We start from the raw sequence: 115,343 nt of genomic DNA, 5'->3' as shown, positions 1-115,343 counted from the left end.
AGAATAATATGGCTGATTTACAGAAACAATTTGACACCTTTCATGATGACATCAAACTCTCAAACGAAAAAGAGCTATTGAGAGAAAAGCGAGAGATCCTAAAGCAGAACCTTGAAGCAGCACTGAAAAACAACGATGACGCTCCAAGTGTTGATAAATACCTGCTTCAAGGCTCTTACGCTACCTATACAGGCATTAACCCGGCAAATGGTGACTACGACATTGATGTTGGTGTTTTATTTGACTGCACTAAGGATGACATTGGTGCAATGAAGCTTAAGAAGCTGGTGAAAGAAGCTCTTGAGCATACCAGCAGGTCTCCGGTAATCAAGAACCCCTGTATCACTACTCAGTACATGAAAAATGGGACGCCTGATTACCATGTTGATATGCCTGTCTATGTAAAGCGTGATGATTCAAATGGATATGATCTTGCCTGGGGTAAGAGCGCTTCCTCAGAGGTCTGGGTTCAATCTGATCCCGAGGGTTTGAACGAAGAGATTAACGGGAAATACTCAAATGATAGTGAGCGCTACCAATTTCGGCGTATCGTAAAGTATCTTAAAGCCTGGAAGAGCAAGAAATTTAGCAGTTATACCGTACCGAGTATCGGGCTATGTTTGGCGGCAATGGATCATTTTTCGCCTGAAATAGATACTTATGAAGATACCCCCAATGATCTGATAGCTTTACGTAAAACGATCTCGAACATCATTGGGTCATTTAACTGGGTTAGTATTGATGACAATGGCAAATCGCAATATCGACTGAAAGTTCTCTTACCAGTAACGCCAGGTAACGATGTATTTGAAAAGCTTACTGACCGTCAAATGACAGAGTTAAAAGAAAAACTTGAAGCTCTAAAAGAAGCTTTAGTTTTCGCAGAAAAAGAGGAAAGAATTGACAAGGGATGCAAAGAGATTAAAAAACATCTCCCCAATTTCCCTGTGCCGCCAGTATCGGAAACAGCAAAGGCTGCAACAATTAGTATTAATAACACAGGCTCTTCCTCTTAATGGATCTGGATGTTGCAGTTATAGAAGCGGCTTTTGAGTCGCTTCCCTATATCAATAGCTTTGAAGAGTTCAAGCCGAATCAAGCATTAGCCATACCGGGCAGCTCTCTACCTATCTATAAAGTTTCTGCCCAATACGAAGAAATGTATTGGGATTTAGCTATTAGTATCCCTGATGATTTTCCCTATGTTCTGCCTAATATATCCTTGCTAGTAGATCCACCATTTGCTCCTTTCGGACATCTGAATTGGAAGGGTAGTATTTGCTATAAAGACACTCAAGGATTAGCTGCAGACATAAGGGATCCTGTGAGTGTCCTGAAAGGATGTATAGTAGAAGCACTTGCTACATTAAAAGAGCACTCAGAAGACTCTTCAAGAATGGACCTGCACCAGGAATTTGAAGACTATTGGGAAAGCCTTCCTTCTGACTACTCAACGACTCTATGTTTCTTTGAATTGGGCAGTGAGTTTAAAACGCTTACTGCATTTGAAGATACTAAAAATTCCAGAAAGACAAATAACCCTAATATCTTAGCCGTTATCGATGAAAAGCTAAACGAGAAAACTTTATACGCACCGATAAACAGGATCAAGGGAGCAAAGCAGAGAAAAATACCGTATATACCTCTTATTGATAAAATAGAGCCACCACCCTTACTGTCTTTGTGGACTGCGGAAGATATCATTGATCTTATAAAAAATCATGCTAAACCTAATGTCCTTGAGAAGTACTTTCGTTGGATAGAAAGTGAAAAATGGGCGAACTTTTTTAGCATTGTTTTTTCACACCCCAAGCCTAATGGTGAACTTGCCCTATGGGGAGTGCGTTTTCACCGAAAAGAGAAAGCTCAACATCCAGCTAAGGCTTCAAGTGCAGGCTGGAGTGTTATGCCGCTACATCTACGAAATCAATCGCCTACGTATTTGAAAACACGAGGCGGTGCGAACACCGGCTTATCAGAAAAAAAAGTTCTTTTATTTGGGTGTGGATCAGTTGGATCGCATATTGCCATGAACTTGGCTAAGGCGGGTGTAGGTGAGATGTATCTTATTGATATTGATATATTGACGCCGGAAAATATCCATCGCCATGCACTAGGTGCAAATTTTATTGATTCTATTCAACAGGTCCCCAAGGTGGATGCGTTGAGATGGGAAATTGAGCTAAACATACCAGGAGTCAAGGTTTTAACTGCAAGAGCAAATATCCGCCAGTTCATTGAGGAAATTGATCTGAACAATTACGACGCTGTGATATCAGCAACAGGTGACTTTAGTTCAGAGTTAGCGCTGAATATCCATCACCATGAATCCGACATCAGTACTCCAGTAATTTATGCATGGCAGGACGGATTCGGTATTGGTGGGCATGTGATGCAAGTTGCCTGCCCGGGGGAAAGAGGTTGTTTGGAATGCCTTTACACCAGATCATCGGGGTTCAAGCCCCATCCACGAACTAGCTTCATAGCGCAGGGCCAAACAATAAGTAAGCATATTGGTGGATGTAGTGGTGTATTTACTCCGTATTCAAATTTAGACGCTTTACAAACATCAGTTTTAGCAACGCGTGCTGTGGTACGAGTTCTCGATGGGCATCGATCAAATACTATATACAGCTGGAGAGGTGCGTCTGAAGAGCTGGAAGAGAATGGCCACCAAGCATCGGTTTGGTATAAGAAAGCAGAAGATAAACAGTTACAAGATGAACATCGCTATATTGCCAACAACTGCAAAGCCTGTGGATCAGACCATTAGGTTCAGTAAGCCTGATGGGTGCCGGCTAATAATTGATGACCAGGTAGTTAAATCGCTTTTAGGATACCGACAGCTAAAATGCACATCGCTCGAGGGAGGTGGGCTGCTCCTCGGTAGACACCTGCTCGCTTCCACACATATTGCTGTTGATGATATTTCAAGGCCAATGCGAGGAGACCGGAGGACGCGCACAACATTTTATCGAGGCAAAGGACATGAAAAGTATGCTCATAGAAAGTGGCGTGAATCGAGTTCTACCTACGCTTATATTGGCAATTGGCACTCTCACCCAGAGCCCTACCCGACCCCCTCGAAAACAGACATAAGGGACTGGCTTAATGTACTAGAAAATGACACTTATGAGGGCAACAAGCTCTACTTCTTAATTCTAGGAACTAAAGAGCTAGCTTGCTGGGAAGGAGATGCAGGTAGCGGAAAATTAATTAAGCTGGAAAAATACAATCAAAAATGAAAGATATTATTAATTTTTTAAAATCATTCTCCTGGAAGATATTAACTTGGCTTACAAAGCCAGTTAATTTAGTAATGAAGGCAGGTATTTTTTTATGCATGACAGGTTTTGGCGGGGCTAATCTGGCTTCTGTTGAGGCAATGCATAGAACTGCGGATGGCGCGACAACCTTAGTGTCTATAGAAGCTAACAATAACAGCTCCTTCTTAGAATGGGCGTTAACAGGTGTAGGCATTATTGGTCTGTTGATGGTTATTGGGGAATCTATTTACATAATTAAAAAAAGAAGAAAAATACTCAATCTAACTATTGAGCATACGGCGTTAAGAGAAAAACTCGGCAGCCCTTTGGTAAATTCAGTCTCCCGATTGCCTGGTGGTAGTGATACTTTACCAATTGATTTGTATCCATATTATTCAAATAATGTTGTGAGTGATCCCGATGGGGCCACATCACTTACGAAGCATTCGCTTATAGACACGTTAAGGTCAAAAATACAGCAGGCAGGCAGTAGAGAAATTACAATTCACTACGGAGGCACCCCTCCAGTCCCTCTTGGTTTTCTGGCGGGTTATATTCTCGGAAATACTTATAAACTAGTTACATGGGATTATGATAGAGACGAGAGCTCTTGGTATCAGCTGGGAGGATATAGTGATAGCAATAAACCAATTGTTGACCTTAAGGATTATCAAGCTACATCTGAGGTAGTTTTAATCATGGAGATAAGCCATCCAGTTAGCATTGAGGACGTTCGAAAAGTTGCCCCAACATTTCCTTGTATTCGCGTAACAATGCCTGATATTAAATACGATAACATGAGGTCTCTGGAAAAAGTACAAGCTTTCCAATCAGAGTTTCGTGAATTATTAAAGCGCCTAAACAGTGATGGAGTAGAAAAGGTACACATCTTTTGTGCTGCTCAAGCCTCATTTAACTTCTCTATGGGACGGCAAATAAGTCGTAATCACCCTCAGTGTATCGTCTACGAGTACAACAGAACTGAACAAATAAAGTACCCATGGGGAGTCATGATCAACTGCTTTGAATCGAATGGGAAAATAGTGCATGTGAGTGGTGCTACTAGATAGATATGTACCTAAAGGACAAATATAGCTGATTTACCCCCCCAACAAAAAAGGGCATCCTTAACAGATGCCCTTTCTCGTAGAGATTGCTATCGTCATATAACTAACAAAATAGCACATCTAAATACAGCAGCATGTTCGGAAAAATTAATCTAATTCTCCCGCCTCACACTCTCTCCAGTCACCAAAGATGCCATCATCCGCCGCCACCCAGGTTTCATAGGTAAAGGTCAGCTCAGGGATCTCTTTGATGTTGAAAGAGAAGTGGAAACCTTCTGCTTTATCATCAGTGCGGATACAGGGAACAGCGGGCATCCAGGTCTTAAACTCAAGAGACTCCCCTTCACTAATTACCTGCCCCTCTGCCAACCCCTCAAACCAAGGTGTCAAACTATCCAGGTCACCATTGATATGCTGAACCTGAACATTCTCAATAGTGTAGTCGGCATCAGCTGCTGTCAGCGACCACTGCAAATACTCTTCTTCTGTAGCAGAAGTATCCCACTGCAAGCTAGACGGAGTGCCATAAGTCGGGATATTTTCATAGGGCATTGGCAGCCAGAGACTTTCATCCCAAGAGTTGATGTTACGCAAACGCACACCCTTGGCATCGCTTAGCGGCTCAACTTCAACAACAAAATCATATTCCGGAGCATCGTCAATCAAATCCGTGGCGTAGTAGCGGAATACATAGGTGCCCGCTTTGGAAAACACCGTGCCCGTTGTGTTTTCACAGTCATCACTGTCCGGGTAGCTAGTGTGCTCGCCACCCTCCGGAGCACTAATTAACTCGTCGTAGGTATAAACTTCATCGCCATCGGCATCAACCACCACCGGGCGATGCAGCAGAGACATACACGGCAAGATTTGATAGTAATCTTCCCCAGTCGATAAACTGCCCCAGTTACGGGTCCAAGTTACAGCGCGAATTTCCGGTGCGGTATTGGACTCTTTGGCAAGACCATCATCCTCAGAGTAAGTCTTGGCATACATACCGCGATCATCACTTACGATCAGGCGCGCCGTGTAGGAGCCGGGCACATCGGTAAGCACCTCTGCTCGACGAAGCTCTCCAGACTCCGATTCTTTAACCGGCTGAATCTCGGCATTACTGCCATCGGGCTTGTCTACCAACTCCCAGTGGAAAGTCATAGGGTCATCATTGGGGTCACTACTGGAAGCATCAAAGACCAATTTTTTACCAACTAGAACAGACTTGGACTGGGCCTCGACACTGCGAGTAGAAGGATAGCCATTTACGCCACCGATCTTGGCCTCCATGGTTGCCTCCAGGTCTATCTGGTTGGCTCCGTCAGAAACGGTCATGCTTACGCGATAGGTACCAACCACATCCAGCTCTTGGATTTTCTTACCCAGCGGCTTCCAGGAACCAATATCAACCAACTCAGCAACACTGCCTTCAGGCTTTTCGATCAGCTCTGCATCAATAATTTGCAGGGCGTCACCCTCGGGGTCATAGCCAACAAAAGTAAACTCCGCACGAAGACCCAGTTCTTGCTCACCAATACTATAGGATGGGAAGTAACCGGTAGCTTCAATCTCACCAATCGGAGCTTCATTCACTTCTGCTTCGGAGTCAGCTTCGACAACAATCGTAACTTCACGCTCTTCACTTTTTCTAGCGCCGTCAAAAACAAACAAAATCAAATTGTAAGTATCGGCTGCAATCGGAGTGAACTTGAGAGTAGAGGTTGTTTCGCCTTCCAATTCGGGAACTGGAACACCATCAGTTTCGACCGGGCTGGAATCCCACTTCCAGCGGTATTGCAGAGCATTACCTTCCGGGTCATAACTCTCGCTTGCATCCAGTACCACTTCCTCACCGAGAGTAATCGTCTGGTCTTCTGTTACCGCAACGGGGGGGGCGTCACCGGCTGAAACAGTTACCAATACTTCTGCAGGCTCACTGGCAACTCCGTTATAGGTAACAACCAACTCAAGCTTGTAGTCACCTTCGATATCCAGGTGTAAGGTAGCCTGAGTAGAGTCGCTATTAGTCAGGTAAGCAGCACTATCCAGAGGCTTTTCGACCAGGGTCCATAGGTATTCCAGGTCCCCTACCTCCCCTGTTGGAGGAGTACTTAAGCTACCATCGAGCCCCAGAGTACCAGTTCCCAGAATAATACTGTGTACAGGCTCAGTAATCGCCACAGGATTCGGGCTGGTCGCAGTCAAAGTCAGACGATCTGCTTCACTGGTCTCAGTACCATCATCCACAATCAGACTTACTACATAGTCGCCCGGCAGGTCAGCAGTAAATTCCGTGTAGGCATCTTCCGAGCTGGCCAGCTCTGCAAAACTGAGTTCAGGCCACTCGATCAATTCCCAGCGGTAGCTGAGGTTTGCATCCCTTGGGCTACTACTGTCAGTACCATTCAATTGAACAGTGACATCGCCATCAGCCAGGGAGAAGGTCGCGTCTACAGGAGACAACAAACTGATACTGGCGGTGGGTTTATTATTTGAGCTGCCACCCGATCCACCGCCACCACAGGCGGCCAGTACGAGAGACAGACATAGCATGCCGACAAGGGCTACTGCTCTTTTCATCTGTGGTACTCCAAACAATTAATATTGATAAGTCAGGCTGAGTCTCGCCGTGCGTCCCGGTGCGGGAACAAGGCCAAGGCTCAAGGCATCGATGTAATATTGATCGGTGATATTGTCGACAGTGAAATCTACCGAAAAACTATCGTTAAATTGGTAACTGGTATAAACATCCCAGAGCTGATAGCTCTGCCACAACACCGGCTCAGTAAATCCAGCGCTTGCGCTGTGATCGGAAACGGGATTTCGCTCACCCGTAAAAGTGCCGCGCAGCCCCAGCTCCAATTTTTCCTGGAGTAAACGCAAGCCAAGATGCGCGCTGGCATGCCAGTTGGGTGGGACCATATTATTGATATAACTATCTTCGATACCCCAATTAGCACAGTAATAGCGCACATAACTGCCGATATTACAGGCCTCAATATGGCTGTACTTGGTGCCACTCAGCTCAACTAGCCACCAGTGAGCATCGTATCCAAGATTCAACTCCACACCCTCAAGGTCGAGGCTCTCGATATTGCGCATACGGAAAAAGTCGAAGAGAGTATCCAGCTCTGTCTCCCAGGCATTGGTCTGAGTGCGAGTCAAATAGTCATCCACATGATTCTCAAAGTAGGCAACTTTCACTCGCAGCTGGTGGTTAGCCTCAAATAACTGGCCATTGAGATAATTAATCCCAACTTCATTATTTTTCGCATGCTCAGGCTTTAGGGAAATATCCAGTGCGGGACTCACAGAAAAACCGGTAGTATTTTCAAATAGGCTCGGCATACGCAAGGCTTGCGCATGACGGGCATAGAACTGCAAACCCTTACTCGGCTCCCAGGTCAGAACCACCATTGGTGTGGTACCGGAGTGACTATTGCTATAGTAAACATCCTCACAGCCCCCCTCACCATCGTCCACACAACCCTCGGAATCGGTACTCAGCGGAAGGGGATTATTGTCTTTTGAAGAGAAATGGGTGTAGCGAAGTCCCGACTCCAGAGTCCACTCCGGCCATGGCTGCCACTTCATACTAGTGAAGACGCTGTACTCATCGCGCCTACCACTGCGGGAGCCGGCATAAAAACCTTCAGTTTCAAGGGTATCAGTATCCAAGTCTTCCCACTGGGCTGTAATACCGTAATCCCAGCGCAGCTCACCCATGGGGTAGAAGTGCATACTGTTGGTAATATCCAAACCAAAACGCTGGTAATCATCAGTCCGTGCGGTATTGTCTTCCAGATCGATGGAGTTCACACTTGGAGTATTCAGGTCAGTGACCGAATCAGTATGCCAAAAATTAATACGTAAATCGGCCCAGTCATATTCCACCGGCTGCCAGCGGTAGCGCGCGGTGTAAGTTTGGTTGAGCACATCACTGTTTAGCCACTCCCGCGCCTGACCGAAAAGAGAAATAACCTGCGAGGGCATCATTTCGCCATAAGTACTGCTATAGCGGATATAGCCCAACTCCAGGCTTTGATCCTTGGGCAGGTGAAGACTGCTTTTTAGCAACCAGGAATCACTGGAAAAACTGGTGTTGGGAATGCGCTCTCCGGCACGGTAAGTGATCTCCCCCAGTTCACTCTCCAGTGAAACTGGGGTTTCGGTATACCAAGCCAATTCTTCAGGCTCACCAATGACAACCTCCGGTGTGGGGCCATCGGTGCCCGCATAGTAATTCCCCTGCTCGCGCTGAGCGTGAGCCACCACCAAATCGCCCCACTCAAAACGCTGGGCGCCGGCAAAGCTCGCTGCATAGCCCTCAAAATCCAACAAACTGGGCCTGTCCATACCGTAATCCGGGGCAAAACTGTCCGGCATTAGGTACTCATCGGTACAGTAGCTAGCAAAGCGGCAGTCGGAGCGGTATGCACTGCGCGGCAGGTGGTAACCAGCATAGGTGCCGGCCTCGGGGGCGGCGGTGTTATTGCCGACACCGCTGACACGAATGCGAAAGCCCGACAATTCGCCGGGTTTTACAACATCTTCAGCGCGCAAAGTACTTACACTGACAACACCGCCGGTAGCACCGGTGCCCTCGGCCCCCATTACCGGGCCCTTATCAATACGCAGTGACCCGATCAGATCCGGGTCGATATAGCTGCGACTGGAAACACCCGAGTAACCGCGATAAATCGTCGTTTCCTGACGGCTGCCATCAATTAAAACAGGCACCCTGCTCTGTCCCTGCATCCCGCGAATATTGACATCCAAGCCGCCCGAATTGCGGTTTTCACTAATCAAAACACCGGGGGTGCCCTGGAAAACATCACCGACACTGGTACCGCGAAAACGCTCAATATGCTCCTGGGTAAGGATATTTACTGAGCCCGCTTCACGAAATACCTGATCTTTTTCATCGCTATCGCGGGTCTCAATCTGGATGCTGTCCAGTACCATCAAACCCTGCTCGCCAGCAGGCTGAATCAACCAGGCACCGCTACCAACTGGAACCGCTTGCAGATTGGTACCGCGCAACAGACTCAACAGGGCCTCTTCTGCACGGTAGCTGCCAAACAATGCCGGAACGGAAATCGCTTCCACCTGACTCTCATCAAAAGAGAGCGTTACCCCAGCTTGGCGCGAGTACAGATTGAGCACGTCACCCAGGTTGCCAGCGGGCAAGCTGAATTCAATCAGTGCGGTATTACCCTGTTGAGCTTGGGCAAAACTCGACACGGGGACTACGGCCAACAACAGTGCCAACAGGGTGGGCAAAATGTGTTTGGGGGCGCGGGACTGCATTTAAGCGGCTTCCTATTCTCAGGTGTATAACTAGGAAGCCGAACGAAAATCAAAAACCCGTAATCTAAATGAGAATTATTTTGTTTTTTTCGCTTTAACGGGAAATCGGCCACTTTGGGCGTCGCGAAAAGGAAAAATAAGCACCAAAAGATAAATTTTGTCGGCACTATCCGAGGCAGAGGCTAAGAGCAACTGCCTCCAAAATTATCGGGCAAGCACGGAGCCAAAAAGGGAAGGATTGAGAGGTGGGCAACCTCCATCAGCTGGGAAGTTGGATAGCCGCCCACCAGCGAGTGACATAGCGCAGTTCAGCACCTGCGGAACGCGCCAGGGTCTTAAGAATCATATCGGTATCGTGCAGCTGGAAAACACCCGAGACCAAGTGATTGGCCAGTTTGGGATCGCAGCGCAAAAAGCCGCTGCGGTAACGGGACAGCTCCTCAAGCAGCTCGGCCAGCGGCATACGGCGGGCGGACAGTACGCCATCAATCCAGCCACTGTAATCAAACATCTTGCCATCCAAGGCCAGGGCCTCTCCGCCAGAAAGGCGGTAAGCCTGACCCGCTTTCGCGGCAAAAGACTGGCCACCCACCTTGGGAAATACCTGCACGGCGCCCTCCAAAATCTGCAAAATGGTGTGATCGCCACCATTGCGCAGGAAAAAGCGCGAGCCGGCAGAGACTATTTGGCTCTGAGACACAGATACTCGCATTGGGCGAGGGTCGGCAGCACTGGTGAGCTGCATCTCGCCCCGACTCAAAACCAGAGAGCGGTATTCAGCCCCCGATTTCCACTCGATAGCACTGTCAGCGTTTAGCCAGACCTGGCTACTGTCATTCAGGGTGTAGTGGGCCGACTCTGCGCCAGCGGAGAAATCCGCAGAAATACGCGCCACCAACCCCCTGTCATAGCCCACTAAACCGACGGCAAATAAGCCCAGGGCACCCCCACCCATCGTTTTAAGTGCCGCCCTGCGATTCAAGCGGCGAACCTCTGCATCAGTTTGCGCCAAAGTGGCATGCGCCAAACGAGGGGCTCGGCTCGCCGCTTTATTCAGAGGGGACTCCATCCGCTCGAACCGCTGCCAAGCCAGCTCGTGCAGTGGATTAGCCGAACGCCATTGCTGGCACGCATCCCGCTCAGAATCAAGCGCCTCTCCAGACCCCAATCGCACCCGCCAGCTAACCGCCTGGAGCAAAACCGCCTCGGGAATTTTTTCTTTGATTTGATCGGTGGAATCAGACATCAGCTGGCAAAGTCCGTGTGCGCAGGGAGTTATTCATTTTCATAAACAGCGGCATAGCATTTGAGCATGGCCTTGGCGATGTATTTTTCCACCGACGAAAGACTCAGCCCCTGCTGCTCTGCCACCTGGCGATAGGTCAGGCCATCCAGCCTCGCCATTAAAAATACGGTCTTTTCAATCGGGCGCAGACCGCCGAGTAGCTGGTCGATCTGCTCCAGAACCCCCAACAGCTCCCACTTATCCTCCGGGGAGGGCCACTCCGGCTCGGGCAAGCTCTCCAGCAATGCCAAATAATTTTTTTCCAACACTTGGCGGCGAGCCTGATCAATCAACAGGTTGCCCGCTACCTTGGTCAGCCAGGCTCTGGGGCTGCGGATGCCCGCCGGCAGGCTCGGGCGGTCCAGCAAACGCATAAAAGTGTCTTGGGCCAAATCCTGAGCGTTATCAACACCCGGGGTGCGGCGCGCTATCCAGCGAACAAGCCACTCGTGGTGCTCTTGGTAAAGCTCATTAAATCCTGGAGTTGAAGGGGTTTCAGGGGCCAAAACTCAGACCTTGCACTGTATTCTTTTGAGGGCGGGGACTGTAAATGATATCTATTCTCACTTAAAGTGGGCCGGCTAAAAATTTTATATCAATTTGGAATAACCAAGGGGAGTTTTAAAAAAATTTTGATTAAAAGGATGGGTTAATTTCAATTTGGTCCGTCACCCCATACAAAGCCACCGGATTAACCGGGCGGTTATTGTTTAATTTGTTTTGGAAAAAAACCGTGACCAATCCCGCTGAATGCCAAACCGTTGAACCGACAGAGCCCACCTTTTCCGCTTGGCTGAAGGAAGGCACCAACACAACGCACGAAAGCCTCGATAAACGCATTATGTCCCTGTCACCATTTTCCAACCGGGAGCGCTATGCACTGTTTGTTCGCACTCAATCGCGCCTGCACCAGGCGGTATCCGAGTGGTTTCAAAGCGACGAATTAAATAATTTTTTGCCGGGTTTGAAAGAGAGAGATCGCTCCGCAGCCGTACTCCAGGATTGTGCTGATTTTGAGATGCCCCAGAGCGATCTGGACGCTGATCAGCAGGCGGCAACAGAAGTTACGATTGCCGATTTCCACACCGCACTGGGCTGGCTCTACGTGGTCGAAGGCTCCAACCTGGGAGCAGCGTTCCTTCTCAAATATGCGCGCAAGCATCTGGATTTGTCGGAAACTTTCGGGGCGCGCCACTTAGCGGGACACGAAGATGGTCGCGGGTTACACTGGCGCCAATTTAAAACCGCGCTAGACGCGCTTGAACTGAGCGAAGAGCAAAAAGAAACCGCCCTCGAAGGGGCCAAACAAGCCTTTGCCTTTGCACGACAAAATGTCGAGCAGCTGCTAGCGCCCGCTACAGCCTAAATTTATTTTTACCAGAAGTCGGGAGTCGGTAATGAAGATCTGGACAATAATTTTTTTGTGTCTACTAGCTAGCACAACGGCCTCATTACCGGCGTTTTCTCAGGAAGATAATTCGCACTCGAGCGTCCTAAACCACTCAGAAATTGCGCCCGAAAAAAATACAGAAAACACTGTAGCACTGGCAAAAGATCAAACTAATTCACCTTCCCCCAGCGCCGCCAATATCGGCGAGACCGCTTTCAGCGCCCACGATTTATCACCGATGGGAATGTATCACGCCGCAGATATCGTAGTTAAAAGCGTGATGATCGGCCTGTTGCTGGCCTCTGTTTTGACCTGGGCAATTTGGCTGTTTAAAACCGTGCAGCTGGTAATAGCCCGCCGCAAAACCAAACAATTACTGGCAATTCTTATCCAAAGTAAGACATTTGCCAGCGCCGAATCAAAGCTGTCCGGCCAAGCCGGCGGCGCCCTGCTGCTGGTGGAAGCCAGCCGCCACGAACTGGCGCTCTCTGCCGACGGTCCGGTTTCTGATGACGGCCTAAAAGAGCGCGTATTAGCTCGCCTCGAGCGCGTGCAAGCCTCACTCGCCACCGATATGAACCGAGGTACCGGCATCCTGGCAACCATCGGTTCGGTTGCCCCCTTTGTCGGACTCTTCGGTACCGTGTGGGGAATCATGAACAGTTTTATCGGGATAGCAAAAACCCAAACCACCAACCTGGCGGTGGTCGCCCCGGGTATTGCAGAAGCCCTACTGGCTACAGCGATAGGTCTGGTTGCGGCAATTCCAGCCGTGGTGATTTACAACTACTTCTCCCGCGCTATTGGCAACTATCGAGCCCTGCTGGCCGATATCGTTACCGCATTAATGGTACTGATTAGTCGCGATCTAGACCGCCACCACCCCAATGCGCGCCCCCTCACCGAGCAGTTTGGCGAAACTAAAAAGCGCATAGCTCCCCTGACACAGGGTGTCAGCTAATGGCATTCAATCTACAAGGCGGCAGCGGCGAAGAGCTGCCGGAACAGCACGATATCAATGTCACACCGTTTATCGACGTGATGTTGGTATTGCTAATTATATTTATGGTTGCGGCTCCACTGGCTACGGTGAACGTGCCGGTCAATCTGCCCTCTGCTGCCGCTCCCCAGCAGCCCCCGGCAGATGACCCCAAGTACCTCACCCTACAAAAAGACCTCACCCTCACACTCGGTGAGGACCGAATTATTCAACGGGAGAATTTGGCTACAGAGCTTCAGGCTTATGAAATTGGTACCGAACAGCAAATCCTGCTGCGCGCCGATAGCAAAGTCGAGTATGGAGACCTAATGGATCTGATGAATCGGCTCGCAAACGCCGGGTATCATAAGATCGCCCTGGTGGGGCTGGATAAACCGGCGGCTGCAACCCCATGAGTCTCCTCGCTGGCCCGAAGGCAAGATCGACAAGGCGCCCGCGATTTCTATTATCGCTTATCGCCTTTTGCAGTGCTCTAGCCCTTCATGGGCTGGTCGCCGCCTATTTTTTGTGGCAACCCCAATCAGAGCTGGCGCTACCGCCTGCCGCAGCACCACAGGTATTTGAAGTCAGCATGGTAGCCGCGCCCGCCGCCTCCCCCACATCGCTACCTATCGGCCCACAACAGCAGGAATCCTCTCCCGCTACCCAGCAACGCAGTGAGCCGAAAAAAACTACCGCACAACCAGAGCCTGTTGTCCTACCGGAAGCCCCCTCTGAGTTCGCGGTCAAAAAGCCCGAAGAGGAACCTCCGGTAGAGGAGGAAGAAGAAACTCCAGAGCCCGCAGAAGAAAAGGAGATTGCACAGCAGCAGGACTCCACAGGAAATGCCACTGGTGAAACTGTTATTGAAGAGACCTCCGCCCCGCTTGCCGCAGAAGCACCGGAGGCTGAGCAGGCTGCCGCACCTGAGGTGGGGGCGCTTAACCAGCGAGAATCCCAGGCCAGACTAACCTGGCAGAGCCAACTGCAAGCTCACCTGGAACGGAGAAAACGCTACCCGCGCAGCGCACAAATACGGCGGCAGCAAGGCATTCCGTGGGTGCGCTTCACCATGGACCGCCAAGGCAAGGTGCTGGATGTCGAATTACATCGAGCCAGCGGCATCGCGGCCCTCGACCGAGAGGTCGTAGCCCTGGTACGCAGGGCAGAACCGCTGCCCAAACCACCGGAAGATGTCCCCGGCGATCCCCTGGTAATGGCAGTGCCAGTAGAGTTTTTTGTTCGCTAAGCTAAAAAATTCGCCTTGTGAAAGACAATGCACAATATTCAGCGATTGTTCCACAAGGCGATACAGCCAAGAAAGAGGAAATAGTCCACATAATCCGTTACCCTGCACTAGAGCCTCAACAACTCTACTTGCAAAGCCCAGGACCAGTTACTTGAAAACAAGCTAACTCAGTGGACACCTATTTTTATTTTGATGAAACAATGCTGCAACAAGCCAGAAATTAGAGGTACCGAATGAAAGAGCCCACTGAAGACAGTGCAGTGTCCTACACCCCGCCACTGGCAAAGGGCTGGATGCGCTGGCTGTGGGGTGCCGCCGCTTGCTTTTTTATCGCACTGGGCATTATTGGGGCCATTCTTCCCGGTCTCCCCTCCGCCATGTTCATCGTCCTCGGTGCCTGGGCCGCATCACGCAGCTCCCAGCGCCTGCACCAATGGATTGAGGAACACCACCTGTTTGGCCACCTATTGCGAACCTGGCGCAGCGGCTATGTGAGCCGCCGCACAAAGTTGCTGGCCAGCCTAACCATGGCCATATCCTTAGCTTTTGCCGCTTTCCATATCAGCAATATTTACCTGCTTTGCTTTACCATTGGCGGCATCAGCTGCGGCGCCTATTGGATCTGGTCGCGACCGGAGCCCAAGGCGTAGGGCCCACCCTATCTGCACCCATTTGGCAGCAGACACCCGTAGATTTTAGCGCTATAGTCCCCCGATAAGGATTTGTCTGGGGGACAGGATGTATAACGTAGTACTTTTTTTGCACTTGCTTGGTGCCACAGTTTGGACTGGTGGGCACTTGATACTGGCCTGCACAATATTGCCAAAAGTTTTACGGGATAAAGATATTGCCTTTATTTCCCGATTTGAAAACAGCTACGAGAAAATTGGTATTCCCGCCCTCATTATTCAAATACTATCTGGGCTCTACCTCTCATTTACCCTACTACCCGATCTATCCCAGTGGTTCAATTTTTCCAATCCCATTGCCCGCCTGTTAATCTTTAAGCTAACACTTCTGGCCTGCACTTTCTTACTGGCCATTGATGCGAGACTGCGAATCATCCCCAACCTTTCCGAGAGGAATCTGGTTTCACTGGCATACCATATTATTCCCGTTACAGTCCTATCGGTTTTGTTTGCTTTTGTCGGCATTTCATTTAGAACAGGGTGGCTGTTTTAGCCAATAGACTCAATGCGATTAGGGACTAAATAGCGATTCCTGGTAGAGGCCGGACATAATGGAGTACACAATTTGTCTCCGGGGACCGCCTCGACATTATACACCTATCCAGCGGTTTGATTTACAAAAGCCGCTTTACCCGGCTTTAGGGACCCCATAAACAGCTCTCTAAACTGTTTTTACCTCAAAATTCCATTTTATAAAGGATAAATATGTATACGGATGAAGACTTAAACTTTGCAGTAGATAAAAAGATCTTCACAGCTGAATCTGTCGCAAGTTTTAGAGCCGCAATAGCTTCTCACCAGCACTCACCCACAACAGATGAGGAAAACTTCAGACTGATTGGCGGCTTCAATGATATATTTATCGTGTTTGCCTGCTTTCTGGTTCTTTTCTCCTCCCTTTGGCTGCTAAATTCACTAACTAGCAGCAACAGCTTAGGCTTACTGGTATTCACCTTGCTATCCTGGGCTATAGCTGAATTTTTTGTGCGTAAAAGGCGTATGGCTTTACCGGCTATAGTGCTATTACTTGCATTTGTTGGTGGTGCATTTGCTCTTACCCTGTCGCTTTTCCCAAAATCTCAAAGCTTTGATTTTGCGTCTTTATCCACCGCCTCTGCTATCGCTAGTATCGCGGCCTATCTGCATTGGCTGCGCTTTAGGGTACCAATAACTATAGCCGTTGGTACTGCAGCACTGATTGCCCTGCTTGCATCTACAGCTATGCTGACTCTCCCCAGTAGCCAGAACTGGATTAGTGCAATTCTATTTTTCCTGGGGCTTCTCACCTTCGTTTTCGCCATGTACTGGGATGCCTCCGACACAAACAGAACAACACGCAGATCCGATACTGCTTTTTGGCTGCACCTTCTTTCCGCTCCGCTAATGATTCACCCCATTTTTTCAACTCTGGGAGTATTCGATGGGTATAAGAGCCTATTCAACACGGCTTTCGTCTTGGCTCTGTACTTGGTGATTACACTGTTTTCACTAGTGATTGATCGACGCGCCCTTATGGTTTCATCGCTAGTCTATGTACTTTATGCCCTTGCCAACCTGATTAATATCTATGGCAGCACAGGCTATAGCCTCGCCTTAACAGGCGTATTTATGGGGGCAGCACTTCTATTACTTTCAGCATATTGGCACCCGGCTAGAAGTCTCTTAGTAGCCAAACTCCCCACAACCTTAAGAAAGTTTGTCCCCGCAGGGAAAGTTACATAAGAGTTCAACCACACTAATTTCCCCCCTATAGACAAAAAAGAGCTTCCATCGATCAAGGATAAAGCCAATGGAACTAACAATTTATCAAGTAGATGCCTTTGCCTCTAAGGTATTCGAAGGTAACCCGGCAGCAGTATGCCCCCTGGAGAGCTGGCTTTCAGAGGGTACGCTGCAAAAAATCGCAGAGGAGAACAACCTCTCTGAAACTGCATTTTTTGTCCGCGAGGGAGACTCTTTTGCGTTGCGCTGGTTTACTCCAGAGGCCGAAGTAGATTTATGTGGGCACGCCACACTTGCAGCCGCCCACGTCCTCTTTACACACCTGAAATATCCACACCAAACCATCCAGTTTGCGAGTAAAAGCGGCCTTCTCTCGGTGCAGAAATCGGGAGCCGCCTATAGTATGGATTTCCCCGCTACCATTCCGGAGCCTACTGAAATACCAGAAGCCCTTGTGGAGGGGCTTGGTGTCTCCCCTCAAAAAGTCCTCTCCGCCTATGATTATATTGCAGTTCTAGAGAGCGAAACGACCCTAAGGTCAGTAACTCCAGATTTTGTAAAGCTCTCTCAGTTAGATAAGCGGGGGGTTGTGATTACTGCACCCGGGGATAGCGCCGAAGTAGACTTTGTTAGCCGATGTTTCTACCCAAAATTAAGAGTAAATGAAGATCCGGTAACGGGGTCTGCACACTGCCAACTCGCGCCATACTGGAGCGAGCAACTTAAAAAGGATGCACTTATAGCTCGCCAATTGTCCCGACGAACCGGGTTAATTCACTGCGAATTGAAAGGTGACAGGGTCACCCTAAAAGGAGGGGCTGTAGATTACCTCCAAGGGAAAATCAATCTAAAATAATTTGGAGTATAAATTTTAGAAAAATATTTAAGGGGGCGATCAAGGTTGCCAAGAAATTTTTCATGGCTATCTGACACCCCCTCACATTCTCATTATAAACAGACTTGTTTGTACTGCGACGGATAACATTTTACCGCAGATCTACCCTGTAGATATTAAACTAATGTTGAAACACTCCGAAGCACTTAGCTAAGCACCACTCGCTCAAAATTTTCTCAGCTATTTTATTCAGCAAAAGGAAGATAATCAGCGATGTAATCCAAGAAGCTATCCATTGGTATATATTTTTCAAAGCCACAATCGGCTTCTTTCTTTGTTGGTAAAACCCAATCACCCGCGATGCACTCCTGAACAGCGTATTGAGAAGCTAAAGAGACAATATAGCGCTGATCTGGATCACTGGGCTCCCCAATTGTCCAACCCAAAAATGTGCGGCTATTACCATCCACTAAACGCGGGTAGCCATCCGCTCCTGTGCCCCACCCCACAAGAGCAGTTAAAGGAGTATATCCAACAATTCGAGCCGGATTCACGCCCAAATCAACCCAGGAATAGGTGTCGGGGTGCCTTGTGTAACGCCTAAAAACAACGTCATAAGTTATTCTGCCCTCTCTTTCTATCGCGACTACAAGAAAGATATTTGACGCCTTACCGGGATTATTACCGGGAAACCAACTCGGCTTAGTCTTCATATAGCTCGCTCGGTCACATTGAAACCCTGATTTCATAAGTTAAAGATCACTGCCCGGTTATATTTTGAGCAAAATGAAACCTTACATTCTCTGACTACCTTGGCTTTCAGTCTCGCCGCAACCTCAACAGCACACACTTTTCGGCCCTACCTTGCATAGATGGGGCCAAAAAACAAGCGGCAAATGATTTACCCCCATCAAAAAGCCACCTGCAACTCTGCACTAAAAAAACCAGAGAGTTTCGGTAACATTTATGCAAATAAGTACACACTTACATCCAAGCTAGAGGGTTCAGATTCGCAAACTCCCTGTTAAGCCGATCAAAACTATTCTTTACAAAAAATTGCAGCACATTGCACAGAAATCTTTTAAGCCCCAAACCGAATAGATAGAAAACCCAATAACGATTAATGCCACGCCCAAAAGGTGCTTTGCGTCACACTTTTTTCGCGCAATTCGTGCTAAATTCAATACATTCAAGTCGAGGTCAGCTTGATTGATTGCCGGACTAAAACAAGATGGCAAGCTCGCTGTAGGTAGTAAAACTCCAATCATCTATTGATTTATGCCCAACCGGCTCAATACCCATCAGCAAACAATGAGAAGTATGCCCTCCGCAAAAGGAAGTAATTATTCACTTACAAGTTTTATCTTGAAGTAAATAGATAGAATACAGCGACAGCAAAAGCAATCGCCAAAATCAATCGTAGCTTAAGATCAAGAGAGGCCCCTCTTTTATCCTGGTGTGGTTTGCACAGACAAACCATATTAAAAACCTACGAAAGGGACAAAAAACGGCACAGAAGGGACAGGGAAAGTCGATCTTAAAATATGGGCACCACAGGGAAGGGGTAGATGCAAGGATATTTTAGGCGAAGAAAGCATTCACAGCCTAACCTTGCCTCAATTAAGCATTTACAGCGCAAAACTGCAAAATAAGTGCAAGGAATATTATTCTGATAAATTTGACTAACGCCCCGACAAGCAGAGCTTGAGATTAATAGTATTTAATCGCGCTTGAACACTGTATTTTTTTAGACTCAACAAAAACCCAACGCAGCGATAGCTCTTTAATTATGGCCATCAATGCAATCGACACAACAGCTGACTTTTCTACAACAGAGAGACTTATTTCTATGAGCACTGACAAAAGCAATGACTCCACTCCATTTTTAGCAGGCATGAGCGCTGTTGAGCAGCAATCATCTCTTTCGGGCTCAGGCTCCAAGTCAGTGCTGGGTGAAGGAATTAACTTTCGCGGCGAGCTGATCGGTACCGAGGATCTGCACGTAGAAGGCACTGTCGACGGCACCGTGATTATGGTTGGTCACAACCTTTCCGTAGGCACTGGCGGCGCTGTAACTGCCAATATTCACGCAAAAAATATTGTTGTGGAAGGCACTCTGGATGGTGACGCACTTGCTGATGAGCTGATCGAAATCCGCAACACTGCCCAAGTCAACGGCAACCTGATTGCACCGCGAATCAAGCTGGACGACGGCGGTAAATTCCGTGGCTCCATGGATATGGTAGATACCGACTCCGAAATGAAAGAGCGCCACAAGGAGTTCTCCGATCGTCTGGTACACCCTGATCTGCCCGCAGCAGAAGAGAAGCCCGCGAGCCGCGCCCGCAGCAGCGCGTCTTACACCAGCAGCTCCAGCGTAAATAACACCTCTCGCCTGTCCGATACCAGCGATTACCTCTTCGGCAGCAAAGAGACTGAAGAAGAAGCTGAGGAAAGCTGAGAAAACACTCTCAGATAACCCTCATATGAGCCCCGGTTGATGCTGGGGCTTTAGGGAGCCTCTGAATAATTCCGTGATACCTCTGGCTTGCAGAACGGTTTACAATCAAGGCGCGGCTTTAAAGGAAGGTCTAGTCCCTTCAAAAAGTCGCAACGCAGAGTGTGAACGCTCTGAGAGCCTGCCCTGAAGGCCACAGCTGCACCTAACATCTGCAAGCTTCAAGGTCCGCAGAGATATTACGGAATTGTTCAGGGGTTCCTTAGTTTTGGTATGGGAAATATGTTGCAGCATCATTCGTTTGGCATTGCCGCGTTGGTGGATGAAGTCATTCAGCCAGGTAGTAAAGTTTTAGATTTGGGATGCCTGTCGTTTGGCACTACACAGCCCCTATTGGAGCGTTCCTGCCAGACATTTATTGAAGATTTGCGCAGTCTACTATTGGATACTGCGGCCCTTGACAGAGAATCCAGAGCGGTCCAGCTTTCTGAATATCTCACCAAGAAGCCACCGCGCATCAAGCTTGATGTTGTACTCTGCTGGGACTTCTTCAACTTTATGGAGCCCGAGCTTATCACTAAGCTCATTGAGGAAATCCGCCCTCACCTGAAGCCGCGCACTATTTTTCATACGATGCTGTATACCGGCACTATGCCCAAAGCGCCCGCAGACTTTAAGCGGCTATCCGGCTTCACATTTAATACCGAGCCTCTCGACCTGGAGGAAGCACTGCCCACCTATCGTTACTCGTCACTAAATTTGATGAAAACAATGGGCAATTTCTCCCTGCGCTCCTCTCTCCTGCAAAGGGAGGGTATGCGCAAAGACCTTATCGAATTGATGTTTGAGTATGGCAATGTAAAATCACCAACTTCGATGATGGCCAGCGGTTCATCGGCAGCCGTATCGGCTTTTCAGAAAAATCGCTTAACTGAGATTCCTTTAACCGCTCTCAATACCGCCCTAACTCACGCCAAGCGCTCGCCCGTGAGCAAGGTTCTGGATATCGGTCAGAAAGCCGGCCGAAACATGGAGCACCTTCAGCGCGAGGTCGGCGAGCTATTTATCTCTGATTTTTATTCGTCGCTTGCCTGGCAACTCAGCCGCAAAGCGCCGTTTGCAGAGGCCGTTCAAGCCGCTTTGCGACAGGCAACCCTACCAAAGGATCTCGATTGTATCCTGTTGTGGGACCTGCTCAATTTCTTTTCCGCCGAGCAGATAAAATTTATCACTAAAGCCCTGTATCAACACCTGAGCGACGGTGGTGTGATGCACTTTCTGCTGTTTAAACAAAATAAGCTGCCCGTCAACTGTGGTGTGTTTGAAATCCAGAAGTCGGGCCAGGTCGGAACCTATATTCACCCACCGGGCAGCAAGCAAACCCAGCTTCGCACGATCACCGATGTTGTAAAGTCCCTGCCGGAAATGAAAGTACTTGGCCAGGGGACCGGGCGAATACCCAACGGACCTTTTTATCACGAAATAACAATGCAAAAAGTTGTAAAGGATAAATAATGACCCAGTTTTTTTACCACTGGTTAACCAAGTTGTCTGCGGAACAGGTAACCGACACCTTTCTTATGGTCATGCTTGCCCTTGGCGCCATTGCCATAATCCTCTACCCTTTAGGCAGGTTCCCCCGCTTCGTCAAGGAAACCCCCTCACTGCTAACTGCACTGGGGATTCTGGGTACTTTTATCGGTATCATTATCGGTATCTATGGTTTTGACCTGAACGATATTGACACCTCAATTTCAGAACTGATGCAGGGCCTGGAAACCGCCTTTATGACCAGTATCCTGGGACTGTTCCTATCCCTGGTGCTGCGCACTATCTTTCAAATATTCACCAAAGAGCAATCTTCGACGGCCACCGCAGATGATATCCTGCAAGCCATCAATGGCCAGCGCGAAGACTTGGCGAAATTCCAGCAGCAGATTAGTGACGAAGTCCTGCAATCACTCACCGCTGTCGTGGAGAAGTTTAATAGCGGCTTGAATGCCCAAATGGGGGAAAACCTACAGCAATTCACTCATCAGCTAGAAGCCGTATCCCCCACCCTGCAAGCCCTCATTGATCAGCACCAGCAGCACGCAGAACTGGCAACGGTTTACCGCGATCAAACTGCGACGCTGCTCAACGAGATTAATGGAGCCCAGGAAAACCTCCTGCTATTACACCAACGCATCACCGAACTGCCAGAAATCTTCAACGTGATCCCCACGCTGGTAGAGCAGCAGCGCAACCACGCAGAGCAAATATCCATTATGCTCAACGAACAGCAAGCTTCCATTGAGGTTCTACAGCAGTCGGTGCCGGATATTGCACCCAAGTTTGAGGCCCTCAGCCGGGGTATTGATCAGGCGCAGCAACAATTGAGCGCCCAGGTATCCAACCTGATCTCCCTAAGCAAGACCCAGGCGGAAGTCTTCGAGCAAAGAACCAGTAAAGTGGTGGCGCTGGCCGATGTAGTTACCAGCATGGACCCCAACCACTTCTCCAAAGCAATCCATGAAACGGCAAGCAGCCATCGCGAATCCATGGCCGAGCTTGCCCAGCTTATCGCCAAAACTCACCACCAGATGATCACCGAACTATCGCAGGTCATTACCCGCGACTTGAGTAACGCGGATGTCAGTATCAAGCGCCAGTACGAACTGCTGGATGAGCGCCTGCGCGATGAAGTGGAAAGTGTTATGGCTGCAATGGGCGATGCACTGGGTACATTGAGTGGCGAGTTCTCCCGCGACTTCCGCCAGCTAATTCAGCAAATGCAGCGTATCGACAGCCAAGCCCAGCGAGTTACTGGAGCTGCGCATGTTTGACAGCACACAGGCCAGTAGTGAGTCCAGCGATAGCCAGTGGATCAGCCTATCGGACATGATGGCTGGTCTGATGATGGTATTTCTCTGTATTGCTGTCTTTGTGATGCGCTCCCTTATCGACGAGCGCGCCAAGATTCGCGAGCTCGCTGAGTCTTATCGGGACACCCAGTTGGCCATCTACCAAACTTTGCAACAGGAGTTTGCCCAGGACTTAAACCGTTGGGGCGCCTCGCTGGACAAGCAAACTCTGGCCATCTCATTTAATAACAGTGATGCCCTGTTTAAGACCGGAGACTTTACCCTGAGCGACAATGCGCGTGAGATTATGTCTTCCTTTGTACCCCGCTACATCGAGGCCCTCACGCCCTATATGAATTCCATTGCCGCAATCCAGATTGAGGGGCACACCAGCTCCGAATGGGGCGATCAATCCGCACCGGAGGTGGGTTACTTCCACAACCTGAGACTCTCACAGCAGCGCTCCCGCGCGGTCATGCAATATGCCCACTCACTACTGCCGCCACAGCAAGCCGTCCTAGTTCGAGCCAAGGTCGCCGCCGTAGGCTACTCCTCTGCCCGTCCAGTACTGGACAAGCATGGTGTCGAGGACCCAGATCGCTCCCGCCGGGTTGCCTTCAGGGTCGTCAGGGATTCTGAAAGTCATATTCTGCAAATCCTTGAGGAGGCTCTGTGAACCTCACTAACTTTCAGCCCATCCAAAACCGGCAAACGCTTATTACAGCAGCAAGTGCCATACAGGTGCCCGTAGAACGCAGCGCAACTAACGATAGCACTTCATTTCCAGCCGGTAAGCGCCCATTGGCACAGCAGCTGGCTGAAATGCCTGACCAGAACAGCCTGGCCAGAGCGATCCGCACTGGAATACAACTCGATTTCAGCGACTTGGGCAGCGTCACTGTAGCCTGGCGCTATCGAGGTATTCCAGTTTTTCTATTTGGCCTGGAGCAAACGCCGGATTCTTTTGGCCTAGTCCATATTTACCCCAAGTGCCCAGTAGTAAACAACTATAAAGGTCCCGCTTGGATTAGCAGTGATTACAGTGCAGCCCGCAAAGCATTTCCCCAGGATCAACTAAAACCCTGCCCTCACTGTCTGCGCCATCTTTACAGTCACAATATCCCCGATGTGGTCCGCAAAGACCGTTTCGGCAATGTGATAGATATCGACTGGCTCACCTATACCCGTTACTTTGCCAGTAATATTTTTAACCGACACTCTCTTGTCTGGTTAAATGGTGAGCGCCCGCAGAAGGTAAGGTCGATATTCACTCCTGAAGCCCCAAAATACAATTGCTCTATTTGTCAGTGCGATATCAAGGCCGGTGGATGGGCACTGAAGCAAGAGCTTGCCGAACGCAGTAGTCTCCCAAAGGAAATCTGCCTACTCTGCGCAGAGAGACGGGCCCGCGCCATCATACTCGCCCCTCCCCAAGCCTCACTAAGGGCGGCAACTCTGCGCTATGAATCTCTGGCAAAACAACTAGGCAGTGAACCTCAAGCCTCCTGGATGATCGCAGAACAGGTAGTCCCCGCATCCTGGTTACCGCTTATACAAAGACTCAAATCCCTGATGGGCCCACCCAAAGTATTTCAGGTAATCGCCCCCAGAGTCTTAGCCGTCCTATGCTGGCCCAATCTGGGCCGCGCTATCATTGCCGATGGTACCAAGGAGGCAAAGATACCGGCGAGTTATTCCGTTTGGCGAAAGGCTCAGATTGAGCGGGAATTGGGACTCAGCAACTAGGGAGCCTCTGAATACTCCCCTGATGCCCCTGACCTTCAGAGCAGCTCTCGATCAAGGCTCGACTTCACAGGGCGGGCTAGATCTTTCAAGAAGTCGCAACGCAGAGTGTGATGCTCTGAAAGCCTGACAGGGCGAGCTCTGAAGGCCATAGCTGCCACCTGTAACAGCTTGCTTCTGCCACTTATCGGCTCATTTCCATCTTATAGCATTCCCAGGGCAAACGCCCTACAGCCCCCTCCTTACACAAGCGGTGCCTCTGGGAGGTATTAACCGCTCCTTTGTTTTGACCTGTTAACTATGATCTGTGTAGCGGAAGAGCCTACTAAGGTTGGTCATGCGGTACATTTGCAATGAACATGCAGAACTTTGCCAGGAATCTGATCCGTTTATAGTGCAATTACCCTGATAGCACTTCCCACCTATAAACCAGCCCAAATTAGACTCCACCCCTTATAAATTAAAAAACTCACCTATATTTATAGACGCATCAAGCCCACGCTAAAGGTACCCGACTTTTTGATCGCTATGCGACCACAAAGAAACTGCTCAAAAAATTCTTGAAGTTTTTTCACCTCAAAGCGCTAAAAGAATATCTACATTGGAGATAGCAACCATACTGATCACTTTTATACTTTTGCACACAAAATCTTTCAGTAATACGTTACCATTTTTCACAAACCTGTATCCAGCTAGAGCAGAATAATCATCATACAAGTATCAAGCGAATTAACCAACACTCCCATCACACAACCCCACTCGACACTATCATCCCTGAACCCAGGGATAAAAGTAAAGCTTCACAATGAATACAGAAAACATAAAAAGATGGATTTTTTGCACCCTGAGAAAGGCAACACCAAGGATGACAAAAAACCAATAATCGAAAAATTTTGAATTCAAGAAAAAATGTGAAGCTTGTAGAGTTTATTGCTTGAATCCAATTTTAATGCAGAGTACCTTAAATAAAACTATTCATCTTACGCAAACCAAACCATGATAACTTCTGTATTTATAGTTGCACCAAACTAAAAGGTACTACTCAAGGAAGAAAACATCGGGCATATCAAGGAAGAAAACACCGAGCTCACTCGACTCTAAGCTAGTCGTTTAATAGCAAGATGGAGACATAAAATGCCAGTAAATAATATAACACTACAAAACGCGAAAGACCGTGTTCGTGCTACATTACAAGCCGGTGGCCTAGTAATTTTACAAGAACCACATAACGATGTACCTCACGGGTTTTCCTTTGCCGCTGAAGCTATAGCAGACAATAGCGACCAACCTCACTCACTGTTCGTTGAGGCACCACATGAAATAAAGGCTGCGGGAACTCTGGCCGCCTATCCTCAAAGGATAAAGGACTATTTCGCAGGCGGTGTAACAGACACTGAAACGTCAACATTATTAATCAATATAGCCACGCGAAAAAGTTGGGATATCGCCTGCGTAGATTCATGGCGAGGCAATGGAGAATGGAAATCTTCCGAAAAACGTCAAAAGCAAATAGCCAGACGCCTTATCCACCACTTTAATATAGGCGGGCGCCCAGGAGGAATAATTCCCATAGGCTCTGCGCACGTCACAGGGTTAAGAATGGGAAGAAATATGATTGGAGGCCGACGTGTTGCCCGCACAATAAATACGCTTTCAAATCAAATCCCTGACGATCAGGCTATTAATTACCAGGGTTACTGGGGTTTAGGAAGATATATCGCCGGGCGCAACTTACCAATGTATAAATTCACTGCTAGCGGAGACTACTCGCACATCAGCGCACCAAATGCAACTCGAGATCTACACATACAGTTTGTTCCCCGTGATAGAATTTTTCGGGCTGCAAATCTTGCAATCTAGGGAACCATTCCTCCCTAGTGGTCCATGCGGAAAGTAATGAAACTAATGGTGGACTGTCCGTATAATGTATTTATTATACGGACACTAAACCCTTTCAGGTTTCTGGCTGTGAAGCGCCCATTCTGAACAAGTGGTGCCACTCAACACCCCTTCCATATGGGCAAGTTATACGAGCGAAGGAAATTCTTCCGCTCAACGAAGGTATGATTCCTATAGATGTAGCTATCATACAGCGAACGTCACCGATGACTGCTCATCGATGACGAAGCCATTTCGAGCAGGAAGATATTGAAGAACTACACGAGCCTGCTCGTAATGACCGGCCAACTGCTATCAAAAAGGATACTTTTAATCGAGCATTTTTTAGCAACAAAGCGTATACCCGAAAAAGCCTCACACTGGAATATTGAGTTAATAGCTAAATACGCAGAGGTGCGTCATGGCAGGTTCAGCAGATCTGGAAAGCAGTTGACCTAAGCCCCCACCATCTAAAACATTCAATATCAGCAGCGACCCTGTATTCCCTAAAAGGATGGCAAATAGAATAACCAGAAAGACTGATGCATCTTTGGGTCACGAGCTTTCTCTTTATTTTTGGTGGATCTGACGCACTGACAATTGTTGCACCTACGATACCGCTTTCTTTCAGCGGTACACCCTTTTCTTTGAAGCGCCTGTTAATCACCACAAAGCGCTGACTTCTTAGACCTCCATCTCCATACGCAATTGTTTAATTTTTTATTACAGCCGATCCAATTCAGCACTCTTATCAACGTCCAGCCTTACTTCTCCCCTTCTACTCATTTCCTTTATTCAATATCCCAGATTGTTGACGCTGACTCCTACAGCCTCTACGACCTTAGAAATAGAACACCTTTGTTCAGCAACTAGAGCTTCTGCGCCTCTCTTGTAAGCCGGTGTATACCTGGTATATACCTTTTGTTGTTATACTTCATCTCGCTTGGCAGTTTTACCTTATTAGCGAAGTGTCCGAAAGTATTAAACCACTTTACTCCCGATCTCTTTATCGAGAAGGTCACCTCGCCACCCACAGTACAACTCTTGGAACTCTTTAGGGCCAATGACTACAATTCAGCGTTAGAGTATATGATCTCACTGGGGACTCCCCGAGATCTAGCCCATGGTGCATGGTCAGACTTCAAAGTTCTGCTGGGGTCATGGGACTCAATTGTGTTTGAACATTCACCTGTAGTATATATCCACCACAGTGAAGGTGATGAAAATGCCCCCATAGATAGTATTCGCGACCTGGCAGAAAGATTACCCCAGTCTGAGATTCGTATTTCCTCCTATGCCAGCCATGTAGGACTAGCTGAAGACAAGGAGTTCGTTGAATTTACTCGTATCTTCAAAGAGATCGGAACCCTGTCAGGAACCGCAAGCCAATAAAGTGATGCAGCCACTTTTAGGCCATCAGTACCGCATTGATTGAAACAAGGACCCCTTCAACATCAAGAATTTGGAGATAATTGTCTAAAAACACTTTCCGCCTACTTTATTTGGTTACCTTTTTACTAGTTGCCACTGGGGCATATGCCGTGAAAACATATCAATATACTCTATACGGCATAGGGTTAATTTTGGGACTTGCACTCCACCTAGCCTTAGGTAAGGCTAGGCTAAAGAAATACCGCGCACCCCTTATTTCAATCTGATTTTTACCGAGCACATTAATCTGTGCTACAGAAACCTTAATTCCATGGCCGATTGCAGCCACTTCGTATCTGACAGGAATACAGGGCCCCATCTCTATTGCCAGCTTATCTACCACACTACTATTAAACATAATATTGATAATTTGCACATTAAAACTGCGGCAACTCTTTCTGAAGAGAAGAAAAATACAGAATGGATAAGGATATATTGAAAGGAGCTGGATTGCACTTGCAGGCTCATCTTTAACAAAACCATGTAAACCACCATACCCCAAGCTTAACTGAAAAACCTACACCCCCTACGATCGCCCAGTTAAATATCAAAGACATGCATAGCACACTAAAATTACACTTCAGATTGGTGAGAAGCTTAAAATGAAGAAGTTAATTTTTACAGCCGTCCTCCTATGGGGAACAGGTACCCTACCTGAAGACATACCCATCGCCGAAAACTCCCTTCATAGATTAACCCCAAACGGATATATTGTAACTGATAAAATTTATGGGGATTTAAACGGGGACAACAAAGAGGATGTCGTTTTACTAATAAAAGAATCTCATAAGGGAAAACTCCCCGACAATAAGCGCATCACTGAAGTGAGAAGCAATAGACGTGGTGTTATTGTGGCGTTCAGGAGCCAGCAGAAATATGAGACTGCAACAAAAAACCTCAACTGTTTTTCTTCTGAAAGCGAAGACGGGGGCACGTATTTTCCACCTGATCTTGATATTCGTATAGAGAAAGGAAATCTACACTTCCATTATCTGCACGGTCGCTATGGGTATTGGAGTTACAGCTTTCGCAATCGGGATAACGATTTTGAACTAATTGGCTATGAGCATAGTTTACACAGAGGCCCAACGGTGATCAGTGTAACCAGCATTAACTTTTTGACCCAAAAAAAGTTGTTGAAAGAGAACATCGGTGAGGGCCACGAAGAAAGATTTAAAGAAACCTGGAGCAGCTTCACACTTGACAAGAGAATAAGGCTCAGTGAAATTCACAGTTTCGACTCTCTAGACATTGAAGCCTTGATAAACAGCAACAACTAACGCATTCGTACTACTTCAAATGTTTAGCTCAAATACTTGAATATAACAACAATAGTGATTTGTCACCCCCAACCTGTAAACTGCCCCTGTTAACAATATAGGACTACTCGACAATTTATCACTATCAACCCCTCAAGCTGGAAGATATAAAAATATTATCGGATTATACTCACCATGAAGATTCTAAATTTAGCATTACTTATTGGTTACTTGTCATTTTTTATGGCTTCTACGGCAGCAGAAGAAGTCAAGCTCAATGACTCCCTCTCCCTCCATTACCAGCAAGCGGGCAGCGGTGATACAACGATTATCTTTATCCCCGGCTGGATGATGTCAACAGAGGTTTTTGAACATCAGCTCGCACATTTCAAGGATTCACACAAATACCGAGCCTTGGCCTATGATCCTCGGGGCCAGGGCAAGTCATCTAAACCGGTCGAGGGTCACACCTACCAACAACATGCGCGAGACTTGGCGCTACTGATCGAAAAGCTAGAGCTTGAGAATATAATTCTCGCAGGTTGGTCCTATGGCGTAACCGAGCAGCTGGCCTACCTGAATCAGTTTGGCTCTAACAACATCAAAGCCATGATTATGATCGATACTGGCCCGGACATTGCTGGGGCCAGTCGAGATGAGTGGGTTTGGTATCTAAACGATGATTCTGATGGATATTCACGCTGGTTTACGGAGGGCATTATTGAAGACCGCGACACTGTGATCTCAGAGTTCGTCAAGTGGATGCTTGAGAATCCCACTGCGGAAAATGTTACCTGGATCTCTAATATCGCCAATCAAACCTCTAGCAGCGTTGCCGCAATTACCAACGCTACTGGTTTTTATCTCGATTACAGTAAGGATCTCATAGCCCTTGAGGGAAAAATTCCCATGCTATATGTGGTACGTGATGAAGTGAAGGAAGTGGCTGACAAATGGATCAAAGCCAATACCCCCTCCGCCACTACCGCTTATATGGGGAAACATATGATGTTTTGGGAAAGGCCCGATGAGTTCAATGCAGTGATAGACCAATTTCTGAAAGATATGGAAACCAAGTAAGATCACAGTTATTTTTTCCGCTTAGCTCCGGTCTGACGGGGTTACTACTGTCAGACCGGGATTGTTGCGCAACAAGATGGCAACATCGACGCCTATCGATTCAAAGCCCCGCCCAGAACCCTACCCCACCAGACCCCACCTAAACCTCAAGAGATAAGCGGCCATCTTAAGCCCCCTCTACATCCCCTGCATTCCACTAAATCAGGTGCTTGACAGGCAACGGAGCAATAAAATAGATTGGAGTCATAAAATAATAAATTGGCAGTTATACCTAGCACTGATGTCCATATATGTCAGTTAAATCATCTTTCCGTTAAAAACACCCTATAACCAGGCAGACGCAGAAGCCACCACGCCATTCCCGGCCAATAAACTTAATTCTTATTTCAAGTTTTACCGAAAAAATAAAATCTACATGGAGGATAGAAAATGAGAAGCCTGTTGATAGCCCTGCTGATTTGTTTCCCGATAGCGGTCAATGCTTCAGAGTTTGTGCTTGCGAAAAAACTGAAAATCCATTCAAAATTTCTCGGTGAAGATAGAACTATTCTGGTAAAGCTGCCTGAGCAATATCACAAAAGCGACAAAAAGTATCCTGTACTCTATATACTCCACGCACAATGGGACATGCTTTCCAGCCTGTCTACGGTCGATTTATTAGAGGGACAAGTACCCAACTTTATTGTGATTGGCGTAGAGGGAATGGGAAAAGAACTGCGCCCAGATCAGGGTAAATCAACCGCTTTCTCAGAGTTTTTAGCCAATGAAGTGGTGCCCTATATCAACCACAACTATAACACCGCAAGTTTTAGTATTTTGTCCGGGCACTCCAATTCAGGCCGCTTCGTTTTGGACTATTGGTTAAATAACAAGGCCCCATTCTCACTGTACTACGCTTTCAGTCCATCATTGGAGGACGGCTATATTACCGGGCGCGTCTCCGATTTAGCACCGAAAAACCTACAGGCAATGCCCCCACTAACCGTTACCATTGCTAACGAGGGGGAACATATGCAAACTCCATTCAATCATTTGAAACAGACCCTCACGGATATCTCCGAAACCACCTTTACTTTCAAAAAGTTCCCGCAGCAATCCCACAGAACAACCAAACACCACTCCATGCAGTTTGCCCTGCAACATACCTTTGAGGGGTGGGAGCCCTCTTACGAACTAAAAATGAGCGGGTATGACAATCTGACAAAACACTATCGAGGCCTGTCTGAAAAGTTTGGTTTCCAAGCGCTGATCCCCACCAATACCCTACAGCGATTGATGGCCCACTATGCGATTTCCAACTCTGAAAATGCCGCCAGCGAACTGGAGCGGCATATTGCCTATACCGTCAAAGAAATCTCAACAGGGGTCGAGGCCACTATCGAGGTAGCGGATTATTTGCTCAATAATGGCCATGCGGAGGCCGGCAAAACCATACTAGAAGAGATGTGTCATCAGACGAAAGAGCATCCCCGCTGCCAGGGCTGACGGGGCTTCGCATAAATTTTCTTGGTCTGAAGTAGGTCGACTAAAGGTTGACGAGGAACTTACCCGCAAGGAGAGAAGGGTGCCCACTCCATCAAACTCCAGGAGTGGGCTCCGATAATAGCGAGATTCGCTAGCGACGTGCGGCGAAAATGCCCCCGGTCATAACTGCCAGGGAGGAGAGAAGCCCAACACCCACCAAGCTGTATAAGCTTATGGATTGCTTGGCCATTTCGGCAACCGCCTCAGTAAACGGGAACTGCCAGGCAACAATTAACAACGCCGCCGCCACGGCAATGTACTGGGAGTAACTGGCTCGACGCTTCGAGCGCTTAGGCTGCACAGGCAGAGCCGCCATTACACGGTCACAAAAGCCATCGTTATCCAAGTGGGGCTCATTGAACTGGAGCTGTTCACTCAGCCAGGCGTCAAATTCCTGGTCGCTGCCCTCTAATGCCATTTCACTCAAGGCATTACCCTTCGTGTTGTGCTGTTCAAAATTAACCATTTACCACCTCCTCACGCCAGGGCTGTAGCAAGCTGCGCAGCTTCGCCCTGGCACGATTGACATGGGATTTTACCGTACCAAGCGGCAATTTCATAATACCTGCCGCTTCCTCATGAGAAAACCCTCTATGCATACACAGATGGATGGCCTGGCGCTGGGCATCGCTCAGGCTATCCATCGCGGCAGTGAGGTCCCGAGCCATTCCCAGCTGGCGGGACTCCTCGATAGTTTCATCGGCCTGGGCCCGGTCTACCGCATCTTGATCCACATCGGGCATATTCTTGCGCTTGTGGCTCATGACGAGATTATAGGCGATACGGTACAGCCAAGTGCTGAAGCGGGCATCCCCCCTGAACGCCGGCAACGCCTTATAGGCCTTAATAAAGGCCTCCTGCGCCATATCGTCTGCCAGACCCAGGTCCCCATCACACAGCTGACGGAGCGAGTATCGCAGCTGTGACTGATAGCGACGAACCAGCTGGGCGTATGCCCGCTGGTCCCCGTCTTCGACGGCTCGTCTGATTAATTCCTCGTCATTGAGGTCCATACTCGCCTGTCCTATACCTGCTTGTTATCAAGCTTCCAGTTCACAAAGCGAGCCACACCGATAAACAGAGGGATCAAGCCGAGACTACCTACTCCAATATCCGCGATAGCTGTGAGGGAGAGGAATATTGCCGCACCCATGGCCATCAGATTGATACCGCGATCACTGGAGCTGCCGGCCTCTCGGTCTTCAAGCAGATCTATCAGTTCCGGGGGCACATCTCTGCCATCGGCGACCATTTGGTTGATATTGTTCATCACCAATTGCTTCTTGCGATAACTCGCGCGTGTCACCAGCCAGACGATAAGTACCGGCATGCCAAATACGCAGAGCAGCGCCACTACGGGAACAATGGTGGTGGCTCCAAGCACGCTGACAGTATCGCTATGATTTGAATCGTTGCTGTGCCAGTCGTAGCGCTCCCGGTGTCTGCCGCCCAAATCCAGGTCTCCAGAGAGGCTAATCTTGACGTTATTCGGTACCTTATCCAGGGTCTCATCGGTAACCTGGCCATCAATATCCAGGATGCCCTTGCTTTTCAGGCGCTCAATAATTTCCTTACTTAGAGGGCCGCCAAACTCCTGCCCCAAATCAACCCTTACCTCGCTTCGCTCACCGCCCTCTCCCTCGGATTTGATCGTAAGCACTCCATCTTCGCGCATAATGCGCACACGGGTTTCGGATTCGGCAGCTTCCACTCCGGGCGGCGCAGGGGGCTCGGGAATCAATGAGTCCTCCTCTTGAGCCCAACTAGCCGCACTTATGCTGGATGCCACTATGGCAAACCAACAGCAGATGGCTGCCTGGAAAGAAGATTTATTTCTCGCTCTCATTACATACTCTCTAATCATTTTCATTATCAGTGTTGTGAACCGTCGTTGGGGGGTAGTGATTTACATCACCATCATTCGAGCTTTAGAAAAGGGGTAAGCCATTCCACCTCGAGGTGGCTTCTCCTCAGCGATACGCACTGGAGGTAGCCGGTTAACCTCTCGACTCCTATCGGTACACTCACTAAGCCTCTCTAGCATTTGCCGATCAATTTTTTGGGTGAGCTCACGGTGAATCCCATCCTGGGAAATAGTTAGCTCAGAGGCTTTAACCTGCCCCACTTGCAGGACCGCCACTACCAGTGATAAGGCGGCGCAAAATTGTACCCTTTTAGTTGATCTCGCAGTAAACATTGTGATCTCCCTTTTTTCCCTTGTACGCCACTATGACGAGGCGGGGAGCGCACTTGGATGCAGCCGTATAATTTTTTTTACACGAACAATTAGAACCCTCTTCTAATAACACCTCTTAAACTGGAACAATTCAATAAACACTGACGACAGCGCGGAAGGAGAACTTCTATATGACAACCCCTGACGACATCCTTATTTTTTGGTTTGGCACTGCCGGGATTCGCGGCAACACCGTTACACCTGGGAAACAGGACCTGTGGTTTGCCGCCACTTCTGAGGTGGATGCCGATATCAAGACAAGATTTGGGGCGGTTACCGCATCGGCTCTACAGGGAGAATTGGACCACTGGCGGCACACTTTGGCTGGCGAGCTCGCTCTATTACTGGTCTGTGACCAGCTATCCAGAAATATTTATCGGGGTACCCGCCGGGCCTTCGCCGGAGATCCCCAGGCCCTGGCGATTACAGAGGCGCTGATTCAGCGCGGGGAAGCCCCCGGCCTTGGGCTCTACCAGCAGATATTCCTGGGTATGCCGCTGGAGCACAGCGAAGACCCGGAGATCCAGCAGCGCTCGGTAGACTACTTCAAACAGTTGCAGCAAACCTTCGCAGGCGACAAAATTGCCGCACCCTATCTCGACACTCACTATCGATACGCCCTCGCCCATCAGGAGGTTATCGAGCGATTTGGGCGCTTCCCTCACCGCAACGCGGCTTTGGGTCGCATTTCCACTCAAGCAGAAACAGAATGGCTGGCTCAAGGGGGCGGCTTTAAATAATGGATTTACTCAGTTGGTTATCTCTCGCGGGGATCTGTGCCCTCGGCGCTATGTCACCGGGACCGAGTCTTCTTATCGTATTGCGCAGCGCCTCCTCAGGCCTGCAACAAGGGCTGGCTAGCGCTATTGCCCACGGAGCGGGGGTGGCGATTTACGCAATCCTCACCGCATTCGGCCTGGCGGTGCTGATCACCAGCTCCCCTGTTCTGTTCAATATTCTACAGTGGGCCGGTGCGGCCATGCTGGTCTACCTGGGCTGGAAAGCCCTCAGTGCGCCCTCGCCTGACGCCAGTGCCGCTGTGGTGCCGCCCCCGCAACAGAGTCTGAAACGCTCTATCGCCCAGGGTTTTGGTGTCGCTTTTTTCAATCCCAAGATTGCGGTGTTCTTTACTGCCCTGTTCAGCCAATTTGTCTCGGAACAGCAGGCGTTGACCACCAAGCTGGGTATGGCTGCCCTGGTTTCAGGGGTGGACACCCTGTGGTATTGCATTGTGGCCCTAGCGGTACACGCCAGCCGCAAACGCCAGTTGGTCAGCAGGCATATTGGTCACCGCATCCAGCAGGTGTTTGGTGTCTTGTTGATCGGCCTGGCGGCCCGACTCGTGCTCAGCATCTAGTATCATCACCTCCCCGGCCTTGTCGCCTTGCGGCATTGTGTATCAGCCCATAAAAAAACAGGCCCGCAAGCGGGCCCGTCAAATGATGTGAAGACAGCCAGTCGCCCCGGGGGGAATGCGACTGGCTGTGTGCTTATTATGACAGCATTCACACTTGCTGGCGGGCCGATCATCGCGCCTGCCACTCTTTTGACCGCATTGCCCCTTTCTTTCTCTGATCGTTGACACTGAATATATATACAGTTACTGTACCCGCATACAAACTAAGTAGAAAGTCTAATAGACGATTGGGAGGCACACGATGGCCGTAGTAGCTGTTTGGAAATGCGATAGAGACGGAGCAATGTTCGACAACAAAAAAGACGCTGAAGAACACGATAAGATGCTGGAGCTCGCAGCTAATATCACTTCGCTGATTGAGCGCCACATCGATAGCATTGATGAGCAGGTGGGCGAAGAGATCGGTCTGCTTCTAGCCAAGCGCCGCGATGCTCTGGCAAAAGCCTGTAAAGGAAAGCCCGAAGCCCTGCTTGAAGAAGATGAGGGCATGGAGCAGGAAGGCGAAGACGATCGCGTAACCCCGCTCGCCGCCAACCAGTAAGCATCTGTAGATTTATCCCTGTACTCTTGCCCGGCTTGCCGGGCTTTTTTGCGTGGGGGCTCTCGATGAGCCCCTACTGCCCGCCTCAGCGAGCCTCAAAGCGTGATTAGCGTGTTAACAATGTTAATAAGCGCTAAAACAACAATAACTATCCAGCTGATCAGCGTGCCCCAAAAGCGTCCAAAGTGCATTCCGCCTTTGCCCTGGGTCAATCCATAGGCATGGAATACCCGCGAGATAAAAAAGAGCGCCCCAAAGAGATGCAGCCACAACGCGGGCAAGCCGCCCAGCTCAGCAGCCAATAACAGCAGCAATGCTATCGGGGTGTACTCGATCGCATTAGCGTGGACTCGCACCCGAATCTCATTGAAACGATCATCACCGGTTCCAATCCCCACCCGCTTGGTGCGACGGAACTGAACCACTCTGGCAGCCAGGTAAATAATCAGAAGTGCGCAAAGGCCGGTGTAGAGTGCTGTGATATTCGCCATGTTTTTATCCTTGTTCTTATCGATCTAGCCGGGGAATATATCCCCGAAAGTCAGTATTTCGCCACACAAATCCTACACAACCCAATGGACCTTTCGGATCAATAGACGGAAAAAGAAAAGCGGGCCTGAAGCCCGCTCTGTGCACTTTAGTGCTTGTAGCCAAATTCATGGCCCTTTGCGGGCTTGAGATGCCTATCTCTCAGACGTGTTGAGCGATTCACCAGGGACTGGTTCTCACCCTCAATCAGGACCTGCTCCGCATAGCTGGTAACCTCCAGCGGGTCACCGCTCCAGATCACGATATCCGCAACGGCGCCGGGCGCCAAAGTCCCCCCCTCAAGATTAAAGATCTCAGCAACATTGCTGCTGATCGCCTTTAGGGCTTCCTCATAGGCCAGACCGTTAGCCACAGCGTTACCCGCCGATTGGCGAGACAGGTAGACATTGTGAGTCGCCGCATAATCGGGCCCACTGATTGCCACTTTTACACCGGCCTTGGTCAGTAGTGCCGCGTTATCCAGGCGCGCCCCCAGGCTTGAAAATGAAGCCGGGATATTGTTGATCGCATCGATAACAACGGGCACTTGAGCCTGTGCCAGCTTATCTGCCACCATCCAACCTTCGGCTGCACCGATAATAACGAGCTTCACCTTGAAGGCTTTAGCCAGATCCAGTACCGCGAGGATATCGCTGGCCCGGTTGGCTGTTACCATCAGGGGCTCTTTACCACTGATCACCGGCTGCAAAGCTTCCAGGTCCGCCAGGCGGTAATCCAGCTCCCGCCACTCGCCCCGGCGAATGGCAGCGCGATGATTGCGGTACTCTTGGGCTTCGCGCAGTGCATTCTCCACCTTGGCATAAGCATTGGCGCGACTGCCACCGGCCAACTCGCCACCGGACTCTCCCAGGTAAGCTTTTTGCGCAACGTTCTTTGCTTCGACACTGTCAAATTCACCGTTCAATTTGATGGCAAAACTGCGCCCTGCAAATACCTGCTGCGCATCCACAGCGCCGCTATCCCAGGTGCTGATCGCCGGTGACACAACGGCGCTGGTCACGCCACCAGCTCGGTTGAACGGGATCAGGGTGGACTTTGGGTTGTAAGCGGGCAGCGGATTAAAGGCGCTGCCTATGCTGGCGCCGGTCACCTGATGATCATTGGTGGCACTGGCTGCACTGATCTCTACCAGTCCCAGCTCGGAAATAGGTGCTATCACCCCGGGCGTGACCACTTTGTTGCGCGCATCGATAACCCGATCAGCCGCGACATCCAGGGAGGGGGCCACCTGTGCAACTTTGCCATCCACAACCAGTACATCAGCAGCCTCCAAACTGCCCTGCCCGGCCAAGGTGTGCACCTTGCCACCCTTGATAAGAATCGTCTCAGCCTGGCCCGCCGCTGACATCAAGCCCAGGGCCAGCGCACAATAAACAGCTATTTTTTTCACAGTCGCTCTCCCTCTGCATCGAGAATTCCCAGTTCGAAATCGGTGTGTGGCTGACGCTTGTTATCCGCGCGATCGAACATCAATTCCCCATCAATAAATACCTGATCTACGTGGGTGTAGACACTGAAGGGGCTGCCGGACCAGACGACGATATCCGCCATCTTGCCGCTCTCAAGGCTGCCGGTTTGGTCGGCGATACCCAGGGCCTTAGCCGGGTTTAAAGTCATCCAGACCACCGCATCCTTGGGCTGGATATCGAAGCCTGCGCGCTGGCCCGCAGTCATCGCCTTGGCTGTTTCCTCGTGCAGGTGCTGAACCCCCACGCCGGAATCCGAGTGGATCATCGCACAGGCTTTGGCCTGGTCCACAATCGCGATATTGGCTTCGGTCATATCGTAGGCTTCGTGTTTAAAGCCCCACCAATCGGCCCACATCGCCGCACAAACATTGTTTTCCGCCAACAGATCGGCAACCTTGTAGGCTTCAACCGCATGGTGGAATGTAGAGATTTTGAAGTCGAACTCCTTGGCGATATCCATCATTACCGCCATTTCCTCACCGCGATAACAGTGGTTGTGAACCAGGATATCGCCATTGAGTACGCCTGCCAGGGTTTCCATTTGCAGATCGCGCTTGGGCTCATCCCCGCCGTTTTCGACGTAATCCTCCCACTCCTGCTTGTAAGCACTGGCCTGAATCCAGGCATTCCGATAGCCGGCAACGTTACCCATACGAGTGGAGGGAGAGCTTCCCTTGCCACCGTAAACCCGCTTGGGGTTCTCGCCACAGGCCATTTTCAAGCCATAGGGGGCGCCGGGGAACTTCATATCCTGAACACTGCGGCCGGGCACATTCTTCAGCGTGACACTGCGACCGCCAAATAAATTGGCCGAACCCGGTAAAATTTGCAGGGTTGTCACACCACCGGCGAGAGCCAGGGGAAATTGAGGGTCCTGGGTCCAAACCGAGTGCTCAGACCAAACCTGTGCAGTGTTTGGCGAGGTCATCTCATTGCCGTCCTGGCTGGACTCGATTCCTGGAGCCGGATAATCGCCCAGGTGAGAGTGCACATCAATAATACCGGGAGTAACCCACTTGCCTTTGCCATCGATAACCAGGGCATCTGCCGGGGCCTGCAAGCCCGCACCAATCGCCTTGATTTTGCCATTTTCAAACAGGAGGTCCGTATCGTCTCGCTGCTCCCCAGTACCAGTGAGCAGGGTTGCGCCCTGAATCAGTACCGGACGGGATTGAGTTACCAAGTAAGTAGAGGGGAAGGCATCCACGCGAGCGAAATCGAGCGACCTCGACTCACTGTCAACAGGCTTCTCACCGCAAGCGGACAACAGTAGCGAGGCACCCAACAGTGCCGCGATACCGCGCCCGAGAAATCGGGTTTGCAGCTGCATAGTCATTTCATCCAATCGTTTTGCATATGGCGGTGAATGCTACCAGTTTGTACAGATAGCGCCACCACCCAAATTGTCACAAACGACCGGTAAAAGACATGCAACTCCCAATCTAAGGGCTTATAGAGCGATTCGTATTGCGATATCTTGAGCCGCGCACCGTAGTGGGCCCCTCTACGAGCCAGAGGCGTCGCGGAATCCCCGGGGCCGCAAAAAAGAGAATGGCCAGTCAAGAAAGAATGTCTACACGGTCAAAATACATAGCCCTGCCTATATACTTTTTTACCTCTTCATGGTGGAATTTCTGGCGGAAAAACAGGCAGCCGCAACTCAGGAGGAAAAATAGGTGATCAAGGAAAATAATATGCCCATTTTTCCGCCCTCAGCATCGATAGCCGGCACCGAAGGGCAGGACTCGGCCCAGGTCTATGAAGCCCTGCGCAAAAGTGAGGAGCGCTATCGGGAGCTGGTAGAGCACGCCAACTCGATTATTATGCGCTGTGATCGACACGGTCGTATCACCTCCTTCAACGAATACGCACAACAGCTATTTGGCTATACCGAAGTCGAGATTATTGGCCGGCACTTAATTGGCACCATTGTCTCTGCCAACGAGACAAGTGGCCGGGATCTGCGGCAGTTGATGGACCATGTTTGCCGCTTCCCCGAGGAGCATCGCTACAATATCAACGAGAATGTTACCAAGTGCGGCAAGCGGATATGGATCGCCTGGACCAATAAAATTATTGCGGATGAGAGGGGCAATCCGACGGGGATTCTCAGTATTGGCTCCGATATCACTAAACAGCGATTACTGGAAGAGGAGCTTCGGCAAGCTCAAAAAATGCAAGCTATCGGTGAGCTGGCCGGCGGGATAGCCCATGACTTCAACAATATGATTCACGGGATCAATGGCTATGCGGAGGTTATTCGGCAAATATCCACCGATGCCAGAATTAACGAGTACAGCAACCAGATACTGACGACTGCCCGGCATGCATCAGAACTTACCAAACAGCTACTGACTTTTGCCCGCAAGGGAAATTACCAACTTAAGAACTGCAATACCCACGAAATCATTCGCGATGTGTGCGCGATGCTAACTCGCACTATTGATCGCAAAATCAATATTGAACAACAGCTAGAGGCAAACCGCCCACATATTGTCGGCGATCCCGCGCAACTCAAGAGCGCCCTGTTAAATATCGGGATCAATGCGAAAGACGCCATGCCCTCTGGAGGCTCGCTGAGTTTTGCCAGCGTCAATATCACGATTGAGAAATCGACTTCTATCTCCGACTTCGAACTCCAGCCGGGGCAGTACCTTTTAATTACCATTACCGATAACGGCAGCGGTATGTCTGACGAAGTGCGACGCCGTATTTTTGAGCCATTTTTCACCACCAAGGAAAGTGGCCGCGGCGCGGGCCTGGGACTTGCCGCAGTGCATGGCGCCATTCACCTACACAAAGGTGCAATACAGTGCCAGAGCCGCGAGGGAAGAGGCAGCTGTTTCAAACTGTACCTGCCAACCTCCAAGACTCCAATTAAAAAGCAGAGCTATCAGGCCAAGAAACTCGCCCGTGAACGCAAGTTGCGCATTATGGTTGTCGATGATGAAGCGATTGTCCGCACCTACTCTAAAGCGCTATTTGAAATGAACGGCTACAGCGTCGTTACCTTTGCAACCGCAGAGCAAGCCATCACTCACTATCGACAATATAGTGATGAGGTGGATCTGGTGCTTCTGGATATGATTATGCCGGGTATGGATGGCCAGGAATTGTTCGCGTTTTTAAAGCGAATTAATCCGCAAGTGAAAGCGATTCTTTCCACGGGTTACAGTGTGGATAGCAAGGTTCAGGAAGTTATTTCAGACGGCGTACTGGACTGTATTCAGAAACCATTTACGTTCGAACATCTCAGTAAAAAAATTGAAGAGATGATTACCAACGGCAAAATAACGCTGCCAAAGTAACAGAGAAACCCCGAGCAAAGAGCGCCTGCCCTTTACTCGGGGTCAACTCAATCACCTGTCTGACACAGGGAAACTGAGCCAGTCTCAATTACTGACAGGAGCTCTCATCCCAGTACTGGGGAGCCGCTGTTGGCGACCACCAGTTTGGCCCATAGGTTGAGATATATACCTGACCATCGAAAGTCACTCGGTCTCCAACCTCGTAGCTGCTGCCACCGGCATAGGGCTGCTGGAACTCAGGGCAGGAAACCGCCGAGCTGTCATCTCCACTATTGCTATCAGAGCTGTCATCGGAGCCGCTATCAGAACTATCGTCTGAATCACTGGCGGAGTCATCGCAGGTAGTTTCGCTCCAGAATTGCGGCGCCGCACTTGGGGACCACCAGTTAGGCTCATGGGTAGATTTGTAAGCGACACCGTCATAGACAACAACATCACCAATCGAGTAGCCGGGATCTCCACCATACTGCTGTACAAACGCTTCACAGCTGCTATTTCCGGAGTCGTCGGTGCTACCACTATCGCTCGAATCATCATCACTACCTGAATTGTCATCATCGGTAGTGCCATCATCCTGGTCTTCTAGGAGTTCATACCCGATCTCGACGCTTTGCAGGTTGCTGCCTTCTAACAAATAGATACTATTGATCCCATACAGGGGCTCAAAGCTGCTGCTGCCGTCATAGTCGCCAGCACGAATACTGCTTTGCTCCTGGTTAATCAGCTCAGCCAGATCGTGGGACCAGTTCTCCGCGATACCCTGCTCCTCTGAGGAGATTTCCAGAACAGTAGAATAAGAGGCGTTTTCACCAGAGCTGTCAAATACCCGGGTGTAAACTTTATCACCGACATCTAAATCTTGAGTTGGGTTAATGGTTCCGCCAACACTCCAGTCAGTGTTGACTACGTTATCACCATCAAACTCGACATCAATAACGTTATAAAAAGCATTGACCGTATCGCCCACATCCCAGACTGCAAGGATAACGTGGTAGCCCTCTCGCTCCGGCACCTGACAGTCATGCGTCGTATTGTAGGCCGGCTGCTCATAATTGCCGTCCACTTCACAGAAGGGGTCGAGGTCAAATTGATCGCGGGTCAAGACTGCATCTGGGTTCCAGTCTTCTTTGGTAATGTAGTATTTCCAGTCGCGAGTTACATGATTTGCCGTAAAGCGCCACTTAAACGTTTGCCAACCGGAGCTAATATAATTTTTAACCCAGCGATCAGAGGATTGTTCATTCAGCTCGGCCCAAGAACTATCTCCGGCACTGGCAATCTGTCCATCGGCCGGCCCGCTATCAGGAAAGCCCTCATCCCCTTCGATACTTTGCGGTTCCCACTGAACAGCACCGCAATTTACATTCATTTCGCCTGTATCGAGAGCGTATTTACACAGAGTGCCGCGAGCAGCCGCCACTCCACCATCAGCGGCCTCTACATAACCATGGCTAAGTGCATTCGCACTCATTCCGGCCAATACCATAGCCATCAGTGTGCGATTTAATAGCGGTTGCTTAATGGCAGATGCCAGCTTGGTCTTTGGTAAAAACATATCTATACCTGTTATTCAATTTTGTCCGAGCTCCCTTCCCCATCTGAACCAGGTCCCTATTCTGACTACACATACTCAATGTGCGATGTTGGTGACAGAGGTATGGACCGCTACTTAACAGCACGGTTCCTGACAATTATTGATATAAATTTACAAACCCAAAAGAGCACCAATAAACCAAACTTCTTTAAAAAAGCCTTTTAAAGGTATTTTATTTCATCTTCAGATAATTATTTAAAAAACAAAACGAGAAAAGATTGCTTTTACAGAAATAGTGAACAAACAAATCTTTGCAGGCATAAAAAACTTTAAACTCAAATCTCCACTGAATATAACTCCCCACACCTATTAGTTACCAATAGGTGACAACTCCCACCTCCCGCACACCCATTCATCCCATATCAACAAGAGGGGCGGATGTTGGCAGCTGAACCAATCTCACAAACACTTATTTCATCCTGAGAAGCTGCATTCTCCCCTGAAGCTCATCGCCCTTTAGGTTGCTGTCACAGCATTCTTTAACTTGTCACTGCAAATGCCTTTCGGGCAGCAACAATATCTGTAGGCAGGAAAATTATCCCTATTGATAAACCACCAATAGGCTAAAAGACCTATAGCTGCTCACCCCTGTCTACACTGGAAAAGAACCCAGATGATTTTGAGTTTTCCCAACCAATCACTTTCTTGTCGTCACCACTTGTAGTAGAAAAGGTAGGATCAGGGATGATGCTGTACTGGATTACCCGCAGGCTCAGCCTGTGTCTATTTTGTTCTTCTCTATTATTTCCAGCCTGGTCTCTAGCTGAAACGACAAAAAACCCGGATAAACTATGGGATACAGTTGTTGGCGCCGGTCCGGGATTTTCCAATCGCCGCAATGAACTCACCCAGTATCGCCTTGCCATATCCAAGGATTTGCCCTGGCAGTGGTCTCTTACCGGAAGATGGACACTCAGAACTCGATTGGAGACCAGCTACTTTGAGTGGCGCTCCAGCCTGGATGATGGTGATCCCGATGTTTCTAAGCGGGGAGAGGATTTAGTTCACGGTATCTCACTGAGCCCTGCATGGAGACTTGAGTACCTACCCCGCTGGGACTGGCCTATCTTTCCATACTTCGAGTTTTCCGTGGGAGCCAGCTACATTACCAAGTCCAATATTGTGAGCAAAAACACTCATCACACAACTTTGGGCTGCCATTTTCAATTTGAAGATCGAATTGGATTGGGCGCTGAGCTTGGCTATAAGCGCCACTGGGGGCTCACAACTTACGCACTGCACTATTCAAATGCTGGAATATGCTCCAAAAATTCCGGCGTGAATTTCTTTGAGTTGCGTTTGAACTATGATTTTTAATCGTTTAGACAGGTTCGCGCCGATTTATTATCGACGCGCACCTTAGGAAGCGAGTTCTACAGGATGATATGGGGTAGATAGCGGCTCATATCCTGGGTAATCAGATTTGAGTCCTCTCGGATAGACATCCCAGCGGCGAGATCATCGACGAGCCAACTGCCCACCAGGGTATGGTTTTTCCCAAATTTGGGGAGGGGGTGCAAAGCCTGGTAAATAAACCCCTCCTGGCCATAGGGACCGTCGGACAGCAAGGTGGTATCGGCTCCCTTAACCACCGAGATATTCGCCCCCTCTCTTGAAAAGATCGGTTTTTTCACTAACTCGGGAAAATCTGCTGCTTTATCCAGCTCATCTTCAAAAAATGAGGGCAACAGGTTGGGGTGCCCCGGGAAGAGTTTCCACAACATCGGCAGAAGTGCCTTATTGGAAATAATCGCCTTCCAGGGCGGCTCCAACCAGCGGACATTGCTCCCTGCCAGCAGGGCCCCAAACTCCTCGCGGAGCATAAATTCCCAGGGGTACAGCTTAAACATCCAGGTAATTACCTGATCGTTCAAATCTGTAAACTGACCCGCTTCATCCCGGCCAATATCTTCGATAAAAACGAAACGATTCTTGATCCCCGCTTCGGAGGCACAATCCTGTAAATATTGAACCGTGCCCCGGTCCTCTTCTGTCTCTTTACAGCAAGCAAAGTGCAGTTCCCGCCCTGGGGTTAAGAACTGTAGATCGTGAAAACGATTGACCAGCTTTTCCTGCAAGCTATTAAACTGATCAGACTGTAACGGCAGCGACCTTCGATCCACATTGTCCTGCAGCCACAACCATTGCCAGAAGCCGGTTTCATACAGCGAAGTGGGAGTATCGGCGTTGTTCTCGTAAAGCTTTGCCGGCCCCTTGCCGGAATAGGCAAAGTCCAGACGGGAATACAGACTGGGGTCACCGTTGCGCCAGGAGGTTCGCACAAAATCCCAGTGCTGCTCGGGAATACAGAAGCGCCTTAGCAGCTCCTCATCCTCGAGTACACGGGCGACGACGTCCAGGCACATCTGGTGAATTTCCTCGGTGGGATCTTCAATATGCTTTTCTATCTGCTCCAGGGAAAACTGATAGTAAGCACTCTCATCCCAGTAGGGCTCGCCATACATGGTATGGAAGTGAAACCCAAACTCCTGCGCCCGCTCCTGCCAGTGCGGGCGTTCACCAATCGGCAACCTCAGCACCAATCACCCCCCCCAGCCGCGCGAACCACCGCTGCTGGAGCGACCGCCGCCCCAATTGGATTTAGCCGATGCCACAGCACCAAAGCCTCCACGGGAAACGGTTTTGGTGACTTTCGGCTTGGGCTCCGTAGCGCTTTTGTCCACTTTATAGGACGAGCGGCCATAGTCGCCAATAATGCCACCATCAGCGGTCATCAGCTTGTCGCGGTAACGGGAGCCCGAGTAGTGGTAAACCGGGTTGTAGTAACCCTGGTGATAGTAGCGGTCCCTGTCATTGAGCATCGAGCCAACCATAAAGCCCGCCATCAGCGGCATCCAGATACCGCCACTGGTCTCCTGGCAGCTGCCGAACTCGGCCTCACACTGGGCTAGACGGGAGTACTTTGGCCCGGTGCGCTCGGCCTCCTCAAGCGCGCGCTGGTAAGCCGCTTTACATTGAGCTTCGTCCAACTGGGTGTTGGCCACACAGTCCTCTACTGAGGAGACAACTTTAACTTCTTCATCTGAGGAGCAACCCACGAGGGCTGCCGCTACACCCAGGGCGAGGGGGCGCAGTAAAAATTTAGAGCTACTGCCTTTGCGCATCCTTGCCAGGTTAATATTCTTGGTACGTTTCATTACCACCCCCAATCAGTAGCTCATGCAAGCCGCATTCAATACACCAACAGCAATGGTAGTCGCGGCCAACATAGTACCGGCACTCACCTCTCCGTCCTCAATACGCTCAACAATGCGCGGCATAAAGCCGAAACGGATAATGGCAAAGGCAATTAACTGAGCAATCAATGCGACCAGTGCCCAGATAGCAAAATCAATAATAGAAATGGAGTTGCTGGCTGCACCTCCAAGGGCGATCGCAAAACCCAAAACTGCACCACCAAAACCAATAGCCGCCGCAGTATTTTTTTCTTCGCGGATCAACTTCCACTCATCGTGAGGTGTCACCAGTGCGTATAAAAATTTAAACGCAATCAAAAGTACCAGTGACAGGCCAAAGTAGGCCGCAAAATGCAAAATACCAGTCAGCAAATCATAAGGCTGGTCCATTAAAAATCTCCTTATTATCCATGTATCGTCAGTTGTGAAGGGGTCAGAGTAATGCCGGTGCTAATCACCAGGCTGCGGCTTAAATAGCCTGCATCCTCTTCTTTCTCTTCGGCTGAGAGAAAAAGGGATTCGGTTTGCTGATCAGACAATTCGCGCTCGAAAAGCATGGTGAACTGATCAGTTATGGAGTAATCACCCGTTTCGTCGTAAGTCTTTTCAGACATATGCACCGGGTTGTGGTAGTCCCCTGCTGCTGTCCATACACGGTTATAGGAGCGATCCTGAAGTTGATAACTGGGCGCGCCAATATCATTCTTTAGCAATTTATTCCAGGCTTGTTCCGAGCCGACATCCAAAGTGTCGTAAAAGTGGAACAGCTTGACATCGACAACGTGCTCATCCCGCTGTCCACCCTCGGCAATCACTTGCAGCCAGGCATCATCATCGGTGTAAAAGCGGTAAATCCAAGTGCCATCCAGTTCGACAACGCCCGCCGCCTTAATAATCTGGGTCGGAGAACAGGACTCAATAGTCAACTCATCGAGTATCAGGCGAATGGCCAAAGGGTCCAGCTCAAAGCTCGCTCCCATGCGCAAGCCCATAATTTCTGGCGTCTTGACTTTAGGAGTGTCCTTTCCCGTTATTTTATTGATCAGTTTGGTAAACATGTACCAACACCTTCTTAATTACTTTTTACATCGAAACAGCTCTTTGCATCGAGCCGCTTGGCAGAAATATAATACAGCATATCACCGGTGCCGACGTGGTCGGCCAGCCCAGGATTTACATCAATTTTAACCATTCCCTTTCTGCGCACCGCAATTAAGGTGGCGGAAAGATCCCGCTTAAAATGGTCAAACAACTCACCCACCGGCAGAGACTTAGTGCCTCGGTATTCGATGCTGTACTGAGTCATACCGTAAGTGCTGTCGAGCAACTGCCGATGCAATCGGGCAGAACCGGGATCAAGTGAGGATTTTGCCAGCATTTCTACGGCAACTGATGGGATACATTCAATACTGGGACAGTGGGCACGGAGCAAATCACCCACATTTTCATCTTGGAAATAAGCCGTTTTATGGCTGTGTGGACTGAGCTTGTCGCAGAATAAAGCCGTCGTAAGAGTGACATCGTCCAGAGGGTTATCAATGATAATACGAGCGGCATCGGCCAGCCCTGCCCGCTGCATACTCTCCCTGTGAGAAAAGGACTCCACCCGCACAAAGTCAATTTTACCCGGCATCGGATTTTCGATATCGGCTTCGACACAGAGGACAATCTCTGTCGCACTGCCGTTCGTCTTGGAGAGCAACAACTCAATCAGGCGAAGTGTTCTGGTACCATTCCAGCCGATAATTACAGTGTGATTAATATGGTTTGTCATACGCAAGCCCTTCCTGCCGCGATGCACAAATTCTGAAATCGCAAAGCCAATCCTGGTCACAACCATGGCAAATAAGCTGAGACCCACCGGGATCACCCAGGCGGCAACCACGACTTTGCCTTCGTGACTTGCCGGGGAGAAGTCGCCATAGCCTACCGTCGATGCCGTAACGACCAACCAGTAGAAGAAATTCTCGCCCGCGACAATATCGGCTTCACCGGCGCTTTTGAGCAGCCAATAGGAAATAAAGACATAGCCGGCCACGGCTATGAGAATTGTGATTACATTGACCCGAATGAAAAGCGACGCCAGAAGGCGTCGCACTCGAAAAAGCAGCACTGCGTTAAGCCTTTTCGCGGCCCGCTAACAGTTGGGCCAGCTTATCACTACCACTTTTCTGACCACCGGGTTTGATACCCGCCGCTTTCAGCTTGGCATCCAAGCTGGAGCCGGTCTCTTCTGAGGCCAGCTCTTCCGCAGCTTCAAGCTCAGCAGCGCGCTGCTCCTGCTTGTCTTTGATGCGGTCCAGGCTGTCCAGTGCCGTTTTGATTTTGCTGTTCGCACCCATATGGCGGGAGGAAACCGCTACCTGTGCTTTTTGAACCGACTCAGTCGCTTTGATCTGATCGATCTGCTGCTCCATGCGGCGCACATTGGTTTTCGCCTGGCTAATATTGCCTTTCAGGGTGCGCTCGGAGCTCAGGAATCCATCCAGGATACTGCGCTCAGTCTCCAGCTGGCTTTCCAGCTCAGAAACGCGCTCCGCGCACTCAAGTGCAAGTTCGTTATCGCCCTTTTCACTCGCGTTGATAGCGTGAGTGCTATAGGTTTCAACATCGGCTTGCAGCGCCTGAACTTTACCTTCAGTCAATTTGCGCTTGGCCATGATTTTGGTCAGGTTTTCGTCGCAAGCTTTCAATTCTGCCTTTGCCTCCCGTAGTTCTTGGTCAAGAATACGAATCGATTGGCTATCCGCTACGGCTTCTGTTCCCTCGTTAACTGCGCCTTTCAATGCAGTCCAAATTCTTTTAAGGCTCATGCTACACCCTCCGTTTCAAAGTGATCGGCAAATAAATCCAGGAAGTCACCCACATTGGAGAACAGGGTTTCAACTTCCTCTATAACAACTTCGTCCTTACTGGAAACTGACAGAGCACCGAAAGCAACATAGTAGTTTTCACCACCAATATTCTTAATCGCAATGGCTGTCAATGGCACCAATTGATGTGTCTGTAGAACCATTTCATTGAGCGCTGCCACATCATCTACCTGGCTTACGGGAAACAGTATGCTTTCTACAACTATCTGCTTCTCGCCAACATAGACAAACGCATCGACGCCTTCATCGTTGGAAATGCTGAGGCAATCCCCCTCAGACTCAACCACCCAACCGGAGTGGTTGTCCGCCAACTGGCGCAGGTTCTCATTGTTCCAGGTCATCTCAACTCCCTCGCTGTGGAATATTGGTCACAAATATAGCACCAAAAAATCTGCGGTCAATAACTTATTACAAACTAATGTTGCAAATAATACACACAAAGATAATATTTACCACATTGGTGATAGTGAATAGGACGGAGTAGAGCCCATGGACCACAAGCAAAGCCTGAGCAACCAGCAAGCATTAACCCCCTACAAGCAGGCAATTGCTCGCTATGTGCGCGCATCAATGGCTTTAAAGGGTATGCGCTACGGGGATCTCGCCCAAGCACTGGCCGAGAGAGGAATTTCAATGACACCGGAAAACCTGCGCAGCAAAGTCAGCAAGTGCATGTTTTCAGCAGATCTATTGGCGGCCATCATCGATGCCATGTCGGTGGAAGACAGCGCCATGCTTGAAATCCTCAAGCAGGCCCGTGAGCTGCAAGATCGAGGACTCTATGCCGAGCAGGAGAAAAGCTAACACGCCACTCCGCTAGACTCCAGTACACGCGATCACACTTTGACTCAATCGTCAGAAGTAATGATGCCTATCCACCAATGGACGGGGGCACAGCGCCACCTGGGCTGCGCCATTACCGGTGAGTTAGTAGTGATACAATTTGACTACGGGCTCACCATTCCCGCATTTGCCAACAACTTCGGGCTCTGAGAGCTTAGCTCCTGCGGGAATTACCTTATTCGTTGGCCACCAGACAAAACAGGCGTACCTAAAATTGACTGCCCAGTTACAGTAGAGGCGCCCATCCTCCTCCTCATAGAAGCGCGCCTGACAGAAACTTAGCGTGGGACTCCGCACCCCCTGCGGGGGATCGGCCAGAGAGATTTGTACTCCAGTAATCACCGTCATACCGAGAGAGAGAATCAGCAACCAGGATTTCATCGATTTACTCTGGGACTTAACTCAAACCTCTTTGAAGATTAGCAGTTGCGGCGCAACTTTCATCTGCGAGTACTGCTAACTACTTAAAGTCTCAGGCAGCGCTACTTCCCCACCCCGGAGGATGGCCAACAACTGCCCGGTACAATCCTGACGATTTTTTAGCCAGCTGATATAAGGCAGAGGCAAAACTGGGACGCCCGCCCGGTACAGCGCCCTGTAAATCTTCACACTGAAGTATGACTCGTAATCGCCGGGGTAGCCTATCAGGTCAATACCTATACAGCGTCCACCCACTAAACACACCACATCCACAACCTGCCCAGCCACAGGAAAACCCACCCAGTGAGGAATTTCCTGTTGAGTTAATAGCTGACTGACCTCAGTGGCAAAGTGACACACCGCCTTTTCACCTGCCTGGTGGCCAGCAACGAAATGTGAGAACTCAGCATATCGGCGCAAAAGGTTGCTTGAAGGCAGAGCCTTAGGCTCAATCGACAGGGCGACCAACTGCTTTTCTTTTGCGCGGGTAATTGCAACGTTAAACATATCTGCGCGGTTGAGGTAGCTGGCCGCACGCAGTGACTGGCTATCAATGGCCATGGAAATAAGCATTAAATCCCGCTCTTCTCCTTGAAAGCCATAGGGTGTGGCAACCCGCACAGAGAAGCTCTGCAACTGCTGCGCGGAAAAGACCTTGCTCAACTCCCCCTCCAGGTAGTCAGCCTGATCCCGATAGGGAGACAAAACACCCACTGACGGCGGAATTGCAGCACCGGCATAGCGCTCGAAATGCACTTTCAACTGCGCAATAACCCAATCGCGCTCTACAGGGTTTCTGCCGTTTTTGCCCCGGCGCCCGGGTAGTTGATGGAACTCCAATGCCGATTGCGGCAATGGTTTGGGCCTGGCCCGCATAATCTTCAGGCGCTCGGAGTAAAAAGCATGATTACTAAATGCAATCAGCTCTGGATGACTGCGAAAATGCTCATCCAACATCACAACGGCCCGCTGAGTCGGAATCATATCGGACACCAAATCCAGCAGTGATTGATCCCTATAACCCAGCCTGGTCGGCAAATCGGTATCTCCCATCACCCCCTGCCAGATAGCCAGTTGCCGCTTGCGGGAGAGAAATGAGACGTGTCGCAACTGCTTACCATCACCGACAATCACTGCCCTCTCAGCCCGAAAAAGAGCCGGTAGTGAACTGGCAATATCGCACTGAGTGGCCTCATCAAAGATCACCAGATCAAACATTGCCGGCAATAGCGGCAGCACTTCACTGAGCTCATCGGCCTCCACTAACCATATAGGAAACGCCTGTAAAACCACCCCCATATCGGTCCGGGCAAAGCGCTCGGCCTGAACCTTGGAAGTTCGCGATCGCAAGGCCTGGTTAAACTGGCTCAGGGTGCCCCTGCTCTTTTCCAGAAGGCTGCGCAATTTCTCTCGACGGTAACTATTCAGATACTGACTCGCGAGACTCTCAAAGTGGCGCCGCTGGCTATCAATCGCGCCTTGCGACTCCCACAGGCTTTTAACGTTCAAGCGATTTGCAAAGAGCCTCCCGATATATCGCACCACCCACTGGGCAAGCCGGCCCGCGCCAATAAAGCGCGCCAGCCGCAGCGCTTTGGCAAAGCGCCTTTCCAAGCCCCCCAAATCACGATAGGCCCTCTTCACCGCCTTCCTAAGCTGGGAGGGATTTTCCCCGAGGGGCCCCACCCCCTCTTTCAACAAACTATCGAGGTGAGCTTTTAAACTGGGGATAAAGCCCCGCTCCCCCCGATGCACATAGCCCTGGGTAAGACCGTATTCATCGCGTAACTTATCCCGCACCACATCCAGCGCTTGCGGGGTTTTCGATACCACCAAAACGCTTTCACCGTGCAGCACTCGGTCGATCACCATAGCCGCGATCGTAAAACTCTTTCCCGTACCTGGCGGCCCAGAAACAAGGCTTAATGGAAAGCAGGCTGCATTCTCCAATGCACTCTCCTGAGCACTACTCAGCAGCCCCGGCAACATATCGGGCTCAGAATCCTTCTGCTGGGTTCCACTGGAACAACCCCCCAACAATGCCTGTAGCGGTGCGGGTAAGTTTTTCTCCCGATTTAAAAGCTGTAGCTCGTGTAATACTCCCCGGGAGCCCCTGGATCTATCCGCCAGAATTAGCGCACTCGCGGAAACCAGGGACAGCTGGGTACTCTTCACCGCGCTTTCAACAACGGCCTGTTCGCTCAGATTGGGCCAACGCCCCAGCTCCTCTACATTTTCCAACACGGTATAACGGGCTAACCAGCGACCAATGCCGGCTAACTGTGTCGTGGACAGCGGTAAAGAAAGTGTTGGGAAACTATCGGTTATTGAGGAATCGATATCCGGCTTTAAAAGCTGGCGCAAAACCGGGAGATTAACCTGAATATTTACCGAGTTAACCTCTGCGAAATAATCTTCGTCAAGATATAACTTGGCCGGGAAATAAAGTAGAGGTGCACAGAGCTTACGCCTTGCCGTCAACCCAGACTGCTGGGCGTAATTTCCACAGATAAACAAGCAGCCATAGATCAGGCGCCGCTCTTTGCGGTAAGTATCCACCTGTTCCAGAAGTTTTACTCCCGCAGTGTCGGCGACAGGTATACGCGGCAATTCATCACTGCCCAAGTAGTCTCGTTCATCTATAAATAGACGCCGACTGACCTTGAGACTCAGAATATTATTGAGGGAGAGGTCGTAACTGTCAGCCCGATAACAGCGCCGAAAGTACTCGATTAACTTCTTGGAGGGGTATGGCATAGCGGCCAACTGCTTGCTGGAGGACAACAAAATTCTAACGGAAGCTGGAATCTTGTTATACCCCCAGAGGCCGCTTACCCTCAGCTACCAGCCTTTAGCAATTGATACTTGCGGCGCTCGTGCTCACTCAGTTGCAGGCCGTATTTATTCACAATGGCCATAAATCGCTTGAGATAAACCTGCTTTACCGGCGCATAGGGCGGCATCCACTGGTCCGGCCCCTTATGACCTTTGCTCTGGTTGCGGCCATCATCGACCAACCATAAGTTTTCCACATCCTCTGCAAACCGCTGCTTTCGCTTGCGAGTCCAATTAGCCCCGCCGTGATCGTGAGCCCACTTTAGCGGCACAATATGCTCCACATCCAGGTCCGATGCCTTTACAAAGAAGCCGCCGGTATAAGGATCCAACCACAAGCCCGAATCCACCTTGCAGCGGTTGGAGCGAGTATAAGTTACCGGGGATAATGAATAGCGAATCAGCAATTCATGGCGCGTGTCCTGGCAATCCCGATCGGAATCAGACCACTTGGGCAACCACTCCTCCCGATCATAAGGCACCGCAAGAGCGGAACAACTGAAGAAAAACACAAAAACAAAAGAGAACAATCTAGAGACTGACCGAATACTCATACATCAACTACCCATCAAATTCTGAGTAGTAGATTACAAGAAATTACGCGCCAATTGTATGCGCGGGTTCAAATCAACAGAAAGTGGTCCACAGTGATAAAAAAACACCCCCAACAAAAATAAGGCTACAGAAAGAGAGACAAAGAGAAGCGCAGATCGGGGAAATGGTAAAATTTGAGATAAAAATACCCTGCCAGATGAGCGCCCGGCAGGGTACAAGTTTCCCGCTTAAGAAAATATTTTGTTACTTGTCCAGCCCCACCGCCTGAGGGATATAAATTGCATGCAACTGCCCTCCAGCCATCATTTCCTGTATCAATTGTGTGGAGGGGCCACCTTTTTGGTCGCGCACGTTAAAAGAGTTCAGATAGCTATCCACACGCCCTTCAAAGTCATAGTGAAACTGGGTTGAACTCAAAAACCAGCCATCACCCAGAATATCACCCACATAAATAACACCCGAGGCTTCAGCATCGGTAGAGAGCGCAGCCTCTATTCCAGTATCATCCAGGCCACTGCGAACCTTGGAAGATTGCGAGTAGTACTGCCGGTAGGGCTTATTGGCCACATGCTCTTCCAGCAGCGTCCGATACTCCCCATCTGTAGGCTCAGCATCCAACTCCCCGCTGGCCAACTGCTGCTCGATCTTCAGGTCGAGTTCATCTTGACTATCGCCGATAATTTCCCGGTTGAATTCAGCGACACGAATCATCTCCCCGGTTTCAGGGTCTAATACGTAAATTGGCGAGTAGTAATTGGATTTATCCAGCTGTAACACCAGGCGGGTTTTATTATCGACACCGGCAACCGCTGCCATATTGTCGAAATTTTCATAATTATCAGTGATATCACCATCGGATTTACTACTCACCACCCGCTTGATCAATCCCCCATCCGCCGGCTTGGCGATATCCGCAAACTCGAGTTGATAGATACCGTATTTGGCCCCGAAGTAAAAAGCATTGGGATCTAAGGGGTCCCAGTCACCATCTTCGGGAGAGCGCCACTGAGAAACTGCCATGCCAGTGGTGTGATTACGGAAGGCCTCCTGGCTCATATCGCGAATATCTTCAGGCTTTCCATCGCCGTCAGTATCCTGGCTGGAGAGTTGCACCAGCTCAAATACCAACTCGCCGTGGTCGAAGAGCGCCCGATTATCGCTATCACTAAAATCAATGACCGGCGCACCGTCGCTATCCAGAACTCTCACTGCGTACAGCTCACCATTGGTCAAGCCCGCTTTATCAACCTCACTACCCTCATTAGTTTTTTCGCCAATATAAACCGTGAGGAAGCCCCCATTGCGATAAGCGTCATCCTCACCACTGCGCGGGCGTTCATCATCGATAGATAGCAGTACCGTCTTATCCTGTGCTTTATAGTTAGGTACGATATTTTCAAAGCGAGGCTTACCCAGCAGTGGCAATTCATAAGCATCGCCAGCATTATCACCCGTGGTTAAGACGGCTATACCGCGACCGATATAAATTTCGGATTTATCGTACTCATAGACAGATTCGATCTCACTCTTGGCTTTTGCTTCACCACTGATACTGCCAAAGGCATCGAACCGAAGCCCTTCGTAACCCCGCTTCTCAACCAGGCCGTCGTAATAAGTTTTGAGACTCTCACCACCATCACTCTCTTCGCCAGTCAAGAACATCCGCACCTGGGTACCCTTGCCACTTGCGGCATTATAAAACGCTGTTGCAGCGGGTAGAGTCGCGGAGCAGAAACGCTCAAATGCCCCTGTATTCACAAGGTCCCCATCCGCATCGAAATAGGGTTTCATCTGTGTTACGTAGGTATAGCCCGGTGATTTGACCACCTCACCATCCGTGTCATACAGGGTGCGCCGCCAGGCGTAAACACCTTTAATCAGGTCTTCACCACCTTCGATTTCACCGGTAGTTTTATTGATTACCCATTTTGAAACAAAAGTGCCCGTTGATCGGAGGCTGCGATTTGAGTTTTCCAGCACAACCCCGTCACCCCCAACAAAGTTGTAGTGCTCCTGGTTCATAAATAGTGTAAATGTACCGTCATCATTATCCAGGTAACCCAGGCCATCTGGCTCTCCAGATAACACATAGAGACCGTCGGTATCTGCGGCATCGAGACTGGGGTGCTCTTCAAATATAGGTAGCAGGTCCGATTGGGGAACCTCTTCACGGGTGTAGTCAGTGGGGAGATAGCCATTGCTGAGCAGGTTGATCACCTTGACGTTTGCAGCCGTGGCGACAACGTGGGGTTGCTGCATAGTCGAAGGACCTATATGCGCAGCGGCCTCGGCGCCGGCCACAGACTCAAATAAACTGACCTCCTCGGGCACTTCCGGGACTGGAATTTCCACCAGCGGACCACTGTTACCATTATCGCCACCACAACCCGCCAAAATTGTCGGCATAGCGACAGCCAGCACTGCTCTTTTGAAAAACAGATAATTTTTCATTGCCACTCCAATGCGCTTATTCCCCACCCAAAGGTAGTTCTAGTTATAAAGGCGGCATAGAGTAGTAATGCTTAATGACAGACTGAATAAGGTTTTATTACAGGCAGTGAATAATCTAACTCAATAAATTTTCTTTTTTAAATAAAAATATTCACATTGTAAAAAGGAAAGCTGCCTACCGAGAAAAACTGAGGCATCAAAGAATTATTCAGAGAATTTCTGATACAAAAAAGCCCCGCAACAAGTTCGCTATCACTTGCTGCGGGGCCTTTAGAGTTAGCCTAAGTCAAGGCAAAGTATTTTAAGCCGATACCGGTTCGCTAATAGCCGTTTCTCTGCGCTTCGCTTTGGCTTCATCACCGATAACTTCACTGGGTTTAACCTTGTGGAATACGGCATAGAACACGGGAATTGCAATCAGCGTCAATACCGTAGCAAATCCGAGTCCTCCCATAATTGTCACCGCCATATCGGCAAAGAAAGCATCGAACAGAAGCGGTGACATACCCAAAATGGTAGTGACAGCAGCGAGGAACACCGGGCGTAAACGACTGACGCTCGCCTGCTGGATTGCCGTCAATCTGGGTAGGCCTGCATGGGTCTGCACCTCAATTTCATCCACCAATACCACGGCGTTTTTAATCAACATCCCAGATAAGCTGAGCACGCCGAGAAGTGACATAAATCCAAATGGCAGCCCCGTCGCCAATAGTCCGACAACCACACCCACCAGGCACATAGGCACAACCAGCCAGATAATCACCGGCTCCCGCACAGTACCAAACAGCAATATGGATACCAGGATCATAATCAGGAAGCCCAGGGGCAAGCCCTTACCCAGTGACTTCTGCGCATCGGAAGAACTTTCATACTCACCGCCAAACTCAACCTTAAAGCCCGGGGGTAACTTCATTTCCTCAACCCAGGGACGTATGCGGCCAAAGGCTGCCATCGCCGTCACTCCCTCAGGCGCATCTGCACTGATGGTAATGGTTGGCACCCTGTTGCGCCTCTGAATCAGCCCCTCATCTGCGGTCAATTCAAACTCGGTAATCAGCTGTCCCGCCGGAATATAGCCCTGCTCATTGGGGCTCCACACCAAGCGATCCTCCAGAGAACCCACTTGATTGCGGTCTCCCTCCGGCATACGGGCAACGATGGGGATAATACGGTCACCGCTTTCAAAGTCGCCCACGGTGTAACCCGCCGTGGCAAACTGAATCATACGACTGACATCGGCATTGGTAACCCCGGCTACCCGCGCCCGCTCATCATCTAAGTGTGCGTGGAGAGTGGCTTCACGGCTGCGCCAATTGTGACGGATATCCTCCAGCCCCTTCTCGCGGAACTGCTGCTCCACACTGACCGCCAAGGCACGCAGTGTCTGGTAATCCTGACCGGAGATGCGTACTTCAACGTCCGCTCCTCCGCCGGGACCAAATACCAGGCGCTTGAATGTAATCAGCGCTTCCGGCTGCGCTACTCGCAATTGCGCCCTGGCATCCTCAATCAGCTGGGGAATCTGCTCCCGATTTTCGGCGCGCACTATCAACTGGCCGTAGGAAGCATTGGGCGGCTCGGGCGCATAGGTCAGCATAAAGCGATCGGCACCGCGACCAGCCACCGCCGTTACAGAGACGACTTCATCGCGCTCCTTAAAGAAGGCCGTCGCTTCCTGGAGTGCCTTATCGGTACGATTAATATCACTGCCCTGAGGCATGTAGTAGTTCACGTAAAAAAGCGGGGCATTTGAATTGGGGAAGAAGCCCTGCTTTACAAAGCCAAAAGCAAAGTAGCTAGCCAGGGTCACCACCACAAGCACCGCAATTGTCAGGCCCCGACGCTTTAATGCCCCGGATAGAGCCGCAGAATACATATTGTAGAAGCGGCCATTGTAGGGATCTTCCGAGTCAGCTTGCTTGCCCGGCTTAAACAGGTGGTAGCCCAGATAAGGGGTAATGGTAATCGCCAAGATCCAGCTGAGCAGCAGGGAGATACCGATAACCGCAAACAGAGAGAAAAGGAACTCACCGGTAGCATCATCGGACAAACCGATACCGGAGAACGCCATAATACCGATAATCGTCGCACCCAGCAGTGGCCAGAAGGTCTGGCGCACTACACGCCTGGCAGCGCTCTGGGGCTCTTCTTTTCGCTGAACCCCCATCAACATGCCTTCCGCCACCACGATGGCATTATCCACCAACATACCCATGGCAATAATCAGGGCACCGAGAGAGATCCGCTGCAAATTCAACCCGAACAGGTTCATGATTAACACGGTACCCAACACGGTCAGGCCGAGGACTGTGCCAACCACAACACCGGAGCGCCAGCCCATAAATACACACAGTACAAGGGTTACGATCACGACGGAGGAGACCAGGTTAAACAGGAAGCCGTCGACGCTCTCCTCTACCACCTGGTGCTGCTCATAGACAGGGTGAATCTCTACACCCAGGGGCAGAGCCTGCTTAATCTGTTCAAACCTGGCCTCTACCGCCTTGCCGACATTCACGATATTGGTATTTTCCGCACCGGCCACACCGAGCAGGATGGCCTGCTTACCGTCAAAGCGGGCGATAAAACTGGGGCTATCATCGTAGCCGAGAGAAATATCCGCGATATCCCGCACTGCCAACATTGCGGTAGAACCGGGCACACCGACGAGAATATTGCGAATCGATTCCAGGTCGCTCGCCGGATTATCGACCAGTATGCGGGTGCGCAAGTCCCGGTCACCAATTTCACCGACTTTCTGGGTCGAGCTTTCTAATTGCAATACCTGCGCTAAATCATCCAGAGAGAAACCAAACTGAGCCAGACGCGATTCGTCGATATCCAGGTAGGCCACTTCATCGATAATGCCCGAGCGGGACACCTTGGCAACGCCCTCGACTCCCAACAGTTCCCGGCGAATGGCTTTGGTTATCTCACGCATTTCGCTCAGCGAGAACCCCTCGCCGGTAATCGCATAATAAATGCCGTAAACCTCACCGAAGTCGTCATTCACAATAGAGGGCAAAGCTCCGCTGGGCAGGCCGCTTTGCGCATCATTGACCTTGCGCCGCAGCTCATCCCAAACCTGGGCGAGTTCCTGCGAGGCATACTGGTCCTTGATTTCCACACGAATCTCGGACATTCCCGGGCTTGAAGTGGAAGTGACCTTATCGAGCTGCCCCATCTGCTGGATTGCCACCTCAAGTTTTTCGGTGACTTCCTCCTCTACACGCTGGGCACTGGCCCCTGGATAGAAGGTGTAAACACGGGCTTCCTTGATCGTAAACGCTGGATCTTCCAGGCGACCAATATCTGAAAGCCCCCAGAGACCACCGATCAGGCAAATTAGCATCAATAGCCAGCTATACACTGGCTTTTCTATAAATACGTCAGAAATTTTCACAACATTTTCCCTACTGTTAACAGGGCCAGAGCTGACACACTAATTAGTGCTGTGCGTAATTGCGAACTTTTGCACCGTCATAAAGGTGCTGGCCACCGGTAGCGACCAACTTCATAGCGGGGCTAATGCCATCTTTAATTTGTACAGACTCTCCATCGGTACGCCCGAGAGCCACTGGAGCCTTAGACACAGACTGATCTGCGTTAATCTGCCAAACATAGGGGTTGCCCTCAGGGCCAGTCTGTATTGCCGAGAGGGGAATCCACAGGTCAGCGCTCGTTTTGTTCAGTTTTACATTAACGCGAGCGGTCATTCCTGGAAGGATTTGTACATTCTCGGGACGGGGCATCCCAAACTCGACAACGTAAGTTTGGGTCACACTGTCGGCCTCAGCCTGGTGCTCACGATAGGTGAGCGGAAACTCTTTGCCCGGCAAAAATTCAAATTCGGCAGTCATCGAGTTGACCTGCTCCTCATTTACCGTGGCCAGCATTTTTTCAGGTACGGAAATTTGAATTCGAACTTCGGAAATATTCTGCAAGCGGACAATGGCTTGGCCTGGCTGGATATTGGTGTAATTCTCAACCAGCTGGCGAGTCGCCAGGGCGTCGAACGGAACCCTCAACTGGGTGTAGGCCAAATCCTGCTCAGCGCGCTCCAGAGTCACTTTAGCCAGGTCAAAATTACTCTTCGTTTCATCCAGCTGCTGCTGCGAGATAACTTTTGAGCCTGCGAGAGAGCGCTGTCGATTTAAAGTTTTTTCCAGCAACTCCACGTTTAGACGGGCTTCTTTTACCCTGCGCTGGTAATCCCGCTGATCCAGTTCCGCAATCAGGGTACCCTTTGGAATAATTTCCCCCTCACGAATGCTGAGTTTGTCCAGTTTACCCCCCACCTGGAAAGACAGGTCGACACTCTGTACTGCCCTGACACGGCCGGCAAACTGTCGATCTTTAACCTCGTCATTACTGGCAACAGTAGCCACTTTTACCGGCCACAGGCGCTCGGCCTGGGCCTGCTCTGTTTTCGGCTCAGAACACCCTGCAAGAACTGCAACGGCAGCCATCAAAATAGCCAGTGAGAAACGCGATCTTGGCGATATATTCATATTCATCATCCACAAACTGTATTAACTGGGCCCGACCTTCAGTTCAGATCGGCAGAGAGTGCCAGCAGGCGCCCCCGTAAACGTTCAATAATTGGGTCTTCAGGTTCAACCACACCGAGTACTCGCCCCAGAAACATCCCCTGAGCCGCCAAGATCAGCAATTCCGCCATCTCCGGGTCACGATACGCATCGCAGATGTCACGTCGTCGCTGCTCTTCTTTATCTTTTACCGGTCCCAACAACATGGGGTCTTCAGCTACGGCGGCAATCAGTGAGCGGGGCAGTCCCTCGTCGTCATCCATCAACTCAAAAATGCTCTTTAAGCGGGATACCAAAAGGCTGTCCCCGGAGGACACAAAAGTCGAAACACTGCTATCCTCACGGGCAATCGCCGCCTCCAGCATCGCCTGCAAGAGTGACTGCTTGGTTCTAAAGTGATGAATTAAGCCACCTTTACTCAGCCCACACTGTGCAGCCACCGCATCCAGGGTCAACTTACGCGCCCCGCGCTCCCGCACTACTTCTTCCGCTGCTCGCACAATGGCAGCTTTGTCGACTCTAGACACATGACCTCCTGGGCATTACCAAGCAAAACCAACCGGTTGGTCGGTATCTTAGCGGCAACGTTGGAAAGGTCAAGCTATGCTACGATCTCCCGCCACAAAACCTGGTTAAAAAGTGCTGCGAGCGCTTAAGCTCACACTGGAGAGACAATCTATGACGGATCGGTACTGCCCCTGCGGATCGGGCAAACCCCTTGAGGGATGCTGCGGGCTCTATCTATCGGGAAAGGCTTACCCCAATACCGCCGAAGCGGTTATGCGCAGCCGCTATACCGCCTTTGCAACGGGAAATTTTCGCCATTTAATCAAAACCTGGCATCCCGACACCTGCCCGGAACTACAAGCCGAGGATATTGAAACTCAGTGGACACGACTGGAAGTGATCAAAAGTAAGGCGGGACTGAAGAAATCGATCGTGGAGTTTAAGGCCTGGTATACCGAAAACGACCAAGAACACCTGATCCACGAAATCTCACTGTTTAAACTGCACAAAAAACGCTGGGTATATTTAGAGGCCCTACCCGACTGGCCCAAGGGGAAATAGGCTAGAGGAAAATTGTTGCCTATCGGAAAGATAACCACAAAGAAAGGACAGCGGCAAAAGCCTGGGGGCGGGAGTCCCTCAACTCCCGCACCTCTTTACGAAGTTTTTGCTTACTTGCGAAGCGACGCGAAGATTTCGCTTTTACATGGGGGCCACCCTTGCGCATAAGCGGATTTCGCGCGACGTAACTACGTATCTTGTCTTTCTTTTTCATATATATTTTACCTTTTTACTCTCAACCATTAATTCACATTCTTCGGGAATTTTTTACTTAATAGCCACATTAATACAGCCTCACTAACCCTTGATACAAATTACCTGACGCAGAGTGTGCACCACTTCCACCAGGTCAGACTGGTTTTCCATCACCTGATCAATATCCTTATAAGCCGCCGGGATCTCATCTAGAACACCGTTATCCTTGCGGCACTGCACGCCTCGGGTCTGATCTTCTAAATCCTTTCTGGAAAATCGCTGGCGAGCGGCCGAGCGACTCATTTTGCGCCCGGCCCCGTGGGAACAGGAGCAAAATGATTCTGTATTGCCGAGCCCCCGCACAATAAAAGACTTGGCCCCCATAGAGCCGGGAATAATTCCCAGCTGATCTTTCTGAGCACTAATTGCCCCCTTGCGAGTTACGAATACATCTTTATCAAAGTGACGCTCGCGAACAACGTAGTTGTGATGACAGTTGATCGCCTCGGTGGTCAAAGTGAACTTTGGCAAACTTGCCTTCAGACACCCAAGCACAAGCTTCATCATCTCCTGGCGATTCCAGCGCGCATATTCCTGCGCCCAGTTAACCGCCTCGATATAGTCATCAAAATTCTGGCAACCCTCGGAAAAATAGGCCAGATCCTTATCTGGAAGGTTGTGCATATGACCCGTCATATCCCGCCGGGCCAACTGAATAAAGTGCCGGCCAATAGCATTGCCAATCCCTCGACTGCCCGAGTGCAGCATCACCCATACAGCACCGCTCTCATCGAGACAAATTTCGATAAAGTGGTTGCCGCTTCCCAGAGTACCCATCTGGGTTACCCAGGTTTTTTGTGGCTGATGCAGTTTTTTCAGAAGTCCTGGATGCTTGGAAAACAATCTATCCACACCGGGAGCTAAATGTTTGCAGGCAGATTCCCTGGCGCTGATCAGTTTATGTCGTCCCTGACCAACCGGCACTTTCACCTCAATGGCGTCCCGCAATGCTTTAAGATTGTCTGGCAGCTGATGGGCCCGCAGCGAAGTACGTACCGCATTCATTCCACAACCAATATCCACCCCGACAGCAGCTGGAATTATCGCGCTTACTGTCGGGATTACCGATCCTACCGTTGCCCCCACCCCCAAATGCACATCCGGCATAGCCGCAACATGGGAATGTACAATAGGCAGCTGGGCAATATTTTTTAATTGTTGCATCGCCCTCGGCTCGACATCATCGGTATAGATCTTTACCGGCACCGTGCCGGGCGGTGCATTTCGATTTAGCACTGTTTTTACAGGCATATTTTATCCCTGGATTAATCCACTTAATTGAAAGGGCAATCCAAGCTAAAACAAAAAAGCCCCGGCATCTGCCAAGGCTTTTAGAAGGTCTGGCTTGGAAAGCAAAATCACTCTCCAAGCTCAAGCGCGTGAAAAGCAATTAAACAAATAAACTCTTGATATCTACATTTCGCATTTCACGGCTCCTTAGTGGTGCGACCCACTGAAAAAATACTATCAGTTAGAACGCCAACCCCAAAATGGGATCGGCAATGGAATTTACGTGCAGTTTATTCTCATTTGGTACCATGTCAAGCCTGTTTTTTTATTTATCGCTAAAAATTTATCCTGACACCACCAACCAATTTCCTCTCCTCAGCATAGCCTGGAACTCCGCTATACCATAAAATTGCGCTACCGCAGTAACAATCCAGCCGCCAGCGCAAAAAATGACCACTCAAGTACCAACCATTCTCTTTGAGGACGACTATCTTCTTGCCGCTTATAAACCTGAGGGGTGGCTTGTTCACAGGTCTGAAATAGACCGCCATGAACAGCGAGTGCTCTTACAGTACTTGAGAAACCTCTGTGGCAGCTTCCTCTATCCCGTACATCGACTGGATAAACCCACCTCGGGAGTGATTATTTTTGCCAAAAGTAGCGATATTGCCGCACGGCTACAACAGCAGTTAGAGAGCGATCTTTCTGCAAAAAAATATATTGCTGTCTGTAGAGGATATAGCCCCGAAGAGGGCGTTATTGACCATGCGCTGCCACCTGTTGCCGATTTTAAACACCAAAGGAGGCGTCCCAAAGCAGACCTGCCACGCCAGCAGGCTATTACGCTCTACCGGCGATTAGAAACCATTGAATTGCCCTACGAAGTGGATCGCTACCCCTCAAGCCGCTACTCCCTGGTGGAGATTCAACTAAAAACTGGACGGCGCCATCAAATAAGAAGGCATTTCAAGCATATCCACCACCCCCTGATTGGCTGCCCTAAATATGGAAAATCAACCCACAACCGTTTTTTTGCTAATGAACTGGAGTGCCCTCGCCTATTATTGCACGCATCAGAACTAGAGCTGGAGCACCCGGTAAGCGGCTCTCGATTAAAAATACAAAGTGCGATCCAGGGAAGCTTCTTACAATTAATTCAGCGATTTAAATGGGTATTTTGACTGTGGAGCTGCCACTCAGCGGAGGCGACAGCGCCCAACCCACAGCTGCGCAATTTAACAAAAGCTACTGGAAAGAAAACCCTGCGATCGAGATTCTACCAGGCGAGCTGACAGGGACCTGTTAACGGCGAGCCTTAAGTACTGTGTATTCTCCCCCTCTAATCCAGCAGCAATATAAAAAAAGCTCCATAAATTAGCAGCCATTTAACCAGTACTACCAGAGGACAAGTTCACTACTCTACACTCCCCTTGGGGGCCTCCTCTTGTGATCGGGCGCGAATCCCAAATAAACCCTTGCGCTCAACTTTACTTTCCGGTTCCGGCCGCAGAAAGCTGCGCAGCTTATCCCTCTCCCACATGGCATCCTGATAGCCAAGCTCAATAAGCTCTTCGATATAAGGCTTTTCAAACAGAAGGTAGCTGGCAGCAGAAACACCCCCACCAGGATTGGTGGCGCCGGTGGAGCGGAACAACCAGCGCAGCGCAGGGGGGAGATGGCGAAGTCTTCTGCCACTGAGACGCCCCAAACTTTGAGAGGGCTCAATAACAACCGACTCTACCGAGCGCAAAAGCTTTAAGTCTGCGTGATCCGATGGGTCGATATAATCCAGCAGCATATTGACCCGGTCCAAGTGCTCCAGGTCCGCTTCCAAGCTGTCAATAAATGCCGCATTAAATAGTTGCCCGGCTATTTGCGCCATTGAAGGAGAGCTCACCTGGGTGTGACTATTGCGGCTGCCCCAGTGGGCCGGAGAGCGATTATCCGACACCCCCACCACAAAAACACGCTTGGCACCGAGGTGCAGAGCGGGGCTGATCGGCGCCATCAGGCGAATAGCGCCGTCGCAAAAATAGGCCCCATTCAACTGTACAGCGGGAAAAATAGCGGGAATTGCCGCAGATGCCAGTAAATGATCTGAGGTCAACTGGGTCGGCACTCCAAAGCGACGAAATCGCTGCCAACCTTTAACGTCCTCCGCCCCCTGGAAAAAGCTGACCGACTGCCCTTCACTATATGAAAGTGCATTTACACTTGTGGCACGCAAGTGTCCATTGAGAATATTCTTTTGAATATTTTCAAAATTAATTTCACGCTCTACCAAACTGCGCAGCGGACTATTGTCCAACAGTGCCAGGGGCTTCTGCCTGCCAACCCCCCGATTAAACAGCGACCGACTAATGGAAAACAGGTTTCCAAGCAAACTGCGCCAACTGGTGAGATAAACCTGTTCAACGCTGAGCTGCATCCAGACCGAGCACATTCTATCGACCGCCTCTTTAAAAGTACCGGTATGGGAGGCGAGAAGCATGGCGTTCATAGCACCGGCTGAGGTGCCACAAATGACCTGAAAAGGACGGGGATTATCCTCGGGCACCAGCTCAGCGAGCGCCTTTAATACACCCGCCTGATAAGCTGCACGCGCTCCCCCCCCAGAAAGTACCAGAGCGTTACGCTGGCCTGATTTTGTAGTTTCGCTCTTAATTGTCGACAACGTTTTCTTCCAATACAACCAGCCCACAAACTATAGAGTTCGCCTAAAGGCTACTGAGAAAAATGCTCATGCACAAATAGATGCTAAGGAGCCACTATGTTTGGGTTATTTGATAGGGTAGTTAAGACCCTAAAGGGTCTCGGAGTAATTCCGCAATACCTTCGACTCTCGAGCAAGGCGCAGCTTTGCAGAGTGCTCAAGTCTTGTAAAAACCGCGATATAACCCTACAGGACCGACAGGGATATTACGGAATTACCCATCAAATTATTATTCTAAAATGATAGATATAAATTAAAGGGACATATCTACAACATAGCGGCCAATTCCATGCCCCCGATTTAAGCGGGCGAGAAATTCTGGAGCCTGGTCAAGCGCAATATTTTCCGCAATACTGTTGAGCTTATCACCGATATACCATTCTCTCGCCAACTTCTGCCACACCTCTGCCTTTCTTTCGATTGGCAAAACAGCACTGTCCACTCCCAGTAAACTGATACCGCGCAGAATAAAGGGGAATACATTGGCGTGAAATTGAGCCCCCGAGGCCATACCACAGGCAGCAACCCCGCCGCCATAGCGCAGGGATTTAATCACATTAAACAGTGTTTCTCCGCCTACAGTGTCAATGGCCCAAGCCCACAACGGCTTGGCCATCGCCTTGTTGGCAAACGGCGCCAGGGTATCCCGGTCGAGTACTTTCCAGGCCCCCAGCCCCGCCAGGTAATCGGCAGATTCCAGCTTACCGGTCACCGCAGCGACGCGAAAACCGAGCTTAGCGAGTAGGGCGACTGCAATGGAACCCACCCCGCCCGTTGACCCGGTAACCAGAATTTCACCATCTCTAGGGGATGCCCCCGACTCCAAAAGCTTTTCAACACAGAGGGCGGCAGTGAAACCTGCGGTACCGAGCGCCATAGATTCCCACGCAGTCAAACCATCCGGCAGCGGCACCGCCCACTGCGGCGGTACCGCAATACGCTCTGCAAGCCCACCGGCAGTATTCATCCCCAGATCATAACCGTTGACCAGCAATTCGGTACCTGGAGTAAAAGTATTACTCCGGTCCAATATCACTTTGCCCACCGCATCGATACCCGGGGTATGCGGGTAACAGTCGGTAATACTGCGGTTGCCAAATGCAGATAACGAATCTTTAAAATTCAAGGACGAATAACTTACCGCCAACAGCAGTGGGTGGTCGGGAAGCTCTGAAAGAGAGCGCTCAACCACAGACTGGTCAAACTTTCCCGAAGCCACCTCAACGACCTGAATTGCCCGAAAATTTTCGTCCCTATCTATTTCCATGGGGTATATCCCGCAGCACTATTAATATATGGCTATTACTCTTACTGAGCTTGGTGACGCAGCGCTGCCAAGCGTGAAAAGAGACGAGTGACTGCCGATTCCACACCAGCCTCCGCCGCTAAACCTATTTTTTTAGCAATATTCTTCCGCTCTTTAAACTCGATCTGATATAGATCGCTATCCTTTGCGCAGTTGGTCAAGTACTCGTCTGAAGTTTTCAGTTCGTCAACCAACCCCAGGGATAGGGCCTTTTGCCCAAACCAAACCTCACCGGTAGCCACCTTATCGATATCCAGTTTCGGACGATATTCACCAACAAAATGCTGAAACAGGAAGTGGATTTCATCCAGATCCTCTTGGAACTTCTGCTTGCCCTCTTCCGTATTCTCACCAAACATGGTTACGGTGCGCTTGTACTGACCGGCAGTAAACAGCTCGTAATCAATATCGTTGCGCTTGAGCAGGCGATTAAAGTTTGGCATCTGAGCCAAAACACCAATGGAGCCAAGCATCGCAAAGGGAGCTGCCAAAATGCGGTCGGCAACACAGGCCATCATATAACCACCACTGGCAGCCACTTTATCGACCGCAATGGTCAAATGGATACCCGCACTGCGAATTCGGGTTAACTGACTAGCGGCCAGGCCGTAATTCGCCACCATGCCCCCAGGGCTTTCCAGGCAGAGCAGAACCTCATCACCGGACTCGGCTACCTGCAGAATTGCCGTCACCTCTTCACGCAGATGAGAAAGTGCACTCGCTTTAATATCCCCATTAAACTGCATCACAAAGATACGTTTGCGCCCGGAGACAAGCTCACCCTCTCCTGTGTCAGCATCCTTTGAGGTGGCGGCATCACTTTTTTCTGACTGCTTTTTAGCCTCGGCCTTATGCTGCTTCGCCAGGGCTTTTTCCTCGGCTTTCTTCTCTTTCGCCAACTGCTTTTTACGCCGGGTAAACTCGTGTTTATCCATCACCGCCTCAAGCAGCGTTTCCTTAAACTGCTCGTAGCGGTCGTTCAAATGTGTCACGGTGATATGACCCTGAACACGCTCTTTTAGCTGTTCGCGATTTGCAAATATAAAACCTATCAATACCATCAAAGCCACGACAACCGTCACGATTTTGGCAAGAAACAGGCCGTACTCAATTAGAAATTCCACTTAAACTCCATTTGCCATTTTAACTATTTTTTATTTAATTCCAGTCATTTACTGCCAACCTTCCAGAGCGGAAGTTGCACGCTGATTGAGGGGGCGCGCCAGCAAACCCGTGTGACTGATCCGCACTTCATAAACAGCACCGTCCTCCATAGGGAGGAAAGTCGCGCTGCCATAAACTGCATCTACAAAAGGCAGCTGCCGATCAATGCCGCGTACAAATTGCCAGACATCAACACCGTAATTAACACCTTTAATTTCATAAACCGAGCGCTCACGGGCGCGCTCATCCTGAAGGGTAAGATAGCGGCCGCTCAGCCGATCCAAGCGGTAAGCCGGCTGAATTCCCCAGCGGGCCAGCGCCCCCTGCCACTTCAACATGCGGGCGTCCAGTTGCCACTGATCCCCAGACAGTTCAAATTTTTGTGCGATGCCGTCGGCATCGGCGAATTTTACTTCAAATTGCTGCTCGGCAATTTTACGAAAAGACACAACCCCCACACTGTGCTCTTCAGCCAGATTGCGATAGCTATAGACATCCGCTGCAATCAGAACAATCCAAAGGGCCGTGGCAAAAAGAAAAAGCCCCACAGAACCGCGTACAAACCCCAGGAGCCAGTTCCCCCCCAGAAGAATGCGCGCCCCCCAAAACACAAACAGCAGCGCCAGGATGGCAATGGTAAAAGTAATCGCTATATACATTATGATTTATACTCCCTGATACTTCGCAGCTCTATTCGGCCCACCCTCATTGGCGGTGCTTCGCAGCTGCCTTTTCGGCAAAAGTGTGAATCAAGCGGCCAGACAGGGTTTGTAGCGGTGGTACCGGCGGCAGAGCGCTGTAGTGAAACCAATGCGCTTCCTCTATTTCATTGGGGTCTAAACACAGGCCCCCACCCTGCCACTCCGCCAAATATCCAATCATCAACTGGCCGGGAAAGGGCCAGGGCTGACTGCCGACATACTCCAATGCGCCCACCTTCAGTCCCACCTCCTCATACACTTCGCGTACCAGCGCCTGCTCGGCACTCTCTCCGGGCTCAATAAAGCCGGCCAGGGCCGTGTAGGTCGCATTGCTGCGCGAAGCGTGGCGGGCCAACAGGCACTCCTCCCCCCGAGTTACCAGCATGATGACACAGGGGGAGATTCTCGGATAAACAGTGAGATCACAAGCGGGGCAGGTGCGAGCGCGATCGTTGGAGTGATAACTGGTAGCCGTGCCACAGCGGCCGCAAAACCGATGCTGGCTATCCCAGTGGGAGACCTGTAGTGCTCGCCCTGCCAGTGCAAACAGAGGCTCTTCAACCAGAGTGAGCAAGCTGCGCAAGTTTCGCCATTCATACCCGGCTATTTCTATCCGGCGGGACAGGATATGTACTGCGCAGGCGCGGCCACCCAATTCCCCCAGATAGTGACTGGACTGCACGGCATCCGCTGCCAGCACCTGGGTATCATGGATAAAAAGATCTCCTCGGCACAGAATCAGTTCATCGGCAATTAGGATATGCTGTGTAAACTCCGGGGCTGCCCACACATTCCCCGCCGGGACAAACTTACCACCAGCCAAAAAGACCTCCTTGATTATGCCGCCTCAACGGGGTAGCCCAGAGCTGCCAGGCTTTCGATCGCAAGACTCAGCGACTGAACATCTGCCTGCCGGTGCAATTTAACCTCGCCCAAGTAGTACTCAAGGCTGATAATGGCATCGGCAAAGATATCCAGGGACTGCTCTACTTCGGGGCCGGCGTCATGGCGATCGATAACCGTCTCGACAAAATTCAGCAGCCCCTCAACAACGCCCGCAGCCCGGCTCAGATTGAGAACGATCAAGCCGCCGCGCACCGAGTTCAAAGTAGTGGAAACGTTGCGGATATGCCCGTGATCAAAATCGGACTCGGCATAAGCCGCCAGCGCGCGCTTAATCAACGCCAAACCGGCCTCAGCTTCTTTAAGGACTGCCACTTCCGCCTCAGCCAGCTGACTGTGCTCAAAAGCGATATCTGCGTGGCCGTATTCGTCCAGGTCGATCGAGGTGCTCTGTTTGAGCGCCCGCACCGTGCTATCCACCATCAGCACCTGACCGGTCAGCTTTTGCAGTGCGTTATCCGCAATGGAGCCCCCGGCGCCGGAGGCGCTCTGGTATTCAGCGACCGCGCTGCGCAGGCTCTCCCCTACCCGCTTGAAGTTAAGCATTTGCAATGTGCCCGCGACTCTTTGCAGAGAGGCCGCGAGGCCGTCTTCGGCATCCAGGCTTGAGATACCGATTAATTCGGCGTCATCGAGCATCCGGCGCACACCGGACAGCTCCTCTTCTAAGGCGTTGGCTACTGCGGTAATGGCTGTGGCACCGGGACCGCCGAGGGTGGCGCGCTCCCGCTCCAACTCCTCTTCGCTGTAATCCAGAGGCTCTGCGGAGAAAGCCTCCAGCAACTCGCCGCCAAAGCCCTCGGGCTTGGATAGGGTCAACCAGTAGAGGCACTCTTTCAGCAAAATCGGCGGCGCAGGTTGATCCAGAGCGGTATCGCACTCTTTCTGCAACGCCCGCAGCCAGCGGTCAAACATGCTGAAGACCATTACGCGGGAGCGACTGATACGCATTTCCCGCACGGCCATACCCGCAAGGGCGGCGCCTGCAACCACCCACAGGCGCCCGTTAGGGCGCCCCATAGTGATACTCGCAATTCTCTCCAGGGCCCGCGACATCATCGTATAAGCCGGGCCCCGAGGTTTGCCGCGCAGCAGTGCCAACAAGCCAACCTGGTACATATGACGGAATCGGCGAACAAAGCTTTTTAAGTCTTCCGACATCACGGCGGAGGCGCCACTGCCGGGTACAGTGCCCTGCAAATCACAGTGGAAAAAGTGGCTTTCCGGCACCGGCGGCTGGGATCGGGCCGCGCGTAAATTATTGATATAGGGGATAAGTAATTCCGGGCGGGCAATCGCGCGGCTCTGCACAAAGTCCAGATAGCGCCCCATGACGTAGAAACCCGTGCCCAGCGCCTCCATCAACTCTTCGGAGGCTTTTTGGTCGCCCTCCAACAACTCGCTAAGCGCGGTAATCTTCTCTTGGGTAAGAAGCTCAGCGGCGCTGAGCTGCACCATCTGCAACACGCCACTGACCTGCTTGAGGGCTGTGAGACTCTGTTCCAGAGCCTGCTTTTGGGAAGTGTCCGCAGCAAACTTATCTAAATGCGAGGCGGCATTATCGATGGTCGCTACCAGCTCATCCTTCACTACATTGACAGAAGTGATATTGATCTTGTGCAATTCAGTCTTTGGCTGCACCGCTGCATTCTTCCTATAATCGAACAAAAAACAACCAGATCAGAATGATACTGGCCTAATTAAGGGCAATTTACCCCAATAAGCAAAAGAGTCCACCTTTCGCCAAAAAATTTCCAGCGAATAATCGACAAATCGCCCAGTGGCGGGGCCGAAGCCCCTAAATTACTTGAATTTTCCGGAAAACCCAGTAGCGTTTGCTACTTTCAAGTTTAAAGTTGTACGTTTTTTTGCGTTAAAGAACAAAAACCAATCAATCAGTACACAATAAACCCGGGGGCGCAGCGCAGCGATACTGAGTTCAGATATCTATTTCGCAGACACCGCCCCCCAAGATTCCATTTTGACCCACATTAATGGGTTAACCAGGGAAGTAAATGATGAACACTTACAATAATACCATTGCGGCATCCGGCAGCGGATTTGGTCGCGCCTTTGCCGAAAATTTTCTCGGTAAAGCGCCCGATTGGTACAAATTAACTATAGCCGCCTTTCTGCTCCTAAATCCGTTAATACTGTACGTATCGGGGCCCTTTGTAACCGGCTGGGTACTGATTGGAGAATTTATTTTTACCCTGGCAATGGCCCTTAAGTGCTACCCCCTTCAACCCGGCGGGCTACTGGCAATTGAAGCGGTATTAATGGGGATGACAAGCACCGATGCCGTATACCATGAAGTAGTAGAAAATATTGAAGTGATTCTACTACTTATGTTTATGGTGGCCGGCATTTACTTTATGAAGAGCCTACTGCTATTTGTATTCACTAAAATTTTGATTAATGTGAATTCAAAACCCCTGCTGTCACTACTCTTCTGCGCTGTTTCCGCAGTGCTCTCTGCATTCCTCGACGCGCTGACCGTAACCGCTGTCCTGATTGCCGTTGCGGTTGGCTTTTACTCGGTCTATCACCGAGTTGCCTCCCAGCAACCCCACCACCACCATGACCACGATCACTCCAATGATGAACATGTGGTGGAGTACCACCGCGAGGACCTGGACCAGTTCAGGTCCTATCTTCGCAGCCTGATTATGCACGGTGCAGTGGGCACCGCCCTCGGCGGCGTCTGCACCCTGGTGGGCGAACCCCAAAACCTGCTGATCGCGGAGAAAGCCGGCTGGGAGTTTATCCAGTTTTTCCTACAGATGGCCCCGGTAACCATTCCAACCTTCTTTGCCGGCCTGATCACCTGCCTGATACTGGAGAAGACAAAAGTATTTGGCTATGGTGCCCAGCTCCCCAGCGCCGTGCGTGAAGTACTGGTTAACTTCTCTAAAGAGGAAGAAAAGAAACGCACTTCTGCGCAGGTCGCCGAGCTGTGGGTTCAGGGTATTGTCGCTGTGGCCCTGGTATTTGCCCTGGCGTTTCATGTTGCCGAAGTGGGTATTATCGGCCTGATGATCATTGTGCTTCTGACCGCATTTAACGGCATCGTCGAAGAGCCTAGAATTGGTCACGCCTTTGAAGAGGCACTGCCCTTTACTGCACTGCTTGTAGTTTTCTTCGCAATCGTTGCCGTAATCCACCAGCAACACCTTTTTGAGCCGGTAACCAATTTCGTTCTTGCACAAAAGCCCGAACAGCAACCGGGGTTGCTGTTCCTCGCTAACGGTATTTTATCGATGATCAGCGATAACGTTTTTGTGGCAACAGTTTATATCAACGAAGTGAAAGCGGCGCTCACCGCAGGCGACATCACCCGCGAGCATTTTGACAAGCTGGCTATCGCCATCAATACCGGCACAAACCTGCCCAGTGTTGCCACCCCGAATGGACAAGCGGCATTTCTGTTCTTGCTGACTTCGGCCCTTGCCCCTCTGATACGCCTGTCTTACGGCCGCATGGTGATCATGGCTCTGCCCTACACCATCGTACTGACTATCGTCGCCTTAATTTGCGTGGTTTACACAATCTAAACAGAGATTGTAAAAGAGACAGTCTGGGTGGGAGCTGCGGGCTGCCACACCCATCCAGAAGAAGATTCAGGCCGGTGAGAACAACCTCTCACTGGCCTCCTACCAGAAGTGTTTGCCCGCTGATTTCTCCAGCAGCCCCAACATCGATTGATGGGCCTCGGCCTCCTGCGGCGTAGCGCGCGCGACCAATAGCGGAGCCCGATCGGCAGGCAGGCGACGAATGGCCTCCCCGGCCGTTTCGCTCTCCACCTTATTGCCACCTTCCCCCTCTTGGGAGTCCCCCTGGGCCAGGACCAAATCGGTCTGACCGCCGGTTATCATCAGGTAGACGTCGGCAAGAATTTCCGCATCCAGCAATGCGCCGTGCAAATCCCGCTGGGAGTTGTCGACAAAGTAGCGCTTACACAGGGCGTCCAGATTGTTCTTCTGCCCGGGGTGCTTTTCCCGCGCCAGCGTCAGGGTGTCCAAAACCCCGCAGTGCGCACTGACATTGCGCCAGCGCGGATTGCCCAACAAGCGCAGTTCCGCGTCGATAAAGCCGACGTCGAAGGGCGCATTGTGAATAACCAATTCCGCCCCTTCACAGAAGGTCATAAATTCATCGGCGATCTGGGCGAATACCGGTTTGTCGGCCAGGTATTCATTCGTAATGCCGTGAACCTCAATAGCGCCATCATCCACTTGCCGCTGAGGGTTGATGTACTGGTGGTAGTGGCGCCCCGTCAACTTCCGGTTAACCAGCTCCACACAACCAATTTCAATAATCCGGTGGCCGCTTTTAGGATCGAGACCGGTTGTCTCGGTATCGAGAACTACTTGACGCATCCGCTACTCTCCCTCAAGACTCCAACCCATCGACACCGCGATTTGCCAGCTGATCAGCCCGCTCATTACCCGGGTGCCCCGCATGGCCTTTAACCCAGTGCCACTGCACCTCGTGCTGGGCGACACTCTCATCCAACTGCCGCCACAAGTCCGCGTTCTTTACCGGCTTCTTGCTGGCGGTCTTCCAGCCATTCTTCTTCCAGTTGTTAATCCAACCGGTGATCCCCTGGCGCAGGTACTGCGAGTCGGTGTGCAAATCAACCTTGCACGGTTGTTTGAGCGCCTCCAGAGCCTTTATCGCCGCCAGCAACTCCATACGGTTGTTGGTGGTATGGGCTTCTCCCCCAAATAACTCCTTCTCCCGCTCACCGTAAACCAACAGGGCGCCCCAACCGCCGGGGCCCGGATTGCCGCGACAAGCGCCATCCGTATAGATAGTAATTTGTTTCAAAACTTACGCCAAAAGTAGAAATGGGGCCGATTTTTAGCGAAATCAGCGCTTTTGATGCTTCCCGCGTGCTGCGACGCGAGGGCTCGACGGGGTGGCAACCAGAGCGGGTTTTCTCTCGGCTCGCCAATCAATCTTGATAGCGCGAACACGTGCCACTTCTTTCCGCGCGACTATGATGTAAAAGCCCCCCCAAGGCAAGTGTAAGCGGGACCCGAACCGCTCCATCCAGGCAGTCCTGGACAGCAATTCCCGCTGCTGCAACGGCAGGCGGAAAAAGCCTCTATCCACGCGCTCCGCCTGCAAGTCGAGCAGGTTCATCCAGTCTGCAATCCGGGCGGCGCGCAATTGATTGCCGCGCTGATAGGCCCCTCTGGAAAAGAGAAAACGAGACAAGCCCAGCAGAGAGAAGGGGTTAAAGCCGATCAACAACAGGTGGCCACCCGGTATTAGCACCCGGGCCGCTTCCCGCAAAATCTGGTGGGGATGAGCGGAGAAATCCAGGAGATGGTGCAGAAGTACTACATCGATGGAGTCCGAGGGCAGGGGTAGCTGCTCAAACTCTACAATCGCCGCGCCGCCCTGCTCGAGTGCAGCGCCCAGGCGAAATCGATGATTGATTCGACTGGTGGCCGCAAAGTCTACAGACTGGGCAACACTGGCCTGGAGAAGGTGATAGCCGAAAAAGCCCTCTACCAAAGGCTGCGCTAGCGCCAATTGCTGAGAGAGAATCTCCTCCCCTAGCGCACTGGAAAACCAGTGGGACAATGCCGGACAGGCCTTGCCGAGCGAGGAGAGCTCCTCATTACTTGCAGACCTGAACTTTCCAGTCATTGCCTCTCCAGTACCCGCTCAAACAATCTTTTCCAATTCTATACTCAGCCGAGCCCACCCAGGTATCGCTCCCTTAGCCGCTTACAGCAACAGCTCCAAGATTTACCCTGAGGGCCTTGCAACCCAAAAATCGCAGGCGCCGCAGAATTAAGCAGAGGCTCTCAACATGGTATCGTTCTCCCAACAGGCTAGAAGACGACCCTATTATGCTATCTATTACGCCAATTTCGGCCTTCAATGACAACTATATCTGGCACCTTGAAAAAAGTGGTCAGCATTGGGTCGTCGATCCCGGCGACTCTACCCCTGTCGAAAACGCCCTGCAGGGAGCGCCTCTCAGCGGCATTCTGATAACCCACCACCACTTTGACCACACCGGTGGTATCGAGAGACTGTGCCGCCAATATCAATGCCCTGTTTATGGCCCCAGCACTATAGCGGGTGTTACTCACCCCATTGCCGACGGCGATTCCCTACAAATTTTGGGTATGCCCCTCAAGGTGTATGCCGTCCCGGGGCACACTCTAGATCACCTCGCTCTCATTTTTAATGAAATCACAAGTGATGACAGCGAACAATTACACCTTTTTTGCGGTGATACGCTCTTTTCTGCCGGCTGCGGCAGGCTCTTCGAAGGCAGCCCCGAACAGATGTATCACTCACTGCAAAAACTCAGCGAGCTACCCCCTTCAACCCTTGTGTACCCTGCACACGAGTACACACTCGCCAATCTGAAGTTTGCTCAAGCGGTAGAACCTCAAAACACGGCTATTGACACCAGAATCTCTCAATGTGAAAAATTGCGGGAAGACAACAGGCCAACCCTGCCCTCCACAATTGCCCTAGAGCAGAACACCAATCCGTTTCTCCGCTGCGGATATACCGAGGTCCGCCAAGCTGCTGTTGCCCACGCAAAATTAGAGCCCCTGGACAGCGGGGATAAGGTGAGTGTTTTTGCCGGCCTACGCGGCTGGAAGGATGGCTTCTAACGGCTCAAATTCACCTAAACTACACTCAAGCTGGGTGATAACATAGCAAATCGTATGCTTTTTGAGCGTCGATATTGACCGAAACTAATTTGTCTAATTAGAATCGAAACTAATTGATCAAATGCCCGGCGTTTTACCAATAATTGCTCTGATATACGCCGGGATGAATTACAAGAAATACTCGCGGATCTCACACATGGTTCACAAGAATTTTGCCGTAGCGCTATTAGCCGCTACGGTAGGAGCCTGCTCGCAATTACCGGAAAAGACCCCGGCGCCGGAAACTGACAATACCCCTGTAGAGGAAACCGCTACCGCGAGTGACCCCACTTTCAAACAGCAGCAACCCGTCAAGGCCGCCCTGCCCCCCGTGGATATCTGGGCCCGCTTGCGCCAGGGGTTTGCCCTAAATCACCACACCAGCAACCCCAAGGTAAAGGAATATATTGCTTATTTCGCTCGCAACGAGGGCTATATGGCCCGGGTAACCGAGCGTTCCCGCCGCTATATTTTCCATGTTGCCGAGCAATTGGAACAGGCAAACCTGCCCCTTGAGCTGGCATTGCTGCCTATTGTCGAGAGTGCCTACGACCCCTTCGCCTACTCCCACGCCCGCGCCTCCGGCATGTGGCAGTTTATACCGGCGACCGGACGCTCATTTGGCCTCGAACAAAACTGGTGGTACGACGGCCGCCGCGATGTCCACGAGTCCACCCAGGCCGCAGCAAAATACTTTAACTACCTTCACGATCGCTTTGATGGCGACTGGGAACTGGCACTGGCCGCATACAACGCCGGCGAAGGCACGGTGCGCAGAGCCGTAGAGCGCAATCGCCGCAAGGGGCTCGGCACCAGCTATTGGGACCTGAAACTCCCCCGGGAGACCAAGCGCTATGTACCGCAGCTGTTAGCCCTCGCGGAAGTGATATCCCGCCCCAGCCACTACAAAATACCGCTGCATGACGTCGCCAACGAGCCCTACTACGCCCGTGTCGATGTCGGCAGCCAGATCGACCTGGCCCAGGCGGCGGAACTCGCGGAAATTGAAATTGAGGAACTGTACCTGCTGAACCCCGGCTACAACCGCTGGGCAACCGACCCCAACGGCAATCACCAGCTACTGATTCCAATAGAGACCCAGGAAAAATTTGAAAGCGCACTGGCACAGCTCCCCAAGGATGAGCGAGTCAGCTGGCAGCGCTACACGATTGCCCGGGGCGATACCCTCTCCACTATTGCGCGCCGCTACCAGACCACAGTGGGGGCGATACGGGAGACCAACAAACTGCGCAACAACAATATCCGCGCCGGTAAAACCCTGTTAATTCCCAGCGCATCGGGTCCCGCCGGACAGTACGCCTACGCCCTCGATCAGCGGGTCCAACGCAAACAGTCTTCGGGTAAGGGCCAGAAGGTCAATTACACCGTGCGCCCCGGTGACAGCCTGTGGGGCATATCACGCAAGCTGGATGTGAGCGTTAAACAGTTGGCCAGCTGGAACAGCATGGCCCCTGGGGATACTCTGCGCCCCGGACGCACCCTGGTGGCTTACAACGGCTCTGCCACAGCTTCCGAGAGCAGCCGCACCACGCGCAAGGTTTCCTACCGGGTACGCAGTGGTGACTCCCTCTACCGGATCGCCAACAAGTTCAGCATCGAGATCGATGACATTCTGCGCTGGAATAAGATCAACAAGTCCAAGTACCTACAACCGGGGCAGCGTTTAACCCTATTTGTAGATAGCGCCAGCAACACTTAAAGTGCAGCTTCTGCCAGGGCAGAAAGCCAGCGATAAAAAAACCCGGCAATTGCCGGGTTTTTTTATTCGTCGCTAAAGGCTATTACTCAGCTGGCGAGGCCTCGTCGATCTTTGCCTGATCGGACAGGTAGCGCTGAATAGCTGCCAACTCGGCACCGCCATTCACAGAGGCCAATTGCTGCATCAACGCCTGACGCTGCTCTTTACTCTGCTTGGACAGCTCACCCGGGCGCACACTGCGCAGGTCGAGAACCACCAGATCGCCATTATTGGTAGCGAAACTGGTCACCTCTTCAGCGCCGGCCGCCGGCGCCGGCAGTGCAAATGCCTTGGCATTGATTTCACCGCGCTGGGCAAAGCCGCCGCGACGGGTCTTATCACTGGTCTCCAGAGTTAAACCCTGCGCTTCCGCCAGTTCCGCGAAGCCAGTACCTGCAGCCAGCTTTTCTTTCAACTCTTGCGCCTGCTTGGCCAGTTGCTCACTGGCTTTATCGCGCTTCAGGCGATCGACAATTTGCTGGCGAACCTCTTCCAGAGGATAGGTACCCGCCGGCTTGGAGTCTGTCACCCGCAGAACAACAGAGTGCTCATTGTTCAGATTGATCACATCTGAGGTATTGCCATCTTCCTTCACTTCCGCAGAGAAAGCAGCCTCGATTACCTGGCCGTTAGACAGCACACCCGATGCGCTCTCGCGAGAAAACAGAGCGGCGCTCTTCAGAGGAACACCCAACTCTTCGGCGGGCTCTGCCAGGCTATCCGCGTTGTAGGCCAGATCGGCCAGGCGAGACAGGGCATCGACAAATTCGCGCTCGGCAACAGATTCACGCAGTCGATTTTCGATCAGCATTTTGCGCTCTTCGAAGCTCGGCGGCTCGCTCTGCTCTACTTCCAGCAACTTGATGAAATGCGTTCCGCTATCGGTAGTCACCGGAGCCGAAACCTGCCCCACTTCGAGTTCCGCCAGGGCCTGCTCAAATGCCTCGGGGAAGACATCGCCGGTGGTGTAGCCCAATTCACCGCCTTCATCCGCAGAACCTACGTCCTGAGAGTAAGTCTTTGCCAACTCGGCAAAATCTTCGCCGGCATCCAGCTTGCTCTGAATCTCGGCAATTTTTTCTGCATCGGCTTCCTCAAGCAGGATATGTGCGGCGCGACGGCGCAGCTCCGATGCAAAGCCCTTGAGTTCCTGCTCGTACTGAGCGCGCACATCGCTTTCGGAAATATCGATATTACCGGCAAACACTTCAGGGGTAAGCTCGATATACTCGACTGCGACCTGTTCTGGGCGCTGGTATTGGCCCTGGTTCTCCTGGTAGTACTGCTCTACCTCAGCCTCAGAGACTTGAGTCTCAGCCAGCAGGCCTTCAACCGGCATCACTACATAGTCAAAATCGCGCTCTTCCATAGAGGCGGCAACGATTTGTTCGGCATCCGCCTGGGTGGTGAAAGCACTATCTACCACACTGTTGGCGTACTGCTCCAGCGCCATATCACTTTCCATAATCTGGCGGAAACCTGCCGGGCTGTAACCCATACGGCGCAAAGCGTCGCGGTACATTTGCGGGTCAAAGCTGCCGTTCACCTGAAATGCCGGAATTTGTACAATCGCTTTATCGACCGCTGTGGAGCTCATTACCATGCCGCTGTCCTGAGCCGCTTGGCGCATTACCGAGCTGGAAATCAGTTGGCGCAACATCGGCTCGCGCAGCTGCTCATCGCTGATTAAATCAGCGGGCACGTCTTCACCGTACTGACTAATGATCATATTGCGGCGATTTTGAATTGCGCGCTGCAAATCCAGGTTTGTTATTTTTTCGCCATTAACCTCGGCTACCGCATCGGCAGCACCTCCACTGGCACCGGTGAAGAAATCAATTCCCCCAATGACCATAATAAAACCGAAAAAGGCTGCGACAATAATCGCGGCTGTCCCTTTCAGGTTGTCACGCATGGACTGAAGCATGCTCAGCTCCGAAAATTATTAGTTGTCTTTAACTGCATCAGATACAAAAAAGGCGTATCCCAACTGACACGCCTCTCTGACATTCGGACTCTTTTTACAAAGTCTCAAAGTCTGCTGAAAACTTAGTTTACAGCGTCTTTCAGGGCTTTACCGGCCTTGAAGCTAGGGATTTTTGCCGCAGCAATTTCGATGGGATCGCCAGTGCGAGGGTTGCGGCCAGTACGGGCTGCACGCTCTTTAACCGCAAAAGTACCAAAGCCTACGAGGGCAACTTGATCACCTTTTTTCAGAGCATCAGTGATGCTATCCACCATTGCGTCCAAAGCGCGACCGGCTGCTGCTTTTGGAATATCTGCAGATGCGGCGATTGCTTCAATCAGTTCGGACTTATTCACACTTAATCCCTCTGTTCTTTTTAAATATGCTTCGGAGGGCTTGCGAAAGCCCCCACACTATAAATTGTTTAGCCTTCGGCAATTTACGCGCCGGGCAATAAGCCCCGTTTTATACCAACTGCCCAGTAGCGGGTCAAGGAACCATGCGGGTTTCCGAGCAGATGTATACTTTTTGAGCGGTATAGAGAGCCGATTGGCGAAGTTTTGGCCTTGCAAGTTGTAACGGGGCGACAAAAGTCACCCCGTCCAAGAGGCTAGTGGGTTTGAATTCCGCGCTGGGAGCGCTCCTCAGCCTTCTTCTGCAAGGCGGAGTACTCTTCATCAGACAGGGATTCAGGCTTGTGCTCAAGGGCCAACTCAAGCACCTGATCAATCCATTTAACCGGTTTAACTACCAAGTCCTGGAGAATATTATCGGGAATATCCTTCAGATCTCGCTCGTTATCGGCGGGAATCAGTACAGTTTTGATACCGCCCCGATGCGCTGCCAATAACTTTTCCTTTAGACCACCAATTCTTAAAACTTCTCCGCGAAGTGTAATTTCTCCGGTCATCGCCACATCTGAACGCACCGGAATATCGGTCAGTATAGATACCAGAGCCGTACACATAGCGATACCTGCCGACGGGCCATCCTTGGGAGTGGCGCCCTCTGGCACGTGGATATGAATATCGCGGGTCTCGTGAAAATCGGGGCCTATACCCAGTGCCTGGGAGCGTGAGCGCACCACGGTCAGTGCCGCCTGAATCGACTCCTGCATCACATCGCCGAGGGAGCCGGTTTTAATCATGCGCCCCTTACCCGGAACCGCCGACGCTTCGATATTGAGAAGCTCACCGCCCACCTCAGTCCAGGCGAGGCCGGTGACGATTCCGATTTTGTTCTCTTCCTCTGCGCGGCCAAAGTCAAATTTGCGCACACCGAGCAGCTCTTCCAACTGCTGCGGCTGCACTATCGCCTTCTTCTCCGAGGGATTGCGAACGCGTTCGGTGACCACCTTGCGGCAGATTTTAGCGATCTCCCGATCCAGGCCGCGCACGCCGGCTTCACGGGTGTAATAGCGGACGATATCGCGGATGCTGTCATCGGACAGTTCCAGCTCATTGTCTTTAAGACCGTTGGCTTTGCGCTGTTTCGGTACCAGGTAGCGCTGCGCAATATTCAACTTTTCATCCTCGGTATAACCGGGGATTCGAATCACTTCCATACGGTCCAGCAATGGACCCGGAATATTCATCGAGTTGGAGGTACAAACAAACATTACATCGGAAAGGTCGTAATCGACTTCGAGGTAGTGATCGTTAAAGGCTTTATTTTGCTCTGGGTCCAGGACCTCCAGCAGTGCGGAGGCGGGGTCGCCGCGCTGGTCCATCCCCATTTTGTCGACCTCATCGAGCAGGAACAGAGGGTTTTTGACCCCCACCTTGGAGATCTTTTGTACCAGCTTACCCGGTAGCGAACCAATATAAGTGCGTCGATGCCCGCGAATCTCGGCCTCATCGCGCACGCCGCCCAGCGCCATACGCACATACTGACGATTGGTTGCTCGAGCAATAGATTGGCCCAGTGAGGTTTTACCTACCCCGGGCGGACCAACCAGACATAAAATCGGCCCTTTGACTTTCTTCACGCGCTTCTGCACTGCGAGGTATTCCAGTATCCGCTCTTTAACCTCTTCCAAGCCGTAGTGTTCTTTCTCGAGAATTTCCTCGGCTTTTATCAGGTCATGCCTAACGCGGCTGGCCTTTTTCCAGGGCAGACTCAGCATCCAGTCGATATAACTGCGCAAAACCGAAGCTTCCGCAGACATGGGCGACATCATCTTTAGCTTGCCCAGCTCGGCGCGGGTTTTCTTTTCCGCTTCGGCACTCATGCCGGATTCGGCAATCTTGTTTTCCAGCTCTTCAATTTCATTGGGCTCTTCAGTGATTTCGCCCAACTCTTTTTGAATCGCCTTCATCTGCTCATTGAGATAGTACTCGCGCTGGCTTTTCTCCATCTGTTTTTTCACGCGCCCGCGAATACGCTTCTCCACCTGGATCAGGTCGATTTCAGCATCCATCAACCCCAGCAGCTGCTCCAGCCTCTCCTTGACGCTGACCGTCTCCAGAAGCTCCTGCTTCTGTGGCAATTCCAGAGACATATGTGCAGAAATAGTATCCGCCAAGCGGCCGGGCTCATCGATTCCCGACAGAGAGGTAATAACCTCATTGGGCACTTTTTTGCTGACAGAGACATACTGCTCGAACTGGGACATAACAGAACGCACCAGGGCATCCGCCTCCCCTTCTGACAGCTCCTGCGTCTCCATCGGCGCAACCGTTGCCTCGAAGTGATTTTCTCTCTCCATCACCTCGCGAATATTTACGCGCTCACCGCCTTCCACCAGCACCTTCACGGTGCCGTCGGGAAGCTTGAGTAGCTGCAAGACACTGGCAATCGTGCCCACACGATAGATATCGTCTGCACCGGGATCATCCTCAGATGCTTTTCGCTGGGCCACAAGCAATACCTGCTTATCCCTGCGCATAGCCTCTTCCAGGGCCTCAATGGACTTTTCCCTGCCCACAAAAAGCGGGATCACCATATGGGGGTAAACAACAACATCGCGCAATGGCAACAACGGATATTCAAGTGTGGTGTCGGATGACTGGTCCATAGAACTCCTCTCGGCCCTATCACTGGGTATTTGGCGCGGCATCATGCTGCTGTTGAAATTGACAGCTTAACCTGGGCCACCGCCCTTCAGATGCTAGTAATGGGGGGGAAGGGCCCGAAATACAAGTCTAATCTCACGACCAATTTGTGCCGAGTTCATCACAAGAATCCGGCCGGGAATGCCAAGACAAGCTGTCAGACGCTTAGGTAATTAGGAAATACTATAAAAAAGGCCCCTGTATTGGGGCCTTTTACCATGGGCTTGGGCTATTCTTCTGGCGCCGCCTTCTGCGGCTGGGATTCACTCTCGTAAACCAGCAGCGGGGCCGACTCGCCTTTAATGACGGCTTCGTCAATAACCACTTTCACCACATTATCCGTGGATGGAATATCGTACATGGTCTCCAGCAATACGGACTCCATGATTGAGCGCAGGCCGCGGGCACCGGTCTTGCGCTCCATTGCCTTGGTCGCAACGGCATCCAGTGCATCGGGGCGGAAATCCAGCTCCACATCCTCCATCTCAAACAGCTTTGCATACTGCTTGGTCAGGGCGTTACGCGGTTCGGTGAGAATCTGCACCAGGGCCTCGCGGTCCAACTCCTCCAGAGTGGCGGTCACCGGCAGGCGGCCGACAAACTCGGGGATCAAGCCGTAGCGAACCAGATCTTCCGGCTCCAGGTCCCGCAGGATCTCGCCAAAATTACTGGTACCATCCTTCGATTTAACCTCGGCGCTAAAGCCGATTCCGCCCTTCTCAGAGCGATCGCGGATAACCTTATCCAGACCCGCAAAAGCACCACCACAAATAAACAGGATATTAGAGGTATCAACCTGCAAAAACTCCTGCTGCGGGTGCTTGCGTCCACCTTGTGGCGGCACCGATGCGACAGTGCCCTCAATCAGTTTCAGCAGCGCCTGCTGCACACCCTCACCGGATACGTCGCGGGTAATTGAGGGGTTGTCTGATTTGCGCGAGATTTTGTCGATCTCATCGATATAGACGATGCCCTGCTGGGCTTTTTCTACATCGTAATCACACTTTTGCAGAAGCTTTTGAATGATGTTTTCAACATCCTCACCCACATAACCGGCCTCGGTCAGGGTGGTTGCATCGGCAATAGTAAAGGGAACATTGAGCAGGCGTGCCAGGGTCTCGGCGAGCAGGGTTTTACCACTACCGGTAGGGCCAACCAGCAAAATGTTGGATTTACTGAGTTCTACCTCATCCTTACTTTTCACGCCAGACTTGGTGCGCAAACGCTTGTAGTGATTGTAAACAGCAACCGCCAACACACGTTTGGCCCTCTCCTGTCCAATCACATACTGATCGAGGATCTCTGTAATCTCACGGGGTGTCGGCAGGCGCCCTTCGGGGCCCTCCGCAGTCTCTTGCACTTCTTCGCGAATGATGTCGGTACACAACTCGACACATTCATCGCAGATAAAGACTGACGGCCCAGCGATTAACTTCCGCACTTCCTGTTGGCTCTTGCCACAGAAAGAGCAGTACAGCAATTTTCCGCTGTCTTCTCCGCTGCTTTTGTCGGTCATCAAAATACTCCGTCGTCACTGGCCGGCCAGGGCCTTAAATTCAGCTTACCCAGCAAGATGCTGCCTTTTGGCGTAATTTTCAAGTCTCCGCGAAAGCCAGTCTATAAGAAAAAACCAACTTTCGCTGAAATCCGCCTCTAGTCAACTTTTTTCGCAGAAAATCTACTTGTCAAACGCCTGTCGACGAGACAGTACATCGTCGACCAAGCCATATTCCTTGGCTTCATCGGCACTCATAAAGTTATCGCGTTCGGTATCTCTCTCGATATCACTGACCGGGCGTCCAGAGTGGTGTGCCATCAGCTCATTCAAACGCCGGCGAATCTTGAGGATTTCCTGGGCGTGAATATGGATATCGCTCGCCTGCCCCTGGGCTCCACCGCTGGGCTGGTGAATCATCACCCGGGAGTTCGGTGTTGCGAAACGCTTGCCCTCGGCCCCTGCGGTCAGCAGAAACGCTCCCATGCTACAGGCCTGGCCGATACACATGGTGCTGACATCAGGCTTGATAAACTGCATGGTGTCATAAATAGACATACCGGCAGTTACCGAACCGCCCGGCGAATTAATATACAGGTGGATATCTTTGTCCGGATTCTCAGCCTCAAGAAACAGTAGCTGAGCAACCACCAGGTTGGCCATATGGTCTTCTACAGGTCCGACCAGGAAGATCACACGCTCTTTTAACAGGCGAGAATAAATATCAAATGAGCGCTCACCCCTGGCGGTTTGCTCCACCACCATAGGGACTAAGCCGGATGCTGAGGGCTCTATCGAAGCTTTTGGAAAATCAATTCGTGCCATAGGTACCATTGCTTCCTTTTGTGGCGTATTCGGCAGGCCAGCGAACAGGCATTATATGCCCATGCTGAAAATTTGGTTTTGAGAGCTTAACCGGTCAGGCGAGAGAAAGCCAGCCGGTAAAAAGGAAGGAGATGTAGGGGCGCCACGCTGGAGCGAGCGCCACACTACACCTAATTGAAGTGAGAGATTAGCTTTGCTTTTGCGGCTTAATCACTTCGTCGTAGCTGCTGTCAACTTCAGATACTTTGGCTGAAGCCAGTACGTGATCAACAACTTGATCTTCCAGTACCACAGACTCAACACCAGACAGAAGCTCGCGGTTGCTGTAGTAGTAGTCAACTACTTCTTGCGGTTGCTGGTAAGTAGAGGCCAGCTCTTCAACTTTCGCTTTTACGCGGTCTGCATCAACAGAAATTTCATTCTGCTTAACAATCTCACCCACTACCAGGCCGAGAACAACGCGGCGCTTGGCCTGCTCTTCAAACATGGTGTCGGGCAGCATACGCTCGGCATCTTCAGCTTTAATCTGACCGCCGAACTGCTGAACCATTTGTCCGCGCAGTGCAGTGACTTCGCTGGCAACCAGAGCAGCGGGCAGCTCTACAGGATGCTTCTCGAACAGCTGATCCATGATCTGGGTCTTAACCTTGTTCAAGGACGCATTCTTCAGCTCGCGCTGCATGTTATTGCGAACTTCTTCGCGGAACTTCTCTTCGCCACCTTCCTGAACACCGTAAGCCGCGAAGAACTCTTCGTTCAGCTCGGGAAGCTCGGGCTTCTCTGAGGAGGTGACTTTAATATTAAAGGTGACCGCAGCGCCGCGAAGCTCTTCTGCCTGGTAATCTTCCGGGAAGGTCAGATCCAGGTCTTTCTCTTCACCGGGCTTCATACCCAGAATGCCTTCTTCGAAGCCGGGGATCATCTGGCCGGAACCCAGTACCAACTGGTGACCTTCGGCCTTGCCGCCTTCAAACTCTTCACCGTCTTTGCGACCAACAAAGTTGATAACAACACGGTCACCCTTTTGCGCTTTGCGCTTGGTGTCTTTCCAGGAGGACTGCTGCTTGCGCAGAACATCGATCATGTTCTTTACGTCTGCGTCGGTAACTTCGGCAACAGGGCGCTCTACAGCGATCTCGGCCAGGTCGGCAAGCTCAACTTCGGGGTAAACTTCGAAAGTTGCAACGTACTCCAGGTTTTCACCGGCAGCCGTCTGCTTCGCTTCGATGCTGGGCTGACCAGCGGGCTTAACCTCTTCTTTCTGCACTGCTTCGTAGAAAGAACGGCTCATTACCTCGCCCAGAACTTCCTGACGAACACCGGCACCAAAGCGCTGACGAACGACTTTCATCGGCACCTTGCCTTTGCGGAAGCCGTTGATGCGGACAGTCTTAGCAGCCTGCTGGAGACGCTTGTCCACTTCTTTGTCGACGATTTCCGCCGGTAAATTAACCGTTAAACGACGCTCCAAACCGGAAGTAGTTTCGATGGAAACCTGCATGTTTATCCTCGTGAGACTATCTCTTTTTTTCGCGCCGCAGCGCCAACGAATACCGGGCGCCGGAGCTCAGCCGACGGCCTCGCTTGGCCGTGCCACACCAGCCACAGAGGCTGCGGACTCGCGCCAAATACAAGAAGCCCGCACTCACCCCGTCAGAGCAAGCCATGCGGACTCCTGAGCTTTTTGATTTGGTGGGGACGGGGAGACTCGAACTCCCACACCTTTCGGCACCAGAACCTAAATCTGGCGTGTCTACCAATTTCACCACGTCCCCAAATCGAACATGTCGCTAACTCTTTGATTTCTAAGCAGTTTTACCGCTTTCCCAGAGCCCATCGCGACAAGGGATGCAAATTGTGCCACAGCATTTTGCGGGCTTCAACACTTTACTGATACTTTCTTTAAAAAAATAAAAAAGGCGCCACACGGGCGCCTTTTTTTGGGGTCTAACCGAGTTAGACTCGCTCTACGACAGTGGTGATACCCTGCCCCAGACCGATACACATGGTAGATACACCCAGATCGCCACCTTCGTTTTGCATAACGCTCAACAGGGTGCCGGTAATACGCACACCGGAACAGCCGAAGGGGTGGCCCAGGGCGATAGCACCGCCGTACAGGTTGACCTTCTCATCCATCTGCTCAAGCAGGCCCAGATCCTTCAACACCGGCAGCGCCTGAGCTGCAAATGCTTCATTCAGCTCAAACTTGTCGATATCGCCGACAGTCAGGCCCGCTCTCTTGAGCGCTTTCTGGGTAGAAGGTACCGGACCGTAACCCATGATGGACGGATCCACGCCAGCCAGCGCCATTTCCTTCACGCGAGCGATCGGGGTCATACCCAGAGCCTGGGCGCGCTCAGCGGACATCACCAACATAACAGAGGCGCCGTCGGTGATCTGGGAGGAGGTACCGGCAGTTACCTGGCCGTGTTTCGGATCGAATGCAGGTCTCAGCTGAGCCAGACCTTCCACAGTGGTATCGGGGCGGATAGTTTGATCCGCCTCAACCAGGAAAGGTACGCCGTCATCGTCGTGACCTTCAATAGCGATAATCTCGCGATTGAACTTGCCAGCCTTGGTAGCTTCGGCAGCGCGGTGGTGAGAGCGAGCGCCGAACTCATCCATCTGCTGGCGCTGGATACCGTGCATCATCGCCAGGTATTCGGCCGTCATACCCATGGAGCCGGCAGCCTTTGCCATATAGCGACCCAGCATTGGGTTGGGGCTAACGTGCTCCATCATGTTCAGGTGGCCCATATGCTCAACGCCGCCCACAACATACACGTCGCCAACGCCAGCTTGAATGTTGGCAGCAGCAGTGTGCAGGGAGGACATAGAGGAGCCACACAGGCGGTTAACCGTCTGCGCCGGGATAGTGTGCGGCAGGCCCGCGCGCAGCAGGATAAAGCGGGCTACGTTAAAGCCCTGCTCGTCGCGCTGCATAACGCTGCCCCAGATGAGATCGTCGATCTCAGCGGGGTCGAGCTTGTCGTTGCGCTGCATGAATTTTTTCAGCAGCTCAGCAGACATATCGTCGGCGCGAACATGGCGGTATACACCATTCTTCGAGCGACCCATGGCCGTACGTGCGTAGTCGACGATTACGGCATCTCTAGGATTTAAACCCATCGCTATTCTCCTTACTTGTCGCCGTAGTAGGTTTTGCCACTTGCGGCCATTTCACGCATGCGATCGGTCGGCTTGTACAGCTCACCCAGATCGGCGTACTTATCGGCAATCTTCACGAACTCATCCAGACCAATGCTATCCAGCCACGCGAAGATTCCACCGCGGAACGGAGGGAATCCGATGCCGTAGATCAGCGCCATATCGGCCTCAGCCGGGGAGTCGACAATACCCTCTTCCAGGCAACGAGCCAGTTCGGTTGCCATGGGCACCATCATGCGCTCGATAATCTCGTCTTTTTCGAACTCGCGGCGCTCAGCTACGTGCGCCTTCAGCAGCTCATAGGACTCTTCGGTAGCCACTTTTTTCGGGCGACCCTTTTTGTCCTGCTCGTAGCTGTAGAAACCTTTGTTGTTCTTCTGGCCGTAGCGACCCGCCTCATACATAACGTCGGAAGCGGCAGTGAAGGTTTTACCCATACGCTCGGGGAAGCCTTCCGCCATAACGCTTTCTGCGTGAACGCCGGTATCAATACCGACAACGTCCATCAGGTAAGCGGGGCCCATCGGCCAACCCCAACGCTCCATCACCTTGTCAACGGCCTGGAAGTCAGCACCATCGCGCACCAGCATGGAGAAGCCGGCAAAGTAAGGGAAGAGAACGCGGTTAACCAGGAATCCCGGACAGTCGCGCACAACAATAGCTTTCTTGCCCATCTTGTTAGCGTAGGCAACAACGCGAGCTACGGCGGTGTCAGAGGTTTTCTCACCACGGATCACCTCAACCAGCGGCATTTTGTGCACCGGGTTGAAGAAGTGCATACCGAGGAAGTTTTCCGGACGGGAAAGCGGTTCGGCCAGGTGGTTGATGGAGATAGTGGAGGTGTTGGAAGCGATCACCGTGCTTTCGCCAACTTTGGTTTCCACCTCTTTCAGCACAGCGTGCTTCACCTTGGGGTTCTCAACCACAGCTTCCACAACAACGTCGATATCGTTGAAGCCGTCGTAGCTCAGGGTCGGCTCAATACGATTGAGTACTTCACCCATTTTTGCCGGAGTCAGGCGCTTGCGGTCAACCAGCTTGGACAGCAGCTTATTCGCCTCATTCAGACCGAGATCGATACCCTTCTGATCGATATCCTTCATCTTGATCGGAGTGCCTTTATAGGCAGACTGGTAGGCGATACCGCCACCCATAATGCCAGCGCCCAATACGGCAGCACGCTCAATCGGCTTATCAGCTTTCTTTTCCCAACCTTTGGCAACCTTGCCAATTGTTTGATCGGCCAGGAACAGACCTACCAGAGACTTGGCCGTGCCAGTCTGGGCGCAGAAAATAAACTTCTCCTGCTCGATCTTCAGCGCCTCATCGCGGGTCAGCTTGTAACCCTGCTCGATAGACTCAACCGCAGCGACCGGAGATGGGTAGTTTTTGCCCGCCTGCTGACCCACGAATGCCTTGGTGGTAAAGAAGGCCATCAGCGCTTCGGTATCATTCAGGGGGATCGGGGATTTTTTGAGCTCGCGGGTAGCCTTGTAGTCCAGCCCACCATTGATGGCGCGCTCGAGCAGCTTGATCGCCGCATCTTTAAGCTTGTCGGTAGGTACTACCGCATCAACGGCGTGAGCTTCCAGCGCCGCTGCCGGCTTCTGCTCTTTGCCCGCCGCAATCCACTCTGCGGCAACATCAACACCCACTACGCGCGGCAGGCGAACAGTGCCGCCCCAGCCCGGGATCAGGCCCAGCTTAACTTCGGGAAGACCAACTTTGGCTTCCTCGCCCATCAGGCGGTAGTCACAGCCCAGGCACACCTCAAAGCCGCCGCCGAGTGCGTAGCCATTAATTGCCACGGCAGTCGGTACCGGTAAATCTTCAAGGCGATTGATGTTTTCGTTGTTCTGATTCATCAGATCGGCAACACCCTCTGCACCCGCAGAGAAAGCATCGCCAAACTCAGTGATATCAGCACCAACAATAAAGACGCTTTTACCGCTGGTCAGCAGTACGCCTTTTACGCCATCCGCTGCTTCGATAGCATCCAGCGCTTGGGAGAATTCAGAAACCGTCTGGCGGTTAAATTTATTGACGGATTCGCCTTGCAGGTCGAATTTGAGCTCGGCGATGCCGTTGTCCAGCATCTGTACCGCGAGCGCTTTGCCACTAAATAACATTGATTGACCTCTTTTATTCTGGGCCGCGATCCTGGGCCCGGGGTCGGAATTTTTGTGCGACCATGGGCCGCCCCGCAAGGTGCGGTGACACTTGGGCCCAATATGGTCAGCGCTAGTATAGCCAGATTCAAACGATTGTTTGAATACTATTTCTTACAAATGGAGTGGCACCAAAGGTGCCGAAGTACAGAAAATCGCCAGTTTGGCGAGCGGTAAAGAAGGTAAAGCGGCGCTAGTCTATCCCGGTTTGCGCCAAGTTAGCAGCAACCCGGCACGAATTTCCTCATCTAGCTCACTCCCTAGAGCGAGGGGTCAAAAATTGCTGATCGGCCGCAAGCCGGCGTCATCGCGCTGACAACGACGCAATCACAATTGCCGGTATTTCGAAAGCGGTGCGGGCGCCGGGCGTCAAAATAGTAGCCGTCGCCAGTGCCCAGCAGGGCAGAGTCGGAGCCGACCGTCACCTCCAGGTTGCCGCTGACAACCACCCCGCCGACCTCTCCCTCGGTAGGGGTCAGAGAAAAACCGGTATCTCCCCCAGCGGGAAACACCTTCCACAAAAGCGACATGCCCGCGCTTGCCTCCGCCCCCCCAAACAAGCGGCAGGACACAGCCCCGCAGCCGATATCAGGCACCTCATTACCACGAAAGAAAACCTGCTTGGCACCCGATATTTCCAGGGAAAAAAAGTCCGTTAGCGACATGGGGATAGCGGCCAATATCTTTTTCAGAGAGCTTACCGAGGGGCTAACTTTGCCCAGCTCAATAAAAGAAATTGTCGCGTTGGTGACTCCGGCCCGTCTCGCCAACTCCCTCTGCGAAACACCGTAAATGTGGCGCACCATTTTCAAACGGGCGCCAACCTCTCCCTCAGGATCATCCATGCTCCCGACAGCTCCTATTGTGTCATTTTCCTCCAGGTAAAAATCACCCGTTTAGAGGTACCAACTGAAGCTTTATCACACCATATCTTCAAAGGGATTTCCATTTGGCAGTTTTACCGGGGGCAGCCCTGGCAAGCGGATTTCCTCTGCCGAAACCGCTATTTCACTTTCATCGATCATGCCTTCGCCAAATCGATAAATCACATCGAGCTCACCACGAGAGGCCTTGGCGTTGTACTTTTCAGCCCGCTCAACCACCTTCTCATTCAGCTGTTGAGACGCCGCAGTCGCGCGCACGCCGTGACGCTTTTCCATCATCGATTTGGTTATCTGGGGGGACAAGATGGTTGCCGTGGCATTATTGCCACCAAAACCTTTTGAGTTCAGGAATGCGAGATCCAATGCCCCCCGCCCCCTGTCGGTATGCTCAAGGGAAATATTCAGGTGCTCGCAGTGCACATCGTCAGCGATGCGATCGACAGTGGTTACCCCCGGGAGTATCCCCCGCTCAAACACGCCCAGCGCAGTCACCAATTGGTCGCCACTGGCCGAGGAGACTGTGTGCCCCAAGAAGGCCTTGACCGCACAAATAGGCCACGCCTCTATCCCGAAAGCGCCGGCTAAGCGATCGAAAATTGCGGACTCGGTAACCCTGTTTTGCGGTGTACTGGAGCCGTGCGCCTGCACAAAACTGCGCTGGCGCAAGCTGTCTTCACCGACAATTGCCCGGGCCTCGGCCATTGCTCGGCCCATGGTCAGGTAGTTCCCGGGCCCCGGCGCCGAAATAGACTTTTTAGTGCCATCGGCATTGGTAAACACACCGGCGACGGAACCATAGACCGAGGCGCCCAATTCGAGTGCGAGTGCATCATCCATCAAGATGACCCACTGGGTACCCTCGCCCAGGGTGAAACCACAATTCTCACCAAATGGGCGGCTGGTGCGCCGGTAATCAATCTCTCCGGGGAATAACTTGCGCAGATTCTCTGTGGTAGCGAGGGCCCCCATCGTCGAGTAGCCATCGACCACCTCCGGCACCAGCGGCGCCTCCGCCGCACCAATGACAGCCACCCGCGCCCTGCCAGAGCGAATATCCTCCACCCCGGCGCGCAGGTTATACAGGAAGGTGGCACAAGCGCCCGCCACAGCGCCAGTAGAGCCGACATTGCCGAGGACGTAGGCGTTGACAAAATCTGCCGGCATGCTGTTTAAGCCCAGGGCCAGCTGCTTCGAACTAACGCGGCCGCCGCGCAGGCGGGACTGCAACAAGCCGCCATTGCCAAATGGGTCCAGCTGACTCATGGCAGAGGCCGCATAAAGCGAAATATTTCCCGGCCCAACGGTGGAGACAACGGTATCCCAATCGATACCCATGGATTGAACTGCGTCTGAGGCGCCCAACAGCGCCAGCTGTAGCCCTCTGGGGTGAAAGCGAGAATTGTACCTCTCCCCGGGCTCAAATCCGGTTGGCAACTGCCCTGCGGCCGCCACAGCGATCTCGCGATGACTATCCAGCATGACCGACAACTCGGTCGCAGTAACTCGAACCCTCCCCCCCTGCACCGGCTCCAGCTGCCAGTGGCTGGGCACCGGCTGAGGCAGCTGGCGGGCGGAGATTTCAAACGTCAGCCCTGCGGGGTTTGCCAGCTGGGCGGCTTGATGGAAGTGGCACTTGCGGTAGTCGTAGTAGCGACCCTCAAGCTCGCGCACCAAGGTGCCGTTCAGCACCCGCTGCTCCAGGGCCGGATCTAGCGCTCCCCCGGCATCGCTCCCGGAGCGCAAACCCATCAGGGCCGCCAGATCGGAAAGGGTGCTTTGCCGCTCCTCCGCGCTCAACTTATCCAGAATGAGGCGGGAGTACCCCCGATGAAAAGAACTACGTCCAGCAGGGTTGAATCCACCGAATGCGGTGATTACGGGAAGGCGCTGCATCCTGACCTCCAGCCAAGCACTTAACACTATAAAAATAAGAGATGCGAGTGTAGGGGGTGGCGATTCTGTCCAGTTATGGGCATACTGGCCAGCAAAATTGAGTGTTTTGGCCAATAGCGCAAGTGCGCATAGATGTGTAATGCGAACAGTAACTTTCCTACTTATCGACCAGATGCTGGCAACCGGCACCGTTCTACCACTTGAAATGCTTCGCGGCGCTGAGAGTCGCGCCAGGGTAGAGGGCATCAAGGGCAGCCTGAAACTGGTGACCGCCAGCCTGGACGGGGCCGCAGTAAAAACCCGCTGCGGATTTACCCTTCAACCGGACGTCGCCCTCAGCGATGCGCCGGATAGCGACCTAATCTATATTCCAACCATGTGGCGCAACCCCCGCCCCGCCCTCAAGCGTAGCGGGAAAATATTGGAATGGCTGCGCCAGCAGGAAAAACAGGGGGCGAGCATTAGCGCCGTGGGCACCGGGGTCTGCTTCCTCGCCGAAGCGGGCCTTCTCGATGGCAAACCCGCCACCACCCACTGGCACTACTTTGATCGATTCAGCTCAGACTATCCCGAAGTTAAGTTAAAGCGCCAGTATTTTATTACCCAGGCGGACAAACTGTTTTGTGCCGCCAGCGTCAATGCTCTAGCCGACGTTACCGTTCACATGATTCGCCAGCTGTATGGCCCGGCCATTGCCAGCCATGTCGAGCGCAACTTCTCCCACGAGATTCGCCGCCCGTTTGAAGAGATCGCCTTTTCGGAAGGCTCTGTACAGTTACACCCGGATGAGGATATTGTCCAGGCCCAAGCCTGGCTCAAAGAGCACTGCAATAGCGAGGTACGCCTCAGTGAAGTGGCGCAACTTTTCGATATGAGTGTTCGATCATTTAACCGCCGCTTTAAACTCGCCACCGGGCAAACACCGTTGCAGTATCTGCAAAATGTCAGGGTTGATATGGCGCGCGAACTGTTACAGTCGAGCAATCTCTCCGTCAATGAAATTGCTGAAAAAGTTGGCTACCAGGATATGGGGCACTTTACCGCGCTATTTAAGAAATTCCTGGCAACCACCCCCAGCGAATACCGCACTACCGTGCGCGCCAAATTATTCAGGGTGAACGCTTAACTTTCTCAGGAAAATAACATCGCTGTGGACAAACTGAAGCTCGGCACCTAGTGACCGAGCCAGCCACTCAAATGTTTTTACACTGAAAAAGCAAATATGCGTCGGATCTCTAATGTAGTGCCAATTGGCAAAACGCTCCGCAGAAATCACCAACTTCGTCATCAGAGCCATCACACCCCCGGTGCGCAATCTCTGCCAAAGTTTATCGAGCTCCACCCCGGGTTGTACCAGGTGCTCGATCACTTCTGTGGCGACAATAAAATCGTAATTTCTATGAAGTGCCTCTTGCGCAGGCGCATAAAAGTGATCGTATAAATCCACCCGGTGTCCGCCCTCCTCCAGAATCCTGGCCAGTAAGGGCGCGGGGCCACAACCAAAGTCCAGACCATCGCAGGGGCCATTTAACGCCTTGAGCAGGGGTTGGGCACAGCGACTGAGAAATTGACGATACCCCTCATCCTCCATCGAATTTTCATGAAGGTCGTAGTAGGCACGCTCTTCATCTGGCGCCAAGTGAAATTGTGCCGGGACAAAAACGAGCGCGCAGTTATCACACTGGTGATAACTGCGAAACTTATCTTGGTGGTAAGGCTGTACCGTCGAATGACGGCACAGCGGGCAATAGAGTGACAATTTACGCTGCTGCTGTATTGGACTCGGCTTCACTCTTGTTGTGTTGCAGAGTATTACCTTCTGAAATGGAAATTTTTCGCGGCTTCATCGCCTCTGGAATCTCGCGCACCAACTCTATATGCAAAAGGCCATTCGCTAATTTTGCATCGGTCACTTTTACGTGATCGGCGAGTTGAAAACGCCGTTCAAAATTCCTTGCCGCGATACCCCGGTGCAAGTAATTTCCCTGACTATTATTTTCAGGCTTAACACCGCTAATGACTAGGCGATTTTGTTCCACCTGAATATCGAGCTCCGACTGTTCAAAACCGGCAACTGCCATGGTAATCCGATAGCTATCCTCGCCGGTCAATTCGATATCGTAAGGGGGGTAAGAGGGCTGCTTTTGCTCGCTGGTGGTCATCGCGTCGAGCAAACTGGCCATACGGTCAAAACCAATGGCAGAACGGTACAGTGGAGAAAAATCAAAATTACGCATTATCATATCCTCAATTCAGAGCAATATTTAAGACTGTGTCCGTCAAATGACCGGACTCTTTTCAGGGACACTTCCGCGTGAAGCTGCCACCTGTATTACAGAGATATGGGCGGGGGTTTTATATTCAAGGGTTGCAACAAAACTTTATGTCAAAAACTTCCAGAATCTTTATTGGCATCGGACTCGATGAGGCGGCGCAGAATTTTCTAGACCAGCTGACGCAGCAAATTAAAGTTGAACAGCCGCAGACTATCCATGCCAATACTCGCTGGACACTTCGAGAGAACAGGCACATAACACTTTGTTTTCTTGGAGAGGTCGCAAACAAATTACTCCCATCATTAAAGACAGGACTAACCGCCATCAGTCAGTCGGTAGGCAAATCAAAAACGGAAATATTTAGCATAAACACCTTCCCGGGCAACGAATCCCATTTGATTGCCGCAGAGCTCGTTGCGACTGAGGCGCTGGAGAAATTACAACTCGCAGTACAAAGAATGGTTGGGGCACAGGGCCTGCCGACAGAGCAACGCCGCTATCGTCCACATATCACCCTGTGCAGGAACAGGCTGGGATTTAAAGGATTTGCTCCCATCGAAATAAAATACCCCATCACACTCGACAATATTATTCTCTACCACAGCAAGCCCAAACAAACTGGTAGCCAGTATATTGCCCTGCAAACAACCCCGCTGACTTCACTGTAGAGGCTCTGTTTGTAGCTCCCAATTTTCAGGCCGCAGGTTTAGCTGTGCCGAAAAACTGCGGCACAAAGTGTCAATCGCCCCAACAGCCCGGCAGAGATATTGCGCGACTCTTTTATATGCCGTAAAAGTAAAAAAGCGAGCCTAAGGCTCGCTTTTTATGGCGGATCGACCGTGAAGTCAGTTCAATTCTGCCAGTACGTACTCTGGATACATAACCAGCCTCGGTCTGGAGAGGCGTCGCGCATCAAAGATAAAGACGTAGCGAACCCCATCGTCTTCGGCGGGAATCGTGCGACGGAACTTCCAGGTGTTAATCCTATAAGTTTCTCGACCCGATTCAACGGTAGTTACTAGGCGGTACTGATTTTCCCCGAGGAATTCAAAGGGTATCCTCTCCCCACCGACAGGTCGCAACTCAAGGCTGCGGAAGGTCTGCCTGTCATTGCCCTCCTTGTCCGCCAGCAGCGTATCCAGGCGCTGCTTCTCCTCCCTTACATAATCCAGCAGGTCAGGATCAATCGCACGCTTGACCACAACCTCCTCTTTAACCGGTTTTTTGACCGGCTCTTTAGGCTTCGGCGGCTCTACCTGCGCCCGAACGACAGGGGGCTTAGGCTTCTCGGTCGCGGCCGCTGCGCGCGCCAGCGCCGCTCGCCGCTCAGAGGCCTCCGCTTTCGCCAGCATATCCTCTACCATTCTGCTGATTCTATCCTGCTGAACAGAGATTTTGAGCTTGGTATCGGCAACGGCCTGCTTTTCCTCAACCAGCTTTTGCTGCAACTGCTGATAGTTCTCCCGAATGAAGTCAAGGCGGCGAGAGCGGCTATCCACCCCCCTCTCCGCCATGGCAAATGCGTGCTTGGCCTTTTTCAGGCGACGCTCAGAATCGGAGTTGGAGCTTGACTCATGGGCGCGAGTCGCCTGATTGAGCTCCTGACGACTCGCCTCGTACTCCAGGCGCAACTCGTCGAGAGATTTTTGGGCCTGCTCGAGCTTATACTCATAGGAGAGCAGCTCATTCTCGACATCTTCTAAGCCAACACTCCGATTCTCAAGTGACTGCTCCAGCCGCGCAAGACGGTTCTTCTCCGCCGTGAGGGGCGTCTGCGCTTGCGCTACCGCCCCACCCATAACTACTAAGCCCGCCAAAAGAAGCGAGCAACACCGCTTTACCGCCATCGTCCAGAACCCATTTCTCGAATTGATATGTTTCGTATTTGCAAGCGCAACCGCTCTAGTACTATTTCAGCGTGAAGCGACTTCGCAATATGGTCAATTTTACGCAGGGAGCCGCCTGTCGGCAATGACCTTGCGTCCACCTGAGTCGACCCACTGATCAATAAAGCTGCAAATACACAGTTTTAAGTCACAACCGTGCTACCTCTCGTAAATTTATATGAAGTTTTTTAGTAATAGCGCTTGATTTTTTTTTTAACGAACGCATTATGGATACCAGGGAGTAGATCGCTGGATTCAGCGGAAACCCGACCCGGACGTAAAACACTCTAAGCTGCTTTGTCAGCAAGCAATCGTTGCGATTCCGGCAGTTCGGCGTTTCAACTGCAGCCTCGAACCCTCCCACTAGGGCGCCCTACCTTCTTTACAGCAAACCGCAACAGCGGCCTGCATGGTTTCTTTTAACCGGAGGTATTTGCCCATGAAATCAGCGCCTAACGATAACATTGTGTTCCGCGACATCGACAAGTCAGCCGCCCTGGCGACCACCGTATCTAAAAAGTTACATAAGCTGGAACGTTATTGTGGCGACATCATACACAGTCGCGTTGTCCTCGAAGCCCCCCACCACCACAAAAGTAAAGGCAGACATTTCAAGGCCTCCCTAGAACTTGCAATTACTGGCAACCCAGTGACCATTAGCAGTGAAAATGAATCCATACATCGAGCGGTAAACGACACATTTGCCTCCGCCGAACGCTGCCTGAAAGAGCGCAGTGAACGCAAGAAGGCTCGGCGACACCAGGTCCTGCAAGAGGTCATAGAAGAGCCCAGCTAAAACTGCTTGATGCAAAAAAGGCGGCAACGAGTGCCGCCTTTTTTTATTTCGACAACTATAGCCGACAACAGCCAGATAACAGAAAGGCCTAACCCGCAACCGGAGTCCTCATTGTCACAAACTCCTCAGCGGCCGTAGGGTGAATCCCAATCGTGGAGTCGAAGGTACTCTTGGTTGCCCCCGCCTTTAGGGCAACCGCCATTCCCTGAATAATCTCCCCCGCATCATCGCCAACCATATGTACACCTATCACCTTGTCATTGGAGGCGTCCACCACCAACTTCATCAGTGTCCGCTCTGTATTGCCGCTCACGGTGTGGCGCATCGGTCTAAATTCAGACTTGTAAATGGTGACATCGAGTCCAGAATTCCGCGCCTCTTCTTCAGACAGCCCCACAGTGCCGATATTCGGCTGGCAAAATACCGCTGTTGGTATGTTGTTATAATCGATTTCAGCCGTATCCCCTGTGCGCCAGTGCTTCACTAAGGCCATAGCCTCCGCCAGAGCAACTGGGGTCAACTGGGGCTCACCAGTCACATCCCCCAATGCATAGATTGATTGCACACTGGTCCTAAAATTATCATCGACAGAGATTGTTCCATCCTTGTGCAAGACAACCCCCTGCTCCTCCAGCCCCAAACCTTCGGTGTTGGCGACACGCCCCGTGGCGTAGAGCACCATATCCACATTAATACTGGAACCGTCGTCGGCATGGGCGAGCAAACTGCCATCCTGGAGTTTCTCAATAGACACTATCTGGTGGTTAAACTTCAGGTCGATATTTTTCTTCTGCATCTCATCGCGAACAAAAGAGCGAATATCGCGATCGAACCCGCGCAAAAATAAATCCCGCCGGTAAGACAGGTGCACGCTCGCCCCCAGACCGGCGAAGATGCCTGCAAATTCGACAGCAATATAGCCCCCACCAACAACCAAAACACGCTTGGGGAAGGTCTCCATTGAGAAGACTTCATTCGAAGTCAGGGCAAATTCCCGGCCGGGAATTTGCGGAATAAATGGCCAGCCACCCGTCGCTACCAATATACGCTCCGCAGTAATTTCTTTACCGTTGACGACAACACAGTGGGGGCTCTTAATGCTGGCTCGACCGTTCAGAGTTTCCACACCGGAATTTTCCAGCAGATTGCGATAAATTCCATTGAGCCGAGCGACTTCTTTTGCATTGTTGTCCCGCAGGGTCGGCCAATCAAATTCAACCCCCGAACTACTCCAGCCGTAGGCCTGAGCATCTGAGAAACCTGCGGAGTAACCGCTCGCATACACAAATAATTTTTTCGGCACGCAGCCTACATTGACGCAGGTCCCACCCATATAGCGATCTTCGGCAACGGCAACCTTCATACCTTGCGCAGCAGCCATCCTGCTTGCTCGCACACCACCAGAACCTGCACCAATAACAAACAAATCAAAATCGTACTCAGCCAAAATGCACTCCTATTCAGCTATGTTTCGAATAGTTTTTAAACAGCCCAATACTGCGCTTGCAATGAACAGTTATTTCAAGCTGACAATTGTTACTTAATAATCATTGACACTTGACTTCGCTTTGGATATTCATGTGACTAGTGTCACAGATATCGGCCCGTCTAAGGAAATTGCACAACAAAAAAGCCTTAGGCGGATAAAATAACAGCCACTAATAAGAGCAAAACCTATGGGCAATAATATGAAATTCCCACATGCAGTGATGCAGCGCGCCCTATTGCTTACCTGTCTACTGCTCATCAGTAATTTAAGCAGCGCAAAGTCTCACCCATCCTATCTGTCAGAAAAGTACTGCAACGATCTGGTAGAACAGTTTGTCGGCTCGGGCATGCGCAGTCTCGACAAGTATATCAATCATAACTTCAACCCCGAGTACACTGGGGGAATTCGCAATACCATACAGTTTCTGGAGCAGAGGCTCGACTGGCTGAGCGAATGCAATGACTACCTGACGGACACCACCAAAAGCTCAGTATTTCACAGTAAAGATGACACACAGAAAATCTTTACTGCCATCAAGGAATTGGCCAAGGAGCTCCAACACGTCCGCTCCGGTGTTGAATACCGGGATGAGTCGGGAAATAACAACCCCGCGCCCTTCATAAAGCGCCGCTATGAAACCCTGGCTCAACTGGTTGACCGGCATCACACTCGCATGCTGATGAAAAAACAGTTTCAGTAGGCCCCAGGCGAGGGAGAGCAGCTGCTGCCTCCCCAACACCAAACAGGTAGCGCTGATAATTCAGGCGCTACTCGGCATCTATCTTTTGAGCTTTCACCTCTTTGCGCCGCCCCAGCCCAACCATAGAGAATAGCTCCGGCATTCTCTCCTTGAGCCCGCCACCAATCCGAGCCATAACCGCTCTCAAGCGGGGACGCTGCTTTTCAGTAAAGGGGATAGGCCGGCAACTCTGCATCGTTGCCAGACCGATACGCGCAACAAATAGACTGGCCCCAACACCCTGTCCCAAGCGCACAGAAACCGTGCTGAGCATACTGTCGCCAACGAGTTCCGGCCACATTTCACTGATCGCATACTCACTGGCGCCACTGTAGGCCACCAGTGACAAAACCCTCTTGAACAAGCGCCAGCGCACTACGAATGAGGGCCGCACACCATAGATCTGCGCCACATCATCAATCATTCGCAGCGACTGCCGCAAAGCGACCAAAATATCGATACTGGCAAAAGGGCTCAGCCCCACCAGGGCACCGGTACTTGTTGAATGTCGCACCACTCTCCTCAGGGCCTCCTGGTCGAGGGCGTCTAAGAACGTCACCTCCAAGTGCTGCAACAGTTCACTGCTATCGTAATAGTCCGCCGCCTCATCCAGGACCCGATTGAGCAGTACTCCCTGGGGCTTTGCGGAAAAATGCTCCTGTAAATTGCGCTTGAATAATTGCGCCCCTTGGTGGCTGCGGCAATCCCGGGCCTCCGCAGCCATTGCCTGGGTTTTTTCCAGTTTGCTCAGGGGGCGCCCCGCACGGAAAAATTCCCACACGGAAGTGCCGATGACTCCAACAAAGCCCACCAGCAAAATACCCACAAAGGCACCCAGTCCCCAGTGCTTGTCCACCGCCCACTGATAGAGCCCGTAAAACTCCCACGCCAACACCGCTACTACAACCGCGAGCGCAGAGAGCAGGCCCGGCTTCAGCCACTTAAAGCGGAAGGCGGGCAGGCGCAACTCGGAGAACGCAGTGCGGTCTGGCAGTGACTCTCCCGTAGTAATTGATCTGGGTATCTCTGCCGACTCATCCGCCAGGGATTCCACTCGGGTAGTATCTCGGTGAAGCGCCTCCCGCTCCGGCTCCTCCAGAGACTCGATACGGGTTTCTCGTCGATAATCAGTGCTTTTCTCGCGGTTAATCAAACCTTATCTCCCAACAGAAGGTTCAAAAGAGCATCCACTCGGATATGTGGAATATGTCCGGCCTGCATGCCCATTGGCGGCCTGAGCTGCGGTGGTGCCGCACCGGCATAGTGACTCCAGCCCTGATCCTCATAGGGCGCCTGGGCAAAGATCTCCGCATTCTCAAAGCCCAAATACTGGCCCTGCAAGTCGTGCCCCATCAGCATTCTCCTTCCCCCCTTCTGCCCCTCTCTAGAGCAGCGCACCGCTGCAATCGCCTCGCTAAATACCGGCAGTCCCCGGTGGCGGGCGTCGGAAAACGTCTGCTGCAATTGCTGCCCCAGTAGTTGCCTCAACGCATCGTGATCAGCGGCGAGCACCTGATCCACTTTTGTGGCGGCAAACAGGAGTCGGTTAACCTTCGGGCGCCACAGCTTGCTGATCAGCCCCGACTCACCGTAGCGAAATGTATCGGCAATATGAGTGAATGCCAGACGCATATCTTCCAGGGACTGCTCTCCCGAAAACAGAGTGCCAATCACATCAACCAGGACCAGCTGTCGATCGATATGTCGAAAATGACTGTCGACAAAGGGCTTTACCTGCTGCTGTACGTAGTGGTCGTAACGCCCCTGTAGGACCTTAAATACACTGGTTTCCGGCAGCGCAGATAATTGCATTGGGTCTAACCCACGCAAATCCAACAGCGGTATTACGCCATAGGCCTCATCGTCCAGCAGTGCTCTACCCGGCTGCAGGTAACTGAGATTCAGCCTGGCTCGACAATTCAGGAGAAAATTTCGGTACTCCAGCCACAGGCTGTCCAAGTCCACTTCATCCGCATTCGCCTGGGGCGACAGTAGCGCCAACCGAGCGGGCAATTGCGGGGCCAGTGTTGAGCGCGCATCGGTGGAGAGCAAATGCGCTTGATGGCGACACCACTCCGCATAATCCATACGCAACAGTGGCAGATCCATTAGCCACTCTCCGGGGTAGTCACGCAGCTCTACGACCAGTGTCTTGCGACCTGCGCCCCGGAAACGGCGTCGACTGCGCAGATGGATATGCAGCTCCATTGCCGAAGCGTGCCTTGTGCTCTGAGGCCAGCTGGGTGGATCGGCCATCAGCGCCGAAAGGCAGGTGCCATAGTCAAACGGCTGCAAACCGGAATCCAGTGCAGGTTTCAGCTCAGCGCCCAATAAATCGCCATTCAGTGCCGGGGCAAAGCCCGGCAGTTGAGACTTTTCCGGGTTGCAGAGTTGGTAAATAAGACTGGTGAGAAATGTGGATTTACCGGCACCACTGAGTCCGGTAATACCGATGCAGATGCGTCGATCCAACAAGCGCTCCGCAGCCCAGTGCGATTTATCCTGAGCTTCCCGCCCCCAGCGGCGCAACTTTTCTTTTAAAGGTGGACGGGATTCGCCCTTGGCGTACGCAGAGCCTTCGTGGTCCGATGACACACACTCCGTCAATTTGGATTCCATATCAAAACGACTTCCGGAAGTGGGGATAGAGGCGATAAAGGAGGTGTAACCGCCCTCCCAAAACGCAACAGGCGCACCGCTTTATAAACGGTGCGCCATAGGTACTGGCGGTCTACAATAGCGCAACTCAGTCGATTAGCACCACATCTCCCGATCCCATTACCGAAAAGGAATCTCTGCCCGGGCGTTTCAACACGATGTCTCCAGAGCCCATAATTGAGCCCTCGGCGCGATCGGTGCGCAAGCTGCGCCCAACAAAGTCCCCGGAGCCCATCACCCGAACACTCACATCCGCTGTGCGCCCGTCAACTAATATGTCACCAGAGCCTTGGATTTCTGCCGCTAAAGTCTCGCCGGTGATACGGCCTATTTTCATATCACCAGAGCCTCTCACTGAGATATCCCCTTTCACCGTCAGCGCTCTATTGAGCAATAAATCGCCAGAACCTGTGATATAGGCCGTTAAGTTTTCCGTCGCCGCTTTATCGATATTAATCAATCCCGATCCCGTCACTCCCAGGGTGAGATTTTCACTCTCTATGCTAGAGGACCTGGCTTTACCGGACCCTGTCACCTTAAGCGCCTCAACTTTAGGCATTGTCACGGTAAAGTTAACCTTGTCTCCCTGCCCATGGGAAATGGTGACAAAGCCAAAAAGATTTCGAGTATTCTCTTCAACTGACAGCTCCAACCTCTCCCCTTTTACCTCAACTTTGACGTAAGGCATGGTGCTAGCGGGCCCATCAGCGACCACTTCAAAACTGTCGCCCTGAATCAGCTTCAAGTGAGAACTCCCCTTGAGAGACACCTGGGTGAATCCCTCCACATCAAAGTGCTTGGTCTCCATTTCATCAGCCTGGGCATTGGCGCAGTACGTAGCAACGGTGGCGAGCACAGCCAGCAGCGGGGCGAAAAGTGTCTTCTTCAAAATCATCATTAAAGGAATCTCATCGTTATTACCAGTTCATACCTACATGACGATATGAACTGGTGTTCTAGATGCAGTGCCCCACAAAAATTTTCAGGGCATTTTGTGACCTTTCAGTCTACACTCTGCGCGACCTAGGCACATCCCGCTTCATCAAAACCCATTTCCTGTAAGGATTGGCGAATTTTCTCCGCCTCTTGTGCCAACTGCTCTGCAGGGGCGGACTGCTGCTTGGAAAAGTCAAAATCTGACAATTCATTCACGGGAATCAGGTGGATATGTGTATGCGGCACTTCAATGCCTGCGATCATCACCCCCACACGCTTGGGGGAGTAGGTTGCTTTTAGCCCTTTTGCCACTTTTTGCGCAACCAACATTAAGTGAGCCGCCAGATCCTCTGGCACGTCATCCCAATGATTAATTTCCTCAACAGGAATGACCAAACAATGACCAGCTTTGATCGGGGAGATGGTCAAAATAGCTACGACTTTTTCATCCCGCCAAATAAAATTGCCGGGTAAATCGCCATTAATTATCTGAGTAAAAATACTTGCCATAAATTATCTCAAAAGGTTGAATTTTATTATTTGGTGCAAACGTGCAGTCTAACACCAACAAGAAAAATAAAGTGTAAAGGTTTAGAAAATACTTGCGCAAATGCCGATATTCCTTTTTGGCGAAATAAACCCCCAATATATGACAACCTGTCGAACAGAATGACAATTTTCTTAAACCAAGTTGGCATACCGAAAGAATATGTCTTAGGCTCCTCACCAGTTAATGTTGTACCGCCATTGAGCCATTGCACATTGTGCATCTCGTTACCAAAATACTTTTTCGGCTCTGCGGGTAAACTTTAAATCAGTGCCAACTGCGCACCGGGGGGAAAACATGGAAAGCCTGTTAGATCAGGTCGGTGGTGCTAAATTTGTCAACCGTATAGTCAGTGAATTTTACGGTGCTCTCAGCCACCACCTTTCAGCCTACGAGACTTGTGATTTTCGCAAACAGTTAAGCCGCCAAACCCAATTCCTTAGTCATGCTTTATCCTTCACGCCGGAGCCGGATCGCAGTAGTCGCGCACGCTTCCTCGCCAGGGGCTTAAACCCCGAGCTGTTCGATGCAATGCTCGAATATTTCGAGGGGCGCCTATTGGAGCTGGGCTACCACCCGGATCTCAGTACGCAACTGGTTGCGACTGTAACTAACCTCTATGGCGGTTGTGAGCAAGACCTCTCCATCGCTTGTTAATCTTTATCGACGGCGCGAACGCATAAGTTGCGGCGCGCCGGCCCTGTCAATACAATTGCACCTCACAGCCTTTACCCCCCCGTTTTATTGCGCAGCGGTAAGCGCTCATTCACAGACTCTTTTTAGATCAGAGATTATTCATGAAGATTGCCAACCACACAGTTGTGGAGATCCACTACACCCTGAAAGACGCTGACGGAACAGTCATTGACTCCTCAGCCAACGGAGAGCCGCTCAAATATCTACAGGGGGTCGGCAATATTATTCCTGGGCTTGAGCGCGAAATGCTGGAAAAGGCACCTGGTGACAAATTTACCGCAGTCATCACCCCGGAAGACGGTTATGGCGAGCAAAACCCCGAGCTGATCCAGACTATGCCCCGCAGCGCCTTTGGTGGTGTTGAGGAACTGTCTGTAGGCATGGCATTCCGTGCCGAGAGCACTGAAGGTCACCCGATTGAAGTCGAAATTATCGATATCGATGGTGATGAAGTCACAATCAACGGCAACCATCCCCTCGCCGGCGTCGAGCTACACTTCGAAGTCGAAGTAGTTTCAGTACGCGAAGCGACTGCCGAAGAGGTTGATCACGGTCACGTGCACTAACCGCTATGATATAAAACGCCGCCGCCAGCCGTGCGGCGTTTTCAGCCCCCCCTCAATGTCACTGCCAAATAACATCATCCTGTTTGACAGCATCTGCAACCTCTGCAATTGCTGGAGCCAGCTAATTCTCAGGCGCGATAGCGAGCAGTGCTTTACCCTGTGCCGAGTACAGTCCGATGCTGGCCAGTATTTCCTTAAGCAACTGAACCTGCCGCTGGACACCTACCAGAGCATGATCCTGCTGGAGCGGCACGGTGACAGCTACCACTCCTTTAGGAGAAGTGAAGCCGCACTGAGAATTATCAGCCACTTACCCCAGCCCTGGCATTCACTCACCCTTTTGCGCTACATTCCCCGCCCGGCCAGGGACTGGCTCTACGACTTGGTTGCTCGCAACCGCTACCGCTGGTTTGGTCGACAGGAAAGTTGCCTGCTGCCGAGTGGAGCTGACCAGCAGCGCTTTTTGGAAGATGTACCTGAAGAGACCCCAGATGAGCTTATCTGACCCATATTTACAGCGATTTGGTGGCATCGCTCGCCTGTATGGCGATAAAGCCCTCGAAATTTTATCCTCTGCACACATACTGGTTATCGGCATCGGTGGCGTGGGCAGTTGGACCGCAGAGGCCCTGGCGCGCAGTGGCATCGGCAAATTGACACTGATCGACTTGGACGATATCTGCATCACCAACACCAACCGCCAAAGCCATGCGCTCACCGACACCGTCGGCCGCATCAAGATTGAGGTTATGGCTGAGCGCCTCCGGCAGATTAACCCGGAGATTGAAGTTCATACTGAAGAGGATTTTATCGCTACCGACAATCTGGCTGAACTGATCAATCCCGATACCCGCCCAATCGATGTGGTCGTTGATGCCATCGATGCCGCCCGGGTAAAGGCGGCCCTGATCGCCTACTGCAAAGCGCGTAAAATACGTCTGGTAACAGTTGGATCAGCGGGGGGGAAGCGATCCCCGGAGCGCATTGAGTGCGCCGACCTCGGCCGCACTGTCAATGATCCGATGCTGGCAAAAGTCCGCCAACACCTCTACCGTTTTCACAATTTCCAAAAGAGCCGCAAGCGCCAATTTGGTATCGATGCCATCTTCTCCAGCGAAGCGATGGTATACCCGCAGCCAGATGGGCAGGTATGCCAACAGAAGAGTGCCATGCAGGATGGTGTCAAGTTGGATTGCAGCGGCGGCTTTGGCGCGGCAACCATGGTCACCGGCACCTTTGGCTTCGCTGCCGCCAACCGAGCCATTGAGCGACTACTGCAGGCAAAAAGCTAAGCCGGCATTAGTTGCGCTCGCAGCAGGTCCCGATAGCGCCTGCTGACAGGGACCTGCTGACCACAGATCAAATGAATACGTGCATCGCCGCTCTCTAGGGGCTCAATCTCCGCAATGGAGTCCAAACGAACAATATAGGAGCGGTGAGTGCGCGCGAACGATGCCGGATCTAGACGATCCAGCAGCTTGGTCATGGTTTCCCGCAGGGGGTAAATCCTATCGCCCAAATGCAGGTTTACATAATTACCGGCAGCTTCCACCCACTCGATATCCCGCACATTTACCAGAAACTCTTTCCCCAGTTTTTTCACCAGAAGTCGCTCCGGTCTATCTACAGGTTCCACTGCCTCCCCTTCATCTGGCTCGGTCAAAATACGTGCCTCTCCCTGCAAGCGTACCAATAGAAAACGGTATAAATAGACGGAAGCTAGAAGCGCGGCATAAGTTTGAAGGTCTTTGAGGTACTCGTAGAAAAGCTCCACCGGCCAGTTACCGAAGTTATAGGAAGCTCCATTCAGGTGGTAAATGGCTGCCCTCATAGCCACCATGGCAGAAACGTGGATCAGGGACCAAGGCAAAGTAAACAGCAAGTGTATAGCCAGGTTCCGTCGAACCTTCCCCCTGCGCAGGGGGAAGTAGTGCTCAAGGAGCAATATCAGCGGAAACAATATTGCAACCATCAGGATACTGGTTCCTTCCCACACCAGGAACTCCCATGGCTGAAAGGGAGAACCCCAGCGGCGGTGATCAAAGTAAGCCAAGGCGAACTGCACAGCCCACTGAGCGACAAAAAATACTCCCCAGAAGCCCACCTCAAATTGTCGCCGGCGCGCCAAATACTCCTGAACCGTCATTGATCCCGAACCAGTATAAAAATTCACCGGCAGTCTACCCGCTATTCACCCCCAAAAACCACCACTGGGCCCTAATACCGTGCAAGTCAGCACTGTGAGGTAGCCGCCAGCTATTACCAACAGGAGCATAGCGGCCATCTAAATCAACCTCGCACAATGGAATCTATACAAAATATGACACAGAGACGCCACGATATTGACGCCCTTCGCGTACTCGCCTTCGGCCTACTTATTCTCTATCACCTGGGCATGGCCTATGTCGCGGAATGGGGGTGGCATGTAAAAAGCAGCTACCGAAGCGAGCCTCTTCAGCTGGTGATGCTCGCGGTCAACCAGTGGCGAATGCCGCTGCTGTTCCTGATCTCTGGTGCAGCCAGCTACTTTCTCTTGAATAAACTGGGCACTGGGGGCTACCTGCGGAGAAGACTTCAACAATTGTTTGTTCCCCTGGCTTTTGGGATGCTGGCAGTAGTCCCACCCCAGGCTTACTATGAAGCACTCAGCAACGGTATCATTGAACCCGGCTACTTATCGTTCCTGCAACAGTACTTTTCCTTTGCCCCCTGGCCAGAGAATGCCTTTGCCGGAAGCGAATTTGGCCTAACCTGGAACCATCTCTGGTATCTGCCATATCTGGGCTGTTACGCCCTCGCCCTTATCCCTCTAGCTCTGTGCGGCAAACACCAGCGCTGGCCGGAGCGAATAATGGCGAATATCAAAGCTTGGCAGTTACTGATCCTGCCACTTGTACCGATGATGGTTTACGGCCTATACCTGTTTCCGCATTTTGGGGGAATTAACCATGCCGTTGTCGGCGACTGGTACACCCATGCCAGGTTTTTTACTTATTTTCTCTGCGGCTACTTGCTGGTCAGCAGTAGCGCCCCCTGGGAGCTACTAGCGCGATTGCGCAATCGATTGATTATTGCCGCACCGCTTACTTTTACCCTGTATTTATTCTTTGACCGGGTATTGCCCGATAGCAGTATTCCCGCTCAGGAAACGCTGCATTTAATGGTTATCTATATCAACCGGTGGATCTGGCTCCTGGCTGTTTTAGCCTGCGGCTACCGATTCTTGAACAGGCCGTTCCGCTGGCTGCCCTATGCCACAGAAGCGATCTACCCCTGGTATATCCTTCACCAAACCATTACCGTCATAGCCGTGTATCAATTCGGACAATTCGCTTTGGGGCCCATCCTTGAGCCCCTGTTAGTTCTGTCAATCACCGTCATCGGCTGCTGGGTTTTACATGAATTTATTATTCGCAGAAATCCAGTTTTGCGCGTGCTATTTGGTTTAAAACCCGCGTCCACTCCCCGGGCTCCTGCGCTAGACACCCCCATACGCAGCTGCAGCTAAGTTAGCGGGTGCTCCACCAGACTCAACGCGCGGCGCAGCAAGGCATAAAAACCATTGCTGCGCGACTCACTCAAGTGTTTGGCCAGGCCCAGTTCTGTAAATAGCTGGGACAGGTCCTGTGCTTGAATTTCAGAAGTTGTGCGGCCATCAATCTGCGAAAGCAGTAGCGCACCCAGGCCTTTAACTACCCGGCTGTCACTTTCCAAACCAAAATAGTGTCTGCCACCCTCCTGCCGATGCACCAACCAAGCTGCGGACTCACAACCGCGTACCAAATTGTCCTCGGTGCGTATCTCAGGTTTTTCGGCAATTGTTTTGCTCCACAGCAGCAGCTCCTTATAGCGCCCCTGCCAATTGCGCTGGGCAAGTAAACGCTCGATCGGCAAGCGGGAAAAGTCATCTCTAACCCACGCCTCACCAGGCGTAATATCCGCCTGCGCGATAGAGTTTTGGATATCACAATACTCCTCCAGTGCCTGTAAAAAAGCCTGGGTATCCCTATCGGTGTTATAAGCCGCAACCGATGCGCGCACCGTCACCGACTCACCGCTTGTTTTACTCAGCAATTGCGCACAGTGATGGCCAACTCTGACCGCGATATCGCGCTCATCCAACCAGTGCATTAAATCTGCTGCACTACCGTGCACCGGTACAAAAGCGACTATGCCTAAATTGTGCGAGGCCTGGCTGACAACCCGAAAGTGAGGCGAGGCCATCAACTCGCGGTGTATCCAGCACACCAGCCTCTGCTCATGTGCCGCCATTGCCGCCCTATCCTGCTGCTCGAGAAACTCCAGCGCCGCCCCAAGACCGGCTATTGCCGCCAGTGGAGAGGTGCCCGCCTCAAATTTGTGTGGCAATCCGGCATACTGACTGCTTTCCAAATCAACCTCAGAGATCATCTCTCCACCGCCGAGCCATGGGGGCATGGACTCCAGTAGCGCTTCTCGCCCGTAGAGAAAACCTATACCGGAGGGCCCATAAAATTTATGCGCGGAGGCAACAAAAAAATCACAGCCGATCTTTTGCACATCAACAGTTTCGTGAGCCGCCAGCTGGGCGCCATCGACAATCCAGATAAGATTCCGTTTTCGCAGTATTTCTCTCAGCGCAGCGAGATCTGGACGCAGTCCAAGTGCATTGGAACCACCGGTCAAGGAGACAATTTTGGTGCGCTCACTGAGCACTTCATCCAAACGATCAAATTCGGGCACGCCCGCGCTATGGGGCACATAGCGCAACTCCAGGTTGAATCGTTTGGCCGCCATCTGCCAGGGGACAATATTTGCATGGTGCTCCGCCGTTGAGATAACAATTTCATCACCAGCGTCCAAGCTAGCGCACAGGCTGTGCGCCAATAAATTCAGAGCTTCAGTGGCACCGCGACAAAATACAATTTCCCGGCTACTGGCGGCATGCACAAATTGAGCAGTTTGCCCGCGCACTCGCTCCACCATTTCGGTGGCCCTGCGCGCGAGACGGTGACTGGAGCGGTGAGTATTGGCATTGCTGTGCATATAGTAGTCGCGCACAGCATTGATCACAGACTCCGGCTTCTGTGTTGTGGCAGCATTATCCAGGTAAACCAGCCCTTTATTTTCCTCTTGATTAAAAAGAGGAAATGCCTTCCTGAACGATTCAGCGGAAAAACTCATAGGGAAAATAATTTCTCAGTATTTCGACATGTAGCATCGGCAATTTCCCGTACGGAAATTCCCCGTAGGTCGGCCAGTGCTTGTGCAATTTTAGAAAGGTTTTCAGGGCTGTTGCGCATACCCTGCTGCCCTGAAAGGGGCATATCCGGGGCATCCGACTCAAGTAACAAACTCTCCAGTGGCATATTTGCTACCGCCCGCCGGGTTTTCGCCGCGCGAGGATAAGTAATGGTACCGCCAATGCCAAGATAAAAGCCGCGCTTCCAATACGCTTGTGCCATCTGCTCACTGCCACTAAAAGCGTGGATAACGCCTCCGCGCGGAAGCCGGAATTGTTTTAACAGCCGCAGGAGCTCATTGTGGGCCCGGTGTACATGCAGGATTACCGGAAGATCCTGGTTACAAGCAATCTCCAACTGAATTTTGAGAATTTCTTCCTGCTTATCCAAAGGGGTCTCGATCGAAGCGTCCAAGCCGCACTCACCGACAGCGACACAAGCGTATTTCTCAAGACTTTCACCAAGCCGCGCCCCCAGCTCAGCCAGATTTTCCCGCCAGTGAACATCCGGTGAGATTTTTTCCACCCACCAGGGGTGGATACCGGCGGCCATTCTCCAGGCGGGCTGCCCCGCTACCAGAGCCCCCAGTGTCTGCCACTGCGCTTCGCACACACCGGGGATAATGATCCGATCTATTCCAGCACTGATACATCTTTGCCACACCCGGTTGCGGTCCGGCGAAAAAGCCTCAAAATCAAAGTGGCAATGGCTGTCTATAAATTTCACTTGTGATACTCATTAATCGCGCGCATATTAGCATGAAGTCGCCCTTTCCCTCCGGTACAGCTGTGCTTGAATCTCTTTTGCCCATCGCTCTTTTCGCTTTTTCAGCCAGTATTACCCCGGGCCCTAATAACCTCATGATTATGTCCTCGGGCCTCAATCACGGCATCAACCACTCAACACCTCACCTGCTGGGGATTTGGCTGGGGTTTCCCGCCATGGTAGTTGCTATTGGCTTAGGCTTGGGCACCGCCTTCAATCACTTCCCGTTATTGCACGAAGTGATTCGTTGGGCAGGCATTATCTATTTGCTGTACCTGGCCTGGGTCATTGGATCGACCCGGGAAATGAGTTCTGGCCACTCTAGCCAGCCCCTGAGCTTTACCCAGGCTGTGGCTTTTCAATGGGTCAATCCCAAGGGCTGGATTATGGCCACCGGAGCACTGGCTGCGTTCACCAGTCCCGGGACAGAAATATGGTTGGGTGTCGCCAAGGTTGCACTGGCATTTATCGCGATTGGCGGGCCCTGCGTTGCCATTTGGCTATTTTTTGGCGTTGGGCTCAAACAGTTTCTCACTGAGCCCCGCTACCTGCAGGGTTTCAATATTGCTATGGGGCTGTTGCTTGCGGCAAGCGTCATCCCCCTGGCACTGGAGGGCCTTACCCAGCTTGGTGCGGCCACCTGAGAGGCCGCTTTTGCACCTAAAGCTAGGACACCCTCCAGCCCGCAGAGCTAAGGAGAAGCTAGCGAAGCGCAGCCTGGAAGCGGCTTACCGCGCGAAGCTCGACGGAGTCCTGCAACCAAACGATATCTTCCGCGTCTACCTGCTGTCCCGTGATCTCCGATAGCTGATCACCGAGGACTTCGAGTCGGGTATTCTTATCGACACCGTCCACCGGCAATCGAAGCCAGACCTGCCCCTCTTCATCAGTAACCTCCTCTGGCGCCCCCTGCCCAGTAGCGGTTAAATGGCGATCAAACACGGAGCCATGCCCCGGCGGCAGGTAAATGGTGCCATTGGTGATATCGACAGCGAAGGCCACTATTCCCGGCAGCAGGCCAAATAGCAGGCCCGCGCCATCCAGGATTACTACCGCAGGATCGACTCGGCCACCCCCCTGCCCTTTGCGCTCCGGGTACAGGAAGTAGCCACAAGCACTCAAATTCATCACCGTCACCAGTACTGCGGATATCGCAATACTCCGTTTAACCACTCTAGTCATACTGTCACCTCTTACAACAGCTCCCCCAGTCGGGGCTATTACCTGTTTTCTCCGTCCACAAAGACGATGGGATCTATTCGTTATCTGTGCAATTTCACGCCAGATAGTCTTCAGACCAAAAGATCGGCAAATTTACGCCGATTAAAACCTTCGTACAACATCGAATAGACCTTATTGGCTAAACTTTAACCAGCACCTGCTGTGGAATGTGATGGAGATTAAGTAATTTCTGACAGTGTGGAGTGACGCACTTGTGATCTGACCGGGTAGTAAGCAGTCGCCTGGGGTCCGACACCGGAAATCTCAGGGAGCAGTAGTCGCAGCAGGTGCCGCCAGGGATTGGCTAAAGCGCGGTATCTTTATCGATACCGCGCTTTTCTCTTCCTCCGAATAGAGGGCGCGCGCTTCAATCCCACCTAAAAGTGGCGAGATTCCCTCGCTGCCCCCCTGAAAAATTCCCGCTTCCGCTGTATCCTGCGCGCGAAAACAAGAGTGGAGCTCTCTACATGTATATCAGCAGCGCGTTTGACAGCGGCAATATCGAAGTTATCAATACCGACAGCAACCCTATTGAGCTGGCCATCCGCCAGGACAACCAATCTGACTTCTATCAGTGGTTTCACTTTCGCCTGGAAGGTGATATTGGCACCAGCTACCCTTTGCGTATCGTCAACGCCGGCAAATCAGCCTATCCGGAAGGCTGGGAAAACTACCGGGTTTGCGCCTCTTATGACCGCCAAAACTGGTTCAGAATCGGTGCCAACTACGACGGCAACACCCTCGACTTCACCGTAACCCTGGATGAGCCCAGCATTTACCTGGCTTATTTCGCCCCCTATTCCTGGGAGCGCCATCTGGACCTACTCGCCTGGGCACAGAGCCACGACCTGGTCAAACTGCAAACCCTCGGTAAAACCCTCGATGAGCGCGATATGACCCTGCTCACCATCGGCAATGCCGATACTGCCAAGCACCGGGTTTGGATGATTGCCCGTCAGCACCCCGGAGAAACCATGGCGGAGTGGTTTGTAGAAGGCTTCCTTGATGCCCTTCTCGACGATGCCAATCCAGCCGCACAAAGTTTGCTGGCAGATACTGTATTTTATGTCGTACCCAATATGAATCCCGACGGCAGTGTTCGCGGACACCTGCGCACCAATGCAGCCGGCGCCAACCTGAACCGCGAATGGCTCAACCCCACCATGGAGCGCAGCCCGGAAGTCTTCCTGGTAAGAGAGAAAATGCTGGAACTGGGCGGGGATATTTTCCTGGATATTCACGGCGATGAAGCCCTGCCCTACAACTTTGTCGCCGCTTGTGAAGGCATTCCCGGCTATGACGAGCGCCACGCCAAGCTGGAAGAGACCTTTAAACAAGCTTATACCGCCATCAGCCCTGACTTCCAAACAGAGCACGGTTATGAGTTGGATAAGCCCGGTGAAGCAAACCTCACTATCGGCACTGCCTGGGCCGGGCACCAGTTCCGCACCCTGGCCCTGACCCTG

Annotated in this window: 102 protein-coding genes, 1 tRNA gene and 1 pseudogene (1 of these 104 running past the window's edge); 45 read left to right on the top strand and 59 right to left on the bottom strand. The window is 51.5% G+C overall.

What is annotated here, in order from left to right:
* The first annotated feature begins 8 nt into the window (after positions 1-8).
* From ACJJIF_RS02300 to ACJJIF_RS02285, 4 genes are read left to right on the top strand one after another with little or no spacing between them, the layout of a single operon-like run.
* Positions 9-1,016, top strand: a complete 1,008-nt coding sequence (locus ACJJIF_RS02300) for a nucleotidyltransferase domain-containing protein (RefSeq protein WP_444930631.1) — start codon at positions 9-11, stop codon at positions 1,014-1,016.
* Complete coding sequence (locus ACJJIF_RS02295; protein WP_444930630.1) at positions 1,016-2,773, top strand: ThiF family adenylyltransferase; 1,758 nt, start codon at positions 1,016-1,018, stop codon at positions 2,771-2,773. Before ACJJIF_RS02300 ends, ACJJIF_RS02295 begins: the two co-directional genes overlap by 1 nt.
* Entirely contained in the window at positions 2,721-3,245 is a 525-nt protein-coding gene (locus ACJJIF_RS02290; RefSeq protein ID WP_444930629.1) for a Mov34/MPN/PAD-1 family protein, read from the top strand. Before ACJJIF_RS02295 ends, ACJJIF_RS02290 begins: the two co-directional genes overlap by 53 nt.
* Entirely contained in the window at positions 3,242-4,336 is a 1,095-nt protein-coding gene (locus tag ACJJIF_RS02285) for an SAVED domain-containing protein (RefSeq protein WP_444930628.1), read from the top strand. Before ACJJIF_RS02290 ends, ACJJIF_RS02285 begins: the two co-directional genes overlap by 4 nt.
* 144 nt (positions 4,337-4,480) lie before the next feature.
* On the opposite strand, the gene ACJJIF_RS02280 is transcribed toward ACJJIF_RS02285, so the two are convergent.
* From ACJJIF_RS02280 to ACJJIF_RS02265, 4 genes are all read right to left on the bottom strand, one after another.
* Entirely contained in the window at positions 4,481-6,904 is a 2,424-nt protein-coding gene (locus tag ACJJIF_RS02280) for a PKD domain-containing protein (RefSeq protein ID WP_444930627.1), read from the bottom strand.
* A gap of 18 nt (positions 6,905-6,922) precedes the next feature.
* Positions 6,923-9,634, bottom strand: a complete 2,712-nt coding sequence (locus ACJJIF_RS02275; protein WP_444930626.1) for a TonB-dependent receptor — start codon at positions 9,632-9,634, stop codon at positions 6,923-6,925.
* Positions 9,635-9,893: 259 nt separating this feature from the next.
* Positions 9,894-10,880 (bottom strand): FecR domain-containing protein, encoded by a 987-nt coding sequence (locus tag ACJJIF_RS02270; RefSeq protein WP_444930625.1) that lies wholly within the window; start codon positions 10,878-10,880, stop codon positions 9,894-9,896.
* A 29-nt stretch (positions 10,881-10,909) separates the two neighbouring features.
* Positions 10,910-11,425 carry a sigma-70 family RNA polymerase sigma factor gene (locus ACJJIF_RS02265; protein WP_444930624.1) on the bottom strand — a complete coding sequence of 172 codons (516 nt, stop codon included), beginning with the start codon at positions 11,423-11,425 and terminating at the stop codon, positions 10,910-10,912.
* Between the two features lie 227 nt (positions 11,426-11,652).
* Between ACJJIF_RS02265 and ACJJIF_RS02260 the strand changes: the two genes are divergently transcribed.
* The 8 genes from ACJJIF_RS02260 (at position 11,653) to ACJJIF_RS02225 (ending at position 17,804) form a co-directional block, all read left to right on the top strand.
* Positions 11,653-12,285: a biliverdin-producing heme oxygenase gene (locus tag ACJJIF_RS02260; protein WP_444930623.1), complete on the top strand. Its 633-nt coding sequence runs from the start codon at positions 11,653-11,655 to the stop codon at positions 12,283-12,285.
* 31 nt (positions 12,286-12,316) lie between these two features.
* Complete coding sequence (gene exbB, locus ACJJIF_RS02255) at positions 12,317-13,270, top strand: tonB-system energizer ExbB (RefSeq protein ID WP_444930622.1); 954 nt, start codon at positions 12,317-12,319, stop codon at positions 13,268-13,270.
* Entirely contained in the window at positions 13,270-13,704 is a 435-nt protein-coding gene (locus ACJJIF_RS02250; RefSeq protein ID WP_444930621.1) for a biopolymer transporter ExbD, read from the top strand. Before exbB ends, ACJJIF_RS02250 begins: the two co-directional genes overlap by 1 nt.
* 176 nt (positions 13,705-13,880) lie before the next feature.
* A complete protein-coding gene (locus ACJJIF_RS02245; protein WP_444930620.1) occupies positions 13,881-14,537 on the top strand; it encodes an energy transducer TonB in 657 nt (218 codons plus the stop codon).
* Between the two features lie 233 nt (positions 14,538-14,770).
* The gene (locus ACJJIF_RS02240; protein ID WP_444930619.1) at positions 14,771-15,187 is read left to right on the top strand and encodes a YbaN family protein; all 417 of its coding nucleotides are present in this window, start codon (positions 14,771-14,773) and stop codon (positions 15,185-15,187) included.
* A gap of 88 nt (positions 15,188-15,275) precedes the next feature.
* Entirely contained in the window at positions 15,276-15,719 is a 444-nt protein-coding gene (locus ACJJIF_RS02235) for a CopD family protein (protein ID WP_444930618.1), read from the top strand.
* A 212-nt stretch (positions 15,720-15,931) separates the two neighbouring features.
* Positions 15,932-16,948 carry a hypothetical protein gene (locus ACJJIF_RS02230; protein ID WP_444930617.1) on the top strand — a complete coding sequence of 339 codons (1,017 nt, stop codon included), beginning with the start codon at positions 15,932-15,934 and terminating at the stop codon, positions 16,946-16,948.
* Between the two features lie 67 nt (positions 16,949-17,015).
* Complete coding sequence (locus ACJJIF_RS02225) at positions 17,016-17,804, top strand: PhzF family protein (RefSeq protein WP_444930616.1); 789 nt, start codon at positions 17,016-17,018, stop codon at positions 17,802-17,804.
* Positions 17,805-18,028: 224 nt separating this feature from the next.
* Here the strand turns inward: ACJJIF_RS02225 and ACJJIF_RS02220 are convergent, their stop codons facing one another.
* Complete coding sequence (locus ACJJIF_RS02220; protein ID WP_444930615.1) at positions 18,029-18,496, bottom strand: hypothetical protein; 468 nt, start codon at positions 18,494-18,496, stop codon at positions 18,029-18,031.
* 1,136 nt (positions 18,497-19,632) lie between these two features.
* On the opposite strand from ACJJIF_RS02220, the gene ACJJIF_RS02215 reads away from it, so the two are divergent.
* The 10 genes from ACJJIF_RS02215 (at position 19,633) to ACJJIF_RS02170 (ending at position 31,960) form a co-directional block, all read left to right on the top strand.
* Positions 19,633-20,244, top strand: a complete 612-nt coding sequence (locus ACJJIF_RS02215) for a bactofilin family protein (RefSeq protein ID WP_444930614.1) — start codon at positions 19,633-19,635, stop codon at positions 20,242-20,244.
* A gap of 279 nt (positions 20,245-20,523) precedes the next feature.
* Positions 20,524-21,756 (top strand): hypothetical protein, encoded by a 1,233-nt coding sequence (locus tag ACJJIF_RS02210; RefSeq protein ID WP_444930613.1) that lies wholly within the window; start codon positions 20,524-20,526, stop codon positions 21,754-21,756.
* A complete protein-coding gene (locus tag ACJJIF_RS02205) occupies positions 21,756-23,066 on the top strand; it encodes a MotA/TolQ/ExbB proton channel family protein (protein WP_444930612.1) in 1,311 nt (436 codons plus the stop codon). The genes ACJJIF_RS02210 and ACJJIF_RS02205 overlap by 1 nt, the downstream gene beginning before the upstream one ends.
* Positions 23,059-23,760 carry an OmpA/MotB family protein gene (locus ACJJIF_RS02200; RefSeq protein ID WP_444930611.1) on the top strand — a complete coding sequence of 234 codons (702 nt, stop codon included), beginning with the start codon at positions 23,059-23,061 and terminating at the stop codon, positions 23,758-23,760. The genes ACJJIF_RS02205 and ACJJIF_RS02200 overlap by 8 nt, the downstream gene beginning before the upstream one ends.
* The gene (locus ACJJIF_RS02195) at positions 23,757-24,830 is read left to right on the top strand and encodes a hypothetical protein (RefSeq protein WP_444930610.1); all 1,074 of its coding nucleotides are present in this window, start codon (positions 23,757-23,759) and stop codon (positions 24,828-24,830) included. The genes ACJJIF_RS02200 and ACJJIF_RS02195 overlap by 4 nt, the downstream gene beginning before the upstream one ends.
* A 1,131-nt stretch (positions 24,831-25,961) precedes the next feature.
* The gene (locus ACJJIF_RS02190; protein WP_444930609.1) at positions 25,962-26,687 is read left to right on the top strand and encodes a hypothetical protein; all 726 of its coding nucleotides are present in this window, start codon (positions 25,962-25,964) and stop codon (positions 26,685-26,687) included.
* A gap of 1,191 nt (positions 26,688-27,878) precedes the next feature.
* Positions 27,879-28,097 (top strand): hypothetical protein, encoded by a 219-nt coding sequence (locus ACJJIF_RS02185; RefSeq protein WP_444930608.1) that lies wholly within the window; start codon positions 27,879-27,881, stop codon positions 28,095-28,097.
* A gap of 641 nt (positions 28,098-28,738) precedes the next feature.
* Positions 28,739-29,416 (top strand): hypothetical protein, encoded by a 678-nt coding sequence (locus tag ACJJIF_RS02180; RefSeq protein ID WP_444930607.1) that lies wholly within the window; start codon positions 28,739-28,741, stop codon positions 29,414-29,416.
* Positions 29,417-29,590: 174 nt separating this feature from the next.
* Positions 29,591-30,475 carry an alpha/beta fold hydrolase gene (locus ACJJIF_RS02175; protein WP_444930606.1) on the top strand — a complete coding sequence of 295 codons (885 nt, stop codon included), beginning with the start codon at positions 29,591-29,593 and terminating at the stop codon, positions 30,473-30,475.
* A 429-nt stretch (positions 30,476-30,904) separates the two neighbouring features.
* The gene (locus ACJJIF_RS02170; protein WP_444930605.1) at positions 30,905-31,960 is read left to right on the top strand and encodes an alpha/beta hydrolase; all 1,056 of its coding nucleotides are present in this window, start codon (positions 30,905-30,907) and stop codon (positions 31,958-31,960) included.
* A 130-nt stretch (positions 31,961-32,090) separates the two neighbouring features.
* On the opposite strand, the gene ACJJIF_RS02165 is transcribed toward ACJJIF_RS02170, so the two are convergent.
* The 3 genes from ACJJIF_RS02165 to ACJJIF_RS02155 are packed head-to-tail and all read right to left on the bottom strand — an operon-like array spanning position 32,091 to position 33,740.
* Complete coding sequence (locus tag ACJJIF_RS02165; protein ID WP_444930604.1) at positions 32,091-32,465, bottom strand: hypothetical protein; 375 nt, start codon at positions 32,463-32,465, stop codon at positions 32,091-32,093.
* Positions 32,458-33,012 carry a sigma-70 family RNA polymerase sigma factor gene (locus ACJJIF_RS02160; protein WP_444930603.1) on the bottom strand — a complete coding sequence of 185 codons (555 nt, stop codon included), beginning with the start codon at positions 33,010-33,012 and terminating at the stop codon, positions 32,458-32,460. Before ACJJIF_RS02160 ends, ACJJIF_RS02165 begins: the two co-directional genes overlap by 8 nt.
* Before the next feature lie 11 nt (positions 33,013-33,023).
* Positions 33,024-33,740: a DUF6249 domain-containing protein gene (locus tag ACJJIF_RS02155; RefSeq protein ID WP_444930602.1), complete on the bottom strand. Its 717-nt coding sequence runs from the start codon at positions 33,738-33,740 to the stop codon at positions 33,024-33,026.
* 49 nt (positions 33,741-33,789) lie between these two features.
* Here ACJJIF_RS02155 and ACJJIF_RS02150 point away from each other — a divergent pair, with 49 nt between their 5' ends.
* The 4 genes from ACJJIF_RS02150 (at position 33,790) to ACJJIF_RS02135 (ending at position 36,193) form a co-directional block, all read left to right on the top strand.
* Positions 33,790-33,942 (top strand): hypothetical protein, encoded by a 153-nt coding sequence (locus ACJJIF_RS02150; protein WP_444930601.1) that lies wholly within the window; start codon positions 33,790-33,792, stop codon positions 33,940-33,942.
* 424 nt (positions 33,943-34,366) lie between these two features.
* Positions 34,367-34,975: a DUF924 family protein gene (locus tag ACJJIF_RS02145; protein ID WP_444930600.1), complete on the top strand. Its 609-nt coding sequence runs from the start codon at positions 34,367-34,369 to the stop codon at positions 34,973-34,975.
* Positions 34,975-35,592: a LysE family translocator gene (locus ACJJIF_RS02140; RefSeq protein ID WP_444930599.1), complete on the top strand. Its 618-nt coding sequence runs from the start codon at positions 34,975-34,977 to the stop codon at positions 35,590-35,592. The genes ACJJIF_RS02145 and ACJJIF_RS02140 overlap by 1 nt, the downstream gene beginning before the upstream one ends.
* Before the next feature lie 301 nt (positions 35,593-35,893).
* Complete coding sequence (locus ACJJIF_RS02135; RefSeq protein WP_444930598.1) at positions 35,894-36,193, top strand: YebG family protein; 300 nt, start codon at positions 35,894-35,896, stop codon at positions 36,191-36,193.
* A gap of 95 nt (positions 36,194-36,288) precedes the next feature.
* Here the strand turns inward: ACJJIF_RS02135 and ACJJIF_RS02130 are convergent, their stop codons facing one another.
* The 3 genes from ACJJIF_RS02130 to ACJJIF_RS02120 form a co-directional block, all read right to left on the bottom strand.
* Positions 36,289-36,684 carry an MAPEG family protein gene (locus tag ACJJIF_RS02130; RefSeq protein ID WP_444930597.1) on the bottom strand — a complete coding sequence of 132 codons (396 nt, stop codon included), beginning with the start codon at positions 36,682-36,684 and terminating at the stop codon, positions 36,289-36,291.
* A 146-nt stretch (positions 36,685-36,830) separates the two neighbouring features.
* Positions 36,831-38,132, bottom strand: a complete 1,302-nt coding sequence (locus ACJJIF_RS02125; protein ID WP_444930596.1) for an amidohydrolase family protein — start codon at positions 38,130-38,132, stop codon at positions 36,831-36,833.
* A complete protein-coding gene (locus ACJJIF_RS02120) occupies positions 38,129-39,541 on the bottom strand; it encodes an amidohydrolase (protein WP_444930595.1) in 1,413 nt (470 codons plus the stop codon). Before ACJJIF_RS02120 ends, ACJJIF_RS02125 begins: the two co-directional genes overlap by 4 nt.
* Positions 39,542-39,887: 346 nt before the next feature.
* Here ACJJIF_RS02120 and ACJJIF_RS02115 point away from each other — a divergent pair, with 346 nt between their 5' ends.
* Entirely contained in the window at positions 39,888-41,519 is a 1,632-nt protein-coding gene (locus ACJJIF_RS02115) for a hybrid sensor histidine kinase/response regulator (RefSeq protein ID WP_444930594.1), read from the top strand.
* A gap of 88 nt (positions 41,520-41,607) precedes the next feature.
* On the opposite strand, the gene ACJJIF_RS02110 is transcribed toward ACJJIF_RS02115, so the two are convergent.
* Positions 41,608-43,074, bottom strand: a complete 1,467-nt coding sequence (locus tag ACJJIF_RS02110; protein ID WP_444930593.1) for a lytic polysaccharide monooxygenase — start codon at positions 43,072-43,074, stop codon at positions 41,608-41,610.
* A gap of 723 nt (positions 43,075-43,797) precedes the next feature.
* On the opposite strand from ACJJIF_RS02110, the gene ACJJIF_RS02105 reads away from it, so the two are divergent.
* On the top strand, positions 43,798-44,430 hold the full coding sequence (locus ACJJIF_RS02105; protein ID WP_444930592.1) for an acyloxyacyl hydrolase: 633 nt from the start codon (positions 43,798-43,800) through the stop codon (positions 44,428-44,430).
* 56 nt (positions 44,431-44,486) lie between these two features.
* On the opposite strand, the gene ACJJIF_RS02100 is transcribed toward ACJJIF_RS02105, so the two are convergent.
* The 7 genes from ACJJIF_RS02100 to ACJJIF_RS02070 are packed head-to-tail and all read right to left on the bottom strand — an operon-like array spanning position 44,487 to position 49,524.
* Positions 44,487-45,653, bottom strand: coding sequence for a glutathionylspermidine synthase family protein (locus ACJJIF_RS02100; protein ID WP_444932304.1), 1,167 nt, complete (start codon positions 45,651-45,653; stop codon positions 44,487-44,489).
* A gap of 3 nt (positions 45,654-45,656) precedes the next feature.
* The gene (locus ACJJIF_RS02095; RefSeq protein ID WP_444930591.1) at positions 45,657-46,271 is read right to left on the bottom strand and encodes a DUF1190 domain-containing protein; all 615 of its coding nucleotides are present in this window, start codon (positions 46,269-46,271) and stop codon (positions 45,657-45,659) included.
* A gap of 12 nt (positions 46,272-46,283) precedes the next feature.
* Positions 46,284-46,700 (bottom strand): DUF350 domain-containing protein, encoded by a 417-nt coding sequence (locus tag ACJJIF_RS02090; protein ID WP_444930590.1) that lies wholly within the window; start codon positions 46,698-46,700, stop codon positions 46,284-46,286.
* A 14-nt stretch (positions 46,701-46,714) separates the two neighbouring features.
* A complete protein-coding gene (locus ACJJIF_RS02085) occupies positions 46,715-47,368 on the bottom strand; it encodes a YjfK family protein (protein WP_444930589.1) in 654 nt (217 codons plus the stop codon).
* A gap of 14 nt (positions 47,369-47,382) precedes the next feature.
* Positions 47,383-48,423 (bottom strand): potassium channel family protein, encoded by a 1,041-nt coding sequence (locus tag ACJJIF_RS02080; protein WP_444930588.1) that lies wholly within the window; start codon positions 48,421-48,423, stop codon positions 47,383-47,385.
* A gap of 4 nt (positions 48,424-48,427) precedes the next feature.
* Positions 48,428-49,123 (bottom strand): PspA/IM30 family protein, encoded by a 696-nt coding sequence (locus ACJJIF_RS02075; protein ID WP_444930587.1) that lies wholly within the window; start codon positions 49,121-49,123, stop codon positions 48,428-48,430.
* Entirely contained in the window at positions 49,120-49,524 is a 405-nt protein-coding gene (locus ACJJIF_RS02070; RefSeq protein ID WP_444930586.1) for a DUF2170 family protein, read from the bottom strand. The genes ACJJIF_RS02075 and ACJJIF_RS02070 overlap by 4 nt, the downstream gene beginning before the upstream one ends.
* A gap of 148 nt (positions 49,525-49,672) precedes the next feature.
* Between ACJJIF_RS02070 and ACJJIF_RS02065 the strand changes: the two genes are divergently transcribed.
* On the top strand, positions 49,673-49,987 hold the full coding sequence (locus ACJJIF_RS02065; protein WP_108732688.1) for a DUF6471 domain-containing protein: 315 nt from the start codon (positions 49,673-49,675) through the stop codon (positions 49,985-49,987).
* A gap of 123 nt (positions 49,988-50,110) precedes the next feature.
* Here the strand turns inward: ACJJIF_RS02065 and ACJJIF_RS02060 are convergent, their stop codons facing one another.
* The 7 genes from ACJJIF_RS02060 to ACJJIF_RS02030 form a co-directional block, all read right to left on the bottom strand.
* Positions 50,111-50,407: a hypothetical protein gene (locus ACJJIF_RS02060; RefSeq protein ID WP_444930585.1), complete on the bottom strand. Its 297-nt coding sequence runs from the start codon at positions 50,405-50,407 to the stop codon at positions 50,111-50,113.
* A 75-nt stretch (positions 50,408-50,482) separates the two neighbouring features.
* Entirely contained in the window at positions 50,483-53,230 is a 2,748-nt protein-coding gene (locus ACJJIF_RS02055; protein WP_444930584.1) for a DEAD/DEAH box helicase, read from the bottom strand.
* 53 nt (positions 53,231-53,283) lie between these two features.
* Positions 53,284-53,835: a GmrSD restriction endonuclease domain-containing protein gene (locus ACJJIF_RS02050; RefSeq protein ID WP_444930583.1), complete on the bottom strand. Its 552-nt coding sequence runs from the start codon at positions 53,833-53,835 to the stop codon at positions 53,284-53,286.
* A 244-nt stretch (positions 53,836-54,079) separates the two neighbouring features.
* On the bottom strand, positions 54,080-56,287 hold the full coding sequence (locus ACJJIF_RS02045) for a hypothetical protein (RefSeq protein WP_444930582.1): 2,208 nt from the start codon (positions 56,285-56,287) through the stop codon (positions 54,080-54,082).
* A gap of 301 nt (positions 56,288-56,588) precedes the next feature.
* A complete protein-coding gene (locus ACJJIF_RS02040) occupies positions 56,589-59,690 on the bottom strand; it encodes an efflux RND transporter permease subunit (protein WP_444930581.1) in 3,102 nt (1,033 codons plus the stop codon).
* Positions 59,691-59,733: 43 nt separating this feature from the next.
* A complete protein-coding gene (locus ACJJIF_RS02035; protein WP_444930580.1) occupies positions 59,734-60,798 on the bottom strand; it encodes an efflux RND transporter periplasmic adaptor subunit in 1,065 nt (354 codons plus the stop codon).
* A gap of 38 nt (positions 60,799-60,836) precedes the next feature.
* A complete protein-coding gene (locus ACJJIF_RS02030; RefSeq protein WP_444930579.1) occupies positions 60,837-61,364 on the bottom strand; it encodes a TetR/AcrR family transcriptional regulator in 528 nt (175 codons plus the stop codon).
* Between the two features lie 151 nt (positions 61,365-61,515).
* Here ACJJIF_RS02030 and ACJJIF_RS02025 point away from each other — a divergent pair, with 151 nt between their 5' ends.
* On the top strand, positions 61,516-61,905 hold the full coding sequence (locus tag ACJJIF_RS02025; RefSeq protein ID WP_444930578.1) for a YchJ family protein: 390 nt from the start codon (positions 61,516-61,518) through the stop codon (positions 61,903-61,905).
* A 297-nt stretch (positions 61,906-62,202) separates the two neighbouring features.
* Here the strand turns inward: ACJJIF_RS02025 and ACJJIF_RS02020 are convergent, their stop codons facing one another.
* Entirely contained in the window at positions 62,203-63,411 is a 1,209-nt protein-coding gene (locus tag ACJJIF_RS02020; RefSeq protein ID WP_444930577.1) for an RtcB family protein, read from the bottom strand.
* A 428-nt stretch (positions 63,412-63,839) separates the two neighbouring features.
* On the opposite strand from ACJJIF_RS02020, the gene ACJJIF_RS02015 reads away from it, so the two are divergent.
* Positions 63,840-64,571, top strand: coding sequence for a pseudouridine synthase (locus tag ACJJIF_RS02015; protein WP_444930576.1), 732 nt, complete (start codon positions 63,840-63,842; stop codon positions 64,569-64,571).
* 233 nt (positions 64,572-64,804) lie between these two features.
* On the opposite strand, the gene ACJJIF_RS02010 is transcribed toward ACJJIF_RS02015, so the two are convergent.
* The 6 genes from ACJJIF_RS02010 to ACJJIF_RS01985 form a co-directional block, all read right to left on the bottom strand.
* Entirely contained in the window at positions 64,805-66,064 is a 1,260-nt protein-coding gene (locus ACJJIF_RS02010) for a patatin-like phospholipase family protein (RefSeq protein ID WP_444930575.1), read from the bottom strand.
* 292 nt (positions 66,065-66,356) lie between these two features.
* Positions 66,357-67,370 carry a YhdH/YhfP family quinone oxidoreductase gene (locus ACJJIF_RS02005; protein WP_444930574.1) on the bottom strand — a complete coding sequence of 338 codons (1,014 nt, stop codon included), beginning with the start codon at positions 67,368-67,370 and terminating at the stop codon, positions 66,357-66,359.
* Positions 67,371-67,411: 41 nt separating this feature from the next.
* Positions 67,412-68,533 (bottom strand): protease SohB, encoded by a 1,122-nt coding sequence (sohB, locus tag ACJJIF_RS02000; protein ID WP_444930573.1) that lies wholly within the window; start codon positions 68,531-68,533, stop codon positions 67,412-67,414.
* Positions 68,534-68,581: 48 nt separating this feature from the next.
* A complete protein-coding gene (locus ACJJIF_RS01995) occupies positions 68,582-69,232 on the bottom strand; it encodes a cation/multidrug efflux pump (RefSeq protein WP_444930572.1) in 651 nt (216 codons plus the stop codon).
* A 46-nt stretch (positions 69,233-69,278) separates the two neighbouring features.
* Positions 69,279-70,097: an NAD(+) diphosphatase gene (nudC, locus tag ACJJIF_RS01990; RefSeq protein WP_444930571.1), complete on the bottom strand. Its 819-nt coding sequence runs from the start codon at positions 70,095-70,097 to the stop codon at positions 69,279-69,281.
* Positions 70,098-70,111: 14 nt separating this feature from the next.
* Positions 70,112-71,818 (bottom strand): FimL-related protein, encoded by a 1,707-nt coding sequence (locus ACJJIF_RS01985; RefSeq protein ID WP_444930570.1) that lies wholly within the window; start codon positions 71,816-71,818, stop codon positions 70,112-70,114.
* Positions 71,819-72,195: 377 nt separating this feature from the next.
* On the opposite strand from ACJJIF_RS01985, the gene nhaB reads away from it, so the two are divergent.
* Positions 72,196-73,731 carry a sodium/proton antiporter NhaB gene (nhaB, locus tag ACJJIF_RS01980; protein ID WP_444932303.1) on the top strand — a complete coding sequence of 512 codons (1,536 nt, stop codon included), beginning with the start codon at positions 72,196-72,198 and terminating at the stop codon, positions 73,729-73,731.
* A gap of 99 nt (positions 73,732-73,830) precedes the next feature.
* On the opposite strand, the gene dnaQ is transcribed toward nhaB, so the two are convergent.
* From dnaQ to ACJJIF_RS01965, 3 genes are read right to left on the bottom strand one after another with little or no spacing between them, the layout of a single operon-like run.
* Positions 73,831-74,556: a DNA polymerase III subunit epsilon gene (dnaQ, locus tag ACJJIF_RS01975; protein ID WP_444930569.1), complete on the bottom strand. Its 726-nt coding sequence runs from the start codon at positions 74,554-74,556 to the stop codon at positions 73,831-73,833.
* Positions 74,557-74,569: 13 nt separating this feature from the next.
* Positions 74,570-75,007 carry a ribonuclease HI gene (gene rnhA, locus ACJJIF_RS01970; RefSeq protein ID WP_444930568.1) on the bottom strand — a complete coding sequence of 146 codons (438 nt, stop codon included), beginning with the start codon at positions 75,005-75,007 and terminating at the stop codon, positions 74,570-74,572.
* Positions 75,008-75,049: 42 nt separating this feature from the next.
* Complete coding sequence (locus tag ACJJIF_RS01965; protein WP_444930567.1) at positions 75,050-75,838, bottom strand: class I SAM-dependent methyltransferase; 789 nt, start codon at positions 75,836-75,838, stop codon at positions 75,050-75,052.
* A 206-nt stretch (positions 75,839-76,044) separates the two neighbouring features.
* Between ACJJIF_RS01965 and gloB the strand changes: the two genes are divergently transcribed.
* Positions 76,045-76,827 carry a hydroxyacylglutathione hydrolase gene (gloB, locus tag ACJJIF_RS01960; RefSeq protein WP_444930566.1) on the top strand — a complete coding sequence of 261 codons (783 nt, stop codon included), beginning with the start codon at positions 76,045-76,047 and terminating at the stop codon, positions 76,825-76,827.
* Between the two features lie 196 nt (positions 76,828-77,023).
* Positions 77,024-78,586, top strand: a complete 1,563-nt coding sequence (locus tag ACJJIF_RS01955; protein ID WP_444930565.1) for a LysM peptidoglycan-binding domain-containing protein — start codon at positions 77,024-77,026, stop codon at positions 78,584-78,586.
* Positions 78,587-78,668: 82 nt separating this feature from the next.
* Here the strand turns inward: ACJJIF_RS01955 and ACJJIF_RS01950 are convergent, their stop codons facing one another.
* The 11 genes and pseudogenes from ACJJIF_RS01950 to ACJJIF_RS01900 form a co-directional block, all read right to left on the bottom strand.
* Positions 78,669-80,552, bottom strand: coding sequence for a SurA N-terminal domain-containing protein (locus ACJJIF_RS01950; protein ID WP_444930564.1), 1,884 nt, complete (start codon positions 80,550-80,552; stop codon positions 78,669-78,671).
* Between the two features lie 122 nt (positions 80,553-80,674).
* Positions 80,675-80,974 (bottom strand): annotated as a pseudogene (gene hbs, locus ACJJIF_RS01945) (non-specific DNA-binding protein Hbs); the annotation flags it as partial.
* 227 nt (positions 80,975-81,201) lie between these two features.
* A complete protein-coding gene (gene lon / locus ACJJIF_RS01940; protein WP_444930563.1) occupies positions 81,202-83,607 on the bottom strand; it encodes an endopeptidase La in 2,406 nt (801 codons plus the stop codon).
* Between the two features lie 266 nt (positions 83,608-83,873).
* Entirely contained in the window at positions 83,874-85,160 is a 1,287-nt protein-coding gene (gene clpX / locus ACJJIF_RS01935; RefSeq protein ID WP_282933429.1) for an ATP-dependent Clp protease ATP-binding subunit ClpX, read from the bottom strand.
* A 162-nt stretch (positions 85,161-85,322) separates the two neighbouring features.
* A complete protein-coding gene (clpP, locus tag ACJJIF_RS01930) occupies positions 85,323-85,964 on the bottom strand; it encodes an ATP-dependent Clp endopeptidase proteolytic subunit ClpP (RefSeq protein ID WP_444930562.1) in 642 nt (213 codons plus the stop codon).
* A 187-nt stretch (positions 85,965-86,151) separates the two neighbouring features.
* Positions 86,152-87,465, bottom strand: coding sequence for a trigger factor (gene tig, locus ACJJIF_RS01925; protein ID WP_444930561.1), 1,314 nt, complete (start codon positions 87,463-87,465; stop codon positions 86,152-86,154).
* 189 nt (positions 87,466-87,654) lie between these two features.
* Positions 87,655-87,739, bottom strand: a tRNA-Leu gene (locus ACJJIF_RS01920).
* A 181-nt stretch (positions 87,740-87,920) separates the two neighbouring features.
* Positions 87,921-89,096 carry an acetyl-CoA C-acyltransferase FadA gene (gene fadA, locus ACJJIF_RS01915; RefSeq protein ID WP_444930560.1) on the bottom strand — a complete coding sequence of 392 codons (1,176 nt, stop codon included), beginning with the start codon at positions 89,094-89,096 and terminating at the stop codon, positions 87,921-87,923.
* An 11-nt stretch (positions 89,097-89,107) separates the two neighbouring features.
* Complete coding sequence (gene fadB, locus ACJJIF_RS01910) at positions 89,108-91,264, bottom strand: fatty acid oxidation complex subunit alpha FadB (protein ID WP_444930559.1); 2,157 nt, start codon at positions 91,262-91,264, stop codon at positions 89,108-89,110.
* 299 nt (positions 91,265-91,563) lie between these two features.
* Positions 91,564-92,148: a type II toxin-antitoxin system RelB family anti-toxin gene (locus ACJJIF_RS01905; RefSeq protein ID WP_444930558.1), complete on the bottom strand. Its 585-nt coding sequence runs from the start codon at positions 92,146-92,148 to the stop codon at positions 91,564-91,566.
* Between the two features lie 75 nt (positions 92,149-92,223).
* Positions 92,224-94,080 carry a beta-ketoacyl synthase gene (locus ACJJIF_RS01900; protein ID WP_444930557.1) on the bottom strand — a complete coding sequence of 619 codons (1,857 nt, stop codon included), beginning with the start codon at positions 94,078-94,080 and terminating at the stop codon, positions 92,224-92,226.
* Positions 94,081-94,219: 139 nt separating this feature from the next.
* Between ACJJIF_RS01900 and ACJJIF_RS01895 the strand changes: the two genes are divergently transcribed.
* The gene (locus ACJJIF_RS01895) at positions 94,220-95,206 is read left to right on the top strand and encodes a GlxA family transcriptional regulator (RefSeq protein WP_444930556.1); all 987 of its coding nucleotides are present in this window, start codon (positions 94,220-94,222) and stop codon (positions 95,204-95,206) included.
* Here the strand turns inward: ACJJIF_RS01895 and ACJJIF_RS01890 are convergent.
* Both ACJJIF_RS01890 and ACJJIF_RS01885 read right to left on the bottom strand, forming a co-directional pair.
* Positions 95,186-95,839 (bottom strand): class I SAM-dependent methyltransferase, encoded by a 654-nt coding sequence (locus ACJJIF_RS01890; protein ID WP_444930555.1) that lies wholly within the window; start codon positions 95,837-95,839, stop codon positions 95,186-95,188. The genes ACJJIF_RS01895 and ACJJIF_RS01890 overlap by 21 nt on opposite strands.
* 1 nt (position 95,840) lies before the next feature.
* A complete protein-coding gene (locus tag ACJJIF_RS01885) occupies positions 95,841-96,317 on the bottom strand; it encodes an Hsp20 family protein (protein ID WP_444930554.1) in 477 nt (158 codons plus the stop codon).
* Positions 96,318-96,394: 77 nt separating this feature from the next.
* Here ACJJIF_RS01885 and thpR point away from each other — a divergent pair, with 77 nt between their 5' ends.
* Positions 96,395-97,024, top strand: a complete 630-nt coding sequence (thpR, locus tag ACJJIF_RS01880) for an RNA 2',3'-cyclic phosphodiesterase (RefSeq protein WP_444930553.1) — start codon at positions 96,395-96,397, stop codon at positions 97,022-97,024.
* 177 nt (positions 97,025-97,201) lie between these two features.
* Here the strand turns inward: thpR and ACJJIF_RS01875 are convergent, their stop codons facing one another.
* Positions 97,202-98,155 (bottom strand): hypothetical protein, encoded by a 954-nt coding sequence (locus ACJJIF_RS01875; RefSeq protein WP_444930552.1) that lies wholly within the window; start codon positions 98,153-98,155, stop codon positions 97,202-97,204.
* Positions 98,156-98,681: 526 nt separating this feature from the next.
* Between ACJJIF_RS01875 and ACJJIF_RS01870 the strand changes: the two genes are divergently transcribed.
* Entirely contained in the window at positions 98,682-99,038 is a 357-nt protein-coding gene (locus ACJJIF_RS01870; RefSeq protein ID WP_444930551.1) for an HPF/RaiA family ribosome-associated protein, read from the top strand.
* 88 nt (positions 99,039-99,126) lie between these two features.
* On the opposite strand, the gene gorA is transcribed toward ACJJIF_RS01870, so the two are convergent.
* Complete coding sequence (gene gorA / locus ACJJIF_RS01865; protein WP_444930550.1) at positions 99,127-100,485, bottom strand: glutathione-disulfide reductase; 1,359 nt, start codon at positions 100,483-100,485, stop codon at positions 99,127-99,129.
* A 241-nt stretch (positions 100,486-100,726) separates the two neighbouring features.
* On the opposite strand from gorA, the gene ACJJIF_RS01860 reads away from it, so the two are divergent.
* Positions 100,727-101,227: a hypothetical protein gene (locus ACJJIF_RS01860; protein ID WP_444930549.1), complete on the top strand. Its 501-nt coding sequence runs from the start codon at positions 100,727-100,729 to the stop codon at positions 101,225-101,227.
* A gap of 67 nt (positions 101,228-101,294) precedes the next feature.
* Here ACJJIF_RS01860 and ACJJIF_RS01855 read toward each other — a convergent pair whose 3' ends face one another.
* The 4 genes from ACJJIF_RS01855 to ACJJIF_RS01840 form a co-directional block, all read right to left on the bottom strand.
* A complete protein-coding gene (locus ACJJIF_RS01855) occupies positions 101,295-102,419 on the bottom strand; it encodes a TIGR01620 family protein (RefSeq protein WP_444930548.1) in 1,125 nt (374 codons plus the stop codon).
* The gene (locus ACJJIF_RS01850) at positions 102,416-103,885 is read right to left on the bottom strand and encodes a YcjX family protein (protein ID WP_444930547.1); all 1,470 of its coding nucleotides are present in this window, start codon (positions 103,883-103,885) and stop codon (positions 102,416-102,418) included. The genes ACJJIF_RS01855 and ACJJIF_RS01850 overlap by 4 nt, the downstream gene beginning before the upstream one ends.
* 127 nt (positions 103,886-104,012) lie before the next feature.
* Positions 104,013-104,822 carry a GIN domain-containing protein gene (locus ACJJIF_RS01845; protein WP_444930546.1) on the bottom strand — a complete coding sequence of 270 codons (810 nt, stop codon included), beginning with the start codon at positions 104,820-104,822 and terminating at the stop codon, positions 104,013-104,015.
* Between the two features lie 125 nt (positions 104,823-104,947).
* Positions 104,948-105,370, bottom strand: coding sequence for an HIT family protein (locus ACJJIF_RS01840; protein WP_444930545.1), 423 nt, complete (start codon positions 105,368-105,370; stop codon positions 104,948-104,950).
* A gap of 334 nt (positions 105,371-105,704) precedes the next feature.
* Between ACJJIF_RS01840 and ACJJIF_RS01835 the strand changes: the two genes are divergently transcribed.
* From ACJJIF_RS01835 to tcdA, 4 genes are all read left to right on the top strand, one after another.
* The gene (locus tag ACJJIF_RS01835; protein ID WP_444930544.1) at positions 105,705-106,064 is read left to right on the top strand and encodes a hypothetical protein; all 360 of its coding nucleotides are present in this window, start codon (positions 105,705-105,707) and stop codon (positions 106,062-106,064) included.
* A gap of 140 nt (positions 106,065-106,204) precedes the next feature.
* Complete coding sequence (locus tag ACJJIF_RS01830; protein WP_444930543.1) at positions 106,205-106,669, top strand: FKBP-type peptidyl-prolyl cis-trans isomerase; 465 nt, start codon at positions 106,205-106,207, stop codon at positions 106,667-106,669.
* Positions 106,670-106,724: 55 nt separating this feature from the next.
* Positions 106,725-107,174 carry a thiol-disulfide oxidoreductase DCC family protein gene (locus ACJJIF_RS01825; protein WP_444930542.1) on the top strand — a complete coding sequence of 150 codons (450 nt, stop codon included), beginning with the start codon at positions 106,725-106,727 and terminating at the stop codon, positions 107,172-107,174.
* Positions 107,161-107,961 carry a tRNA cyclic N6-threonylcarbamoyladenosine(37) synthase TcdA gene (tcdA, locus tag ACJJIF_RS01820; RefSeq protein ID WP_444930541.1) on the top strand — a complete coding sequence of 267 codons (801 nt, stop codon included), beginning with the start codon at positions 107,161-107,163 and terminating at the stop codon, positions 107,959-107,961. Before ACJJIF_RS01825 ends, tcdA begins: the two co-directional genes overlap by 14 nt.
* Here tcdA and ACJJIF_RS01815 read toward each other — a convergent pair.
* Positions 107,958-108,842: a LytTR family DNA-binding domain-containing protein gene (locus ACJJIF_RS01815; protein WP_444930540.1), complete on the bottom strand. Its 885-nt coding sequence runs from the start codon at positions 108,840-108,842 to the stop codon at positions 107,958-107,960. The genes tcdA and ACJJIF_RS01815 overlap by 4 nt on opposite strands.
* Before the next feature lie 147 nt (positions 108,843-108,989).
* Between ACJJIF_RS01815 and ACJJIF_RS01810 the strand changes: the two genes are divergently transcribed.
* Positions 108,990-110,177: an acyltransferase family protein gene (locus tag ACJJIF_RS01810; protein ID WP_444930539.1), complete on the top strand. Its 1,188-nt coding sequence runs from the start codon at positions 108,990-108,992 to the stop codon at positions 110,175-110,177.
* On the opposite strand, the gene ACJJIF_RS01805 is transcribed toward ACJJIF_RS01810, so the two are convergent.
* The gene (locus ACJJIF_RS01805; protein ID WP_444930538.1) at positions 110,174-111,832 is read right to left on the bottom strand and encodes an aminotransferase class V-fold PLP-dependent enzyme; all 1,659 of its coding nucleotides are present in this window, start codon (positions 111,830-111,832) and stop codon (positions 110,174-110,176) included. The two genes, ACJJIF_RS01810 and ACJJIF_RS01805, sit on opposite strands and share 4 nt — an antisense overlap.
* Entirely contained in the window at positions 111,829-112,617 is a 789-nt protein-coding gene (locus tag ACJJIF_RS01800) for a TatD family hydrolase (protein ID WP_444930537.1), read from the bottom strand. Before ACJJIF_RS01800 ends, ACJJIF_RS01805 begins: the two co-directional genes overlap by 4 nt.
* 32 nt (positions 112,618-112,649) lie before the next feature.
* Here ACJJIF_RS01800 and ACJJIF_RS01795 point away from each other — a divergent pair, with 32 nt between their 5' ends.
* Entirely contained in the window at positions 112,650-113,300 is a 651-nt protein-coding gene (locus ACJJIF_RS01795; protein ID WP_444930536.1) for a LysE family translocator, read from the top strand.
* Positions 113,301-113,358: 58 nt separating this feature from the next.
* On the opposite strand, the gene ACJJIF_RS01790 is transcribed toward ACJJIF_RS01795, so the two are convergent.
* Complete coding sequence (locus tag ACJJIF_RS01790) at positions 113,359-113,838, bottom strand: hypothetical protein (protein ID WP_444930535.1); 480 nt, start codon at positions 113,836-113,838, stop codon at positions 113,359-113,361.
* Between the two features lie 506 nt (positions 113,839-114,344).
* On the opposite strand from ACJJIF_RS01790, the gene ACJJIF_RS01785 reads away from it, so the two are divergent.
* Positions 114,345-115,343, top strand: the 5' portion of a protein-coding gene (locus tag ACJJIF_RS01785) for a M14 family metallopeptidase (protein ID WP_444930534.1). It continues 126 nt past the right edge of the window; only the first 999 of its 1,125 coding nucleotides appear in the window; the start codon lies at positions 114,345-114,347; the stop codon falls past the right edge of the window.

The organism is Microbulbifer regidiadema (SeqCode), assembly GCF_052467605.1.
This window is presented reverse-complemented; position numbering and strand designations above follow the sequence as displayed.

What these genes read in the sequence shown, in the direction of transcription:
- ACJJIF_RS02095 (WP_444930591.1), bottom strand. Translation starts at nt 46,271, where the DNA reads ATGAAACGTACCAAGAATATTAACCTGGCAAGGATGCGCAAAGGCAGT.
- ACJJIF_RS02190 (WP_444930609.1), top strand. Translation starts at nt 25,962, where the DNA reads ATGCCAGTAAATAATATAACACTACAAAACGCGAAAGACCGTGTTCGT.
- ACJJIF_RS02280 (WP_444930627.1), bottom strand. Translation starts at nt 6,904, where the DNA reads ATGAAAAGAGCAGTAGCCCTTGTCGGCATGCTATGTCTGTCTCTCGTA.
- ACJJIF_RS02160 (WP_444930603.1), bottom strand. Translation starts at nt 33,012, where the DNA reads ATGGACCTCAATGACGAGGAATTAATCAGACGAGCCGTCGAAGACGGG.
- ACJJIF_RS02215 (WP_444930614.1), top strand. Translation starts at nt 19,633, where the DNA reads ATGAGCACTGACAAAAGCAATGACTCCACTCCATTTTTAGCAGGCATG.
- ACJJIF_RS02275 (WP_444930626.1), bottom strand. Translation starts at nt 9,634, where the DNA reads ATGCAGTCCCGCGCCCCCAAACACATTTTGCCCACCCTGTTGGCACTG.
- ACJJIF_RS02300 (WP_444930631.1), top strand. Translation starts at nt 9, where the DNA reads ATGGCTGATTTACAGAAACAATTTGACACCTTTCATGATGACATCAAA.
- ACJJIF_RS01905 (WP_444930558.1), bottom strand. Translation starts at nt 92,148, where the DNA reads ATGGATGATCCTGAGGGAGAGGTTGGCGCCCGTTTGAAAATGGTGCGC.
- ACJJIF_RS01885 (WP_444930554.1), bottom strand. Translation starts at nt 96,317, where the DNA reads ATGCGTAATTTTGATTTTTCTCCACTGTACCGTTCTGCCATTGGTTTT.
- ACJJIF_RS01810 (WP_444930539.1), top strand. Translation starts at nt 108,990, where the DNA reads ATGACACAGAGACGCCACGATATTGACGCCCTTCGCGTACTCGCCTTC.
- ACJJIF_RS01965 (WP_444930567.1), bottom strand. Translation starts at nt 75,838, where the DNA reads ATGACTGGAAAGTTCAGGTCTGCAAGTAATGAGGAGCTCTCCTCGCTC.
- ACJJIF_RS02295 (WP_444930630.1), top strand. Translation starts at nt 1,016, where the DNA reads ATGGATCTGGATGTTGCAGTTATAGAAGCGGCTTTTGAGTCGCTTCCC.
- ACJJIF_RS02220 (WP_444930615.1), bottom strand. Translation starts at nt 18,496, where the DNA reads ATGAAGACTAAGCCGAGTTGGTTTCCCGGTAATAATCCCGGTAAGGCG.
- ACJJIF_RS02025 (WP_444930578.1), top strand. Translation starts at nt 61,516, where the DNA reads ATGACGGATCGGTACTGCCCCTGCGGATCGGGCAAACCCCTTGAGGGA.
- ACJJIF_RS01860 (WP_444930549.1), top strand. Translation starts at nt 100,727, where the DNA reads ATGAAATTCCCACATGCAGTGATGCAGCGCGCCCTATTGCTTACCTGT.
- exbB (WP_444930622.1), top strand. Translation starts at nt 12,317, where the DNA reads ATGAAGATCTGGACAATAATTTTTTTGTGTCTACTAGCTAGCACAACG.
- ACJJIF_RS02050 (WP_444930583.1), bottom strand. Translation starts at nt 53,835, where the DNA reads ATGAGTATTCGGTCAGTCTCTAGATTGTTCTCTTTTGTTTTTGTGTTT.
- ACJJIF_RS01895 (WP_444930556.1), top strand. Translation starts at nt 94,220, where the DNA reads ATGCGAACAGTAACTTTCCTACTTATCGACCAGATGCTGGCAACCGGC.
- dnaQ (WP_444930569.1), bottom strand. Translation starts at nt 74,556, where the DNA reads ATGCGTCAAGTAGTTCTCGATACCGAGACAACCGGTCTCGATCCTAAA.
- ACJJIF_RS01795 (WP_444930536.1), top strand. Translation starts at nt 112,650, where the DNA reads ATGAAGTCGCCCTTTCCCTCCGGTACAGCTGTGCTTGAATCTCTTTTG.
- ACJJIF_RS02250 (WP_444930621.1), top strand. Translation starts at nt 13,270, where the DNA reads ATGGCATTCAATCTACAAGGCGGCAGCGGCGAAGAGCTGCCGGAACAG.
- ACJJIF_RS01790 (WP_444930535.1), bottom strand. Translation starts at nt 113,838, where the DNA reads ATGACTAGAGTGGTTAAACGGAGTATTGCGATATCCGCAGTACTGGTG.
- ACJJIF_RS02210 (WP_444930613.1), top strand. Translation starts at nt 20,524, where the DNA reads ATGTTGCAGCATCATTCGTTTGGCATTGCCGCGTTGGTGGATGAAGTC.
- ACJJIF_RS02270 (WP_444930625.1), bottom strand. Translation starts at nt 10,880, where the DNA reads ATGTCTGATTCCACCGATCAAATCAAAGAAAAAATTCCCGAGGCGGTT.
- ACJJIF_RS02180 (WP_444930607.1), top strand. Translation starts at nt 28,739, where the DNA reads ATGAAGAAGTTAATTTTTACAGCCGTCCTCCTATGGGGAACAGGTACC.
- ACJJIF_RS01830 (WP_444930543.1), top strand. Translation starts at nt 106,205, where the DNA reads ATGAAGATTGCCAACCACACAGTTGTGGAGATCCACTACACCCTGAAA.
- ACJJIF_RS02145 (WP_444930600.1), top strand. Translation starts at nt 34,367, where the DNA reads ATGACAACCCCTGACGACATCCTTATTTTTTGGTTTGGCACTGCCGGG.
- tig (WP_444930561.1), bottom strand. Translation starts at nt 87,465, where the DNA reads ATGCAGGTTTCCATCGAAACTACTTCCGGTTTGGAGCGTCGTTTAACG.
- ACJJIF_RS01955 (WP_444930565.1), top strand. Translation starts at nt 77,024, where the DNA reads ATGGTTCACAAGAATTTTGCCGTAGCGCTATTAGCCGCTACGGTAGGA.
- ACJJIF_RS02170 (WP_444930605.1), top strand. Translation starts at nt 30,905, where the DNA reads ATGAGAAGCCTGTTGATAGCCCTGCTGATTTGTTTCCCGATAGCGGTC.
- ACJJIF_RS02020 (WP_444930577.1), bottom strand. Translation starts at nt 63,411, where the DNA reads ATGCCTGTAAAAACAGTGCTAAATCGAAATGCACCGCCCGGCACGGTG.
- ACJJIF_RS01805 (WP_444930538.1), bottom strand. Translation starts at nt 111,832, where the DNA reads ATGAGTTTTTCCGCTGAATCGTTCAGGAAGGCATTTCCTCTTTTTAAT.
- ACJJIF_RS02045 (WP_444930582.1), bottom strand. Translation starts at nt 56,287, where the DNA reads ATGAAAAATTATCTGTTTTTCAAAAGAGCAGTGCTGGCTGTCGCTATG.
- ACJJIF_RS01840 (WP_444930545.1), bottom strand. Translation starts at nt 105,370, where the DNA reads ATGGCAAGTATTTTTACTCAGATAATTAATGGCGATTTACCCGGCAAT.
- ACJJIF_RS02130 (WP_444930597.1), bottom strand. Translation starts at nt 36,684, where the DNA reads ATGGCGAATATCACAGCACTCTACACCGGCCTTTGCGCACTTCTGATT.
- ACJJIF_RS01870 (WP_444930551.1), top strand. Translation starts at nt 98,682, where the DNA reads ATGAAATCAGCGCCTAACGATAACATTGTGTTCCGCGACATCGACAAG.
- ACJJIF_RS02290 (WP_444930629.1), top strand. Translation starts at nt 2,721, where the DNA reads ATGAACATCGCTATATTGCCAACAACTGCAAAGCCTGTGGATCAGACC.
- ACJJIF_RS02090 (WP_444930590.1), bottom strand. Translation starts at nt 46,700, where the DNA reads ATGGACCAGCCTTATGATTTGCTGACTGGTATTTTGCATTTTGCGGCC.
- ACJJIF_RS02035 (WP_444930580.1), bottom strand. Translation starts at nt 60,798, where the DNA reads ATGAATATATCGCCAAGATCGCGTTTCTCACTGGCTATTTTGATGGCT.
- lon (WP_444930563.1), bottom strand. Translation starts at nt 83,607, where the DNA reads ATGGACCAGTCATCCGACACCACACTTGAATATCCGTTGTTGCCATTG.
- ACJJIF_RS02240 (WP_444930619.1), top strand. Translation starts at nt 14,771, where the DNA reads ATGAAAGAGCCCACTGAAGACAGTGCAGTGTCCTACACCCCGCCACTG.
- ACJJIF_RS02135 (WP_444930598.1), top strand. Translation starts at nt 35,894, where the DNA reads ATGGCCGTAGTAGCTGTTTGGAAATGCGATAGAGACGGAGCAATGTTC.
- ACJJIF_RS02150 (WP_444930601.1), top strand. Translation starts at nt 33,790, where the DNA reads ATGGCAAACCAACAGCAGATGGCTGCCTGGAAAGAAGATTTATTTCTC.
- ACJJIF_RS02005 (WP_444930574.1), bottom strand. Translation starts at nt 67,370, where the DNA reads ATGGAAATAGATAGGGACGAAAATTTTCGGGCAATTCAGGTCGTTGAG.
- clpP (WP_444930562.1), bottom strand. Translation starts at nt 85,964, where the DNA reads ATGGCACGAATTGATTTTCCAAAAGCTTCGATAGAGCCCTCAGCATCC.
- tcdA (WP_444930541.1), top strand. Translation starts at nt 107,161, where the DNA reads ATGAGCTTATCTGACCCATATTTACAGCGATTTGGTGGCATCGCTCGC.
- fadA (WP_444930560.1), bottom strand. Translation starts at nt 89,096, where the DNA reads ATGGGTTTAAATCCTAGAGATGCCGTAATCGTCGACTACGCACGTACG.
- ACJJIF_RS02140 (WP_444930599.1), top strand. Translation starts at nt 34,975, where the DNA reads ATGGATTTACTCAGTTGGTTATCTCTCGCGGGGATCTGTGCCCTCGGC.
- ACJJIF_RS02085 (WP_444930589.1), bottom strand. Translation starts at nt 47,368, where the DNA reads ATGTTTACCAAACTGATCAATAAAATAACGGGAAAGGACACTCCTAAA.
- ACJJIF_RS02110 (WP_444930593.1), bottom strand. Translation starts at nt 43,074, where the DNA reads ATGTTTTTACCAAAGACCAAGCTGGCATCTGCCATTAAGCAACCGCTA.
- clpX (WP_282933429.1), bottom strand. Translation starts at nt 85,160, where the DNA reads ATGACCGACAAAAGCAGCGGAGAAGACAGCGGAAAATTGCTGTACTGC.
- fadB (WP_444930559.1), bottom strand. Translation starts at nt 91,264, where the DNA reads ATGTTATTTAGTGGCAAAGCGCTCGCGGTACAGATGCTGGACAACGGC.
- ACJJIF_RS02075 (WP_444930587.1), bottom strand. Translation starts at nt 49,123, where the DNA reads ATGAGCCTTAAAAGAATTTGGACTGCATTGAAAGGCGCAGTTAACGAG.
- ACJJIF_RS02175 (WP_444930606.1), top strand. Translation starts at nt 29,591, where the DNA reads ATGAAGATTCTAAATTTAGCATTACTTATTGGTTACTTGTCATTTTTT.
- ACJJIF_RS02225 (WP_444930616.1), top strand. Translation starts at nt 17,016, where the DNA reads ATGGAACTAACAATTTATCAAGTAGATGCCTTTGCCTCTAAGGTATTC.
- ACJJIF_RS02060 (WP_444930585.1), bottom strand. Translation starts at nt 50,407, where the DNA reads ATGAAATCCTGGTTGCTGATTCTCTCTCTCGGTATGACGGTGATTACT.
- ACJJIF_RS02285 (WP_444930628.1), top strand. Translation starts at nt 3,242, where the DNA reads ATGAAAGATATTATTAATTTTTTAAAATCATTCTCCTGGAAGATATTA.
- ACJJIF_RS02105 (WP_444930592.1), top strand. Translation starts at nt 43,798, where the DNA reads ATGATGCTGTACTGGATTACCCGCAGGCTCAGCCTGTGTCTATTTTGT.
- ACJJIF_RS02245 (WP_444930620.1), top strand. Translation starts at nt 13,881, where the DNA reads ATGGTAGCCGCGCCCGCCGCCTCCCCCACATCGCTACCTATCGGCCCA.
- ACJJIF_RS01845 (WP_444930546.1), bottom strand. Translation starts at nt 104,822, where the DNA reads ATGATGATTTTGAAGAAGACACTTTTCGCCCCGCTGCTGGCTGTGCTC.
- gloB (WP_444930566.1), top strand. Translation starts at nt 76,045, where the DNA reads ATGCTATCTATTACGCCAATTTCGGCCTTCAATGACAACTATATCTGG.
- ACJJIF_RS02200 (WP_444930611.1), top strand. Translation starts at nt 23,059, where the DNA reads ATGTTTGACAGCACACAGGCCAGTAGTGAGTCCAGCGATAGCCAGTGG.
- ACJJIF_RS02165 (WP_444930604.1), bottom strand. Translation starts at nt 32,465, where the DNA reads ATGGTTAATTTTGAACAGCACAACACGAAGGGTAATGCCTTGAGTGAA.
- ACJJIF_RS02065 (WP_108732688.1), top strand. Translation starts at nt 49,673, where the DNA reads ATGGACCACAAGCAAAGCCTGAGCAACCAGCAAGCATTAACCCCCTAC.
- ACJJIF_RS01995 (WP_444930572.1), bottom strand. Translation starts at nt 69,232, where the DNA reads ATGTATATAGCGATTACTTTTACCATTGCCATCCTGGCGCTGCTGTTT.
- ACJJIF_RS02070 (WP_444930586.1), bottom strand. Translation starts at nt 49,524, where the DNA reads ATGACCTGGAACAATGAGAACCTGCGCCAGTTGGCGGACAACCACTCC.
- ACJJIF_RS02015 (WP_444930576.1), top strand. Translation starts at nt 63,840, where the DNA reads ATGACCACTCAAGTACCAACCATTCTCTTTGAGGACGACTATCTTCTT.
- ACJJIF_RS02205 (WP_444930612.1), top strand. Translation starts at nt 21,756, where the DNA reads ATGACCCAGTTTTTTTACCACTGGTTAACCAAGTTGTCTGCGGAACAG.
- nhaB (WP_444932303.1), top strand. Translation starts at nt 72,196, where the DNA reads ATGAACACTTACAATAATACCATTGCGGCATCCGGCAGCGGATTTGGT.
- ACJJIF_RS02230 (WP_444930617.1), top strand. Translation starts at nt 15,932, where the DNA reads ATGTATACGGATGAAGACTTAAACTTTGCAGTAGATAAAAAGATCTTC.
- ACJJIF_RS02235 (WP_444930618.1), top strand. Translation starts at nt 15,276, where the DNA reads ATGTATAACGTAGTACTTTTTTTGCACTTGCTTGGTGCCACAGTTTGG.
- ACJJIF_RS01835 (WP_444930544.1), top strand. Translation starts at nt 105,705, where the DNA reads ATGGAAAGCCTGTTAGATCAGGTCGGTGGTGCTAAATTTGTCAACCGT.
- ACJJIF_RS01825 (WP_444930542.1), top strand. Translation starts at nt 106,725, where the DNA reads ATGTCACTGCCAAATAACATCATCCTGTTTGACAGCATCTGCAACCTC.
- ACJJIF_RS02120 (WP_444930595.1), bottom strand. Translation starts at nt 39,541, where the DNA reads ATGCAGCTGCAAACCCGATTTCTCGGGCGCGGTATCGCGGCACTGTTG.
- ACJJIF_RS01850 (WP_444930547.1), bottom strand. Translation starts at nt 103,885, where the DNA reads ATGGAATCCAAATTGACGGAGTGTGTGTCATCGGACCACGAAGGCTCT.
- ACJJIF_RS01900 (WP_444930557.1), bottom strand. Translation starts at nt 94,080, where the DNA reads ATGCAGCGCCTTCCCGTAATCACCGCATTCGGTGGATTCAACCCTGCT.
- ACJJIF_RS01950 (WP_444930564.1), bottom strand. Translation starts at nt 80,552, where the DNA reads ATGCTTCAGTCCATGCGTGACAACCTGAAAGGGACAGCCGCGATTATT.
- ACJJIF_RS01875 (WP_444930552.1), bottom strand. Translation starts at nt 98,155, where the DNA reads ATGGGTGGGGCGGTAGCGCAAGCGCAGACGCCCCTCACGGCGGAGAAG.